We start from the raw sequence: 112,837 nt of genomic DNA, 5'->3' as shown, positions 1-112,837 counted from the left end.
CGCAGGTCACCAAAGTAGACCAATACGATGGAGACAGTACACCAGACAATGATGACGGCGACCAAAGCGAAGACGACGAGGATAGTGCGAATATCAACCAACAAGAAGCGGACTTAAGCTTAACAAAAGCAGTAAGCGACGCCACACCAAACGTCGGTGATGAAGTAACATTCACCATCCAAATAACGAATGTAGGACCAGATGCGGCAACAAATGTTGAACTAGAAGATTACCTACCCATAGGCTATAGCGGCATAGCCAATATCACAGGAGGAGGCATCTACCAAAACGATAGCATCACTTGGAGAATCGACACGCTAATGTCAGGAGCAGACAGCACACTGACATTCACAGCGATGGTCAACGCCCCAACAGGAGCAAACGACGAGTACAAGAATACAACGCAGGTCACCAAAGTAGACCAATACGACAGCGACTCTACACCAGACAATGATGATGGCGACCAAAGTGAAGATGATGAGGACAGTGCTGGTATTACACCGGAGGAAGCTGATTTGTCAATTGATATTTCAGTAGATAATTCATCTCCAAATGTTGGGGATATAGTCACCTTCACAGTTCAAGTTAGTAATGATGGACCAGATGCTGCCACTAATGTTAAATTTGAAAGTTATTTGCCTGTAGGTTATAGTAATATATCAAACGTTTCTGGCTTTGGCGTTTATCAAAATGATACGATATCATGGAGTATTGATACTTTAAAGTCAGGCAGAGATAGTACAATAAGCTTTACGGCAATTGTAAGAATACCAACAAGCAGTCCAAAAGAATATTTAGCAATAGCCGAGGTAACTGCAAGTGACCAGTTTGACCCAGATTCGGAACCAGGTAATGGTGTTATAACGGAAGATGATTATGACTCCGCCTGCTTGAATCCTATTTTAAGAATCTGTAAGGAGAAAACAGTTAGTTACGTCCTAAGTGTTCCATCGGGTTATACGACTTACCAATGGCAAAGAAACGGCGAAGACATTGTAGGTGCTGATTCAAGCAGCTATGATGCTCAAGAGGCTGGTGTTTATACGGTTCTAATAAATGGAGAAACTTGTTTTGACGGAAATTGCTGTCCTTTTATTATAGAAGAAGACTGCGATTGTGAAATTATCAGTAACGCCTGTGTGCCGCTAATATTTAAGAAGACCAAATCTCGGACAAAGTGATATGAATTATTTTTCAGGGGCATTAGAAATTAAAGCTTCTAATGCCTTTAAGCATACCTCCATTCTTATACGCCCAAAATTATCCATGTTGAAGGTTTCGGTAGGGGCTACATTAGTGGCTAAAAAATATGTATTGTCCTTGGTTTTGGCGAAGCCTACAAACCAGCCAATGTTATTTTCGTTTTGTACTGCCCAACCTGTTTTCCCGTAAAGTGTATTGTCTTCGGTTTCTTTTAAAACCATGATTTTACTCATGATTTCATAGCTGTGCTCAGAAATTGGTAACTCTTTATTGGCCAGCCTCTGCAGAAAATCAATGTATTCAAATTGTGAAATTTTGGAATCTCCTTCAAGCCAGAAATTATCCACATTGGTACTATCAAAAACCATCCCTGGATATCCAATTTTATCTAGCGTAGCGTGCAGTTTATTCGCTCCAGTTTTTCTGGCAATTTCTTGATAGCACGGTACACAAGAGCGTTGGTATGCCTGATAGAAATTCATGTCTTGCTCCCATGATTTCAAAAACTTAGGTTCACCATCCCAGTAAAACATAGAGCTATCATTTTCTACAATCTCGTTTTCTAAAGCATTTATAGAATTGGCTATTTTGAAGGTAGACGCAGGTATAAACCCCGTCTTTGCCCATTCAAAATCGTTAGAGTAATAAGTGCTTTTGTTAGCGTCGTAAATTAAGACAGAGCCATTGATTAAAGAGGAATCTATGATTGACTGAAAGTCTGCACTAATTACTTCCTTTGATTCTTTGGTAGATGTACTGCAAGCGGTTATAAGGCTAGCTAAAACTAGTAGGAAAGCGATGTTTTTCATTTTAAAGGTATTATTAGGAAAGTATTAAGTTATTAAATGATTTTTCTTTAAAACTCAATAGCCCTGAGAATCGACTTAAAATATGCTGTATAGTACTATTGTTTCCTTAAAAAGTTCTAATTTGAAAATTAATAATTTAACCCTAGTGGAATGAATAAGTGGCTCAAAAGAATTGGAATTGTTGTTGGTAGTTTGTTGCTCTTGGGGGCTCTGTTTGTAGGATATTTTGTTTTCAGAGTAACCAAGGGGATGCCATTTTTTGAAACAGACGTGCCGTATATTGAATTTGCCGAAGGCAAGAAATCAATTCTTCTTTTTTCAAAAGCTAATGGCTTTGTCCATGGTGACGCTATTGATGCTGGAAAGAGGGTTTTCAATCAAATGGCCACCGAGAATGATTGGTTTATTTATCAAACAGACGAGGCTGGTGTTTTCAATAAAGAGCAGTTAGCTAAGTTTGATGCTGTGATTTGGAATAACGTTTCTGGTCAAGTTTTGACGGAAGAGCAGCGTACTGATTTTTCTAATTATCTAGAAAATGGTGGTGGCTTGTTAGGTATTCATGCTGCAGGAGATTTCTCTCATCATTGGCAGTGGTATTATGACCATGTTTTAGGAACTACTTTTTCGCATCATCCACTTAAGCCACAGCTTCAAGAGGCCGCTATTCATTTGGAAGATACGGCAGATAGTTTGACTAAAGCTTTTTTACCAGCGAGTCTTGACTTAAAAGAGGAGTGGTATATTTTCAATAAGGACCCAAGGGAAATGGGAGCAAATGTGCTTTACGCCATGGATGGGGATAAAATAATTCCAAATGGAAATTTGCTTTGGATTAAAGATAAAAATTGGGGTATGGGTGCGTTTCACCCGAACGTTTGGTCAATGGAAATTGAGAAAGGTAAAGCATTTTATGTAGCCCCTGGTCATACAGCGGCTACATTTGAAAATGCTGATTATATTAAAGTCTTGAAATACGGAATTGACTTCGTGTCAAAGAAAGAGTAGTCTATTTAACTGCTTGCCTAGCTAGCAGTTTCCAGTAGCCTTGTTCTTTTGTCCAAACATAAAGTATTTTCAGGCTTATGCTATTGGCCTTGCCGCCATCTTTAACGTCGGCTTTCATTACGCTTCTCACCCAAGCCACATCACCTTTTACTGTAATATCTGGGGTTCCAAAATCTATAGTGACAAAGTCCGACTCTCCACTTGTCAAACTATTAATAAAAGATTTTCTGCCTTCTATTTTACCACTTGAGTGGCCATAAGTAAGTTCTTCACAAGTAAGGTAGGCTAAATTCGCAGAATCTGCATTCATCATGGCTTTATGAAGTTTTATTACAGACTGGTCAATAGCTTTCACTGCGAGATCTTGTGTTCTTAAAAAAGCAAGGTGCATAGGTAACTGCACATCAGCTCTGGCAGACTCATCTTCTATAAAATGATATTTGACACCTATTTCTTTAGCGGCTTTCAGCACTTCTGCTATGTTAACATCACCAGAGCCTAGCACCACATTTCTTTGTTTGTCTTGACGCCCGTTTAAATTATCTACCGAGCCTATCATTCTGTCTTTTAGGTGTGTAACTGGTATTCTGTTCGGATACTTTCTCATAAGAGCAGCTGGGTCTTGACCAGGATTACGCATCCAAAAAACATCCATTTCTACGTTCACATATCGCGGGTCTGTATTGGCCATCATGTAGTCATACATAGTACCTTCTCCATCATAAGGTCTAAACTCATAACCATGAGCATGATATAAAAAAGATAAGCCTGCTTCGGCAAATTGCTTTCCAGCTTTGTTGAAAACAGCAACACCTTTTTTCATGTCTTCAAAAGTGAAGTCATCGCCATTATGAGGAATCCAATAGCAAACAGCGTATTTAGCTCCAAAAAATTTAAGATTGCTTATAACTTCCTTTACTTTTTCAGGGTCTTGAAGTGACTCAAAAGAAGTACCTCCTGCTATAACCTGAAAACCATGTTTGTCTAAAAGTTTTTTGTATTCTTCATTGGGCATATTTCTGTTTCCGGCACCTTCTAGGTACTTCACACCCATATTTTTTAGCCTGATAAGGCCATCTTCCACATCCTCTTTTACCAGGTCACGGGCGGTGCCCATAATAATGCCCACCTCTTGTGCTTGGAGCTGAAAACTAAGGGCAAAGGAAATAACTAGTACAATGATTTTTTTCATATTTCTTGTTAGGGTTTTATCAAAATTAAGCAAAAAAACTTCGCAAGAAACCAGTTGTAGATTATTTGGCTTTAAGGAGTTGACCAAAAGGAGAGGTTTGTCTTTTGATGGGCCGGTTGTAAACAGGAAAAGCCACTGCTCGGCGAGCAATGGCTTTTTTTAAAAAGAAAACTAAAGTTTATCTAATATTCATCTTCATTAAAGAAGAAGTCATCTTTCGTTGGGTAGTCAGGCCATATTTCTTCAATATTTTCAAAAGGCTGACCATCGTCTTCTAATTCAGAGAGGTTTTCCATCACCTCATTAGGTGCTCCAGAGCGGATTGAAAAGTCAATCAACTCATCTTTTGAAGCTGGCCAAGGGGCGTCTTCTAAATAAGAAACTAATTCTAAAGTCCAGTACATGTCTTCACTATGTTTAAATGTGTATTTCCTGAATTTGGCTGCAAAAGTATCAAAAACTTTTATTCAAAAACGTATTTTTGTGAAAAAAGTGTATCTCCTCTTAATATTTTTGAGACTGCATTGAAAATCAGAAACTTACAACGTGTATAAAATGACAATCGAAACCGAAATTTGCTGTTTCTCCCTAGAATCTGCCATGGTGGCTCATAAATTATCTGCTACCAGAATTGAGCTTTGCGGCGGATTTTTAGAAGGAGGCACCACGCCATCTCAAGGTTTAATCCAATTGGTTTTAGAGAAAACCTCTCCTAAAACTTTTGTTATGATTAGACCACGTGGCGGTGATTTCTGCTATAGCGATTCCGAAGTGCTTACTATATATAACGAAATAAACGCAATAAAAAAACTAAATCCTGCAGGTTTTGTTTTTGGTGCTTTAAAGCCTGATAGCTCTGTAGATATAGCCCTTTGTGAAAAAGTTATTTCTTGGGCAAAACCCTTCCCTGTGACATTTCACAGGGCTTTTGACCAAACAAAGGATGCTCTTAAAAGTTTGGAAGAAATTATTGAACTAGGTTTTGAAAGAATATTGACATCAGGGCTTAAAAATTCGGCTTTGGAGGGTTTACCTTTATTAGGGGTTTTGAAGGAAAAAGGTGCGGGTAAAATTCAAATTATGGCAGGAGCAGGAGTAAATGCCGAAAATGTTGAAACCTTTGTCAATGCAGGTTTAGAAGCAATACATTTTACTGCTAAGGATTGGGTAAAAAGCCCAATGGGCATTTCTGAAGTGTCTATGCAGTCTGGTACGCTTCCTGATGATTTAGGAAGGTATGAAACGTCTCTGGAGAAGGCCAAGACTTTGTTTGAAATAATTTATTCAAAGAAAAGGTAAAAGGTTACCGCATGACTGTTCAGCCTATCTATAACCGAAATGGGAGTGATGGCAGTGCCTGCACCTTTGTCTACCAAGTTTTTGATTCCATGTGAGAAGTGAACTTCTGGAGAGAGTTTGAAAAATTGACGGAACAACTCCATTCCAGCACCATATTCTATGCTTAAATCAGAGCTTTTGATACCGGCCGTTTTACCAATTTTTGATTTCCTAGCCAGGTTCACAGCATTTGTTTCAAAACCTAGTCGCATTCCTCCAAATACGTTCATTCGCATATTACCTCTTCGTAGTGATTTGTACCTAACTAAAACAGGAAGTTCAAACCAAGCTTGCTCTCTAGACGGAATAACCTCAGGGTCCTCGTTTACTGAAAGCTTTTTGGCATAGATAGCCACAGTGGGCATAACTCTTACGTCAATTTTTGTATTGATGGTGTTCAGGTTCATTAAGCCACCCATCTTTATACCATAGTCCATTGGAGAGGTAATGGAGTTTATAGAAGTGTTGGCCGCGGATAAAAACAGTTGGTTATGTTTGACACGGTAATTACTAAAGGCAACACCCAAGAAGTAACCAAACCTTATAGGCTTAGCATCGTAATCGGCTTGATGCTTTATTTTAGAAGTTTGAGCATGAGCAATGCTAGAAAATGTTAAACTAAGCATTAGCAATAATAAGCCTTTGAGAAAAAAGCGAGTAGCTCCCTCTAAGGTTTTTATGTTATTGGTAATCTTAGTCAAATGATACATTTATTTAATTGATTGCCTACTTGGTTCCTACATAGACCGAACAAATGCCGAAAGTAAGAGCTTTGCAAAAAGCATGCTTAAAACCAGCTTTTTCAAAAATTGCAAGAAAATTGTCTCCATCAGGAAAGGCTTTAACCGACTCAGGAAGGTAAGTGTATGCCGCGTTGTCCTTAGAAATAAGCTTTCCTATCAATGGTAAAATCTTTGTGGAGTAAAATCCATAAAGCTGCTTCATTGGAAAGCTTTTAGGAGTAGAAAGCTCAATAACCACACAAGTACCTCCTTCTTTGGTAACCCGGCACATATCAGTCAATCCTTTTTCTAGATCCTCAAAATTCCTTACGCCAAATGAAACGATAACTGCGTCAAATGTATTGTCATCAAAGAGTAGTTTCTCCGAATCGCCCATTTTAAGTTCAATCTTATCTGATAAGCCAAGTCTTGCCATTTTTTCGCGGCCATACTTGAGCATTCCTTCAGAAATATCCACACCAATTATCTTATCCGGATTTAGTTGTTTATTGGCCTCTATGGCCAAATCGCCCGTTCCTGTAGCTATATCAAGAATAAGTTTGGGTTGAGCTTTCTTTAAAAGAGACATGGCTTTTTTTCGCCAATAAATGTCAATTCCGCCACTTAAAACACGATTTAACAGGTCATAATTTTTAGAGATATTGTCAAACATCTCCGAAACCTGCTCTTTTTTACCTTCCGTTTTGTCTTTATATGGTACTACTGCCATTACTTATTTTTTAGTATGCCTTTGCAAATATCTTTTATTAACGTTGGTCCTTCATAAATAAATCCTGAATACACCTGAATTAGTGACGCTCCAGCATTTAGTTTTTCAATAGCATCTTCTGCAGTGTATATACCACCCACGCCTATTATTGGAAAAGCACCGTTTGATTTTTTATTCAAATACGAAATTACCGCTGTCGATTTATCTTTGACAGGTTTTCCACTCAATCCTCCTGCACCTATTTCATTAACTAAGATTTCAGAACTTTTAAGGTCACTTCGGTCAATGGTCGTATTGGTTGCTATAAGCCCATCAATACCTGTGCTAAGTGTGATTTCTACAATGTCATCTAGCTGACTTTCTGTTAAATCAGGAGCTATTTTAAGTAAAATAGGCCTTTTTATTTCTTTAGTATTATTTAGCTCCATGAGCGAATTCAGAATTCTACTAAGTGGTTCTTTGTCTTGTAACTCCCTCAAACCGGGCGTGTTTGGAGAACTAACATTCACCACAAAATAATCTACATATGGGTATAAATCTTCAAATGCTAAAATATAATCTGATAAAGCATTTTCATTTGGCGTGACTTTGTTTTTACCAATGTTCCCTCCAATGATAAGATTAGACCTTCTTGCTTTTAATAATTGTGCAGCATTAAAAGAGCCTTCATTATTAAAGCCCATTCTGTTAATAATGGCTTCATCCTCTACAAGCCTAAAAAGTCTGGGTTTAGGGTTTCCTGGCTGTGCTTTAGGTGTAACAGTACCTATCTCTATAAAGCCAAATCCTAAACATGAGAGCTCGTCCACCCAAAAAGCATTTTTGTCAAATCCGGCCGCTAATCCAACGGGGTTTTTAAAAGTAAGTCCAAAAATCGTACGCTCTAAAGACTTATCGGGAACCTCGTAAAGCGATTTTAGAATCGTTTTACTTAAAGGTAGCTTGCATGCTATTTTTAATAAATCAGTGACCGTGTAATGAATTTTTTCTGGGTCAAACTTCTTGAGTATGGGAAAGATTAAACTTTTATAGAGGTTCATTCTAGTGATTTAAAGAAGGAGCTGATAATACTTTAATGCAGGTACAAAGCTAGGCCTTAGGAAGTTTATTTCAAATGTATTGCAGGCTTTCTTCTTGAGGCTTTGAAATGAATAGCAGACCGCTGTGATTAGAAATGTACAATTTCTTCTTTATTATGTGTCACTCCTTTGGTTTGGATTTACCTCATTGGGTATTTGAATGAAGTTTCTTGTAATTCACTGTTTGATAGGCTTATTGGTCTTCCTATATCTATACCCACTTGGTAGGTATTTTTTGCCATTCATCTATAGGTGGTGCCGCTTAGAAATATTAATATTAAAATAATGCAAGGAAACTTTGAACCTTTTGAAAGTTTCCTGAGTTTTGCATTCGTGGAAGTGAAAGAAAGAATACTGCAAAAAGGAGAAGAGTTGTTTTTTAAACATGGTGTAAGATCTGTGACCATGGATGATATTGCTCAATCTTTAGGGGTGTCAAAGAAAACGATTTATCAACACTTTAAGGACAAACGCATGTTTGTGAATTCCGTCACGCAAACTGCCATGAACCGTGAAGTGTGTAAGGAAAGAGATTATCTTGAAGGAGCATCGAACCCAATTGAAGCTATAATTTTTGCTCGACAGATGATGCGTGAGCATTTGGCAAACTCAAGTGCTACCTTAATTCATGATTTGAAAAAATATTATCCATCTGCCTATAAGTTTTACGAAGAACATAAAAAAGGTTTTAGAGAAGTGATGGTTAATAATCTTAAGGAGGGCATTGAAGGAGGATATTATAGAGCAGATATAGATGTAGAAACACTGGCAACTTTAAGGTCAGAATCGGTAAACTTAGCATTCAATACTGATTTCTTTCCATCCACGAAATTTAACCTTTTAGAAGTGCAGTTAGCGTTTATTGATCATTTTGTAAGAGGTATAGTGACAGAAAAGGGCTTAAAGGTCTATGAAGCATTAAAGTAAAATAAATGAAAAAACTATTATTTGGAATTTTAGGTATTAGTACACTTTTCCAAGCCCAAGGGCAACAGGCCTTCTCTTTGGAAGAAGCTGTAGATTATGCTATTGTTCATCATGCAGATGTAAAAAACTCATTGGTGAAAAGACAAGACTCTGAGTTGGAGATCAAAGAGATTAAAACAACGGGTTTACCACAAATAAACGGGCAATTTCAGTATACCTATAACGCCATTGTACCTACACAGCTTATAGACGCCCAAAATTTTGACCCCACTGCGGCAGAAGGGGAAGTGGTTAAATTTAAGTTTGGTGTACCCTGGAGTGGGCAGGCTGGTTTAAGTATAAATCAATTGATTTTTGATGCCACATGGTTGGTTGGTCTTAGGGCTGCAGAAACCTACAGGCAGTTAGCCGATCAGCAAGTTGTTCAATCAAAGGTTACGGTAGCAGAAAATGTAACTAAAGCATACTACTCAGCTTTAGTAGCACAAGAAAGAGCAGAACTTTTAAAACTAAATATAAGCCAAATTGATACCCTAAGGTATAATACAGGTGAAATGCTTAAACAAGGTTTTGTTGAGAAACTTGACTTAGACAGACTTTCTGTTCAAAAGAATAACCTCGAAGCAGAACTTTCGAAAGTTAATAACCTGATCAGTCTTACATATCAATTGTTGAAATTTCAAATGGGTTTTGATGTTAATCAGCCTATTAGTTTGAAAGACAAACTGGAAGACCAAGAGTTAAAAGCTCTAAGCTCGGTAGCATATACCGAGGTAAATCCAGAAGACAGGATAGAGTATCAAACATTAAAGACTAACCGTAACCTTTTAGATCTAAATGTAGAAAGGTATCAGAAAGGAGCACTTCCAAATGTTGCCTTTTCAGGAACTTTAGGGGCAGGCCATAGTAATACTACTTTTAATCCTTTTGAAAAATGGTTTGGTTCTTCTGCCCTTTCTTTAATAGTGAATATTCCTATTTATGACAGTGGATTAAGAAAAATCCAGGTGGAGCGTCAGCGTCTTAATATTATTCAATTAGATAATACGACAGAAATGCTTCGCAACTCATTTAAGCTGGAAAACGACCAAGCTACGGTGAGCCTTAAAAATGGAATAGAAACCTTAGAGGTGCAAAGAAGAAATATGACTTTGGCAGAAGAAATTCTACGAGTGACAAAAATAAAATACCAACAGGGTGTAGGGAGTAACCTAGAAGTAGTTAATGCTGAAAATGATAACCGCCAAGCCCAAACAAATTATTTCGCTGCACTTTATGATGTGCTAGTAGCGAAAGTTGACCTAGATAAAGCACACGGAAAGTTAATAATTGAATAATCATTTTTTAAAAAGTATAAATGAAAAAGTACGCGTATTTACTCATCACTATTGCCACACTCAGTTTTATTGGTTTTTCATGTGGTCAAAAAGAAGCTACTAGTATAGAAGGTAAAAAAGCTCAGTTAGCTGAATTGCAAACGCAGGCTTCTGAAATCGGTAGTAAGATTGACGCTTTAAAGGCGGAGATAGGAATTTTGCAGCCAGAGGCTGAAAAAAAGGTTTCTCAGGTGAAAGCTATGCCTTTGTCGGCTCAAGATTTCTCTCATTATGTAGAAGCAAATGGAAGATTAGACGCTGTCAATAACGTTTTTGTGAGTCCACAAATGGGCGGTGCATTGACACGTGTTTTTGTAAAAGAAGGTGATTATGTTAAAAAAGGTCAAACCATTGCGACTATTGACAACAGCATTTTAAGAAATAGCATCAACGAAGTTAAAATTCAGCTAGAAACTGCTAAAACTATTTTTGGACGTCAGGAAGCACTTTGGAATCAAAAAATTGGTACAGAGATTCAGTATATTCAAGCCAAAGCTCAGGTAGAAAACCTAGAGAAAAGGCTATTAACCATGAACGCCCAAGATGCTCAAAACACAGTGGTAGCTCCTATTGCAGGATATGTAGACGAGGTAAGAATGAAAGCTGGCGAAATGGCATCTCCAGGTTTGGGTATTGTCAGAATTGTAAATCTTAGTGACCTTAAAGTAGTGGTAAATATTCCTGATACCTATGCCGGAACTATTCAGAAAGGTGACTTAGTGAAGGTTAAATTTCCTGACTTAGGAAAGGAAATCACGGCAAGGTTAAGTTTTGTGAGTCAAACAGTAAACCAAATAAGCAGAACATTTACTGCCGAAGCAAAGGTACCCTTTGATAAGCAACTTAAGCCAAACCTAAATGCTATGGTGGAAATTCAAGACCAAGCGAGAAGTTCGGCTTTGGTAATTCCTCAAAACTTAATTCAGAGAACAGAGCTAGGCGACATAGTGTATGTAGCCGAGACCGAAGGAGAGAACCAAGTTGCAAGGGGTAAAGCTGTTACTACAGGCTTAAGTTATAATGGACAAATAGAGGTTTTAACCGGTTTGACCGCTGGCGACATCTTAATTACAGATGGATATCAGGAGATTGTAGACGGTGAATTGGTTTCTTATTAATAAGAAACCCGCAAGGTATTCTTGTTTTAAAGCCATTAAAAAATTACAAAAATGACAGATTCAAAAGAAAATATAGAGTCAGAAAAACAACCGAAAGGCAAAGGGATTATTTATAACCTTATAGGAGGTTTAGCTAATAATAAGACCACTGTTTATTTAGTTACATTTCTGCTAACCATAGCAGGATATGCTATCTATGACAACTTGCCAAAAGAGCAGTTTCCGGAGATTGTAATACCTCAGATATACGTCAATACAGTTTATGCTGGTACGGCTCCCGAGGATATCGAGAACCTTATCAATAAGCCTTTGGAAAAACAAATTAAGGCGGAGACTGGTATAAAGAAAATTAAGTCAAATGCACTTCAAGATGTTTCTGTGATATTGGTAGAGTTTAATACCAATGTGTCTGTAGAAATAGCGAAAGAGCGTGTCAAAAGTGCTATAGACAAAGCAAGAAGAGACTTGCCAACAGATTTGGATCAAGACCCAACGGCTATTGAGGTTAACTTTTCGGAGTTTCCTATCATGAATATTAACCTTTCTGGGCAGTTTCCTTTAGAAAAAATTAAAACCTATGGAGAGCAAATTCAGGATGAGATAGAGTCTTTATCTCAAATTTCTCGTGTAGACATAGTAGGAGCTTTAGAAAGAGAAATTCAGATTAATTTAGACCTTCAAAAATTACAATCTTATGGATTAGCCTTTAGTGATATCCAGATGGCAGTTCAAAATGAGAACGTCAATATTTCTGGAGGAGAATTAAATGTAGGGAATGTAAGAAGAACACTTCGTGTCAAAGGGGAATTTAAAACCATAGAGCAATTAAGAAATGTGGTGATTAGGTCTGGTTCAGGAGCCACGGCAAAACTTTCAGAAATAGCAGAGGTAGTAGATTCTAACGAAGAAAGACAGGACTTCGCAAGACTAGATAATGAGCCCGTAATTACCCTCAATGTAATTAAAAGAGGTGGAGAGAATTTAATAAGTGCCTCGCAGGCTATTGAAGAAATACTGGCGGATTTTAAAGAAACAGCTCCAGCAGGTTTGAATATTACTATTACCGCTGACCAGTCTGAAAGAACCGAGGCAGACCTTAACGACCTTATTAATACGGTGGTAATGGGTTTTATCTTCGTGGTATTAGTATTGATGTTCTTTATGGGAGTGAGAGATGCCATTTTTGTAGGGCTCTCAGTTCCACTTTCGGCACTTTTGGCACTTTATCCTTTGATGTTGATGGGCTTTACCCTTAACACCATTGTGCTATTTGCTTTCTTATTAGGATTAGGTTTGGTGGTAGACGACGCCATTGTGGTGGTGGAGAACGCCCACAGGATTTTTAATAAACATAAGAATCTAAGTATAAAAGAAGCTGTGAAAATTGCGGCATCGGAGGTGTTTATTCCGGTAATGGCAGGTACATTAACTACCATTGCTCCATTCTTTCCATTAATATTCTGGCCAGGAATGGTAGGGGAGTTTATGAAGTATCTCCCTTTCACTTTGATATTTACACTCTTTGCCTCATTGGTGGTTTCTTATGTGATGAATCCCGTTTTTGTAATCACTTTCATGAAAAGAGAAGATGAAGACAAAGGCAAAGACCAAGGTTTCAAAACCTTATTAAAACCTTTAGGTATTCTAGTAGGTATAGCGGTTTTGTTTTATCTGATATATGCTGGTTCAGGTGTTGCAGGCTTCTTCGGAGCTGGAAACGTTTTGATTTTGATTGCCATCTTGTATGTGTTTAATCATTATATTCTAACACCCAAGTTGATTATTCCTTTTCAAGAAAACTTTTTACCAAGTCTAAAAACAGGATATGGAAAGTTAATTAGATGGATAATTAAAGGATGGAGACCAGTATGGGCCGTTTTGGCATCGGTGGTACTTTTAATTGGAACATTCATCATAATGGGCATTGTGAAGCCTTCGGTAATTTTCTTCCCTTCAGGCGAGCCAGATTACATTTATATTTATAATGTAATGCCTATAGGTACAGATGCTAGAAAAACGGATGACATTACTAAGCAAATTGAAAGCAAGGTGTTTGCTGTTTTGAACGAAAACAATGCCATGCCAGCCGTTAACTCGGTTATATCAAACGTGGGTAAAAATGCAGGAGACCCTATGAATCCTGACAGGTCAGACACACCGCATAAATCTAAGGTGACCATCGCCTTTGTTGGTAAAGAGCATAGGGGAAATATTTCTTCTCAGTTTTTACTTTCAGAGGTTAGGGATGCACTGCAGGATATCCCTGGAACTGAAATATCGGTAGAAAGAGAGAGCAATGGTCCACCAACTGGTAAAGCCATTACCATCGAAATTACAGGGGAAGATTTTGCGGTATTGGGTGAAATTGAAAAACAAGCACTTAAGAAAATTGCAGATTCAGGGATTCAAGGGATTGACGAACTAAAGACAGATTTAGTAACTAACAAGCCTGAGATTGTTGTAGAAATTGATAGAGAAAAAGCTTCTAGAGAGGGTATTAGTACTGCTCAAGTAGCCATGGCTTTAAGAACAGCCTTATTTGGTTTAGAGGTATCTAAGTTTAGAGATAATGATGATGAATATCCTATTCAGCTGCGTTTAAAGAAGGACGATAGAGACCAAATAGAAAAGCTGTTAAGCATGAATCTGACATTCAGAGACATGAACATGGGTGGTGTCTTAAGAAGTGTTCCTTTAGCAACTGTGGCAGACATTTCGTACTCTACTACCTTTAGTCAAATCAATAGAACAGATGCCGAAAGAACCATCACTTTGAGTTCTGATGTAACTCCTTTATATAAAGATGAGGCTACGGTTATTAATCAAAAGATTTTTGCGGAGCTACAAGATTTAGAGTTGCCGTCGGGTTATACTATTAGCCAAGGTGGTGAGCAAAAAGAACAGGCAGAAGCAATGGCTTTTTTGAGTTCGGCATTCGGAATAGCAATGGCCATGATTTATTTGATTCTGGCTGCTCAGTTTAATTCCATTATAAAGCCAATCATTATCTTCTTCACTATTATTTTGAGTTTGATAGGGGTGTTACTAGGCTTCATGGCATTTGGTAAAACATTCTCTGTTATCATGTCAGGTGTGGGAATTATTGCCCTTGCCGGTATTGTGGTGAAAAACGGTATTCTCTTGATAGAGTTTATTGATGAATTAAGAAAAAGAGGTTATACAGTAAAAGAGGCTATTATTGAAGGAGGTTCCACGCGTTTGACGCCAGTACTTTTAACGGCATCGTCTACGGTATTAGGTATGATTCCTTTAGCTATAGGGTTAGCCTTTGACTTTGGAGCACTTTTCGTCGATTTGGAATGGGCTGTAAATATCGGTGGTGACAGTGCTGTCTTCTGGAATATTTTGGCATGGACCATTATTTTCGGACTTATTTTCTCTACCATTCTTACTTTGATAATTGTACCATGTCTGTATTATTTGTCTGACAGGTTACAGAAAAAAATCAGAGGAGAGGAGGCTATTGAAAATGAATATAGAAAAGATGAGGAAGACTTAGCTTTTGCTTAGGAAGAGCTCTCAATATTGTTTAGTTAAAATCCAGTTGACATTTGTTGACTGGATTTTTCTTTTCGTAATGATTAAAAATAAACTTGAGTTTTTGCGGGCTAGATACTAGGTCATTATATAATTTTATATAATGAGAAAGGCTAGAATATTTCTTATTTAATTCGGTGAAGTGTATTCATTAAAGAAACTTAAGATGAAAAAAATACTATTTCCACTATTATTAATTGCCTGTATGGCATGTCAAAAGGAAGTAAAAAAACCTGAAGAAGAAATATTGGTGACAATACCAGACGCCTTTTTTGAAACTAAGCTTGTGGAGCAAAAAATTGACAGTGAAGGAGAGGTTAACGGTTTTGTGAAAAAAGAGGATGCTTTAAAGGTAGACACTTTAAATGTGTCTTATGGCGGAGTGGGTACTTGGCCCGGTGAAATTTCGTCTTTAGCTGGTATTGAAGCTTTTGAGAATCTCAAATACTTAGACTGTTCTGGCCAATCAATAGAAAAACTCGATCTAAGTGGAAATTTAAATTTGGAGGTTCTGTACTGTGGTGGAATTTATGCCGGCGGCGGAGGTACAGCCAAACAGGTTCGTTCAATAGATGTAGGGGAGAATAGAGGCTTACGAATTCTATCTTTTCCTTATACGTATGTAAAGAATATTGATTTTCTAAAGAACCAACCAGAACTAGAAGTTTTAAATTTAACGAACTCGGATATTTCTAAACTTGAAATCCAAAAGAACAAAAAATTAAGAAAGCTTTATGCCAGTGCATGCTTTAACTTATATGGTGGAAAAGTTAGGCAAGTAGATTTAAGAGAGAACACTAAACTTGAGGTTGTCCGCTTATTCGCTCAAGGCCTTACAGCTATTTGTGTGGCGAATATTGATTTTGATAAACTAATTATTGATACTGTGCCAAATGGAGATGCAACAGGTAACTGGCTTCAGGAAGAAACTGCGTGGTTTAAAGATGATTATACCACATATTCTTTATGTGAGTAAACATTTAGATTTTCACCTCCAATCTTAAGACCTCACGGAATATTTCGTGAGGTTTTTTTGTGCCTAATTTCTTAGGAGAAACAAAATGCCTAATTTCAATCTTTCAAAACAACCCATCAATGAAATACATAGCATCAATAGACCAAGGAACCACCAGCACACGCTGTATCATTTTTAATAAACAAGGCGAGATAGTATCGGTAGGTCAAAAAGAACACGAGCAAATTTTCCCTCAAGCGGGCTGGGTAGAACACAATCCTGAGGAAATAAGGCAAAACACTTTAGAAGTGATTGCCAACGCACGCATAAAAAAGAACATAGCTATTTCAGAAATTATGGCCTGCGGAATCACGAATCAGCGTGAAACTGCTATGGTCTGGAATCGTAAAACAGGTAAGCCCTATTACAATGCCATAGTTTGGCAGGATACCCGTGTAGGGAAAAAGGTTGACGAGCTAGAGAAAAGCCTTGGCTCCGACTGGTTTAAAGAAAAAACTGGACTTCCGTTAGCCACTTATTTTAGTGGTTTGAAAATTCAATGGATTCTAGAAAATGTAGAAGGCGTAAGAGAAGCCGCGGAAAAAGGAGAAGCTGTTTTTGGTAACATGGATACGTATACTGTTTGGCATTTAACAGGCGGTATTGACGGTGGTTTGCATCTTACAGATGTGACAAATGCATCTAGAACGCAACTAATGAACATCAATACTATGGAGTGGGAAGATGAGATTTTGGAGAAACTGAATATTCCAAAAGCCATGCTACCAAGGATAGAGCCAAGCAGTAAAGTTTATGGTAAAATAAAGTCAGAGCCATTAAGGGGAGTGCCATTGGCCGGAATTCTGGGCGACCAGCAGGCAGCCCTAGTAGGTCAAACTTGCTACGCTCCGGGGGAAGCAAAAAATACGTATGGTACAGGTTGCTTCATGTTAATGAATACAGGAACAGAGGCTATTCCATCTAAGTATGGTCTATTAACCACGGTAGCGTATCAATTTGATGGGCAACCAGTCCATTATGCTCTGGAAGGTTCGGTAGCCATAGCTGGAGCATTGGTGCAGTGGCTTAGAGATAATTTGGGGATTATCAAAAAAAGTGAAGATGTTCAGAAATTAGCCGAATCTGTTGAGGATAATGGAGGAGCGTATTTTGTGCCAGCTTTTTCTGGTTTATATGCTCCGCATTGGAATAATAACGCCAGAGGAATTATAGCAGGATTAACCAGGTATGTCAATAAAGGGCACATCGCCAGAGCTGTTTTAGAGGCTACCGCATATCAAACAAGGGATGTGCTGGAGGCTATGGAAAAAGACAGTGAATTAGAAATTAAGTCACTCCGAGTAGATGGTGGAATGACGGTGAATGAGTTGCTGATGCAATTCCAGTCTGATATTATGGATGTGGAGGTTATTCGCCCTAAAATGATAGAAACTACAGCACTAGGGGCCGCTTATGCTGCTGGAATGGCAGTAGGTTATTGGAAGAATTTTGAAGACTTAAAACAAAACTGGGGTATTGACAAAACTTGGGAATCAAAAATGCCATCAGAAAAAAGAGACAATTATTTCAAAGGCTGGAAAAAAGCCATTGAACGAAGCTTAGACTGGGAAGAATAGGGAATTACGATTGGCAATATTTTGTTTTTATAATGAAGAATTTAGAAGCAAGCTTTTTTGGAGCTCCATAGGAGCTAAACGTCGGTAGAAAAAATAGACAAGAAGAAATAATTCGTTTGGCGAGATTTTGGCCCAAAAAGCCAAAATCATGACAAACGTTTCATTGAAGTCTCTAGCAGAGTAGCGTGTTTATTCTCAACCAAAAAGAAAAATAAAATGGAAATATTGTCAATCAATCATCCGAACATAAAATTAAGGCTGTCAAATGGCGAAGTACAAGTTTTTGATTTTGAGGCATATCTAGATAAAACAGTACCAGAAGCCAATAACCCATATAGGGCTATCTTAGAACAACAGATGTTTGACAAAGCCTACACAAAAGACGGCAGACTAATTTGGGACGGCGTCTTAGAACTACAAATGTGCGGCGGTGACACCATGTGGATGCCAGCCGAGTTTACGGAGAGGGAGGTTTTAGAGAATTCTAATAAGTGAGTAGAAAATATTCTATTCGGAAATTTCATTTTTTTCAAACTCAACAACCGCTTCTGCAAATATTTGATATAGCCAGTTTTGTTCCGTTTAAAGTTGCCTCCTTTTTTTAATTCAAAAATCCCTTCAAAAACTCATCAGGCGTCAAAACAGGAATGGCAGATTCCTTAAAATCCTTTCCGTTTCTGGTAATTATCATTTCACAGTTTGCTCGTAAGGCACTGTAGTATTGTAAAGCATCTTCAAAGTCTGTGAATTTAGAAAGGAGTCCTTTTTCAATGATTGTTTCATCCAATGGACAAATCTCAGATATGGCTTTAAATTTTCGGAGTTTTTCTAAGGTTTGCTCTCTCCCGTAATCTCTGCTAATTATGTAATTAACATTGGCGTAAGTTAGAGCGGAAACTACTAGCGTAATTTTTCTTTGGTCTGCCAGCGTTACAATCTTCTCAGCAAGATTATTAAAGGGTTTACGTTCCCCTAAAACATCCACAAGAATGTTTGTATCTAGGAATACCCTCATATCACTTGTATTTTTCAAGTAAATAATTTCGGATTTCCTCTTTGTCATCAGAGTCGCTGGCTATGCTTTTACCCACCGACATACTCTTCACATAGGGCGAAATTTCTAAGTCTGAAGCCGTTTGTTCGGTGCCGCTGACAGCTTTGAGATAATCTTCTATGATTCTAGAAAGACTTCTTTTCTGGGTCTTGGCATATTCCTTAGCTTGGGCTATTACCTCTTCGTTTAGTTTTAATGTGAGTTTAGCGTCCATCCTGTTTGATTTTTTATACGTACAAATATAATAAATATGTACGTAAGCTAAAACAACTAAAACCAATGCACCATTTTGCTCCCAAAATCACCGACTAAGAATGGAGTAAAGTAGCCTATTCTCAAGCTATTTATAATTTAAAAGATTTAGGGGTGATGAAAATACGTGGAAGAAAAGGCGTTTATGTGTTTAGTGTTTTCCTTTTATTCTTTCCTAGTTTCCTGTCTCCGCAACAAGTTAAGGGCGTTTTTATAGTTTAGAAATTTCTACTTTGGAAATGGGAAAATCGCTTTTATCAAAGGCTCCTAAAATAGCTTCTACGCCTTCTTTTGAACCACTACCTAGGTCGAGTTTGAAATTGACATATTCTTTAGTTTTACTGATATATCGATAAGAATGAATCAATCCTGTTTCCTGACTATTTGATGAGTTATTAAAATGCTCAATTGTTTCACCCAATAAATCAGTTACATGCTGGACAAGTTCCTTAGTTATTATTGTGTCAAACTTTAATTTTAACCGAACATCTATTTCCACCTTTTTAAGGTGAACAACAAACCTATACCCGTCTAAATAAAATTCCTTCTTCTCTCGAGCTCTATCAAGGATTTGATTTTTAAGGTATTCAACAGAAACATAAGGCTTTAAAATAAACTCTACATCTTTCTCTACTATGTCATCCAATAGTTTTAACTCCTTTTTTCTATCCTTGTAAAACCAGAATATTTCACATTCGAATCCATAGTGACCAAAATACCCCAACATTAGCTTGGGGGCATACGTTTCGAAGGTCTCTCTATTAAAAACCGGCTTCGATGGTATGCTTAAACTAAATTCCTTGGGGTCAAAAATTTCACCTATTTCTTTCAAAAAATAGTTGGTAACATAGTTTTCAAGACACTTTTGAAAACTTTTAGAAGCGTGGTTAAAAACGCAAACATCTCCTTCGTAATATGTTCTTGCCCAATATTTCAATTTCCTCTAGATTTTAAAGTTTAATATTCTGGATGTACGACTTAAGCTCTGAACCATGATAGCAGTATCGAAAGGCTTTATTTTTACTCTTAAAGCCACGTAAATTTAAGAAAATGAAAGTTTTTTGTACTAACAAGAAATCAATGATTTGAAGTCCGGAAGAATAGGGTTTTTCTTTAGGTATTGTGCAGGGCTTTTTTAGATTCCGTTTGAAGTACTTCAAGCCCTAAAACAACCCAAACTGCCCATTCCTCATAAAAGCATCATAACTGTAAGCAGGAAAACTCCTACCAGCTAAATATTTCTGGCAGCTAATTTTATGCAACTGTTTGATATGCTCCGCATATTTTCCTTCACCACGCATTCTTCTTCCAAACTGACTGTCGTTCAGCGTTCCGCCATGGCATTCCTTTATTTGGTTTAGTACTTTCTCTGCTTTGTTTGGAAAGGTTTTATAAATCCAGTCGGTGAAAATTTGGGCAATAGAGCCATTGAGCCGCACCATGGTATAGCCAGCCGAGCAAGCACCATTTTCAGCAGCATTTTTAATGAGCTCAGGTATTTCATGGTCGTTTAAACTTGGAATAATGGGTGCTGTATTGACCCCAACAGGAATTCCATTTTCAGATAGTTTTTTAATAATCTGAAGTCTTTTAAGTCCAGAAACAGTTCTCGGTTCTAATGCTCGCCGGAGTTCCTCATTTAAAGTAGTAAGCGAAACTATCACGTGGAGTAAGTCAAGTTTAGATAATTGCCCCAAAATGTCAATATCTCTCAAGATTAAAGCATTCTTGGTGATAATGGCTACTGGATTTCTGTATTTCAAACATATTTCCAGCATTCGCCTAGTGAGTTTAAAATTCTTTTCGGCAGGTTGATAGCAATCTGTATTACCAGAAAACAGAATGGGTGTAACCTTCCAAGATTTCTTTTGAAGCTCCTTTTCTAAAAGTTCTGGAGCATTCTTTTTGACTAAAATCTTTTGTTCAAAATCCAAACCAGCCGAATAGCCATAATACTCGTGTGTGTTTCTGGCGTAGCAGTAAATACAGCCGTGCTCACAGCCTTGGTATGGATTGACAGAAACACCATTTGGCACATCTGGGCTTACTATTTTATTGACTATCTTTTTTGGGTTCTCAGTCAGATACTTGGTTTTTCTAGTTCTGAAATTGATTTCATCGCCGTAGGCAAAGTCCTCATTGTACTCCGTAGTGTTTGCTAAAAACCTATTATTGCTGTTTAATTGAGCCCCGCGACCTTTAATTTTTGGAATTTCCGACATGAATTAAGACCATTTTCTGAATTTGAGCCATAAAACTAAAGCCATTTCTACATCCCCAAACGAAAACCTTTACCTTTGCTACAACCATTGGCAGACCAAAATATGACCCATAATTTAAAGCTTAAGAAACCCTTAGCGGTTTTTGATTTAGAAACTACAGGAACCAACATTTCTAGAGATAGAATTGTGGAAATTTCTATTGCTAAAGCAATGCCTGACGGTACTGTGGAGGTTAAAACCAAGCGTATAAATCCGGAAATGCCTATTCCAATAGAGACTAGTTTGATTCACGGTATTTATGATGAAGACGTAAAAGACGAACCTACGTTTAGACAAATGGCCAAATCTATGGCTCAGTTTCTTCAGGGTTGTGACCTAGCTGGTTTTAATAGCAACAGGTTTGACATACCAATGCTGGTAGAAGAGTTTTTACGAGTAGGTTCAGATTTGTTTGACCTTAAAAACAGAAAGTTTGTAGATGCTCAGCGTATTTTCCATCAGATGGAGCCAAGGACATTGGCAGCAGGATATAAGTTTTACACGGGTAAAACTTTAGAAAATGCTCATAGTGCCGAAGCTGATACACTAGCTACTTTGGAGGTGATATGTGCTCAGGTAGAGAAATACGAGGGCGTTAAAATCACCAATAAAAAAGGAGAAGAAATAGAGCCAGTAAAGAATGATGTGCAGGCTTTGCATGATTTCACTTCTGGTAAGATTGTAGACTTTGCCAACAGACTGGCCTATGATGATAATGATGTGATAGTTTTCAATTTTGGGAAACATAAAGGGAAAAAGGTGACTGACGTCTTTACCAAAGAAAAAGGTTACTACGACTGGATGATGAATAGTGACTTCCCACTGGATACTAAAAGAAAGCTTACAGAAATAAAGCTGAGTATGGCTGGAGGGCTTTTTGGCTCTTAGTAATAAAAAATTGTAATACTGGAAGGTTGTCTTAATTCTTCGCTTTTAAATTCAGTCAAATAGATAAAATGGCTAATTTTGCCGAGATTTTCTTTGAGTAAAATAAATTAATGGAAAACCAACTACCATCTATACCTGACGTAATAGCCCAAGTGCCGCTTACTAACTACGTGTTATTGGCGAGTATTTTGTTTGTTATTGGCATAGTAGGCGTACTGATAAGGAGAAACGCCCTAATTATGTTTATGTCTATTGAGCTTATGCTTAATGCAGTAAATCTACTTTTAGTTTCATTTTCGTCTTACAGGTCTGACCCAAACGGTCAGATTTTCGTTTTTTTTATAATCGCAGTCGCTGCAGCCGAAGTAGCTGTTGGGCTTGCTATCATAGTCATGATTTATCGAAACATAAGGTCTATTGATATAGGTCTGTTAGATAAATTGAGAGGTTAATTTAGTTTGAATTTCTGAATAGAATATATGTCGCTGATTGCTTTAATCCCTCTGTTTCCTTTATTAGGCTTTTTAATAAACGGTCTGGGTTTTAAGATAATGCCAAAGAATTTGGTAGCTCCTATAGGCATTGGAGCTTCTTTTCTTTCATTTCTTGCTACCATAGGCGTTTACTTACAGTTTAAGGAAACCAACGGTACCATTGTAGAAACACTTTTTGAATGGATTACCGTAGGAAACTTAAATGTTTCTTTCGCTTTTCAAATTGACCAGCTAAGCATTTTGATGCTTTTCATCATTACTGGTGTAGGTACATTGATACATCTGTACTCTGCAGGTTATATGAAGCATGATGCAGGAATAGGTAAGTTTTTCGCTTATCTAAATTTGTTCCTGTTCTCCATGTTAATCTTGGTGATGGGTGCTAACTACCTGATAATGTTCATAGGTTGGGAGGGCGTAGGTCTATGCTCTTACTTATTAATTGGTTTCTGGAATAAGCGTTCTGATTTTGGCGATGCTGCCAGAAAGGCCTTTATCATGAACAGAGTAGGAGACTTAGGTTTCTTAATTGGTGTGTTTTTGATTTTCCATTATTTCGGAACATTAGAATATTTAGAAGTTTTTGAGCAAGCCAAAGGAATGCCTTCGGGTTCTTTGCCGCTTATGTTTATAAGTTTTTGTTTGTTTATAGGTGCTATGGGTAAGTCGGCTCAGATTCCACTTTTCACCTGGTTGCCTGATGCCATGGCGGGGCCTACGCCAGTTTCGGCACTTATTCACGCCGCCACCATGGTTACAGCGGGTGTTTATATGGTGGTAAGAAGTAATGTGTTGTACACGCTTTCGCCAGACACCTTAGAGTTTATAGCTTGGATAGGAACATTGACAGCTCTAATAGCTGCATCAATAGCCCTTTTCCAAAACGACATCAAAAAGGTATTGGCCTACTCTACCGTGAGTCAGTTGGGTTATATGTTTATAGGTTTAGGTGTAATGGCTTATACCTCTGGTTTTTTCCATGTTATTACGCATGCCTTTTTTAAAGCATTGCTTTTCTTAGGAGCAGGTAGTGTGATTCACGCCATGGGCGATGAGCAAGACATTAGAAAAATGGGTGGGCTTTGGTCAAAGACAAAAATCACAGCCATTACCTTTTTAATAGGAACAATAGCTATTTCTGGAATTCCTCCTTTCGCAGGTTTCTTTTCAAAAGATGAAATCTTAGCTCACGTTTTTGAGCATAACAAAGGCATGTGGGCACTGGCTATGCTGGGTTCTTTCATGACCGCGTTTTATATGTTCAGGCTGTTTTTCTTAACCTTCACAGGTCAATTTAGAGGAACCAAAGAGCAAGAAGAGCATTTACATGAGTCGCCTAGTTCTATGACGCTGCCACTGATAGTCTTGGCCGGTTTGTCAATAGTTGGTGGTTTTATTGGTTTCCCTGAGATATTCCATTTACCACATTTCTTGGCAGATTTCTTAAGTCCTATTTATGCCAACTCTAGAGAAGCCTTTGAAGGTTTCGGTGAAGTTCATTTATCACACTCCACAGAATGGATATTGATGGGCTTTTCTGTTTTACTAGCACTTTCAGCATTATTATTGGCATACATTATTTATGTAAAAAGAGGCTTTGTGCCAAAAGAGGACTCAGAAATTACGGGCATTCAGAAGTTTGTTTATAACAAGTATTACCTAGACGAAAACTACGACAAGGTCTTTGTTAACCCAATAGAGAAGTCGTCTAAGTTCTTCGGAAACATTATTGACCCTAAAGTGATTGATGGTTTTATAAAGTTCATTACATCAGGCATAGCTTCGTTAAGTAAAATAGGCACTAAGGTTCAAACAGGAACTACAGGTTTTTATTTATTAATTATGGGCTTGTCAATAGGTTTTATCCTTATTCTAAATTTAGGACAGGGTATTTTGGCACACTTCACAGATATTTTTAAAGCAATAACTAGCAAATAGATGTTGATACTCGCACTCATATTGATTCCTATTCTTGGAGCATTACTTGTTTTTGCTTTGGGACAAAATCAATTAAGAAGCAAACAGCTGGCATTGGCAGTAGCTCTTGTAGAGCTGGTGGTGTTTGGTTTAGTTTTCAAAGAATTTAGTACTACTGGAAATCTTCTTCTTCAAAAAGATTGGTTGCCTGATTTCGGTATTTCCTTCAAATTCTCCATTGACGGAATAAGCGTTCTTTTATTAGCTCTAAGCACGGTATTAGTGCCATTGGTTATTCTAAGTACATTTAAAGTAGCTTACGAAAAATCAAATTTGCTTTATGCATTAATATTATTAACAGAGGCCGCTTTGGTAGGTGTATTTATGGCAGGAGACCTGTTCTTGTTCTATTTCTTCTTTGAGATAGCCTTGGTTCCTGTGTATTTCTTAGGTTTAATTTGGGGCGGAGCCAATGCAGCCAAAGCTACCTTTAAGATGTTGGCTTATACCATTTTTGGTAGTTTGCTAATGTTGGTGGGTTTAGTTTATTTATACTCCAAAGGGCAAACAGCAGACATGGAGGCACTAAAAGCTTCAATGGCCTTTATTCCGTCAAACGTACAGGGAATATTGTTCAGCTTGTTTATGCTAGCTTTTGCTATCAAAATGCCAATTTTCCCTTTCCATACTTGGCAAGCAGATGCCTATTCTGAATCATCTACTCCAGCAACTATGCTTTTAGCTGGTTTGCTTTCAAAAATGGGAGTTTACGGTTTGATAAGAATAGCCCTTCCTTTAGCACCTATGGGAGCCGCAGAAATGGGACATATGGTGATGGTGCTTGGCGTGATAGGTTTAATATATGGTTCTATAATTGCGGTAAAACAAGATAATCTGAAAAGGTTAATAGCTTATTCTTCATTTGCCCACATGGGTTTAATGGCAGCGGCTATTTTCAGTGGAACATTGGAAGGGGCACAGGGAGCTGTTTTTCAAATGTTAGCTCATGGTCTTAATGCCATAGGTTTATTCTTTGTGGTGAAAATCATAGCCGAAAGAACAGGTGGTAGAAGTTTATCTGCTTTAGGAGGTCTTTCTCAAGATGCACCATGGTTAAGTGTAAGTTTTATGATTATCCTCTTGGGAAGTGTGGCTTTGCCATTGACAAATGGTTTTGTTGGAGAGTTTTTAATGCTCAAAGGGGTTTTTGACCACAGTAAGCTTTTAGGAATCATTTCTGGAATAAGCATCATTTTAGGTGCTGTTTACCTTTTAAGACTATTTCAAAAAACGATGTTTGGCGAAAAGCAAAATGCTGATGTAGTGATAGCCGATGTGTCTGGCACCGAGGCCGTAGTGCTTTTTGTTATTTCTGCCTTGGTTATATTGATGGGAGTGTTTCCTAACTGCATTCTGGAAATTTCAGAACCAGCTTCTCAGCAACTGCTAGACTATATGGCTCAATTTTAAAGATTACAAGAACATGTATCCAATAATTGCTCTTTCTATTTCTGGTCTATTGACCCTGTTCTTAGGTTTTCTAGATAATAAAAAACTAGTTTTCCCTATCTCTATATTGTTTTTAGTGATTGCCTTAGGGGTATCATTCATAGATTGGAATGCTCCAGGTCTTTATTTTAGTGAGATGCTTGCCGTTGATAATGAAACTATCATTTTCGGGGCTGTAATGTTAATTTCTGCCATTCTTATTTTATGCCTTTCAGAAGGCTTTAATGATTTCGAGTTTTCGCAGCCGGCCGAGTATTTCGCTTTGGTTCAGCTTTCATTAATAGGAGCTTTAATGATGGTTTCGTTTGAAAATTTAATCATGTTGTTCCTGGGCATTGAAATACTTTCAATTGGTTTGTATGTATTAACAGGAGCAGACAAAAGAAACTTAAGAGGTAATGAGGCCGCTATAAAGTACTTTTTGATGGGTGCTTTTGCTACTGGAATTCTTTTGTTTGGCATTGCTATGTTTTACGGAGCAGTAGGCAGTTTCAATATTCATGTTTCTGTTATTGATGAGGCGTATTTGCCGTTTTTCTGGATAGGTTGTACCTTAATATTGGTAGGCTTGACTTTTAAGATATCGGCAGCACCATTTCATTTTTGGTCGCCAGATGTGTATGAAGGTGCACCTACTATTTTTACAGCCTATATGGCCACTGTGGTAAAGACAGCGGGCTTTGTAGCTATTTTTAAGGTATTGTATTCTTCTTTCTCTGCAATAACTGAGTTCTGGACACCAATGATAGTTATCATGGTGGGAGCTTCGCTTATTATAGGAAACGTTTTTGCGGTAACACAAGATAGTTTTAAAAGGTTAATGGCTTACTCAAGTGTATCTCATGCTGGTTTTATGTTATTGGCTTTAGTTGGAGACAATGAGGGAGCATTTGGGACTATTATGTTTTATTCAGTTGCGTATTCTTTAGCTACTATTACCGCCTTTGGTGTTTTAATGAAAGTTTCAAAACATAGAATAGAGAAAGGAAGACCTTATGAAAAGATAGATTTGTTCGAGGGGCTGTTCAAAAACAATGGCTTCTTAGCAGGAGTCTTGGCTATTGCAATGCTTTCATTGGCAGGCATTCCGTTAACCGCTGGTTTTTGGGGTAAGTTCTTTGTGTTTAGCGATGCGGCGTCCTCTGGTAACTTTACTTTAATAGTAATAGCCGTGTTTATGTCGGCAGTAGCGGTTTACTATTATTTCAAGCCTATAATCTTAAGTATGAAGAAATCAGATGGTGTAGAAACTGTTGTACTTTCTCCATTAGTTAAGCTTATATTCGTATTAACTACTTGCGGAACGATAATTTTAGGAATATTTCCAAACTTACTTCGTTCCATTTTTTAAAGAAAACTGTTTGACTGACTTACTTAAGAATATAGATTTAAAAAAACATAAGAGTTTTATAAACTTCTTTTTAACAGGCGTTTTTGGAGCCTCTGTTAATTTCTTGTCTCAGATTCCACTTAAAGTTTGGTTTTTAGATCTTGGAATGAGCCATGATGCTGCATTAGCATGGAGTGTATTTTGGGCCTATATGATTTCTACGGCCGCTACATTTATACCAGCCAAAATATTTGCATTCTCTGCCAAAGAATCGGGCAACTCTAAAAGAGAATGGGTTAAATTCTTCATTATAGCTTCCTTGGCTCTTATTGTACAAGAGTTAGTGACATTGGGAACCTTAAAGTTCATTGTCAATCCTTACTTTGGAGATTATAGTCTTCTTTGGAGAGAGAAAGCTTCCCACTTAGTTGGAATGGCCTGTAGCTTTCTGGCAAACTTCTTCGGACATAAGTTCTTCACCTTCCGTACCACAGGGCTTTATAACATGATTAGGACAGAACGAAATTAAATTTTTCTAAGTTTTATTTAAACTTCTTTCTGATTTTAAGTTTTTTTTAAAGAAAAGTACTGAGTTTGTGCTTGAGAACTTAAAAAGTTCTTAAATTTGATTTCATTTTATATAAACGTTAAACAAATCAATACCGATGAAAAAATTAATTGCTGTTATGTTATTAGCCGGAATGGCTTCTTTTACTGCTTGTTCTTCTGCTTCTGAGTCAGCTTCTGACGCTATGGAAACTGCTACTGAAGCTGTTGACGATGCTGCTGATGCTACTATGGATGCTGCCGAGTCAGTTGTTGATTCAGTTGGAGCTACTATGGAAGATGCTACTGAGGCTGTTGAAGAAGCAGTTGCTGAGTAATCTCATCATTAGTTAATATATTAAAACCTTCTCATTTCAAAATGAGAAGGTTTTTCTTGTTTTAGGGTTATATATTTGCAGAAAAAAGGAATAGAATGCTAGAAAGAAGTCAGGCTCCCGCTTTTAAATCTGTCGAATCTGTAAAGCTTGCGGAGGCTGAGAAAGATATTTTTCAAAATGAAATCCCACTTTATTCGGTTGGTTTTGCTTCGCAAGAGGTGATTAAGTTGGAATTAGTCTTTGAAGCAGGCTCTGCTTTTGAAAAGAAAAGAGGTACGTCGGCTTTGTTTTCAAAATTACTTTTGGGGGGAACGAAAACTAGAACCGGTTCTGAAATAATGGCTGGTTTTGACCAGTACGGAGGGTTTATAGAAGTTAGTTCCAGAATAGAGCGACTCTACATAGTGCTTTATGGTTTGCCAAAATACCTTGACAAATACCTAGCTATCATAAAAGATATGTTAGAGAATAGTGTCTTTCCTGAAGATGAATTAGAACTTCAGCGAAAAATATCTCTTCAAAACATGAGGTTAAACATGGAGAAATCTTCCTATTTGGCCAATAGAGAATTTAAGCGAGCAATGTTTGGCTCCCTAAATCCATACGGTAGTGTTTTAAATGGGGAAGATTTTGAAACGGTTACTAGAGAAGATTTAATAAACTTCTACGAATCAAATGTACAGGGGAAAAGCTTTAGGATATTTGCCTCAGGAAATGTAAAAGAAAAAGAGAAGCAGCTTTTAAATAATTTTTTTGGCAAAGAAAGTTATATGGCTCAAAACAGATTGGACATTCCTTTTGAGATATTTAATCCTTCGAAAAAGCTAGTAACTTTAGAAAATAAAATGCAGTCTACCATAAGACTAGGTAAGCCGCTTTTTGACAGGTTACATCCTGATTTTTTCCCAATGGCGGTAACGAATACTGTTTTTGGAGGGTATTTTGGAAGTAGACTGATGACTAACATTAGAGAAGATAAGGGCTTTACTTATGGAATTTCTTCTTCTATAAATCCGCTAAGAGGTTTTGGTTATATGATGATAGGTTCTGATGTGGTAAAAGAAAACACAGAAGACACGCTAAAAGAAATAGAAAAGGAAATAAACTTGCTTAGAAACGAAGAGGTAAGTCAAAACGAGCTGGAAACTGTAAAAAACTATATGTCCGGAAGCTTTGCTGGGTCTATTACCACAGCTTTTGAACTTATGGATAAGCATAAGAATATAATTTTGTCGGAATTACCTTCAGATTATTACGATTCGTTTATCGATAGAATTAATAGCGTAACCACATTACAAGTTTCAGAGGTTGCTAATAAGCACCTTAGTATGCAAGCCTTAAGTGAAGTAGTAGTTGGCGAAAAAATCTAAACTGTCATAAATCGGTCGCCGTCTTCCCGAGCTTCATATCGAAGCACATTCGTTAGTACCATCAAAACTAAGGTTCTGGAAGCTTGCTTTTTCGGAATAGCACATAGTTCAGCAAAGGTGTCAAGCGTAATGGAAAGGTGTTGGGTAAGGTACGCCATTAGTTTACTTTCTTTGTCGCCGTAGTTAAAACGTAGGCTTTTACCTTTTTTTAAGCCCTTTAAAATTTCTCTTATTTCTTTACTTGCCTGAATAGTGCGGTCTTTATGACGCACAAAAACCTTGTCGGCGGCTTTGTGAGGCTTGTTCTCACTTTCAGGAATGTGGAAAATTAAGACTTCACTCTCGTTTTGTAAGCGAACACGTTCAATGCTATAGTCTAATTCAGGTGTAATAGCCCGTTCTATTTCTCTTACTAGCACATACTCTTCCTCATCCGCAAACTTTAATCCGCTTAAAGAGCCGTCGTCATCTACACCCACTAAGAGCTGCCCTCCTTTGGTATTAGCAAAGGCCACCATTTCGCGAATGATTTTTTCAGGATATTTGGCTTTGAATTTAAATTCCAGACGCAATCCTTCTCCTTGACTAGCGAGTTTCTTCAAGTCTGCCAAGCTTCTTCCCTTTATGCTCTTTCCTTTATATGCAAGTTCCATTTGTTGATAGTGTTGGGAATGGATAAAATTAAGGGCTGTTTAAATCAAAACAAAATGCCAATTGTTTAATAGGGTTTTCTATTTTTGAGATAACAACCTAAAATATTGAATGAATGGAATTAATAAAAACCCTTACAATAATCATGATGACATCTTTTAGTATTAACGCTCAGCAGAAATCAATTAGTAAGTTAATAAGTGAAAATCCCAAATTTGATGAATTAATAGATGTTGATGCTAAAGTAGAAATATTAGCAGACGGTTTTACTTGGGCAGAAGGGCCTGTCTGGGATAAAGAAAGGGCTTGCCTGTTGTTTTCTGATGTTCCAGAAAATACTATTTACAAATTTAAAGCGGGCGAAGGTCTAAGTGTTTTTCTAAATCCCTCAGGTTATACAGGAAAGCATCCATATAGTTTAGAGCCAGGTAGCAATGGTCTTATAATTAATAATGATGGTGAGTTGGTAGCTTGCGAACATGGCGACAGACGAGTTACAAGGATGCCAATGAATGGTGGAGGAGGGAAATTTCCAGTATCAGATAACTGGGAAGGGAAGAGGTTTAACAGTCCTAATGATTTAGTTCAAGCTGCTAATGGCACCTATTATTTTACAGACCCGCCGTATGGTTTACCAAATAGAGAAAAGGCTACTACAAGAGAGATTGATTTGTTTGGTGTTTATAAGGTTGATGTTTCTGGCAAAACTGAATTGGCGATAGCAAATCTTAGCAGACCAAATGGTGTAGCCCTTTCACCTGATGAAAAAACACTCTATGTGGCACAGTCTGACCCCGAGAAGGCATACATTCTTTCCTATGAAATAAAGCAAGACGGAAGTTTAGGTAAGGAAAATTTACTTTATGATGCCACACCAATGGTAAAAGCGGGCTATAAGGGATTACCAGATGGCTTAAAAACAGATAAAAATGGAAACATATTTACAACAGGACCTGGCGGTATATTGGTGCTAAGTCCAAAGGGTGAATTATTAGGACGAATAGAGATTGATGCGGCTACCGCAAACTGTGCTTGGGGAGATGACGGTTCGGTCTTATATATAACTGCCGACATGTATCTTGGTAAAATTCAAACAAAAACCATAGGTAAAGGCTTTTAAAGAAAACTTTAATAAGGTATTTAGCATATGAGAATTAGATTTCTTTGATAATCAATAGGAATCTATATATTTTTGCGGCTCGTTTTTTAGCACAGCTATGCAAACGAACAAATTTTATATAAAAATTTAGAATGGCATTAATTAGTAGAATTAGAGAAAACTCTGTCCTTACTATAGGGATTTTGGCTTTAGCATTGTTCGCCTTTATTATCGGTGATTACTTTTCTAGTGGTTCCCTTGGTAGCAGTGGTCAAGAGAATGTGGGTGAGATAAATGGTGTAGATGTGGATTATCAGCAGTTTGTAAAACTGGTAGATGCTCAGCGTCAACAACAAGAACTTTCAACGGGAAGATCAGCTAGTGAAGCGGATTTAGCAAATATTAGAGAGCAGGTTTGGGAGCAATTGGTTCAAGATAATGCTTTTCAGCCAGAATACGAAGAGTTAGGAATAGACGTAACGCCAGATGAGTTAAGAGAAATGGTACAAGGAACTAAAAACTTGCACCCATTTATTCGTCAGCAATTTACTGACCCTAACACTGGTGTTTTTAATGAAGCCCAGCACAGAGAGTTTATAAATGCTGCCGCAAACAAAACTTTGCCAGCAGAGCAGCAATATATATGGGATAGCTTCAAGTCTAACTTGATTCAAATTCGTAAAAGCGAGAAATACCAAAACTTGGTAAGCGTAGGTGACTACATTACTACAGCAGAGGCCAAAAAGGAGTATACTACGCAGAATAATAAAATTTCAGCGGAATACCTTTATGTACCATTTTACAGCGTTAATGATACTACCGTGAAGGTTACCGATAGCGAAATTGAAAGCTATTACAACAAGCACAAAAACGAGTATAATGGTTTTGATAGCCGTTCTTTTGATTATGTAGTTTATCAAGTCTTGCCTTCTGGAGAAGATTCTACTGCTTTGCTTCAAGAAATTAACGACTTAGCTCGTGGAATGGCTTCAGCCGAAAATCCTGTAGCTTACGCCTCAGCTAATTCAGACGTACGTAGTCCTAGCTCATACAGTGCTGGCGAACTTTCTGATGAAGTAAAAGCTGCTGTAGCTAATACAATAGTAGGCGGAATGGTTGGCCCAATTAAAGATGGTCAAAACTACAGCATTTATAAATATATGGGTACCGAGACCGATACCGTAAGCACTTTACGTGCTTCGCACATATTAATTAATACGCAAGGAGCTGACGAAACAGCTAAAGCAGCGGCAAAAGTAAAAGCCCAAGACATCTTAAATCAAATTAAAGGTGGAGCTAGTTTTGAAACTTTGGCAAGAATTAATGGTTCTGATGGAACTGCTCAGCAAGGTGGTGATTTAGGATACTTCAGCAATGATGGTAGAATGATTCCTGCCTTTGAAAATGCTGTTTTCGGTTTTAGAGGTGCTGGTTTGTTGCCAAACTTGGTAGAAACTGACTTTGGATATCATGTGGTTAAAGTAACGGAAGCCAAATCTAACATTAAGTATAACTTAGCTACTATCACTAAGATTTTAGAACCATCTGAAATTACATTGAATGATAGCTACCAAGAAGCAGAAAGCTTGAGAGCTAATATTTCTTCAGCAGAAGATATGAAAGCGAAAGTAGCGGAGAATGAGAATTTAGTTCTATTATCTGCTCAGAGAGTGGCTGCTGGTGCTAGGTCTTTCAATAGTGTTCAAGATGCTAGAGAAGTAGTTTTATGGGCTTACGGAAATGATGTGTCTGTTGGTGATGTGGCAGATAGAGTTTTCATAGTAGGAGATACTTACATGATTGCGGCTCTTACTGACGCTACTGATAAAGAGAGTCCTAAAGCTTCAGACTTTAAGGGTCAGATAGAAGCTAAAGTGAAAAATAAGCTGAAAGGCGAAAAAATCATTGCTAAACTAGGTGCTGTGTCTGATTTTGGAGCAGCTGCCAAAACTTACGGAGCAGGTGCTTTGGTAGAAACCGTAGAAGATATTAATATCGCTACAGGAATGCTTAATAGTGCAGGAATTGATGCTGTAGCAATTGGAAAGGCATTTGGTTTAAAAGTGAATACAATGAGCAAGCCTTTCATAGGTCAAAATGGCGTTTTCGTTATGAAGAAAACAGCAGAAACGATGGCTCCTGAGCTTGCAGATTATAGCAAGTACAAAGAAGATATTAAGCTGCGTGTCGGTGTGTATGGCTCGGCGTCTGCTGCAGACCAAGCAGTGAGAGAGGCTGCTGAAATAGTAGACAGAAGAGCTAAAATGTTCTAAAAAATATTTTTGAATTGAGAAAAGGGGTACCATAGGTATCCCTTTTTTTATGACCTTTACTGCATGAATAATTTATTTCCTGTTTTCTTGAAATTAGAGCAAATGAACCTTCTGATTGTAGGAGGGGGTTATGTTGGACTTGAGAAGTTAGAGGCCGTACTGAAAAATTCGCCTGAGACTAACATTACCATGGTAGCTCCTGAAATTTCTGAGGAGATAAGAGCCCTAGCAACATCTTATAGAATCAAGCTGGTTTTAGAAGCCTATAAGACCGAACACTTAATGGGTAAAAACTTGGTAATAGTAGGGACTGGAATAATGGCCGTAAGCGAGCAAGTACAGAGAGACTGTCGTGAGCATAACATTCTGGTGAATGTGGCGGATAAGCCCGCTTTATGTGACTTTTACCTAGGCTCTGTGGTGAAGAAAGGAGATTTGAAAGTTGCTATTTCTACAAATGGGAAATCACCTACTTTTGCAAAGAGGTTTAGGGAGATATTAGAGCAGGTTTTACCAGATTCTTTACAAGAAACATTGGATAATCTACAGGAATTAAGAAATCGTTTAAAAGGAGATTTTGAGTATAAAGTAGAGAAACTTAATGAAATCACCAATGTGATGAAAAAGAACGATTAGTCTTTAATTTCAAGGGTTTCTGTGGCTTTTCGTGCAGCGTCTTGTTCTGCTTTCTTTTTATTCCATCCCCTGCCTTCACTCACTATTTCGTCATCCACCTTTACTTGGGCAACAAATTCTTTGCTATGGTGTTTACCGTTTTCTTTGATAATAGCAAATTCTACATTCTTACCTAGTGATTGAGACCAGGTAAGTAGTATACTTTTATAGTTTGCGTTATTTTTTATGACCTCATCTAGGTCATAATAGTTAGCCAAAAGGTTTTTGACAATAAACCGTTTGGTAAACCTAAAGCCTTTGTCTAAATAAACTGCTCCTATGAGTGCTTCCATGGCATCACCATACATAGAAGTTCTTGCGTGTGTTACTCTATTCCCATCAAAGGTTATGAGGTCATCTAAGCCTATTTTTCTGGCTACTTGATTCAGTGACTCCCTATTGACTATCCTAGACCTAATTTCTGTTAAAAAACCTTCGTCTTTTAAGGGGTACTTTTTGAATAAATATTCGGCTATTATCATACCCAAAACAGAGTCACCAAGGTATTCTAAACGCTCATTGGACTCTTTAAAGCCTTTAATTGAAGAGCTTTTAGAGGCAGAGGTATGTCTAAAGGCAAGATGGTATAATGAAGCATTCTTTGGTTTTTCACCAATTATACGTTCCACCGCTTTTCTAAACTCCCTGACTTTAACGTCTGTTTTGAAATAATCTAGTATAGTTTCTGTTACTGCCATTAAGTTTTTAGCCCTTCTGATTTATTGTTTTAGGGCTATATGCCTCGCAATTTAACCATTATATTTTTTAAATATAAGCGTGGCGTTATGTCCACCAAATCCAAAGCAGTTTGAGAGCACTGTGTCAATCTTTCTAGCTTTAGCTACGTTTGGCGTTAAATCAATTTTCGGATTAATCTTTTCATCCACATTATTTAGATTAATGGTAGGAGGTACCATTTGATGCTGAATAGCTAATATAGCTGCTACAGACTCTACTGCACCAGCTCCACCTAATAAGTGACCGGTCATAGATTTTGTAGAGCTAATACTCACTTTATAAGCATGCTCCTTAAATAAGTTTTCAATAGCCGTGATTTCTTGAGGGTCACCTAAGCCAGTTGATGTACCGTGCGTATTGATATAATCAATGTCTTCAGGAACCATGTTAGCATCATTTAAGGCATCTTCCATAGAAAGGAAAGCTCCTAAGCCTTCTGGATGTGGTGCCGTGATATGGTATGCGTCAGAAGACATTCCACCACCCACTAGTTCACAGTATATTTTGGCTCCTCTAGCTTTGGCATGCTCATATTCTTCTAAAATAATACCTGCACCACCTTCACCTAATACAAAGCCGTCTCTATCTGCATCGTAAGGTCTTGAGGCTGTTTTATAATCGTCATTACGTGTAGATAGAGCTCTTAAAGCATTAAATCCGCCAATACCAGCTCTTGTTACAGCAGCTTCAGATCCACCTGTAACACAAGCCACCATCCTGCCTAATCTTATATAGTTAAAGGCGTCTATCATGGCGTTATTGGTAGATGCACAAGCAGAAACAGTTACGAAGTTGGGACCTCTAAATCCAAATTTCATCGAGATTTGACCAGATGCTGAGTCAGCAATCATTTTAGGAATAAAGAAGGGATTGAATCTTGGCTGCATATCATTGTCGGCAAGATTTAAAACTTCTTCCTCAAAAGTCTTAAGGCCACCAATTCCAGAACCCCAGATTACACCTATTTTGTTTTTGTTGACCTTGTCCATGTCAAAGTTGGCATCTAGTACTGCTTGTTCTGCAGCTACTACACCAAATTGTGTAAACAAGTCCATTTTACGAGCGTCTTGTCTTGGAATGAAGTCGGTAACTTCAAAGTCTTTCAATTCGCATGCAAAAGTCGTTTTGTAGTCGGAAGCATCAAACCTTGTAATAGGGCAAGCTCCGCTTACACCATTTTTAAGTCCTTCCCAGAATGACTCTACATCGTTTCCTATAGGGGTAAGAGCCCCTAATCCAGTAACTACTACTCGTTTTAGTTCCATATTGGTCTTATTAAAAAAAGGAAAGGTTCAACAGCCAACTTTAGTAAAAACTGGATATTGAACCTTCAAAATGTATTAAGAAAATTACTTAGTGTTATCTTCTAAATAAGAAATAGCCTGACCTACTGTCTGGATATTTTCTGCTTGATCGTCTGGAATAGAAACATTGAATTCCTTTTCAAATTCCATGATAAGTTCAACTGTATCAAGAGAATCTGCTCCTAAATCGTTTGTGAAAGAAGCCTCAACAGTCACTTCTGACTCTTCAACGCCTAATTTTTCAACAATAATTTTCGTTACTTTCGATGCGATATCTGACATTATTACAATGTTTTTGGTTTAAATCACTGCAAAGAAAATTTATTTTTCTGAAACCAACAAAATACCCATTGGTTTTTTGATTTCCTTAACAATGTTGACATTTGTAATATACAATTAAAACGGTCTTAAAAACATCATGGAAAGCCTTTTCTCAAAAAAATACAGTTCTAATAACTTCTTTCTTTTAGCAGGGCCCTGTGCCATAGAAGGTCGTGACCTCGCATTCTCTATAGCAGAGAAAATTGTCAAAATCACAGACAAACTAGAGGTACCGCTCATATTTAAAGGAAGTTATAGAAAAGCCAACAGGACAAAAGCTGATTCTTTCACAGGAATTGGTGATAAGAAGGCTTTGAAGATTTTGGGAGACATTGGCAAAACTTTTAATGTTTCTACCGTAACGGACATACACGAGACTTATGAAGCAGCATTGGCTGCAGAATATGTGGACGTTTTACAAATTCCTGCTTTTTTATGTAGACAAACGGAGCTTTTGGCCGCTGCGGCAAAGACAGGAAAGGCCGTAAACATAAAAAAAGGTCAATTTATGTCTGGCGGGTCTATGGGTTTTGCGGTTGAAAAAGTATTACAAGAAAATGCGGACGCCAATGTCATGCTTACCGAGCGTGGAAACTCTTTTGGTTACTCAGACTTGGTTGTAGATTATAGAAATATCATTGATATGAAAAAGTTTGACGTACCTGTAATAATGGATTGTACACATTCGCTTCAAAGACCAAATCAAACTTCAGGAGTTACAGGAGGAAATCCAGAGTTAATTGGAACCATTGCCAAAGCCGCCATAGCAGTGGGAGCAGACGGCCTATTCATAGAAACCCACCCGGATCCAGCAAACGCCAAGTCAGACGGAGCTAATATGCTGCACTTAGATAATTTGGAAGCTTTATTAGAGCAATTGGTTAGGATTAGGGAGGTGGTGGTGTCTTAAAGGTACTTTTCTTATAACTGAGACTGAGGGAATATTATTAGGAGCATGGTCGTTCGAAGTTGGAAGGTTCTATTTGTTCAAGCAAGGGCATCAAGCATTTTTTCTTAATTTTGTACTTTAATTGCTTTTCTAAAAAAATACAATGGCTAAAACTTTCAGAAAGAAAAAATCGGCCCCAACTAAAGAACGTAAGTCTCCTAAGAAAGAGGGTTCGTTTGGAATATCGGCTGCTCAACTAGAGCTTATTTGCGGTGTCTTTTTCCTCATTATTTCCTTGGTGATGTTGATAGCCTTCGTTTCGTATTTATTTACGGGAGAGGCAGATCAGGATTTGGTGCAAAAGAATTTCAGAACGGCCATTGAAAATAGTAGCAAAAAAGCGGAAAACTCTTTGGGGGTATTGGGTGCTTTTATTTCGCATTATTTTATTTTCAAATGGTTTGGCTATGCGGCTTTTGGCTTGATTCCTATCATTTTCTTATCGGCGTTTAGGCTCGTTTTTCAGCAAGATTTGTTTCAGGTCAACCTTAACCGATTTGCCAAAGGCAGCATTTTTTATGTGCTGTTTACCTCTATTTTCTTAGGTTATTTTGTTTTTCAGTTTAGTCTTGGCGAGGGAGAAATAAGCGGAGGCATAGGTTATCAATTAAACCAATCGCTAAACCATGCCTTGGGCTGGGGGAGTATTCTTTTGATAGTCTTGGTTTTGTTTTTATGGTTGGTGTTTTTCCATGGCCTTACCCAAATCGACGATTACTTCTTAAAGAAGTCGCCAAAGGGCGATGTAAATGAAGCTGTTCCTGTCAAGGCGGCTACATCTGTAGATATTGAGCCATCAAATGAGATAGAGGAGCCAGTAATTAAAGAGCCAAGCACCATTGCAGAAAAGCCATTTGAAGGAGGAATAGCCTTCAGTGTGGAGAATTTTGAAAGAGAAGAAGAGCCGACTCCAAAGGAAGAGGAAATTTCCTTAGAGGTTTCTGACAAGGAAAATAGCTTTTTGATAGAAGATAACGATGATAATAAGGATTTGGAGGAGTTTGGACCTTATGATCCAAAACTTGACTTGTCTTCTTATATGTACCCACCTATAAGTTTATTGGCAGACCATAGCGGCATGAGCGGTGGAAAGGTTTCTCAGGAAGAACTGGAGGCTAATAAGATCAACATTGTGGAAACCATGAAGAATTTCTCTATCGGGATTTCTTCTATTAAAGCTACCATTGGGCCTACAGTAACACTTTACGAGATTGTTCCAGAAGCAGGTGTAAGAATCTCTAAGATTAAAAATCTTGAAGACGACATTGCCCTAAATTTAGCAGCACTAGGAATTAGAATAATTGCCCCAATGCCGGGTAAAGGTACTATTGGGATAGAAGTGCCAAACAAAAACAGAGAGATGGTTTCTGTGAAATCAGTTTTTGGAGGCGAAAAGTTTCAAAACTCAAAATATGAGCTGCCAATAGTTTTAGGGAAGACCATTGCCAATGAAATATTTATATCGGATTTGGCCAAAATGCCTCACTTAATGATGGCCGGAGCCACGGGGCAGGGTAAGTCCGTTGGAATCAATGTTATTTTGGCTTCCTTATTATATAAGAAACACCCTTCAGAAGTGAAGTTTGTGATGGTGGATCCTAAAAAGGTAGAGCTGTCTCTGTTCAATAAAATTGAAAGGCACTTTTTGGCCACACTTCCAAATGCCGAAGATGCTATTATTACGGACACTAAAAAGGTGATTTATACACTAAACTCTCTTTGTATAGAGATGGATAATAGGTATAACCTTCTGAAAGACGCTGGCGTAAGAAATATTAGAGAGTATAATGCCAAATTCACCAAAAGGAAACTGAATCCAGAAAAAGGGAATAGGTATTTGCCTTACATCGTATTGGTGATTGATGAGTTGGCAGACTTAATGATGACGGCTGGTAAAGAAGTGGAGCAGCCGATAGCTCGTTTGGCTCAGTTGGCCAGAGCAATTGGGATACACTTAATAGTAGCTACACAGCGGCCTTCGGTCAATGTGATTACGGGTCTGATTAAAGCCAACTTCCCAGCCAGAATATCTTTTAAAGTAACGGCAAAGGTAGACTCACGTACTATTTTAGATACAGGCGGTGCAGACCAATTAGTAGGTAACGGGGATATGCTTTTATCTATGGGCTCCGACATGGTCAGGTTGCAATGTCCGTTTGTAGACACACCAGAGATAGAAGGTATATGTGATTATATTGGAGAGCAGCGTGGATATGAGTCTGCGTATATGTTACCCGAGTTTTTTGGTGACGATGAGCCTGACATTCTCGATTTTGACCCTACCGCTTTAGATGTCATGTTTGATGATGCTGCCAGGGTTCTGGTGACTTTTCAGCAAGGAAGTACTTCATTGATTCAGCGTAAGATGAAACTAGGCTATAATAGAGCGGGTAGAATTATTGATCAATTAGAAGGAGCAGGAATAGTAGGACCTTTTGAGGGAAGTAAGGCACGTGAGGTCTTGGTCAAAGATATGACAGAGTTAGAAGAAGTATTAAGAGGCCTTAAGCGGGAGAAATAACATTAAAGGCTTATTAACAATTCGGTCTTAAACTTTTCTGCTAATTTTGTGTCCAATTTGACATAGGCCTTACATAATGGGCTTTTGGTCATTGTTTAATTAAATAGAATGAAAAAAATACAGGTTTTATTGGCTCTTTTGCTCTTGGTTAATTTTGGGACAAGTGCTCAAGATGCTAAAGCAGGGGCAGTTTTAGATGCAATGAGCACAAAGTATAAAAACATGAAAACTTTTACCGCCAATTTCTCCTACGGAGCAATTAGTGCAAGTGGTAAAAAAGGACGTGTACGTACGGGCAGCATAGCTGTCAAAGGTGTTAAGTTCAAATTAAACATGGCTGGCCAAGAGATTTACAATAATGGGTCGGAGATATTTTCTTATGTGGAAGAGACTAATGAGGTAAACATAACGGAGTATGACGGCAGTGCCGATTCCCAATTTTCACCGGCAAATATCTACAGCATTTACAAGAAAGGATATAAATATACGCACAAGGGTACGGCTACCATAGGTGGTGCTTCTTGTGATTTGATAGAATTAATTCCTTTAAAAAGTAAGGGCAATATTCAGAAAGTAGAAATAGGCGTAAGTAAGTCTACTAAAGAAATTAAAAACTGGAAACTTACAGACGGTTCGGGTAAAGTAACGGCTTTTGATATCGTGAGGTTTAGTCCAAACGTAGCTTTGGCAGATAGCTACTTCACTTTTAATACAGCAAAGCACCCGGGAGTAGAAGTGGTAGATTTGAGATAAGCTTCATAAAATAATATTTGAAAATGCTCACGCTGAAAAGTGTGAGCATTTTTCTTTGATTCAAGGCTAATTTCTAATTTAGCCTGAATGTAAAATCTAAATTTTTGAAATGTCATCGCATCATATAGTAAAAGATAAACAAGAGCCTGCTTTATTGATAGCTAACGGAGCCGCCTGCAAGTTTGAACTCATGGAAGAGCTTCTAGGTTGGTCGCCATATGTGGTGGTACTAGATGGTGCTATTGACAGGGTTTTAAGTTTAGGTATTAAAGTTGACGTCTTGCTGGGCGATTTTGACAGAGAAGGAGTGGATGTGGATAAAATTAGGGAAGAGCAGTTTCCCATTGAAATTATGCACACACCAGACCAAGATAAGACGGATTTAGAAAAAGGAATTGAGTTTTTGATAGAGAAAGGTTTTCCTGCAGTGAATATACTTTGGGCTACAGGAAGAAGAATGGACCACACGATTGCGAACCTTTTAAACTTGGTAAAGTACAATTCTAAAATTAAACTTGTGATGCTAGATGATTATTCTAAAATTATTCCTTTAGAGCCTGGCTTAACGAAATTTGAAAAATGGTATAAGGCAGGAACGGTCATTTCTTTAATACCTGTACCAAAAGCTGAAAATATTGAAACTTCTAATTTGAAATATCCGTTAAAGAAAGAGAGCCTAGAAATAGGGAAAAGGTTAGGCAATAGCAATGAAGTTGATAAAGATGGTTTAATGAGTATCAAATTCGAAAAAGGCAAATTATTTCTAATGGAATGTAACGATTGATACTGCTAATACGTCGTTTGATACTTATCCACAAAATAATTAGTCAATCGACTAATTAATTTTCAGTATTATTTGAAAGTTCTAAAATAAAAGCTTTAGCTTTAGGGTGTAAGTAACATAAAACGTGTTATTTAGGCTTTCCGCCTATAAATGGACTTAGGTTCTTTGGGTTCGGGTTTTAGTGGATAAAAAATGTGGATAACTTTAGAATGGTACTATTCTAATTTGCCTCTTCTTTTAAATCCTTGATAATAAAGACATACAAAGAATCGCTCTTGTAGAATTTTACCATTGGTGGAAATCCAAACAAAAATGACACTTTTTTTTACCTTGAATTCTCATTTATTTTGTAATCCTGATAATCGAGAGTTAATGATTTAGTAATGAAAAATTAACTTATATATCTTTGTAATACCCCTAAAATTATTTTTGCACTATGTATGTAATCAAAAGAGACGGACGCCGGGAATCGGTAAAGTTTGACAAAGTAACGGCCCGAATCGAAAGACTCTGCTATGGTCTAGATCCCAATTTTGTACAACCAGTTGAAGTTGCCATGAAGGTGGTTTCTGGGATATATGATGGTGTTTCTACTTCACAGCTTGATAGCCTTGCGGCAGAAACGGCTGCATCAATGACAACAAAGCATCCTGATTATGCTCAGTTGGCGGCTAGAGTAGCCATATCTAATCTTCATAAGAATACCTTGAAGTCTTTTTCAGGGACTATGAAAATGCTTTATCAATATGAAGATCCTAAAACGGGAGAAAATGCATCATTGATAGCAAAAGATGTTTGGAAGGTAATTCAGAAAAACGCAGCCTTATTAGATTCTACAATAATTTATGACCGTGATTATGGTTATGATTATTTCGGATATAAAACGTTAGAAAAATCTTACCTACTTAAACTTAATGGTAAGATAGTGGAGCGTCCTCAGCATATGCTAATGAGGGTAGCCGTGGGTATCCATGGTGAAGCTATAGAAAGAGTGCTAGAAACTTATGAGCTTCTTTCTGACAGATGGTTTACACATGCCACACCTACACTATTTAATGCAGGTACACCTAAGCCACAGTTGTCGTCATGTTTCTTGTTAACCATGAAAGATGACAGTATTGATGGTATTTATGATACGCTTAAGCAATGTGCCAAAATCTCTCAATCAGCGGGGGGAATAGGACTTTCTATCCATAATGTAAGAGCAAAGGGGTCTTATATTAAAGGAACTAATGGAACGTCAAATGGTATAGTGCCTATGCTTCGTGTTTATAATGATACAGCCAGATATGTGGACCAAGGGGGTGGAAAACGTAAAGGGTCATTTGCAATTTATTTAGAGCCATGGCATGCAGATATAGATGATTTCCTTGATTTGAGGAAGAATCATGGTAAAGATGAGATGAGAGCTAGAGATTTATTCTATGCTATGTGGATTTCTGATTTATTCATGAAACGAGTTGAAGCTGATGCAGAATGGTCTTTATTCTGCCCACATGAGTGCCCAGGATTGGCAGATGCCTATGGCGATGACTTTGAGAAACTATATGAGAAGTATGAGTCTGAAGGGAAAGCTAGAAAGCAAGTAAAAGCTCAGCAACTTTGGTTTAAAATACTAGAGTCTCAGATAGAAACAGGTACACCTTATATCTTATACAAAGACGCTTGTAATAAAAAGTCTAACCAGAAGAACCTAGGTACTATCAAGTCTTCTAACTTATGTACCGAGATTATAGAGTTTACATCTCCTGATGAGGTGGCTGTTTGTAATCTAGCTTCTATCGCACTTCCGAAATATGTCGAAATGGACGATTTTGGTAATGGTATTAAGTTTGACCATCAGAAACTTTACGAAATCACGAAGGTGGTTACTCGTAACCTTAATAAGATTATTGATGTTAACTATTATCCTGTTAAAGAAGCAGAGAATAGTAACAAAAGACATAGACCTATAGGAATAGGTATTCAGGGTTTAGCAGATACATTCATTCACTTAAGAATGCCTTTTGATTCTGCCGAAGCACAGCAATTGAACAAGGAGATCTTCGAAACTATTTACTTTGCTTCCATGGAGACTTCTATGGAGTTAGCTATAGAGGAAGGTGCTTATGAAACATGGGAAGGTTCTCCGATTTCAAAAGGAATATTCCAGTTTGATATGTGGGATGTTAAACCAGAATCAAACAGATGGGATTGGGAAGACTTGAGAAAGAAGGTAGTTAAAAATGGTGTAAGAAACTCACTTTTATTAGCTCCAATGCCTACGGCTTCCACAAGCCAGATTCTTGGAAACAATGAGTGTTTTGAGCCTTATACTTCTAATATTTACTCTAGAAGGGTTCTTTCAGGTGAGTTTGCTATTGTAAACAAACACCTTTTAAGAGACTTGGTTAAGATTAACATGTGGAACGAAGGAATGAAGAATAAGCTGATAGCAGCCAATGGTTCTGTGCAGCATATTGATGAAATCCCTCAAACACTGAAAGACCTTTATAAGACTTCATGGGAGATTAAGCAGAAAGTAATAATCGACATGGCGGCAGATAGAGGGGCGTACATTTGCCAAAGCCAGTCAATGAATATCTTTATGCAAGATCCTAACTTTGGTAAGCTTACATCTATGCACTTTTACGCATGGAAAGCGGGTCTTAAAACAGGAATGTATTACCTACGTACTAAAGCGGCTGTGGATGCCGTTAAGTTTACAGTAGACAAGCAAGCTCTGCAGCAAACGAAGCCTACCACAGAGAAGATTAATGAAAAACCTTTGGATTACAAGGAGTACGCTGTAAAGAACGAAGAATTGGCAAAAGCCGCTAGTTCGTTTGTAGAGATGTCTGAAGAAGAGCAGAAGTTTGCCGCCATGCAATGCTCTTTAGATAATCCGGATGATTGTGAGATGTGCGGTTCTTAAATATAGTTGCTTGATTTCGACTTTCGTGTATTATAATGAGCCCTGTCAATATGACGGGGCTCTCTTTTTATGCACATTTTAAGCAGAAGTTAGGGCACAAAAAAAGAGGTGGCATAGCCACCCCGCTTTTCTTTTGATCCTTAAATAAACTGTTATTAAAAGTCTTCGTCTAGAGAAAATGATTGAGAATCTTTGTCAGATGTAACACCTGCTTTTTGATATTCTCCTACACGTTTCTCAAAGAAATTAGTTTTTCCTTGTAATGATATTAACTCCATAAAATCGAATGGATTGCTAGAGTTATATATTTTTTTCAAATTCAACTGTTCTAACAAGTGGTCTGCCACAAATTCGATGTATTGACACATCAAGGCTGAGTTCATTCCTATTAGCGAAACTGGAAGAGCGTCGCTTACAAACTCTTTTTCAATCTCCACAGCGTCTTTGATGATGTCATATACATCTTCGTCTTTCAGCTGGTTTTTGATATGATCTGTATATAGTAGGCAGGCAAAATCGCGGTGCATTCCTTCGTCTCTCGAAATTAACTCGTTTGAGAAGGCTAGACCCGGCATTAAACCTCTTTTCTTAAGCCAGAATATAGAGCAAAAAGAACCTGAGAAGAAGATTCCTTCCACTACGGCAAAAGCTATAAGTCTTTCTACAAAGTTTCCATTGTCAATCCATCGCATAGCCCAGTCTGCCTTTTTCTTAACACATGGTATATGTTCCATGGCGTTTAGCAATCTGTCTTTTTCTTTCTCGTCTTTGATGTAAGTGTCTATAAGCAATGAATAAACTTCAGCGTGAATGTTTTCAATGGCAATTTGGAAACCATAAAAACATTTGGCTTCAGCGTATTGAACATTTGAGATAAAATCAACTGCCAAATTTTCATTCACTATTCCATCAGAAGCGGCAAAAAATGCTAGAACATTTGAAATGAAATGTCTTTCACCTTCGTTCAAATTTTCCCAATCTGTTAAATCTTGAGACAAATCTAGTTCTTCAGCCGTCCAAAAAGATGCTTCAGCATTTTTGTAAAACTGCCAAATATCAATGTGCTTTATAGGAAATATGACGAATCGTTGTGGATCGTCAATTAATAAAGGTTCAGAAATCTTTAATTCTTGATCTGTCATTACTTATGGGTATAGATTCTTAAGTTATAATTCTCTTATTATAGTAAATCAAATGTAAAGAATTTATGAGTTGACTCAAAGTGATCTGTCAAAGTGACATTTAATTATTTGAAATGGGTTGAATTTCAAGTTTATTGTTTTCTTTTCGATAGCGTTGATACTTTATAGAAAAATCAACTTTTTGATATAGGCATCTTTTGTTAGATTTGTTAGCTTTTAATTGCTTATTGTAATTCAATATATAAATAAATGGGACGTTCTTCTGGACTTAAAATGAGACTCATCTTGGGTGTTATCATGGCTGTGATAGCCCTGATAAGTTATTATGGTAAGACACAAGAAAACCCATTGACTGGCGAAAGTCAGCAAGTAGGAATGAGCCCGGAGCAAGAGGTGGCCATGGGGCTTCAGTCTGCCCCTCAAATGGCTCAGGAATATGGAGGATTATATCCAGATAACGATATTCAGAGGCAAATTAAAACCGTAGGAAATAGAATAGTCACAAGTTTCAATCAAGTATTAGCCGCAAGAGGTATTGAAAATCCTTATCGTTTTGATTTTCATGTCTTAAGAGATGATAGAACTGTGAATGCTTTTGCTTTGCCTGGTGGCCAAATATTTATAACAGCTGGTTTATTAAGTCGTTTGTCAACGGAAGACCAACTGGCAGGGGTTTTAGGTCATGAGGTAGGTCACGTTGTTCATAGGCACTCTGCTCAACAAATGGCTCAAAGTGCTTTTTTTCAAGGTTTGGCAGGAGCGGCTACGGCAGCCAGCGGTAGTTATGGAACATCGGAAATAGCGAATTATGTGGCCCAAGTTAAAATGATGAAGTTTGGTCGTGACGACGAATTAGAGTCGGATGAATTTGGTGTAAATTATATGATGGACGCTGGTTATAACGCAGAAGCTATGATTCAAGTAATGGAAATATTAGCAGAAGCGGGTGGTGGCGAAATGGATAGAGATGAGTTCATGAGCTCGCATCCAAGCCCATCCAATAGAATTGGAAAGATAAAGGAGCACATTGAAAATTATCGTGCTAGATAGTTTTAATATCTTGAAAAATTAGCTTCTCGTTTTTTAGAGCTCTAAAAAACCTCAGACTAAGAAAAATGGCGGCAAAACTGAGTCCAATAAGTAAGGCGTACCATATCCCAGATGCTCCCATGTGAAAGTGAAAGGCAAAAAAGTAACCTAGCGGCAGGGAAATTACCCAATAAGCCACAAAGGTTATATAAGCGGGTATTTTGACATCCGAGATTCCACGTAAGTTTCCTAAAGCTACGGCTTGAATACCGTCGGATAACTGGAAGACTGCCGCAATAACTAATAGCGGTTTAGCTAGTTGAATTATATCTTGATCATCAATGTAAATACCTATTAAACCTTCATTAAATACTAGGATAATAAGCATGGTTAAAGCCATAAGAATGGTGACTAATGTATAGGATACATTTGAGGCCAAACGAAGTTTTGGCATGCTTCCTAAGCCTACGGCATTGCCAACTCTTATGGCTCCAGAATACGCAATTCCAGTAGCTGTCATATAGGCTGTTGCTGCTATGTTAATGGCTATTTGATGTGCTGCTAAAGCATCTTCACTTATCCAACCCATCATAATTAAGGCTACAGAAAATGCTCCTATTTCAAACAAGAACTGAAGGCCACTTGGGATACTAAGGCGTAGTAGTCGGATAGTTTGTTCTTTACTTTGAAGAAGTTTTAATTTTGGTGGAATTATATGGTTAACCTCACTGATGTAGAGTAAGGCTATGAGAAGGGCAAAAAACATAATAATTCTAACTATAAGTGTAGAATATGCGGCACCATTTAAGCCCATCTTAGGTATGAAGCCAATGCCATTTATTAAAGAGTAGTTTATTACTACGTTCAAAGCCAAACCAAGAAAAGTAATAAGCATTGAAACCTTAGGAAGAGATAAGCCATCAAACGTTTGTTTAAGAGCAAGGAAGAGGAATAGTGGAATGTTTGATAAGGTAATTATCAAAAAGAATGGCTTAGATAGTGTATTTATGTTTTGTGTTTGGCCTAGCAAATCAAAGTTTAATAGTAGGACTAAGCTGATGGCTGTAAGAGCCACTGAGTAGATTATAGCAATGGCAATGGATGCTGTGAATGTTTCAAGCATTTTGTTAGCATTCTTTGCGGCAAAGTGCTTTGAAATTAATGGTGAAACGATGGGAAAGCCACCTACTGCAATAGATGCTATTAGAAAGCAAAGGGAGTTGGATAAGCCAGCAGCTGCTAAAGCCTCTTTACCTATGAATCGGCCAATCATAATATTGTCCGAAACGCTCATTAGAACTACACCTAACTGAGCTATAACGATAGGGAAAGCAAGATTTAAACTAGTTTTAACTTCTTTGAAGTATTCTTTAGAGAGCATTAAATTATGCTTTTTGTAATTCAAAAACGGTGATTTCCGGAAGTATACCTATTCTTCCAGGATAGCCGAGGTAGCCATAACCGCGGTTAACATAAAGCTGTTGTTGGTTCTCTTTATACAGACCTGCCCACTCTTTATACCTTAGGCTTACTGGACTCCACTTAAAACCTCCAATTTCTACACCATACTGCATGCCGTGTGTATGACCAGCGAATGATACATCAATATTAGTTTTATCAAGTACTTGTGCTCGCCAGTGAGAAGGGTCATGAGAAAGTAAAAGCTTGGTGGATAAGTGGTCTGTATTTAACATGGCTTTTTCTAAGTTGCCATGTTGTGCAAAGCCCTGACCCCAGTTTTGAATTCCTAGAATACCAATGCTATCTCCATCTATTTTTATTTCTTTATGCTCATCCATAAGTAAATTCCAGTTCATAAGCTTATGGGCTTCCATCAGGTCTTTCAAGTTTTGGGTTTTCGCTTGCTCATTGCTCCATTGTACATAATCACCATAGTCATGGTTACCTAGTGTAGAGTAAACGCCTAGAGGGGCTTGAATTCGTTTGAATATGTCAAAGTAATCATTAAGTTCTTCAGCTTTATTATTGACAATATCACCAGTAAAAAAAACCATGTCGGGCTTTTCATTGAGGAGCATGTCTACGCCACCTTCTACAGCCGTTTTGTTAAAGAAGCTGCCAGAGTGAATGTCAGAGATTTGGACAAGTTTCAAACCATGAAACTGTGCAGGAAGGTTAGGAAGGTTGAGCGGAATACGTCTAATTCTATAGTCATGAGCACCAGAAATAATTCCCCATGTCATAGTTCCGATGTGCGTGGCTCCAACAGCTAGTGCGGCTTTTGTAATGAATTCTGTTCGGCTAATAGGATTGGAAGTAGGTTCATTTAGTGATGCATTATTATCTGTAAATGAAGAGTGAATCCATGAGTAGGCTTTACGAAGCATCAAAACGATATCACCGAATATGAGAACCACTGCAGCAAATATTTTTGAAACGTATACTATTAAAACAAAAGAAGCTATGAATGTTCTGGTTTGATAAGATAGTCTTTCGCCTAGCCAGAAGAATCCAATTATTATGAGTGATACACTTAGGAATGGGATGGCCCAATATAGTATGGATACAAGCCTTTGGTTATTTAAAGACCATGGTTTTATAAGTTGTTTTACGCCTGTAAATATGTACCAGTCTAATACTAAAAAGAGCAGGACTAAAATAGTAAGGATTATTGTTCTTTGCATCATATTTACTTTGTACAAAGGTTAAACTCAGTTGTGGCTTGGCTAGTTCGTTTCCTTCTAGATGTTTTGGGGACTTTTGAAGATATATTTAAAAAAAGAGACTGCCTTACATGAAGACAGTCTCTTTTAAAATATAGAAATAAATTTACTAATCTGGTCTAGATTAATTTGCAGGCACTAGAGTGGCCACAAATTCATAATCAAAGCTCCAGTAAGATTTTAGCGTTATTATTCCTGTGGCTGGGTCAACTTTCATAGAAGTTAAAGTTAGATCTCCACCGAAAGTATTAACCGTTAACGTTTGGTCAGAGGTGAAATTAATTCCGTCAGTAGAAGTTACCTCTAGTCCTAAAGCAGAATAGGCTCCTCCTAATGCACGTCCATAAGTGTACCAACCACCTGTTGCTTCAGAAACTTTAAATTTGTCTCCGTCTTTAACAATGTAAATTGGTCCAACATTTTGGTATTGCGGTGAAGTAGTACCATTTCTAACAATACTTGAGGTATAAGTACCTGAAATATCTCCAGCTGATACATCTCCTTGGCAAGGATTAATATAAATATTTCTGAAGGCTGAACCTGGGATTCCGTCTTTATTTACAGCACTATAGTTTACTGTATAATGGTCGGGTCCACTTACTGTACTTCCTCCGAAAAAAGTCCCACTGATAACTTCGTTTAGCTCTATTTCTGAACCTCCTTCTGAAGCAGAAGCACTGTAGTTTGCAGGGTCATAAGCTTCATCACCACAATTAATATTTACCAAAGTAGGTCCTACTAGTTCTATTTTAGGCAAATAAGTGATTTCTGAAGGTGTTATTCCAAAGTCTTCAATTTTGTCGCAACTTAAAATTGTGACAAGGAATAATGGTAATAAAAATAATTTTTTCATTTTAATATTTTTTAATTGTCCCAAAATATTTTATCTGTAATAACTCTTTGAGCTGGTGAGTTAGGATTAAGGTTAATCTCAGATGCTGGGTATAACCAAGATGCTGGAAATACACCTTGTCCTAAAGCAGATGCAGTAGGTGTCTGAAAGATACCTTCTGTAAATAACCTGCTTGCTGGTCTGTCAAATCTTCTTGATTCGATCCAACCTTCATCTTCTTGAGAACCATTCATAGAAATCCATTTCTGAACACCAATAGCATCAATCATTCCATTCATATCTAAACTCGAGAAATTTAAAGTAGCGATATATGCTGCTGCACCATCAACGCCTAAATAACTAAAGTTTGTTGAAATAGCATTCGAGAAATAAGTTTCAGCAGTGGCTGCTGAACCGTATCTTGCTTCCGCTTCTGCTCTTAAAAACCATACTTCCCAAGGAGTCATGAAAAACACAGGATTATCCGAATTAACCGCAAAAGCTCCAGAACGACTGTAGTGGTCTTTATTACCTGTAAATGGTTCGTTATCTACAGAACCTTGATCGATTCCTCTAAATTGACCATTAAAGTCTCCACCTACAGCTCTGCTATAAAATGCATCAATTCTTGGATCAGCTAAGTCATTTAGCACATTCACTGAAGCGTTACTAGCAAAATAGAAGTCACCTAAGCTTCTTTCCATATTTGCCCACATTGGATTTTGATTTCCAGATGCTCCAGAGAAATCTACTTTTACTATGTCAGAAAAAGTTTCAATAAAAGTTCCATTAGATAATAAGGCTGTAATTGCCGCACTATTATCAGAAACTTCTGATGTTCTCATTAAAGCTTTAAGTTTTAGTGAATATGCAAATTTTTTCCATTTGTCCATATCACCAGCAAAAAGCAAGTCATCTGCTCCAACGTCGCCAGCAGTTACCTCAAAGTCAATTAGTGCATCGTCAATCAAAGTAATGATACCAGAATACACATCAGCAGCTGAATCATAAGTCGGTGTTAGTACTGAACCGTCTTCGATAGCTCCTTTTAACGCTTGAGAAAAAGGAATATCACCATAATGGTCAACTAATAATTGGAAGTTATAAGCACTAAGGACTTTTCCTATTCCACTATAGCTGCTGCTTTCAGATTTTCTTAAATAGTTTAAATCTTCTAATGCATTTGCATAAAATCTTTGCCATTTATTATTATTGGTTGATGCTTCTTGTCTGAAACGGTCTGCATTACCAATTGCAACTCCAAGACCCCAAGTATAATACTGTCCCCATAGAAACGAGTATTCATTTAAGTCTTGCTCTTGAATTGCCGCCATATATCCCAAAGAAGCTGTTAAGATTTGAGGATCTGAAGCTACCGGTGAGTTATTCGGGTCAATATTTAAATCTGCAAGCCTCTCATCGCAAGAAGTTACAGAAAAGCACAACAAAGCTGCTGTAGCTAAACTATATATATATTTCATTGTTATTTTCATTTAATAATTTGATTTAAAAAGTAAAACCAATTTTCACCCCATAGCTTTTAGATGGAGGCACTTGAGAAGTTTCTATTCCTACATAGTTACCTGTTTGGCCTGCACCATTTACTTCAGGATCTGCATAAGTATTGTCGCTTGGTAACCAGAACTTTACATTGTTTGCAAACAATCCAATATTCGCATTACTTATGTTTAATTTATCAAGAACCTTTGATGGTATAGCATAGTTTAATGCTAATTCTCTTAGTTTGACATAACTAGCATCTAATAAATTCTCAGAAGCTGGAACTGCTCCACCTGTGGTGAAATAAGTTTCAGAGTCAGCTATTTCGATAGTATTTACTTCACCCTCTTCAGTCACTGAATTAGGGAATACAAATGGAACACCACGATCAAATTCTAAGGTACTTAAGTTTGTTCCGTTAAATGTAGACTGATCCTTAGTCCAAGAATAGAATTTTCCTCCTTGTTTAATATCTAATAAACCACTCAATGAAAATCCTTTGTAACCTATTCTTGTACCTACGCTAGCCATGAAATCTGGCTGGTAAGAACCTGCAAAAACTTGCTCAGAGGTAGATAATGGTAATCCTGTAGCGTCAACAATAACACGTCCTTGAGAATCTCTTCTGAAGTCAATTACTTTATAAGCTCCGAAAGGCTGACCTTCTTTAGCTACTAAAGACATATCACCTAAACCACCTATTGTTAATTCATCAATTTCGTCAGTAATCTTAACTACATTACTCTCGTTTTTAGAGTAGTTTAAGTTAATGTCCCAGTTTAAACCTTGAACTAAACCTTGGATAGGTCTTAAAGTCAATGATACTTCGTGACCCTTATTTGTCATTTCACCAATATTTGATGTAGTAGATGTAAACCCAGAAGAAGCAGGTAAACTTACACGAACAATTTGGTCAGTATGAAGAGAGCTGTAATAGGTATAATCAAGATTTACTCTGTTTCCAAAGAAAGAAAGATCTGCTCCAATTTCAAGAGTAGTTGTTAATTCAGGCTTTAAATTAGGGTTACCAATGGTATTACCCGTTGTAAAGGCTGGTTGCCCACCTAAAGGAAAATTAAGAGAAAAATCACCAAAGTCTCTAATTTGAGGATTACCCACATAAACAGAGTTTAACAAGTAAAGACCTGCATCCTTACCAGTGGTACCAAAGCTACCTCTTACTTTAGCAAAGTCTAATATTTTGTTGCTTTGTAAGTTTAGTGCATCAGAGACTATAATAGACCCACCAACTGCTTGATAGAAAAAGCTATTATTAGCTACAGGTAAGGTTGAAGACCAGTCATTTCTTGCAGAATACTCTAAGAAATAGGTATCTTTATAGGCTAAACTAACGTTAGCTAAAGCCCCTAAAATACGGTATTTTGAACTAAATTGCTCAGAAGTAGAAGCAACTGTACTGTTATCTAAATTATACCAATCTGGCACAACTAGTCCACCTTGAGTTGTTCCACTGATTCTTCTGAACGTTTTATGAAACATATTCCAACCTGCAGTTAGATTTAACTTTAAGCCGTCTACGTTTGGAATATCGGTATTGTAGTTAGCTAATCCAGAAACATCCCAGTTGTTGGATCTTGTATTACCATTATAATAATTTCCAATAGCTCCGTCTCTTTCATAAGTTCCTAAGGCTAAGTCATCTCCCCAGAAATATTGTAATTCAGGAGTGAATTTAGGTGCCCATTGGTTTATTTCTGTATTAACGTTATTGTTACCAACTCTAGCAATTAGGTCTAGGTTTTTTATTGGCGAATAAGTTAAACTCATTTTAGTCAATAAGTTATTAACATCTGCTTCGTTTCCATATTCATTCAAGATAAAATATGGGTTAACAGAGGAGTAACCACCCCAATACCCTTGAGTAGTACTGTAAAATGGGTTTTTATAATCACGTAATTCATTAAATGGAATACTATTTGGAGACTGTATAGCCATCGCATAAGCATTATTACCATCAAAAGCTCTAAAACCTTCCGTTGCAGTATTTTGATCAACTAAAGAGTAAGAAACCTTAAAGTCTGCTTTAAGATTAGAAGTAAGTTGAGAACTTGCATTTAAGTTAATTGAGTTTCTTGTGTACTTAGTATTGTCTAAAGTACCGTTTTGAACTGTACTACCATATGACATATAATAGTTAAATCCATTCTTACCAGCAGAAAGACTAACACTATTATTTAAAGTGTTACCTAAGTTAAAAAAGCTTTGCATTTGGTTTGGCACAACTGAATATGGTCTTGTTAACGCTTCTAAAGCACCATCACCATCAGCATCAATTGCGGAAGTCCAAGGTCTTACAACACCATCAAATTTTGGACCCCAAGCCCAGTTTTCTCTAGTGTCAAAATGTGCTGTACCGTATCCTTGACCGTATTGGTCTTGTCTTTCAAAAAGTACATAGGCTTTTTCTGTAGAGTAAGATGAGTTAACGCTGATTTTGGCTTTGCCATCTTTTCCTTTTTTGGTAGTAACTAATAGTACTCCAGAAGCACCACGAGAACCATAAAGTGAAGTAGCTGATGGTCCTTTTAAAACTGTAATACTTTCAATGTCATTTGGATTGATGTCATTAAATCTACTACCATAATCAGAGTAACCGCTTTGATCAGAACCTGCATCACCACCACCAGAGGTAGAGTTGTCAATCGGAATACCGTCTACTACGATAAGGGCGGTGTTGTTTCCTGTTAGAGAGCCTTCTGCTCTAAGTACAATTCTTGTTGAAGCTCCAACAGAACCAGAACCAGTTGATATTTTAACTCCAGACACCTTTCCTCTAAGAGACTCTAAGGCGTTTTTTCCTGGAGTAGACATCAAATCTTCACTTTTTACAGTTTGATTGGCATAAACTACATCCTTTGCTGTTCTATTTAGACCAGTTGATGTCACAACAATTTCAGAAAGTAATCCTTGATCTGAAGTAAGAGAGACATTAATTACACTTTGGCTTCCAATAGCAATTGATTTGCTATTCATACCAACAAATGAGTAAACTAAAGTTGCTCCTTTCTCAGCAGCAATTTTGTACATACCATCTACATCAGAGGTTGTACCACGGGTTGTACCTTGAACAGTGACGGACACACCTGGAAGTCCAATGCCGTCATCAGCCGAGGTTACCTTTCCTGAAACTTCCATGGATTGTGCAAAAGTGAAAACACTTAAGCCAACCAAACACATGGTTAATAAAAATTTCTTCATACAGTTTGTTATTAAGGTTTTTAATTGTTCTTAAAGTGCCAAATTAAAAAATGTTAAATAAATTATTACCTGAATATAAATAAAATTCAATTTATATCGGAATAGTCCAAGCCTTTGTTGGAAAAGTATAAAGGTATGCGTGCATACTATTATTGAAGAGAAATTATTTAGGGGCTTGTTTTACAACGATTTTACTAAGAATTCGAGGAAAAAAACGCTTTAAATACACACCAGCTAGTTCCTTAAAACCACCTATGTAAACTTCGTTCTTATTTGCAGAAATTGACTTTACTATTTGTTTGGCACATTCTGTAGAAGACAAACCATTAATTTGGTTATTGTCCATTTTGCCATATTTAGAGCCATCTGCGGAGAGTGAGTTTTTTGAGATATCTGTGTTGATATATCCGGGGCAAACTACAGTAACCCCAATGTTGTATTTGTAAACTTCAGCCCTTAAAGAATCATAAAATCCTCTTAGAGCAAATTTGGCAGCTGCATACCCAGAGCGTCCTGGAGTGGCTACAATACCGGCTACACTTGAAGTGGCAGCAATGTGTCCCGACTTACGCTCAACCATATATGGTAAAACGGTTTTAGTTAGAGCAATGACACTTATTAAGTCAATGTCGATTAATTTTTTGTAAACCTCAATATCTGTTTCTAAGACAAAACTCCTTTGAGAAATACCGGCGTTATTAAAAAGAATGTCAATATGACCAAAGTGCTCGATTACTTTTTCAGTAAGGGAGCTAAACGCTTCAATGTTTTGAACATCCATAGGTAAGACCATAACATGACCATCAGGCAATGCGAGGTTTTCTTTAACTCTTAGGAGCTCGTTTTCTCTACGAGCGGAGAGAATAAGTTTACATCCATGTTGACCAAATTCATAAGCAGTAGCTTCTCCTATTCCAGAAGAAGCCCCCGTAATCCAAACTACTTTGTTTTCTAATTTCATGAATTTGGCTAGCTAAAGATTAGTCAATTAAAACCGCGTTGCCGGAGGCCACTTCTTCTTCCACAAATTTAAATTTGACATCTCTCTTTATGGAACCATCTTTAAACTGTACGCTTACTCGTTCATTTCTGTTGGCCACTTTTTGAGATTTTGCAGGAGTAACTTGTGCTATTCCTTCTTCTCCAGCTCCTTCTGCTCTATTTGTAGAAAGTTTTGGTTTGTCTTGTTTTGGCGGAGCCACTTGTTGGAAACGCATTTCTACTATTCCTGCTTTCATTAAGAAGGAAATCATTTCGGCATTAACCTTTTGAAGGAAACTTTGGAATAATTCTACTGCTTCAAACTTGTAGATTAATAGTGGGTCTTTTTGCTCATAAGAGGCATTTTGCACAGACTGCTTTAAGTCGTCCATATCTCTTAAATGCTCTTTCCATTCTTGGTCAATCACACTTAGAGAAATGGCTTTTTCCATTTCTTTGATTAGCTCTTTTCCGTTAGACTCAACGGTTTTTTTCATGTCGCAGAAAACTGCAATGTTTCTAGTTCCATCTCCAACTACCGCCATAAACGGTTCGTCTTTTATAGCACTTCTGTCTTCCAATACTTTCTGCAGCACAGGAATAGTTTTCTCAGCTATTGCCTGGTTTTTTTCTGCGTAATGCTTTTCAGCTAGTTCGTAGAAAGTATTTTCTAAGTCAGATTTTCCACGATCAAATTCTTCGCGAGTAATAGCTGGTTTAAATCCTAAATTTTGTAGAGTTCTTAGTTCAAACTCGTCGTAGTTATTATTTGCATTAGACAAAATCGCATGACAATTGTCATATAAAACATTTGCAATGTCTAAAGAAAGTCTATCGCCAAAGAGTGCATTTTTTCTACGCTTGTAGATAGTGTCTCTTTGGATATTCATAACATCATCATACTCAATAAGACGCTTTCTGACTCCAAAGTTATTTTCTTCAACTTTTTGTTGGGCTCTTTCTATGGAGTTCGTAATCATGGAGTGTTGAATAACTTCGCCCTCTTCCATGCCAAGTTTATCCATCATTTTGGCCGTACGGTCTGAGAAGAAAAGTCTCATTAAGCTATCTTCTAAACTCACAAAGAATTGCGAAGAACCAGGGTCTCCTTGACGACCTGCTCTACCTCTTAACTGTCTATCTACTCTTCTAGATTCGTGACGCTCTGTACCTACAATAGCTAGTCCACCTGAAGCCTTACTTTCTGCGGTAAGTTTTATATCTGTACCACGTCCGGCCATATTGGTTGCAATGGTCACGGTACCAGGCTTACCAGCCTCAGCTACAATGTCCGCCTCCCTAGAGTGCTGCTTAGCGTTAAGGACTTGGTGTTTTATTTTTCTGATACTTAGCATTTTACTTAGTATCTCAGAGTTTTCTACAGAAGTAGTTCCCAAAAGTACAGGTCTTCCACCTTCTACTAAATCTACAATTTCGTCAGCCACGGCATTGTATTTTTCTCGTACAGTTTTGTAGACTTTATCTTGCATATCATCTCTTACTATGGGCCTATTTGTAGGTATAGTCATGACATCAAGTTTATAAATCTTCCAAAGCTCTCCTGCTTCAGTTTCTGCTGTACCAGTCATACCAGCCAGCTTGTGATACATTCTAAAATAGTTTTGGAGCGTAACGGTGGCATAAGTTTGTGTAGAGTCTTCAATTTTCACATTCTCTTTCGCTTCAACGGCTTGGTGTAGTCCGTCAGACCACCTTCTACCATCCATTACACGACCTGTTTGCTCATCTACAATCTTAACCTTGCCGTCCATCAATACGTAATCAACGTCTTTTTCAAAGAGGCAGTAAGATTTAAGTAATTGGTTTACAGCGTGAATTCGCTCAGCTTTAGTGGAGTAGTCTCTTATAAGTTCATCCTTTTTAAGGATTTTATCTTGTTCTGATACCTCACTTTTGTCAATCTCGTCAATTTTGATTGACAAATCTGGCATGATAAAGAAGTTTGGGTCTTCGTCATGGCCTGTTAAGTAGTCAATACCTTTATCTGTAAGCTCAATGCCCTTATTCTTTTCATCTATAGTGAAATAAAGAGGTTCGTCTGCTTGCGGCATTAATTTATTATTTTCCGCAATGTGGGTAGCCTCTGTGTCCAGTAATATCTTTTTGATACCACTTTCTGATAGGTATTTAATTAATGGCTTACTTTTAGGTAAACCCCTGTAAGCTCTAAAAAGAGAAAGCCCGCCTTCTTTTATTTCCCCAGCTTTTATTAATTTTTTGGCTTCGTTTAGGTAGTTGTTTACAATTGTTTTTTGAACTTCTACAATTTGACCAATTCTAGGTTTAAGAGAATTGTAAAGAGCTTCGTCTCCTTTTTTTGCCATTGGCCCACTAATAATAAGTGGTGTACGAGCATCGTCAATAAGAACAGAATCAACCTCATCAATCATGGCGAAGTGGTGTCTCTTTTGAACAAGTTCTTTAGGATTGCTCACCATGTTATCTCTCAGGTAATCAAAACCAAATTCGTTGTTTGTTCCGTAGGAGATACCCGCGGCATAAGCTTCTCTTCTGGCATTACTGTTTGCTGGGTATTTATCAATACAGTCACAAGTGATACCATGAAACTCAAAAATAGGAGCCATCCACTCAGAGTCACGTCGTGCCAAATAGTCATTGACGGTTACTATATGTACGCCTTTACCTGCAAGTGCATTAAGGAAAGCTGGGAATGTGGCTACTAAGGTTTTACCCTCACCAGTTTGCATCTCTGCTACTTTTCCTTTGTGGAGTGCGGCTCCGCCAATAATTTGTACGTCGTAGTGAAGCATATCCCATCTTAACAGATTTCCTGCTGCTTCCCATGTACTATTCCAAGTGGCTTGGTCGCCTTCAATAGTAATATGACCTTTTTTCATGGCCAACTCTCTATCAAGGTGGCTAGCTGTAACGGTAATGCTATCGTTATCTTTGAACCTTCTCGCTGTTTCTTTAATAATTGCAAAAGCTTTTGGAAGAATCTCAAGAAGAACTACTTCAAGTTCTTCATTCTCTTGCTCTTTTAATTTATCTATTTGGTTAAAAGCAGCTTCTTTGTCAGCAATGCTCAGCTCGGCGTTTTCTTCAATGTTTTTTTCGATAGCTGCTATCTCGTCGGTAATGGATGCCAGCGAGTCTTTGATGTACTGCTGTAGTTCTACAGTTTTAGCTCTGAAGTCGTCATTGCTTAATTGACCAAGCTTTTGAAACTCCTCGTTTGTAGCAGTTACATAGGGTGTAAGTTCTTTAACATCTCTTTCTGATTTGGTACCGAATATTTTGGAGATGCCTTTGCTTAAAAAATCTAACATTATATATCTTTAAAAATCTTATAATCTCTTACCTGTAAAATAGAACGCAAAATTACTTAATTACACTTGTAACATAACAAGAATAGTGCGTGAAAAGCAAGGTGTGTCAAATTGACAATGTTTAAAAGTAAAATGGTGCCTAAGTGCCAGAATTGCATGATTCTGTTGTCTAATGACTGGTTTTGTCAGGTTTAATTTACCACAACCACAGGGTTTTTTGAGGTTTTCTCTAATAGAGGGACTAAAATTTTTGAGGCATTTTCTTCAGCCGTCTTGAGTAAACTTGAATTCTGGGCTGTTTGAAGTAGTTTCTTTTCCGCCGATTTAAATGCTTCGCCGAAAAGTAATTCTTCATTCATGAAGGCATAATCGGAGTCATAAATTTTTGATTTTGAATGGTCAATCTTGAAATGACAGATATAAGGTTTAGGTAGTTTTATAAATGTGGTATCGCCTAAAGTATACACATCATCATTGCCTATTTTTGTCAAATCAACACAACCAGAGGCACTTCCATACACAATTAGAAGAGCTTTTGGGTCAGGTAGAAAATCTCTAGGAAGCTTTTGTTCTACTATATCGTTAAAATAGTATGCAGCTAGTTCGAGGTTTCCCATTGTCTTTACTTCCTTAAGAATTATGGAGTGAGTAGTTTCAATGGTGTTAATTTTAAACGGATTTGACAGTTTTGGAATTAATAGTTCCCACACAATAATAGCAATGAGGGCAACAATAAGAAGGCTGATAACATTTTTTATGATTTTTGTCATTACGTAATGAATGGAAATAATATTAATTTTGTTGCAGAGTACAAATGATCACTAATGATTTTAGTTTTAATGAAAACGAAACTAATCCGAATTTAGTTTTATGCAATTAGAAGCAATAGAAAGAAGAAGTAATTTATCAAGAGAAGAATTCATTGAAAGTTACTTAAAGCCCAAAAAGCCGGTCATTTTTACCGACTTAGTAAAAGATTGGCCAGCCACGGAGAAATGGACTTTTGATTGGCTAAAGAAAAATCATGGTAATTTGGAAGTGCCATTGATAGATAAGCACTATCATGATCCGGATAAGTATTTTCAGATTGCGAAAAAAATGAAGTTTGGAGATTACTTAGACCTCATTCAAGCTGGGCCTGTAGATTTAAGAATATTTTTGTTTGATATCTTTAAGAAAATTCCTGAATTAGCTGAAGATATACGTTACCCCACCATAATGGATGGCTTTATTAAAAGTTATAAGTTTATGTTTTTTGGCGGACAAGACTCTGTCACTAGCCTGCATTATGACATGGATTGTTCCAATGTTTTTTTAACGCAGTTTCAAACTAAGAAAAAGGTTATACTTTTTGGGCCTGACCAAAGCAAGAAATTGTATAAACATCCGTATACGGTAATGAGTCATTTTGATCCAGAAAATCCTGATTTTGACAGATTTCCTGCAGCTAAAAACTTAGTTGGTCAAGAAGGTGTTTTTGGTCATGGCGAAACTGTATTTATACCATCGCTGTGGTGGCATCATATTAGGTATGTGGATGGGGGTTATAGCCTAGCTTTAAGAGCAAATGATTCTGTTTTTACAACCCTAAAAGGTGGTATGTTTTTAGCGAGACATAGCATTGTGGATAGAGGTATGACTAAGGTTTTAGGGAGGAAATGGAAAGAGTGGAAAGAAAATAAAGCATCAGAAAATGCTTTAGAGTTTATTTAAGATTTTGATTTCTAGTATTTAAAGTGGATTTTGTGAAAGCAAAATCCACTTTTTTTATGGGGGGAATTGAGTAAATTGCCTGAGTAGGAAAATATTACAATAATTGACATTGATAAACCTAGATCCAAATAATGTCCTGAATTTAACTTTAGCTAAGTTATTGAAGACTGATTTTACGCAGTTTGATAGTGCTAGCCATGCATTAGAATATATAAGTAAGTCTTTAAAATCGGCTTTGAGTGTTGAGAGGGTGAGTATTTGGGGACTCTATAACGACTCTATTGTCCTCGAATTTCTTTACGCAAAAGATCAAATTGTAAGCCCAGGAATTACTTTGCGTCAAGAAGATTATCCTTCTTATTTTGAGGTTGTTAAAGAGGGATTGCCCATTGTGGCAAATGATGCTCCAAGGCATAAGGGAACTAAAGAATTTAGCAAAGATTATCTGAAACCTTTAGGGATTTCATCTATGCTGGACGTGCCCATTCACGAGCATGGGAAACAAACAGGAGTACTCTGCTGTGAGCATATAGGCGAAAGTAGAACTTGGAAAGAAAGCGAGGTGTATTTTGTTAGTCTAGTAGCAGGATTGATATCATTAGTAAATAGCTTGTTCGAGGTAAAAGAAACTAAGAAAAAGTTAAGAGAAGAGAGAGTATTATTGAGGACAATTATTGATAACCTTCCTTTAAATGTTTTTGTTAAAGACAAGGAACATAAATGGATTTTATCGAATAAGAGTACACTTAAATACTTAGGATTAGAAAAAGAGGAGGATGTTATTGGTAAAAGTGATATTGAGCTTTTGCCAAATGTTAATAATAAGTTTGTTTATGAGCAAGACAGCTCAGTGTTAGAAACAGGTGAGCCTATTCTCTCTAAAATAGGATTTAATGTAAGGCCAGGTGATCTTAGTTTTAGGAAGTTTTTGATATCAAAGTTTCCTCTTGTTAATGACAAAAGCGAGGTTTCGGCTGTCATAGGAATAAGTGAGGATATTACGGAGAGAAATCAAATTGAAGAACTACTAAAAGAAAGTGAAGAGAAATTTAGATTTATAGCAGAAAACACTTCTGATGGAATCATTGTTGCTGAAAATGGTTTATTGACTTATTATTCGCCGGCTTGTGAAAGGATTACAGGTTATTCGTTTGACGAAATGCTAGAGCTCAATCGAGGGAATTTAATGGATCTAATTCACCCAGAAGATAGGGAGGGGGCAGATAAGATTTTGAAGAAAGCCGTTGCCGAGAAGAAGGCAAGTGTTGTTCTAAAACACAGAGCGAAGCATAAAACTGACGGATATACATGGCGAGATAGTACTGTAAGCTATTTTTATGATTCTTCTGGTGAGATTTGGAGGGTAATAGTGGTCATTAGGGACATTACGGAGACGGTCAATTCGGAGATGCAAATAAGAGAAAGTGAGAGACTTTTAAGCGAAATCCTTCATTCTTTGAACGAGGCCGTTTGGGCTATAGATTACTATACTTATACGCCACTCTTCATGAGTAAATCTTTTGAGGTTTTATTTGGCTTTTCTTTAGATGAATGGAAGGATAAGCCTGAGCGATGGATGGATGTAATTCATGAGGAAGACAAACATTTCATCAATACCGTTATGGATGATGTGCAACATAAAAGTTTTGCTTCATATACACTTAGGGTTTTAAACAAAGAAGGGGATGTTAGATGGGTAGAAAATAGAGGTAAAATCATTTTTGATAACGCAGGTAAGCCCACTATGCTTCTCGGGATGGCGGTAGATATAACTGACAAAGTAACGGCTCTTAAAGAGTTGGAGAAAAGCGAAAAACAGCTGTCTATTATTTTAAATTCTTTGGATGAAATAGTTTGGGCCATAAACCTTCCAAGCCGTGAGCCTCTTTTTATAAGTGATTCTTTTGAAAAGGTATTTGGAATCCCAACAGAGCAATGGTACGAAGATTACGGAATTTGGTCTGAATACGTTGCTGAAAGCTCGATTAAGGAGAAAAACAGGATGTTAAAAGAGCTTTTTTCTAAAGGCTCTTCTAAAGGCTTGCTACAAATTAAGGATGCTAATGGTAACATAAAATGGCTAAACACTGTTGCTAAATATGTTCATAAAGAGAATAATGAACTGGACATGATGCTGGGCATTAGTTTAGACATTACCGAACAAGTTAATACTCAAAACCAACTAAAAAGTAGTGAGCGAAATTTAAGTGATCTTTTATTTGCTTTAGACGAGGCCGTATGGGCGGCTAGTATACCAGACTATGTGCCTTTGTTTGTAAGTAAGTCTTTTGAAGAGTTTTATGGGTTTAGTCTAGAAGAATGGCAAGAGGACTGGTTTCTTTGGGAGCAAGCCGTTCATCCAGAACACAGGCATTTAATAGATGATTTTAAAAAGAGAGTTTACTCTTTTGAGATTGCCACTGGTACTTGTAAAATTGTAAGTAAAAATGGTGTAGAAAGATGGGTTCACAATATAGCAAAGACCATTAGGGATGAAAGTGGGGAGCCGTATATGCTTTTGGGTGTAGCAATAGATGTGACTGGTGAAATAGAGAATGAAAAAGAGCTTAACGAGGTGAAAAACAAAGCTATGAAGGCTGAAATGGCTCGGGCGGAGTTAGAGCTAAAAACGCTCCAAATGCAGATGAATCCTCATTTTATATTTAATTCCCTTAACTCAATACAAAGCTTTATTTTAAAAAATGATGTTATTTCTACCAATGATTACCTTAGTAAATTTGCTCGTTTAATTCGTTCTTTTTTAGACTCCTCTCGTTCGGTTAAGATAAGATTAAGAGAGGAAATAAAGCTTATAACCCTTTATGTGGAAATGGAACAAATGAGGTTTGGAGATAAATTTGATTTTCAGCTAAATGTGGGTCCAGATGTTGATGTCTTGATGGAAATTCCAAGTATGATGCTTCAGCCTTTTGTGGAGAATTCTATTAATCATGGAATCAGATATAAAGACAAAAAAGGCTTACTTAAAATTAGTTTTGAAAACCTTGAGGGCAGTTTACTTTGTAAAATTGAAGACGATGGCGTAGGGAGAGATAGAGCGGAGGCTATTTTAGCTAAAACTAATAAAGGCTATATTTCTCAAGGCTTGAAAATTACGGCCGAACGATTTATGACTTATAATGCCATTCATCAATCTAATATTACTTACAAGGTTTCTAATCTAATAGACGAGCCAGGGGTAAAAGATGTAGGTACCTCGGTTGAGGTATCTTTTCCTTTTGTAAATAGCCTAAAAGGTGGAGATTAATTTATTTTGACTATAGCTTTCGGAGCTAACTTTCAAAATCATCTGACCTTGGTTTAATCCAGTCTTTTGAGTATCAATAGCTATTTCAATACCCGTGGTAGTATCAATTTTATGTGCTTCTTGATAAAGCATTTGACCCGAAAGGGAGTAAAACTGAAAACTATAAGTGTCAGGTTTAACAGGATTAAATAAAACCTTAAACCTCTCTTTAGACGGATTTGGAGAAATAATGAGCTTCGCCAAAGATGTTTCAGTCCTTAAAACGGGGTTAACAATCACCTCAATAGCGGTTTCGTTTACACACCCTCCTTGGTTTTCTGTCAAAACATAAATCCCAGCCTCTTTCGTACTTACGTTTTTCAATGTTGGATTCGGCTCACTGCTTTGAAAATCGTTTGGGCCACTCCAAGAAAGCGTACCATTACTAAGGGCTTGAGAGCTTAAGTTAAGGTCTTGGTTAGCTAAGATAGGGGAGTTAGAATTGGCAACAGGAGCAGGAAGTGTATTAACTTGAATTTGGAAATTTTGAGTTAAACAGCCTTGGCTGTCAGTAATACTAATTAATGTGTCTTGAACTAAGGGTGTGGTATTAATTTCAGGGTTCCAGTTTTTTAGCATAGAGTTATCTGACCACTTAGTTTTTAATGTTAAAGACTCGCCACAGTTTATGCTTAGCTTTTCAGCGGTTTGGTCTTCTTTTACCATGACAAAATTATCAAGCATAATACCTTTTGATGTGAGATATTTGACGATAAAAACATTGTTTTCAACTTCAATAATCACAGCTCCGGTTTCAACTGTATCTGAGAAATACATGGCGTTATGAGGGTAACCTTCAGATTTGCCACCTACCCAACCACCCGTTCCTGCCACCATGTAAACAGTACCTAAGTCTGTTTTTTTATAGGGGCAAGAGTTATCTTGCTGATTATACTTAGCAGAAGAGCTGCTAATGGCATGTTTTTCTTTTTGGAATTCAGTTTCAGAACCCTTAAATCCATTTAGTAAATAAGACCTTTCATAGGTGTGAGAGTGTCCTGTCAATACTAAATCGACAGCGTATTTGTCAAAAATAGGGACCAAGTTATTTCTGATATCAATAAGCTCTTGTTCTTTATCAGAATCATGCGAGCCCTTAGAGAATGGCGGATGATGAAAGAAAACCACCGTCCATTCTAGCTCGTTGGCAGCTAAATCGTCCTGCAACCATTTGGCTTGTTTTCCGAGTAGGTTTGACATTCTATGACCATCTTCTTGCCCATAAGAATCTAAAGATATGAAATGAACATTACCGATATCAAAAGAATAATAGGCTTCATTATTTGACGCTAGACCGCCAGATTCGCCCTGTGTAGGTAAATTGAAAACATTGAAATAGTCTGGTCTCTCTCCAAAGTCGTTTGGCCAAAGCCTATCGGCATAGTCATGGTTGCCAGGAGTAGGCCATACAACGGTTTTTCTTAATAAGTCATTTTGATAAACTGAGAAAAAATTGGATTGATATTCTCTGTCAAAACCAAAGCTATAGGCATTGTCACCCAATAAAAGCATGCCATCTATAGGCTTTTCTTGGTAGTAGTTTTTTACTTGTTGGAGTACATCTTTTTGGGCGGGAGTACCTGTACCACAATCCCCAAAAGCCACAAAGCTTAGTTTATCTGTAGCACCTGAAACTGGCAAGGTTTTAAAAGAACCAGTCACAGTTTTATCGTCAGAATTCGTAATAGCGTAATAGTATATCGTGGCAGGAGCAAGCCCTGTTAAATTTGCCTCAAAATCAATAAAGCCTGTGACCGTTTTGGAGTTATCTAAATTGTTTGGCTGGAGGCCATACTTTAAATCAAAGGTCTGAACGGCATTAGAACGCCACTTTATTATGAGGCCATCTTGCCTGGCAGATTGTAAAAAAGGTCCTCTAGTGATTTCTTGACCCATAAGGGAAAGACTCATTAGAAGACCAATTATTAAAGCGGACGTTTTCATGCTATAAAAATAGCCTATTTGAGCTTAGAAAACGGTAAAGGTTCCATCATAATAGAAACTACTTTTTCTACTATTTTACCATCTTCTTCTGAAGCCTTTTGAGCCTTTTTCCAGACTGGGTCAGCTCTAAAAGCATCCCATGATGTTTTGGCAGCGGCTTCACTTTCATGAGCAATGATATATACCAAATGTGGTTGCGTATTTTCCTTTTCTATAGTGCCCCAGTAAGCTATATTTTCAATACCATGTGTTTCAAAAATATCTCTGGTATGGTCTCTAAATCGAGCAACAATATTTGGATACCTTCCAGGAAGGCAATAGTAAGACCTGAGCTCAAAGGTTCGCTCTGGAGACTTAGCTTTTAACTTTAGCTTCTTTGTCAATTCTGGCTCCATTTTCAGAAATTTAGAATCTACTGCAGCCACTATTTTTCCATCTTTTTGAGAGTCAGCAGCTACTTTTTGCCATTCTGGGTCGGCGGAAAAAGCTTTCCAAGCTGCTTGTCTTGCTTCCATGGAAGGGTAAGATAGCATATAGATGAGGTCATTCTTCATATCTGGTGAAGTAGGTAACCAGTAGGCTACGTTTGTCATACCATGCTTCTCAAAAATACGCGTAGTATGATTTTGAAAACGGGCTATAAGGTCATCTCTTTTACCTTCATGACAATGGTATACACGTAATTCATAAACCTTTGTGTCAGGTTTGGCGTCCACATTGAGAGCTAATAAGGCCATAGAGAATAGGAGAAAAAGTTTCATAATTTATTTAATAGGTTTTCTGTAAATTTACAGTAAATCATTTCAAAACTACGCCCTTTATTCCCTTATAGGTTATTGTGAAAACCAAATAGTGATTTTCGACAATGTCAATACAATAAACTCTTATGAATTTAAATAGAAGACTTTTCTTAGCTACGGTTTTGTCTGGTTTTGTTCAAATGTCTTTTAAGAAAGGTCGCAAACTCTGCTTTTCTACTTTAGGTTGTCCAGATTGGAGCTGGGAAGAGATTCTAACTAATGCTGAAAAGTATGCTTATAAAGGCATAGAGATAAGAGGGCTAGGTAGTGAGATTGATATCTTAAAAAGCCCGGTTTTTTCTAAAGCAATGCTAAAAGAGTCGAAGAGAAGGGCAGAAGATAGCGGCGTTGAAATTGTCAATCTAAACCCATCTTCTAATTTGCATCAAACAGAGGTGAGCAAGCGTCAAGCCAATATGGATGAGCTGAAAAGGTATGTTGATTTAGCGGTGGAATTAAATAGCCCCTATGTAAGAGTTTTTCCAGACAAGTTTGCTTTCAAAAACGATAAACAAAAATCGCTTAGTTTGATAAGTGAGGGGCTGCAAGAAGCCAATGAGTATGCGAATGGTAGTGGCGTGAAAGTACTTTTAGACTGTCATGGAGATTTGGTTTGGTCTGAAGATATTAAACAAGTTATGAATGAGCAGCCGGCCGGCAGTTCAGGTATAATTTGGGATTATTTCAATATGCATTATTTGACGGAGGAGTCTGCATCAAAAATGACGAAAAGCTAAAACCATTTATTGAGTTTGTTCAGATAAAAGACGGTAGTTTTAAGAATAGAGAAACTCACGAATACTTTTTACCAGGGAAAGGGGAGGTGCCTATTACAAAGGTTTTAAAACAACTTGATAAAATCGGCTACAAGGGCTTTATAAGTCTAGAATGGGAGAAAAGATGGCATCCAGAACTGCCAGATTTAAAACAGGCATTGCCTCTTTTTAGTCAAATTATTAATGCCTAGTCAAACCAAAATTTACTTGCAAGTGACCAAAGCCAAAATTCTATTTAGCTGTGTTTTAGCTTTTTTCTCTAGCTTGGTTTTTGGGCAAGCAGAAAATTCTAGATTTGGCATAAGCCCGCATTTTGGTTTAGGAATGCTTTTACCTGGTGCTCAAAAAGCGATAGAGGGAAACCAAAGAATGAACTACTTATGGAAGTTTTACAATATTGGTTATACCACAAATAATCAGGGAGAAAGAAGCTTCAACCTCCAAACTACGAATAGAATAGGCGTAAATTTTAATTACAAACTATCGAACAATATTGATTTAACTGCGGGAGGAACTAGGATAAATTATGTGAGTGCCTATAAGCCAAGTTTGAATTATGATTTTCAGGGGCAGCAGGTGCAGGCCTTTCTTGATGACTTTAACTACCTAAGTCTAAACTTTGGTGTAAAATATAGAGCTTATAATCTCTATTATGTGGTGCAGGGAAATTTTATACCAAATGTTAATGGATTTTACCAGAGGCGTAAAGAAAAGTACTCTTCGGATATAATTTCCGGAGACTATACCAATACAAGTGGAACGGGTTTAAAATTTAACACTTTGGTGTCAAATGACCTTAAGTATGGGCTTTACTTGGGCATAGGACAAGAGGTGTTTTTAGGAGGTGATACGGAGCTGGAGTTAGGTTTTAGTTTTGCTCTTCAGCCTCTTTATGTAGAACAAATTGACTTTTATAATAGAGGTTCGCTTATTGGAAGAAATAGAAATAACAAACTTATTAATGGGGTGTTCTTAGGCCTTAAACAGTCTTTTAATTTTAGGAAGAAGGAGAAGCGACCAAAACCAAAAAAGAAGAAAACTCCAAGGGTTGAAGTAAATGAAGAAAGCTTTGAAATAGGGGAGTCAGCAGTTAGGGTAGGAGAGGATTTGGTGATGGACGAAATCCAGTTTGAGCAATCATCTTCTGAATTAGATTACTTTAGTCAGCAAAGCTTAAACTCTATTTATGCGTTTTTACTAAGGTATCCTAAGTCAAAAATAGAGATTAGTGGGCATACTTCTTCAGAAGGTGATAGGGGTGCCAATATTGAACTTTCAGAAAAGCGAGCCGAGGCCTGTAAAGACTATTTGATAAGTAAAGGAATTAGCGGAAGACGAATAAGAACCTTAGGTTTAGGCCCAGACAGGCCGATTTCAAGAAAAGAAGAGGAACTGAACAGACGTGTGGAGGTTAAGATTTTGAGTATGGAGTAAATGTTCTTTAATCTTGTCTAATTTTACGTTTTAAATCACATAATGAATAACAGACTTTGAAAAAAATAGTAACTTTTATATTCTTATTTTATCATTTGGTTTCTTTTGCCTTTGGACAAAGTGCAGACTCTCTCGTGATTATTGAGCCAAAACCGGTTGGAGGAGTTAATTCCCTTATTTATCATTTTTATGATATTAATTTCGAGAGGGAGCAAAGACAGTTACTCAATGATGTTGAGGTAGAATTAATATTCAATATAGATAGAGAAGGAAATCCAGAATTGAAAGTTGTAAACGGAGTTGCTGATAAGGCAATTAGAGATAGTTTGTTTCATGCAGCGAAAGGGTCACCTCAATTTATCCCTTATAGCAAGAATGGAATACCAGAAGAAACAACTTATTTTCTAATGCTTACTTTTCCCTCTTTTGACCCTAACTCCTATGAAGAAGTGCCGTATTTACAGAGTATTGCCTTTAAGGAAGCTAATTATGAAGACTTTGAGTATTTAGAAAAAGGGCAACCTAGCTTAGACATTTTGATTTCTGGTCAGATGAATCAATTTTTAGGCTCGCCAGCAAATCATCTTGGGTTAGGAGGAGGTATGAAACTTGATATGTTTTTAACCACCAAAAAATATTTCACTTTAGGTTTAGACATGTCTTTCTATGGAAATAAGCTAAAGTCGCCGTTTGACTTGGATATTAATGAAAGTCAAAACCAAGCCCCTCCGAGCCTTTTTGTAGGAATAATTATTGGCAAGCAATGGAAACAAATAACTACTAATTTGGAGGCGAATGTAATGGTAATAAACATCACTCCAAGTTCTGAGCACAAAGAAACAGGCGTTCAATTTAACGGATGGAGTCCAGGTTTGACACTACATTATCCGATAAAAATAGGCAAGCCTATTCCCAGGTTTGAATATTCAAGACTTGGTGTATATCAAAACAATATAGATTTGAATATTGGTATTAAGCAATTGCTTTTGGATAATAAACAGGCTTCTGGAACTATGGTGGAGTTAGGGGTTGGATACAGAATTAATGCATCAAAGGTTAAAAAGTATAAATTGAAAGAAAACTGGAAGAATTAAACACAAAAAAAACGAAGCATCTCACGATACTTCGTTTTAATATTAGCCTTAAAGCTTATCAAACATCACAAATCTTCACACATCTTTCAAGAGATGCTAACATACCTGCCTTGTCTTTAGCTTTAGGGATAAATTCTTGTCCTAAATATCCTTTATACCCAGACTCTATCAAGGCTTCTACCACCGCTGGGTAATATATTTCTTGTGTTTCATCTATCTCATTACGGCCAGGCATTCCACCAGTGTGATAATGGTTAATGTACTTTCCAAAACGTCTGATGTTTCTGATATGGTCGCCGTGCATGCTTTGCATGTGGAAGATGTCATATAATAATTTGAAGTATTCAGAACCTACCATTTCACATAGTGATACACCCCAGTCTATGTGGTCACACATGTAATCTCTGTGGCTATTTCTTGAGCTAAGCAACTCCATAGAAAGTATAACGTCATACTTTTCACATGTTGGAATTAGCTTTCTAATCACGGTGGCACAGTTTATCATGCCCTCGTAATCATTCATGCCGTTTCTGTTTCCAGAAAAACATATAATGCTTTTGATACCATTTTCAGAAGCCTGCTTTAGCAGGTTTTCATAAAAAGGAATAAGTACTTCATGATTTTTAGTGTTGGCAAAAAAGTTGGTAAGACCAGTGCCTTTAGGCCATGCACCCCAACCTATCGCTGCGGTTAAACCATACTTTTTCAGTATTGGCCACTCCTCAGGCCCAGTAAGTTCTATAGAAGCCATTCCGATGTCTTTAACACCTTGGCATAATTCTTCAAAATCAATAGAGCCATAGCACCATCTACACACAGAGTGCTTTATGTTATTCTTCAGTTCCACTTTTGGTTTGATTAAATTTTCGTTTGCAATTGCTCCTCCAGCTATTGAGGTTGCCGCCACAGTGCCTAGGGCCTTAATGGCATTTCGTCTTGATGTATTCATTATTGTTCTGTTAGGGTAACGGTTAAAGTTAAGCAAAGAATTTGGTTCGGCTGAATTCTGTTTATCTCAAAACAGCCAAATTGACGGTTTGTGCAATCATTTGAATTATTTCAGACGCCCTAAAACCAAAAACACCGACTATCAATATTGACAGTCGGTGCTTAAATAGAAGCGAAGCTTTAAATTACCTCAATCCATTAATATAACTCGCTATTTTCATCACATCTGCTTTAGGCACATGTGGCATTGGAGCCATTGGCGTGGCATAATCAGGCCAGTTTTTTGGCTGAGGAACAGCTATCAGCTCAGCTATTTTTGCATCGCTGTACTTTCTCTTTGCAATATCTTTAAAAGCAGGGCCAATCACTTTTTTATCTTGAGAGTGACACGCTAAACAAGTATGCTTTTGAAGTAATGGTTTTACTTCGTCAAAAGTAGGAGCAGCAGCTGAAGCCTTTGCTTGACCTTGACCATCAGGAGAAACCAGCTTTTTAACTGTTTTTGATGCAGAAGCAGGTTTGGCTTTTCCAGAGTCTGTTGTTTTTAATTCTGACGTTGACATTTTTTCTCCGTCAGGAATATTATTTAAAGTATAATAAACCGTAGGATGAATAAGCGAGTAGTACGTACCAGCAGCTCTAATGCCATCAAGGTTTAACTCATGCACAAAATACTTTCTAAGGCCGTCCATTACTATTCTTAGTTTTTTGCCATCGGCAGAAAGCTTAACACCTTTTATGTTTAGGTCTTCTCTGAAAATAGGAGGTGAGCCATAAACTGGGTGGTGCTTATAGTTAAAACTAGAAGCAGAAATAGAAGCCAAATCTTCCGCAGATTTTCTGTCAACAGGAAGCGTGAACTCTACTTCAAAACCATCAGGCATCGCCTTAACTTTTAACATTTCAAATGGCATTTTACCATTCCATACTAATCTTTGGAAACCTTGGTTCGCGTCACCAGCTGAGCCCCATCCACGGTTAGTTTCTCCCACAAAAAGAGAACCGTCTTTTGCCCAATCCATTCTCATTACACCAGACTGAAAACCACTTCTAAAATCCCAAGCAGCACCTTGGTATTCGCCATTGACTTTTTCCATAAACACACGCATGATTTTAGATTGACCTTGGTCACCTATAAAAACTTGGTTGCTAAAAGGGCCAAAAGCTCCTTTGGTTTCATCTTTTATTAATTCAGAATTAGAAATACCAAGAATACCATGAGGTAACCAAACCACAGGCGTTTGCACCTGTGGGTATTTTTCTTTTAGCTGCCAAAGCATGTCTGGCGTTTCGTTTACTACGTTTTCTGGTTTGATATATGCACCAGCGGCGTTTCTAATTTTTCTGTTGTCGCGTTCCGCAAAAAACTGCTCTTCAGTAAGCTTGGTAGGCGAGTCTTCAGTGGTCCATGCTAAACTAGCTGGGTGACCCGTGAATGCACCTTTTTTCAAATGCCAGATTCCACCAGAACCCATCCAGTCACCTTGGTTATCAGCATAAAATAACTCACCATCTATCATTCCAAGACCTGCAGGCGAACGCATTCCTGTAGCCCACTCTTCTCTATGACCATCAGGAAATACTTTAAATACAGAACCTCTAGTAGGTACTCTAGCTTCACCTCTCCACCATTCTTCGTTTCCAAAAGCCACATTTCCACTGACAAAGAAACTTCCGTCAGGAGCAAACTTAGGACCGAAAGAATACTCATGATAGTGTCCTGAAATAGGCCATGCACTTACTGTTTCATAACGGTCTGCTTTTCCATCGCCGTTTTCGTCGGTAAGTTTTGTTAACTCACCACGCTGCACGCAGTAAAAAGAACCATCACGGTATTCTAAACCAAGAATTTCATGTAAACCAGAAGCATATAGCTTGTAATAAGGTTTTCTGCTAAGTGGGTTTTCCAGAATCCATATATCACCTCGTCTGGTTGAAACAGCCACAGAGCCATTAGGTAGTGTACATACACCACCTACTTCTAAAAGCACTCCTTCAGGAACGGGCGGCGTAACAATTTTGTAAAAATCTTCTTCTTTTGGAGACTCTTGGGCTTGCACAGCAAAGCAGAAGAGGCTTAAAAGTAATATTTGTAATTTTTTCATTTATCTAAATCTTTTAATATTAGAATAATAGCTCGTAAGTCAATTGGTCTTTAACCGCAACCTTTAGCTCTTTTTTGTTGCCATTGGTACTGATAATAACAGAAGCATTTGGTTCCAGTTTTATGTACCAGCTTTTATTATCAATCGCATATAAGTTGTCAGACATTTTTTCAATTTTTGAAGCACTCGTCAATTTGGCAAACAAATCTTTTGAGCCCTCTACGGTAATAGTTCTTTCAAAATTCTTTCCGTCTTTAATTCTGATTTTGTCGTTCACCTTAGAACCATAAATTTCGTAAACGAAAGTTGGCATGTTGTTTTCATCTATGGTGTAACCTTTTGGTTTGTACGCAGTACCTACCGTGTCTTTTGGCCAAGCCAAAGCAGTTTTAGAAAGTGTCAAATCATTATTAAGTAAAGTCAATGAACCTCTAGGCCTTGAAGAACCATCACCTCTGCTATCCCACATTGGTGTGGCGTCTAAGAAATCGCCTCTCCAAAATTGAAGCAAAGCTCCCTTGTCAAGGTCATATGTGAAGTGAATATTTTCAGGTGTACCCACGCTTATGGCGTGAACAATTCTTATGCGACCGTCGCCATTGTCAAAATCCATGAAACTTCTAAGATTTGTATTGGTTTTGGCATCAATCAAGATGGGGTCAGAAGCTTTATTTCCAAACATAGAGCTCGGTGAGTGAAGAGCCACTTTTCTAAAACCAGGACCTGTAACAAAAAGGCCTAAAGTTGGGCTCATCCAGCCATCATATTTAGCATTGTATATTTCTAAGGAATGTTTTCCAGCTTTCAGCTCAATTTCTCCTGTTCTTTCGTCATTTGGTCCCGTGTATTTATTGGTCAAAACTTCTTTACCGTCAATGCTTAGGGTGTTGTTAGCTGAAGAAAACTGATTGAAAGTATATTTTCCATCTGCAGGGGCTGTGAAATCTCCTTTAATAGTATAAGAGTATTCGTTTGGCTGCTTCATAAATTCCCATGAAAGTTCCTTTAATTCACCAGCATCGTCAGTGGCAAGGTTCTTAGGGTCTGCACTTGGGTCATAAGGAGCATAAGAAACTTTGTATGTTAAGTTTTCCAAACTTGCACTTGGTTTATCAAAGTTACTTATCATGATGTTTTTTAATGCCAAAGAACCGTGGTCGCCTTGAAATCTTAATGGGCCTTTTGCCACATCTTTTGCAGTCATAGCACCTCTAGTTACACCAGAAAGCTCTACATTTTCATGAATCAACATGCCATTCAGTTTTACAGAAAGAATTTCGGCATTGGCTATTTTATTTCCTTGAGCGTCAAACTTTGCTGCTTGAAAAGAGATATCCATGTGTTGCCATAAGCCAGGGGCTTTAGCTGCGTTTATTCTTGGAGCGTAGCCTTGATAGCCTTTTTGACCATCAGGTTTGCTTTCGTCCCATCTTTGGTAAATTCCACCACAGTCTCCATAGATAGGATTTTTCTTTCCCCAGCTATCAAATAGTTGAATTTCGTAGTTTCCTTGAAGATAGATACCTGAATTAGAACCTTTCGCAATCATAAAATCAAATGATATATCAAGGTCGCCATGTGTAAAGTCTGAGACTAATTCATATTCTCCGCCATAGGTACCATGTTCATGGATGTTGGCTAATACGCCTTTACCGGCAGTAGTTTCAAGATTATTATCAAGGAAAGGATTGGCAGAGGCACTACCTACAATACTCCAATTGTTCGCTTTATTTGAAAACCCAGAGAGGTTGTCAGATAAAATCTTTTCCTGAGCAAATAGGAGGTTGATACTCCCTAGTAGGAGTAGCCCGAGAGCATTTTTTTTCATTTGTTTATGTATTTTCTAAAATGGAACTTCAAATATAAGTCGAGAAAATTCGATATAAAGCCTAAGTTGTCAGCTTTTTAGGCAGAAAAGTAGACAAGACGCTAGATTTTTAATTATTAAAAGAATTTAAAATCAACTAATCAATTATTTATTTGTTTGATAAAGTGGCTCTTATATTCTAAAAATTATGGCAATGAAAGAATAAAGCCTTTAGCTTAATTTTTTTTAAATTGTTCTAAGGTTTCTACTCTTTAGCTATATGATGTCATTTCTATTTATTCTCCTTCTATAAGTGCCAAAATATCCGACATCCCTTTTGGGGAGATAGCCCCCTCCAAACCATTGGGCATAGCAGACTGTTTAGCTATTCGACGAGATTTTATAGCTGTTTTCGCTATATTTTCTGTTTGCCCACCAAGTGTTTTCAGACTCAGCGAATTCTCACTTTCAGAAATAATGATTCCAGAGAGGAAATTCCCATTATTTGTTTCTATTTCCCATTGACCATATTTATCGGCAATTGAGTTATTAGGGTTTATTATTTCGGTAATAATAGAATGTTTGTTTCTACTTTTTAGGGTGGCTAAATCAGGGCCAAAAGCAGTACCATCTTTACCGTCAATTTGATGACAAATGGCACAGTTTTGCTGAAACAGTTTCTTGCCGTTTTCTGCATTACCTTTCATGTTTGCCGCCGGCAGATAGTTTTGAAGTACTGCTTTTCTATCTTCATTTATGGCAAAAACTTCTCTTGCATAGTCCCTAATATTAGTGTCATAGTAATTCATCAATTCTACTATCTGAGGCCATTCAATATCTGCTTTGGCAATGTTGCCCACTTCTACCTGCTTTATTAATTCGGATACTTTGTTTTCATTGTTTAATAGGTAAGCTATCCAAGCCTTTTTAGAAGAGTTCGTTAAATCAGCGTATTTTTTATTGATACTTGTAAGTTCAGTAATGCTTAAAGTATTTGTCAAAGCCTCTATGGAAGCTAATTGCAATTTTTCGTTTTTACCGTTGAGAATATTGTCAAGAATTTTGCCTTTTATCTTAGGCTCTCCAAGGGTAGAGAGCAAACTCATACCATCAATTTGAAAGGCGATATCATCATCCGAAGCCATTCTGGTATATATAGCATTGGTGTTTAAGGTATTCGAAACCCTGTTTACACCAAAAGTGCCTATGATACTTTTTCTGAGTTCATGATTTTGGCTGGTAAGGAATGTACTTAAAAGTAATTCTTGTTCTGTTTTAGTTAATGTTTTTGGGTCGCTGTAAGCTTGTATAGAAGAAATACCAGAAAGCATAGCGGCTTGCCACCAACTGTTATTGTCGTCCGTAATGTTTAGGATTTTAGTAATTAAACCACCTTCTCCTTTTTTGTACATAGTGGCGGCCAAATGTGAGAAAAACTCACTTTTATTTTTTGATGCTTCTGCTCCAAAATCTCTTACGGCATTTTGAAAGAGTGTTTCTTCAGAACCAGCAGATGAAGCAATAGCTGCAATACCCACCCATTTGTCTTCCGCGTCATTTTTCAGAATTGTAGATTTTAATTCTTCTACTTCAGGGAAATCAAAAAAGGCAGAAGAGCAAAGCCATTGAAATCTAACTCTCTCGCTAGAGTCATCTGCCGTTTTTAGTATTGATGCTTTCAGAGCTTCTGTTTGAAACATAGGATTTGACCAAAGTCTGTCTGCCAGTTGCAAAGCATTTTCTCTTACTCCAGACTCTTTGGCTGCTAAAGCTAAGGTAAGGTCGTCGCTTGTTAATTCTTCCCAATCATGAAGTAGCCATAGTGCTGGGATTTTGGCTTGCTCACTATCTTCTTTTATGATTTCATGAAGAAAAGGGGCTGCAGTTTTGTCTGCTCTTTGAAAAAGTAGTCGCTGAGCAGTTCTTCTATACCATCCATTCTCATGAGATAGTAGTTTGGTGAGTTCTTCAGTAGAGTTTTCGCCTAAGTTTAGAGCACTTATCCAGTCCATTTTGAGACCACTTTTTGGCGTTATTCTATAAATTCTGCCTTTTTTAGTTCCTTCGTAAAGAGCACCGCTTTGGTTTACTTCGTCGCTCATCCACTCAGGGTGTTCCACTATTTGGCGGTAATAATCCACCACATATAATGCTCCATCGGGTCCTACATAAAAGAAAACAGGCCTAAACCATGGGTCTTTGGATGCTAAAAACTCTTTGTTTTCTAATACTCTTTTTCCTGTGAAAGTGGCTCCGTCAGTTTCTATATGGTCAATATGAACCAGGTTATGAACTGGCTCGCCAACAAGCGTAGTGTTTTTAAATTCATTACCAAAAGCTCCTCCATCATACCATGTAATGCCACAGCTGGAGGTAATTTGTCCAACATCAGTCAGTAGTTGATGATTTGGGTTTTCCGTAATTGGGAAAACTTTGGCGGCGTTTCCATGGTCAGAAAACTTTTCCATGGCTTCCTCTATAGCCAAGTTCGGGTTCGCCTTCACATAGCGAGCGTCCATCACCTCATGGAAGAGATGATTAGCGTTGTCAGTATAAAATCGATGTCCCCATTCGTCTACCGCATGCCCATATTGCGACTCGCCAGAAAGCGTTTCTAGTTCTAAATAATTTGGTTTGAAACGCACATTTCTTCCGTCTGCATTTCTTGCCAATCTAGGAGCGTTTGGTTCATCTGGAAATCTAACTTCTGAGCCTTTGTCGCTAAAAACATGTTCGTAGGCAAATGAGTTTATAGCACCAGAATGTGCCACGTATATCCAATTGTCAATCCCAAACTTTGGGGTATTCATATTATGCTGCGGATTGGATAAAGAAAAGCCCGTTATCATGGCTTTTTTTATATCCGCTTTGCCGTCATTGTCTTTATCGGCCAGGAAGGTGACATCTGGAGCATCTGCTACCAAAATTCCATCTTCCCATTTCATTAAGCCCATTGGAAGGGTAAGGCTATCCGCAAAAACTTCACTTTTATCTGGTAGGCCGTCGCCATCGGTATCTATCAACTTTTTGATTTTACCGGATTTAGTCAGGTCTAAAGGATAACCAGGCATTTCTGCTACATACCAGTCTCCGTTTTCGTCAATTTCCATGGCAACCGGGTCTGAAATTAAAGGCTCAGCCGCTACAATTTCAATGTTGAAACCATCCATTATCTCTAAGTCTTCTAGGGTTTTTAGAAGTTCTGGATTTTGGTCAAAATAAGTGGGGTTTGGGCTTTGGCAGGATGCTAAAAGCGTTAAGAAAAAGAAAGAGAAGTATTTCATAGGGCTAGGTTATTTACTGCAATTTAAAACCTACATACGACATACACTCTTTTATTACCTGACTTTCGTAGGCTGTTTCGTCATATTTATTCTTCAACCTCTTGAAGAAACTCTGGAAAGTTGGCTTAACGCTTGTTTCCATTTTGATTCTGTAATAATCTAGCTCTTCCTTTTTATAGGTGTTTGGTTGGCCATTGGTATAAGCTATGAAATACTGATTTTTTTCGCATAATGCACCCAAATAACAAATTTTGGCACCTAATTCAGGCTCAGGATTTGCAGCCAAGGCATGTTCAAAGCATTCTTTTGCGTAGGAGTTGGTAAAATAGTCTTCGGAGGTAGGCTCGCCATATTGAATTTCCATGGCACTCCATTCTCTATCAGAAAAAAGCCAACCATTTCCCCAGTAACTCATATTATAGGCGGCCAAACCTAGCTCATACCACGCTCTAGCATTTTTGGGGTTCTTAGCTACTTCTTTTTGATTGTTGACAGCGTTTTCCAAAAAGTATATTGGATTTAGCAATCCTTCATCTACTTCTTCACCCATAATAAACTGTCTAGGAATTGGAGAGAAATAATGGGTAAAAGGACCGCCTGTAAAATGACTTTCTTCACACTCTTTGAAGGCGGCTAGTGCTTTTTCATACTGCTGCGTTCTGATTAATTTCCTACCGTAGGCCATCAAAAGGTTATTCTTATTAATGCCAGAAAGGGTAATCAATTGTTTATCTACAGAACTTAAATCTTCGCTTTTTATAAAGTTTATGGTAGCTCCTAGAAGTTTAGCGTCTTGAGTTTCCAAGAGCCTTGCTTCTGAGGTACCGTTCATGTAGGAGTAACTATCTTCTTTTACTGCGGCAATATTCTCCGCTAAGAAAGCCTTCACTTTTTGGCTATCAATACTTTCTATCTTCTTGCTAAAGCATGACTGCAACCAGCTTTTTGATTCAACAGTTTTAACGCTTAAATACTTTTCTTGTAGCTTGTCGGTCAATAGCACAAGAACATTATTATCTCGGAAGCTTTCTACTTTTTTAAATGCCGCTATTTGTTCCAGTAAGCTTTCTTCTTCGTCCACAGCTTTGGTTTCTAAGAAATACAGTGTTTTGAAAAGCTGGATTTGGCGGTTCAAAGCCATGTTTTTCACCCCTTCATCCTCAGCTTTTTCTAGAAGGGGTTCCATAGCAAGATAATCACCTTTTATATAATGTAGATAGGCTGCTGTGGTGTACCAAAAGGCTTTCTTATCTAAAGATTGGTTTTTTAAAAGAGACTGATTGAAAGCTAAAAGTGATTCAAAATATGTTTTGCTTTCATTTGTAAGAGCCTGTGCTTTGCTAGAATCAACTTTATAGTTTTCGTCTAAAACATCTAAGTTATGTGAATATAGTCCGGCGTTCTTTTCGGCATAAAAATTAACCTCGTTTTTGTTTATTTCTCTTGCCATCACCAGTTCCAGCATTGGGTGGTTTGGGTTCAAGGCGGTCATGTGCTTTAAAAGTTCTAGCCCGTCTTGGAAGGGTTGAATAGCTTGCAAGGCATAAACCATGAGTTTTTCTTCATCATTTTGGCATAAGGCTAGAGCTTCAGAAAAGTGCTGACGTTTTAGGCGTCTTACACTCAAATCTGCCTGATTTCTTCGGGTAGGAGATTTCTCAAAAATCTTCGCAAATTCTAAAACGGCTTTTGCGGTATCGCCTTGATAAAGTAAAGCTCCCGCATGTCTACTCTGCGACCATTCTGATATATAGGTCTTGGTTTTTACCTCTTTTTGAAACTTTTCATAGTCTCTAAATAATGAACGCCAGTCATTCGCTTTCGCGTCCATTTTCATCAATTGGAAACCATAACGTTCTTTAATAAAATCACTTTTTGATTTGTCGGCATTTATAAGGGCAACATCCCTAAGGTCGGCCAATAATTGCTCATTGACAGGCTCCGCGGGCTCCCAATACGTGCTAAACTTCTCCGTTTCTTTGTCTACCTCTTGTGCTAATAGAATATATTCTGCGGCTTCTGCTTTGCCAATTTTTCGTAATTGCTCTGCAAATTCTTTACCTAAAGTTTTTTCATATAAGCCCTTTTTGATAGTGGTTTTGTCAATCTTTTTATCCGTGTAATTATACCAAGTTTCCAGATTGAGAGAATCAGAAAGCGAAGCCGAATTCTGCATGAAATACTGCTGATTCAAATAATCGTTGGTATAAAAATAGGGCTGAGTAGCGTCGGGATTATTAGCAGCTTCGGGATAAAAAATGGTAAAGTATTCTGTAAAATCAAGCGGGCCAGGACCACAAGCAATAGAGAATAGAATGAAATATGAAAGGAGTTTTTTTACGTTAGGGCGTTTCATGATTTAAGCTATGTTCTAGTTTTCTAACAGCTTTGAATATTGTTTTAGTGTAAAGTTGTCAAGGCTTTTGTGGTCAAGATGAAAGAGCAGAATTTGAACATCCTTGTTTCTAACTCTTTTGAGTATTGCTTTTTTGACCTTATTCAGTGTTTTGAAGTCTACTTTTTCATGTCTAAAAACGTCGCCTTTCCGGAAAGATTGATTCTGGAATTCGCAATTTTCTTGACAAATTAGGAGGTTTCCATTTTCTCCAGGCTTAGTATTGAAATGTCTCTTCAAGTCTAATTTTGACACATTTTTGAAATAGGTGTGAAACCTATTGTTCCTAAAAACTATGGCCTGTTGGTAAATGGGGAGGGCAATATCAACCGGCAGCGGATATTCAGGAAGTCGATAAATGTACTGGTCAATTATGCTTGGGTCAAACAGGGAGTTTTTCGTTTGAATGTTTGTCCAGTCGCCTACATTATAAAGCATGAGTGCCACGCGGTCTACAGGCGGTACGCCTGTCTTTTCTCTGAATTTCACTTGGTGAAGCCTCAGCGTGCATGTGAGCTTAACTTTCTCTTCAAACTCACCCTTTAATTTCTCAAGAAAATGAAAATATTTAGCCTGTGTTGTTTCTGTCCAGTCGCAGTCTAACTGTATTTCATTAAATGTTAAAGAATGGTCACTGGCTATGGATTTAATTTTAGAAGCCGTTTTGGTGGCTAGCTTGGTTGTTTCTTCTAGGTTTAATGACTTAAAAGTTCTGTTAGTTATGTAAACAACAGGAACTAAATTACCCTTTGGACTGTCTTTAAATTTTACCATTCCTTTCGGAATAGCTTGATTGATTTCTTTGTTAAAATCTATATCGAAAAAACGAATGTAGGTTTTGTTTATGTCGAGTTTTGTGAATGTTTCTTTCGCTTTTTCTGAAGGTTGGTAGCTGGATTTCCAATGATATACAGCCTTTGATAAGACCTTTTTCTCTGGTTTTTCAGAACAGGAAAGGACAAACAAACAAAAGCAGCATAATAAGAAACGACAACTCATAGACTCAAAGTAAAAGCTTTTCCGCAACTTTGCGAATCAAAACATAATATGCTTGAATATTTAAGAACGGGAATTTGTTTTATTTCAGTCTTGAAGCATACTTAATAGCCTTTAAATAGGGCTAATTTTTATATGAACACTTATTTTAAATTACTTTCTTACGCTGGCAACCTAAGAAAATTTGTAATACCTTTTCTATTTACCTCGCTTATTGCTGCAGTTTTTGGGGTGCTTAATTTGGTGCTCTTAAAGCCAATTTTAGATGTCTTGTTTGGACAAGTAGAGCCGGAGGTTATTTCTGGAATGCTTCAAAAACCAAGTAACTTAAATGTGCTAGACTGGTTTAACTATTACTTTGCTTATTTCTTAGAGGAAAAAGGCAAACTAGGAGCTTTGCAGTTTGTTTGTGTATCTCTTATTCTAGGTATTTTTATAGGGAATATTTTCCGCTATTTAAGCTTAAGATTATTGGAGGGTTTTAAGGTGAACATGGTCTCAAATCTCCGTCAAGCCATTTTTGACAAGTCTTTGTTGCTGCCTATTGGCTTTTTCAATAATCAGAAAAAAGGGGATATTATTTCTAGAATCACCACCGATGTTCAAGAAGTAGAAAACAGTATTGCCAATACTTTTTCGGCCGCTATCAAGGAGCTTTTTCTTTTGGTGGGTTATCTGATTGCCCTTTTTTATATGTCGTATAAGTTGACACTTTTTGCTTTAATCGTGATTCCTATTACCGGTACTTTTTTAGGATTGATGTTAAAAAAGTTAAGGCATGATGCGGGCGAAGGACAAGGCAGACTTAGTAATATTATGAGTTTGATGGACGAGACTTTTGGCGGCATGCGTGTGGTGAAGGGTTTTGTGGCTGAGAAATTTATCAGCAATAAATTTGAGACAGAGAATCAAGGATATAAACGCTCTATTTTTTCTTACGCAGCCAAAAGAGAATTGGCGAATCCTTTCTCGGAAGTGGTAGGTGTAAGCATGGTGGCTTCGCTCTTGCTTTATGGAGGAAGTTTGATTTTGTCAGACCAAAGTGCTTTGGATGCGTCTACCTTTATGGCGTATATCGCTCTCTTTTCTCAGGTGGTTCGTCCCGCCAAAACCATTGCACAGGCATTTAGTGCTTCGCAAAGAGGGATTGCTTCGGGTGATAGGATTTTGGAGGTTTTAAACATGGAACCAGAGATTTCAGACAGTCTTAATGCCAAAGAGGTTAAAACCTTAGACAATGAAATAGCTTTTGAGAATGTTTCTTTTGCCTACGAAGAAGGTCAAAAAGTTCTTCAAAATGTCAATTTCAAATTATGCAAAGGAAAGACAGTAGCCTTAGTGGGTCCATCAGGTGGAGGTAAATCTACGCTGGCAGATTTACTGCCTCGTTTTTATGAACCTACAGAAGGTAAGATTAAACTGGACGGAACAGACATCAATGAAATCTCGCAAGCTTCATTGAGAAACCTCATGGGGATAGTGACGCAAGACCCTGTTCTATTTAATGACACTATTTATAATAACATCACTTTTGGTAAGGATGTAAGTAGAGAGGAGGTTTTAGCTGCCGCCAAAATTGCAAATGCTCACGAGTTTATAGAAGAGCAGTTTGAAGCTTATGAAACTGTAATAGGCGACAGGGGCGTAAAGCTATCGGGTGGGCAGCGTCAAAGAATTTCTATTGCGAGAGCCATTCTTCAAAATCCTCCAATCCTCATTTTGGATGAAGCCACCTCTGCTCTAGATACTGAGTCAGAAAAACTAGTGCAAGATGCCATCATGCATTTGATGAAAGACAGAACATCGCTGGTGATAGCTCACCGACTAAGCACTATTCAGCACGCGGATGAGATTTTAGTGATAGACAAGGGGCAAATAGCAGAAAGAGGAACTCATCAAGAGTTGTTCGCTAATGCAGATGGTATTTACCATAAATTGGTAGAGTTACAGGAGATTTAGGTTTCTGAGTTTTTGGGTTTTACCATGAAAAACGAAATCTATACTTTTGATTTTCATGGTAAAACTATTTAAGCCTATCCTTTTTTATTATAAAATTTCAGGTAATACCTCTTTTAAGAAAAGCTCTAAGCTAGTAACAGTTATATCAGGTTCAATTCGAAAAGTTTCATTTACACTGGCTATCACATAGCCATTTTCAGCTTTGGTGTCTTCTATGCTAATTCTAAAACCTTTGGGGATTTTAGGCGAGGAGCTTAGTTTTACTTCAATGCAAGCTAAGACTTTACCATTTTTCTCAAGTAATAGATCACATTCCGCTCCCTGCTGAGTTCTATAAAAATAAGCTTGCGAAGTTTCTTTAGATGCGTTTATAATCTGCTCTATCACAAAACCTTCCCAAGAGGCCCCTACATTGGGGTCGTTTAGCAAGGTATCGTAATTTGTCACCTCCTTGAAAGCATGAAGAATTCCACTATCTCTAAGGTATATTTTAGGCGACTTTACTAAGCGTTTTGAAATGTTAACATGGTACGGAAGCAACCTTCTTATTAGGAATGCCCCCTCCATAATATCTAGGTATTTACTAATAGTAGGTGCTGTAAGTCCCAGTGATCTTCCAATGCTATGGGCGTTCCATAAATTACCATGTGTGGCAGAAAGCATTCGCCAAAAACGCTCGATAGTTCTTGACTCAGCACTTAGGCCTAATAGATTTAGGTCTTTTTCTATGTATGTTTTGATGAAGTTTTTTCGCCAAATCATGCTTCCTCTTTCTGTTTTTGCTAAAAATGCAAGAGGAAATCCGCCTTTTAGCCAAAGTTCTTTTTCATGATCATAACCAACTTCTGGTAAGCTAAAAGGGGAGAGCTCAATGTAGCCAATCCTACCCGCTAAAGAGTCTGCACTTTTTCTTATTAATTGAGGAGAGGCCGAGCCCAGGATAATAAACCGACCTGCTTTTCTTTCGCTATCTATTAGTCCTCTCAATTCAGCGAAGAGTTCTGGCATTTGCTGAATTTCATCCAACACAACTATTTTATCTGTGTAGTTTTTTAAGTATAAAAGTGGGTCATTAAGCTTTAATCTGTCTGCAGAAGACTCTAAGTCTAGATAATGAATTTCAGAATCTAGACTTAAACTTTTAGCCATAGTGGTTTTACCCACCTGTCTTGGCCCTACAATACCAACAGCAGGAAATATTTCTAAATATTCCTTAAGTAAAGCCTCCTCTATTCTGACATTTTCCATGAAAAACGAAAATTAAATTTTTGATTTACATGGTAAAGTTATAATAAAATATAGTGATTTCTACCGCTACATAAGACTTATTTATTTGTGGAGCATTTATATATAATGATTTACGTAATTTCTAGCTATACTAGAGATGGATAGCGGAATAAATGCATTCTAATAATGAAAATTGAAGGTTAGGACTTAGTGAAAATTTATATTTACCATGAAAAACGAAAGATAGACTTTTGATTTTCATGGATAATGATTCCTAAAACCTCGGCATTTGATATTCAGAATTGGCATCCATCACGACCAAAACAAAATCACTTCCCCAACCATTTGACCAAGGTTCAAAAACTGGATTTTCGGTAGTTTTGAAAGTTCCAGCACTTTTAGACTTTCCGCTTCTAGGGTTGTACCAAAAAGACTTAACCTCTTTCGCTTTCATCTTTGAAAAATCTAATTGGATTGACCTTCCCGTAGGGGTATAAGCTATTATGAAGTCTTTTTTATGGCCAATAGATGCCACAATATAAGACTCGTCTTCTGGGTTTTCAGAACTAATTAATGCCTGATTATTACTCATTTGTTGCCATGGGAAACTTTCAAAAAGTGCTTTCAAATATTTCATTTGATTTGCACCAGGAAGTTGCAAAGCTTGACTCCAACCAGTTCTGGCTTTAATCATAGGTTCTTTATCTATAGCATACATTTGCCAGACATCGTTACAGCCATAGGTATAACCAGCGGTACCAGATAGCATACTCCAGTAGCCACCTATTCTGGCGTCGGCATCGTCTAGCCAGCCCGTTTGACTTTTGTCCCAAAAACGGTCGCCTATATTCTCATACCTAGCCTCACCATTAATGAAGGGTCTTTTAGCATCTACCTTTTTTATAAATTCATATTCTTTTGAAATTCGGCTATGGCCACTTTGGTACATGTCTATATCTAGCCATTTATCATCAAAATAATCACTGGCTATCTTGGTACCTGAAGGGTGATAGCTTATTAAGTGTTTGGTGTCTACACTTCTGATACCTCTTGCCATGGCTCTAACTATGTCAAAATGAACAGCCTCTTCTGGGATTCTGTCACCACCTAAAACCCAAATGATGTTATCATATTTTAGGTATCTCTTAGCTAATATGTGCCCAAAGGTTTCTGCATTTTTTGAATTAAAAACTACTGGACCATCTCCCCATTTTAAATTGAATTTATCTCCCCAAGTTGGCAGCAATGCTACCTGTAAGCCTAGCTTTTGAGCTTTTTCCATTACATAATCTACATGCTCAAAGTAGGCTTCGTTGATTAATTCAGGATTATTGTCAATCAATGGTTTTTCGCCGTAGGCATTAGGTGTGTTTAGTCCGTCAAGTTCAGCCAAAACTACGGTTTGAATAACATTAAAACCTTGGGCAAGTCTAGTATTTAAATAGAGGTCGGTTTCTTCACGATTTAAACGATGCAGTAACTCCCAAGCGGTATCTCCCATCCAAAGGAAAGGTTCGCCCTTTTCTGTGGATAGGTATTTTCCATCATTACTAATTTTAAGGTTTTGACTAAAACCAGCAATAGTAACAAAAACGATAAGGATCAGGCTAAACAGGACTTTCATTATCTTTCTTCTTTTCCAAAGGTTACACCTTCCCAAGTATCAGTTCGGAAAGGAGTCATAGGCAGACCATCACGATTATACATATTACAAACAGGGTTGTTTGCCCATGCATATCGTACCGCTACTGGCGTCGAGATTCCTTTACCTGATATTTCCATTTGATTACTAGAAATGATTTCGGCATCCGCCCAAACGAACTTTTTATCTGACCCAGCTATAGCAAAACCTTGTGGTTCTCTAGTATCAAAGGAGTAGAGTCCTTGGCCTACATGGTCAAACGTCAGAACGATTTTATCTCCTTTTACTTCCATTGATTTATAACGAGGCCCTTCATAAACAATATCCTTATTGTAATCTCTCGCAAGAGCAATTCTTACTAGCCTGTCCGCCACTGTTTGTTTATTTCTTGGATGAATATCTCTGCCTTCTCCAAGATCAATGATAACTGCCTCACCTACGTTTTTAAGTTTGTCTTTGGTCATTGTTTGAGCTTCTCTTAGCTCAGCCCAGCCACTTTCTTCTGGTTGCTCGGTTTCTGCCATGAAATCTGCTAGCTGCACATAGTAGAAAGGGAAGTCGCCTTGTTTCCACTCGTTACGCCAGTTTTGAATCATAAATGGGAATAAATCACGGTACTGATAAGAGCGGCCAGCATTAGACTCTCCTTGATACCAAATAACACCTTTCATTCCATATCCAATAGTTGGGTGTAGTACGCCATTATAAATGTTGGCAGGGCGGTGATTTCCTGTCATTTGATTCCCAGGTCTTCTTGGCATGCCTTTCTCTTCTTTATTGGCTTCCCATTCTTCAACAGACTTCTTCCATTTTTTTAATTCATCATCATAATTATAAGACTGTTCCAGTTTTTTCCAAGAAGTCATAAGTTCAGCATAGTTTTTATCAGCTTCTATCACATCTCTGTTTACCCATGCTTCGGCAGCAGAACCACCCCAAGCATTATCAATTAAGCCAATAGGCACATCTAAAGCATGATGCAGTCGCTGTCCAAAAAAGTAGCCAATAGCAGAAAAGTTAGGCACAGTTTCAGGTGAAGCTGCCTCCCAAGAGCCATAAAAGTCATCTTGAACTACATCTGTTCCAACTTGCGGTACGGAGATTAATCGAATATTTGGGTAATTAGAAGTGGCAATGGCTAACTCTGCACTATTAGTTCTGTTTACAGGCCAAGCCATATTTGACTGTCCGGAGCAAATCCAAACTTCTCCTACTAGAATGTCGTCAAAAAAGAAACTAGAGGAACTGCCTTCAATATGCATTTTGTAAGGGCCGCCAACAGGGATAGGTCTTAAAACTATACGCCAGTGCCCTTTGTCATCAGCAAAGGTAGAATGGCTTTGACCATTTATAGCAACAGTTATTTTTTCGTTTGGCTCTGCCCAACCCCAAACTGGGTTATTGTGCTTTTGTTGTAAAACCATGTGGTCACCAAAAATAGAAGGCAACTTGATTTGTGCGTTTGCCTGAAAGGCAAAAAGTAGAGTAAGTAATAAGGGAATAAGTCTCATCGTATTATTTTATGTAGGGTTGAATGGAGTGAAAAAATGTTTCACTCTGGCTGACCAATATACTATATAAAACGCATGGTATTAATAATGAATAGGCTAAAACATAGATATTACCCTATGTTGCCTGTCAAAAAAGGGATTAATAAAATTACCTCAAGAGCTTTAAACTCAAGTTTAAAGGTTCAGCCCAATGATTTGCAGGTCATAAGTTTTCATAGTAATTAGTTAAACGCTAAAAGTGATGATTTGATTTTAACGGTTGAGAAAGAGGCATTATCAAGAACTAGCTTCAATTCTTTTCTTAAATTGTGCTTTCAAACCTATCGAAATAATTAATGGCTAATTTTAATATAGACGCAAAGAAAGATATGACCTATGACGCCATAGTCATTGGTTCTGGAATTAGTGGTGGCTGGGCTGCCAAGGAGCTTTGCGAAAATGGACTTAAGACTTTAGTGCTAGAAAGAGGAAGGCTAGTGGAACATGTTATTGACTACCCCACCATGAATAATGACCCATGGGATTTAGACCTAAGAGGTGCAGCCACGGCAGAAGAAATGGCTGACCGCCAAATAGTGGCACGGTCTGGTTTTATAGGGGAGAATAATATGCATTTCTATGCCAAAGACGACGAAAACCCTTACAAAGAAGAAAAGCCCTTTTTATGGATGCGTGCTAATCAAATGGGTGGGCGTTCATTGCTTTGGGGGAAACAATGTTACCGCTGGTCGGATTTAGATTTTGAAGCAAATGCAAAAGATGGTCATGGCGTAGACTGGCCAATTAGGTATAAAGACATTGCTCCTTGGTACACCCATGTGGAGAAATTTGCTGGGATATCTGGTGAAGCCATAGGTTTGCCACAGCTACCAGATAGCCATTTTTTACCCCCAATGGAGCTTAACTGTGTAGAGAAAGACGTTAAAGCCAGAATTGAAAAAGAGTTTCCTGGCAGAAACATGATTATAGGTAGAGTAGCACATTTGACAGAACCACTTAACGGTCGAGGTCAGTGTCAATCTAGAAACCGATGTGATAGGGGATGCCCTTATGGAGCTTATTTTAGCAGTAATGCAGTTACCTTACCTGCGGCTAATGCTACCGGTAATTTGACCATCAGGCCATTTTCTTTAGCCGAGTCTATCATTTATGATGAAGAAAAAGGTAAGGCTGTGGGTGTGAGAGTGATTGACTCAGAAACAAAAGAGTCTATTGATTATTTTGCGAAAATTATATTCTGTAATGCCTCTACCATTGCTTCTACACAAATTCTTTTGAATTCGACTTCTAACCGCTTTGAAAATGGATTAGGAAATGATAGTGGTGAATTAGGTCATAACCTGATGGACCACACTTACAGGGTAGGTGCCATGGGGAAATTTGATGGTCATGAAGATAAATATTACAAAGGTCGTAGACCAAACGGTATCTATATTCCAAGGTATAGAAACATTGATGCAGAATCTACCACAGATAAGTTTGTTAGAGGTTACGGTTATCAAGGCGGAGCCGGAAGAGCAAACTGGGGTGCGGGAGCAAACCAAGAAGCTTTTGGTGCTGAGTTTAAAGATGCTTTGACCAAACCTGGTGACTGGGAATTCTTCATAACGGGTTTTGCAGAATGCCTCCCATATCATGAAAATAAGGTGACACTGGATAAAGAAAAATTAGATAAATGGGGAAGACCAACGCTGGTGATTGACGCAGAGTTTAAAGAAAACGAATTGGCCATAAATAGACAGATTCAAATAGACGCTGTGGAGATGTTAGAAAAAGCTGGTTTGAAAGACATTGTTGGTTTTGATAACGAGCATGGTATGGGTTACGGAATTCATGAAATGGGAACAGCGAGAATGGGTAAAGACCCTAAAACTTCAGTCTTGAACGCTACCAATCAAGTTCATGCTGCCAAGAATGTTTTTGTTACGGATGGTGCTTGTATGACTTCATCGTCTTGTGTCAACCCTTCTTTAACCTATATGGCTCTTACAGCTAGGGCCGCTAATCACGCCGTATCTGAACTTAAAAAGAAAAATCTTTAATACTATGCAAAGAAGAGAAGCATTAAAACAAACAGCCCTTTTTGGTATATCTACCGCTTTATTTCCATCTTTATTACAGTCGTGTAAAGAGCAGTCAAGGTTAAACTGGCAGCCTCAGTTTTTAAGTGTAAAACATGCAGAATTGATTTCATCGCTGGTAGACACGCTGTTGCCTAAAACAGAAACACCTGGAGCCTTAGAAATGAAAGTTGATATGTTTATTGATTTGGTTTATGGTAAACTTAATGGGGAAGCGGGCCAGAAAGAAATGGACAAAGGCATGGACAAGTTTGATGAGAAATGTGAAGCCGAATTTGGTGACAGGTTTGCAGATTTAAGTCAAGAGAATAAAGTGGCTTTTCTGAAAATGGAGGAAGCTAGCTCGCCTAAATTCAATGGCTCTATCTGGGGAACGGCAGCTGGAAAACAAGAGCCTGTTGGTTTCTATAGAAGCCTAAAGTCAACTGCTCTTTGGGGCTATTTTTCTTCGGAAGAAATCGGCCTAAATGTATTAACCTATGACCCCGTTCCTGGGCCATATCAAGGGTGTATTCCTTTGAGCGAGGTCGGGAATACTTATAGTTTATAGGGTGTAAATAAAAAAAACGAAAGCCTCATTTCGACGCTTTCGTTTTAAAATATTTTCAATATGCATAAGAGATATTTTCAATTTGCATAAATCCAAGGCTCGACATACCTCTAATAAATGCAATGCTTGAAAACAACAAAAGCCCCACATGAAGGCTTTTGTTTTCTAATGATGTATTCAATGATTAATCGCTAACGATAATCTTAGCTTTTTTCAAATAACGAGCAGTGAAGTAGAATGCCACAATAGCCACAAATGCCGCAATGAAAAAGTTTTTATTGCCTGCTAAATCGTACAAGTCTGGGTTTCTGTAGAAGTGCATATACAATACCCCTAAACCACCTAAAAGCCAGATAAATGTAGTGTTATATTCTTTTATAACAACTCTATTCCATTTAAAGTCCATGCTGCTTAATGTAGCTCCTAGGCCTTTTAAGCTAGGTAGCCATCTATTTACGTCTTTAGTGTATTCGTCAAAACCCTTACCAAATTTATTAGAAAGGAAATCTTCTTCGGCTCTCACTATGGCTTGATATATAAACAAGAAAGCTGGAATAATTACTGCCATAAAAAGCAGTGAATTAGAAGCAATTCCCAAACCTGCAAGCATTAAAATATTTCCTACATAAAGAGGGTTTCTACAGTGTGCAAAAATCCCAGTTGTAACTAAGTCTTCTGCGTAAACTCGTCTGTTTTTTCCACCACGAATAATATAAACCAAACCAATGGTAGCAATACGCGTAGCCTGACCAATAATGGCTACTATAAAGCCAATAAGCATGGCTGTATTTGGATGTTCAAAAACCTGTGTAAAGGGAATGAAAAGAAACAGATAGACTATTGGAAAGAGCCAGTTTCTATTATGATAAAGTACGTTACCAATCTTGACCATGAAAATCTTAATAATGATGTTTAGATTATTTTACGGCTACCATGCCACAGAAGTTATACCATTTGAAAAAGGTCTCTACATATTCAAAACCCGTTTTCTTTAACAACTCAATATTCTCATTCAGTTTGTAAGGAATAAGAACATTTTCAAGAGCCTCTCTTTTTTGAGAAATCTCCATTTCGTTATAATTATTTCTGCGTTTGAAGTCGTAGTAATGTTTGATAAACTGTCTGTTAAAGAGCGAGTCTTCTCCTAAAACTTTCTCTACCAAAATTAGGCAGCTATTAGGATTCATGCTGTCATAAATCTCTTTAACTAATCGCTCTCTGTACAGCGGACGGATAAACTGTAAGGTCAAACATAAAACTACCACAGAAGCATTCTCAATCTTTACAGATTGGTTCATGTCTTGCCACTCTAATTTATATTCACGCGTCATGCCTTGCTCTTTAAAGTTGGCATCACACTTTTCTAACATTTCGTGACTGTCATCAATACCCACAAAAGTGATATCCTCTGGTAAAACCTTGTCTAGGTTATTTAAGGTAGTTCCTGTAGAACAGCCTAAATCATAAACATTAGTACCTTCTACCGCAAAATCCTGAACAATTTCAGTAATCATGCGTTGCATTTCAAGGTAGAAGGGAACCGAACGGGTTACCATATCATCAAAAACGGAAACTACATTAGCTCCGAACTTAAAATCGTGAGCTTTTAAGGGTTTTTCAAAAACTTTGTCTTGACCGGACATATTTTTTTGTATTGATTAAAGCCCAAAAATAGGGCTAATTGCTTATATAATTTTATAAAATCCTCTTAGGAGTGGGTGCTTACTATTTCTGACTGTCTATTTTAATGCTAGTATTGTAATCAGTGTACTGAGAGTATCTCTTATTCTGCATCCATAGAATTTGATTTTTGGCATCTGAGCCAGCACCTCTTATAGCATAAGGTCTTACATTGTCTTTTTCTGAGTTTAAGGTGATGGCAGTTTCTTCCCAAGTTTTCCCTGAATCAATGGTTTGGGCTTTGAAAATCTCAAAGACATCTCCTACTGGTTTTGAGTAATACACCACATCTGTATTTTCATGATCTAGGTATATTCCACCGGAGTAATGAGGCTCAGGCTCTCGCATGGCTTTGGTCTTTTCATATCTCGGAAACCAAGTACCCGCCTCCGATATTTTAGAATTCTGCCATTTTGAACCATCCCATTTGGCGTAGAAATATTGATGTTTAGATTCTTCAGGAAGTCTGGTGTATACCATCACAGGAAAACCCTTTTCATCTTCTGCAATGTCCCAAATCCAAGCTCTAGTACCGTTGTGACTTTTTTCAAATTCTTTGGTAGAACTAAAAACCACATCACAGTCTCCATGCCTAATAGGCAGAGATTCCATAGAGCCTACCACGGTGCCGTCTGCTTTGTGAAATTTGCCAGCTTTATATTTTAGATAGTAAATGCTATTTAGCGGCTCGTTTCTTGGGTGACCGTCTGTAAAAGCAAAGTTAATTTCGTCTTTTCCATTGCTAGAGATTTTGACATAAGGTCTTTTCCCATTGTCAGAAAACGATTTTATAAGTGATTGAGGGTCAGACCATTTTTTGCCAAAATTGTCAGTATAGGCAAAAGTTGGTTTCCAGTCTCCTCCCCGCCAAAACAGATATATTCTGTTATTTTCTTCCGAGAGCATTACAGGATTGGAATAACAAAACTTCATGGGCCCCTCGGCATTTTTTGTTAATCTTTTTTGAGGCTCCCATGAGCTTATATCTTCTGGGTTTGTGGTGGTGGCATAGGTTATGGCAGGTTCTTTTTCTCCTCTTCCTAAAGTAGAATGTGCCGAGAAAAATACCATCAATCGTTTATCAGGAAGTACTAAAAAAGACGGGTTAGCGTGGTCGTCTTTATTAAACTGCGGAGATATATTGACTTCCTTAGTTTCACCTGTGTTTTGATTATGACTCGCCACCATGATACTACCATCGGTAGCTACCCAGCCAGCATATATTTTATCATTAATTTGAACTGCTCTTGGGTCAGAAAACCAGCACCATGCACCGTCTGAACTAAAGGTTTGATAAGAAGAAGCTTTTTGAGCCGATAGGCTTAATGAAATAAGAAATACGAATAAACCAGAGAGTGAAATAGTTTTCATTTAGTGAATAAGGTTGAATTGAAAGCCTTAAACTACCAATATGTTTTAGAATAATTAAACGACAGGCCATATTAGGGCATAAAAAAACGCAGAGCCGTTTGACTCCACGTTTCAATGTTAGGGGATTTTACTTCCTAAAGACCTTTAATCAAAGCCTCATTAAGTCTTACATAGTCCATATTACCAGCTTTTTGGGCTAAGTCCATAGAAGCTTTAGCAGCAGCAATGGCAGCTGTTTTGTTACCTACTTTAGCATTAGCTTTTGCTAATAGATGTCTTACCCAGTAAGCTTCTGGCTGAGCATCAGCTGCTTTTTTAGCCCATTCAAGTGCCTTGTTGTCATCTTTACCGTTTTCGAAGTAATAACTTGCTGCAGCATAATAAGGTTTGTTATCGTTGTTCATTACCTTATCTATTTGGCTCATGATTTCAGAGTCAATATCAGCACTTACAGAAATAGTTGCCATTTTATTAGCCCATAGAATATCAATATCAGCTGAGTTATCTTTAACATTACTTACCATGATAGTGAAGGTTTCAACATCAAACGGAAGATTGATAGAGTTTGCAGTAAAGGTAGTGACTACATTCTCCTCTTTGAAGTTGTAAACACTAGTGCCATCTTTACAAAGCATCACTTCCCAAGAAGATCTACCTGGTGCCGTGATTACAGAATATTTACCAGCTTTAACAGCTTTTCCGCCTACGGTTACATCTTGACCAAAAGTGAAAGTAGTAGGGGCATTAGCACCTGTTCTCCATTTTTCATCGAAAGGAACTAATCCACCAAAAATATTACGACCTTTCATAGAAGGACGAGAATAGTCAATTTCGATGCTAGATAGGGCAAACTCTTGTGTAATAGTTTGGTGTGTACTTGGAGCTGGAGTTTTAAGGTCTTGAGCTGTTACAGATAAAGAGAAAAGTACAGCAAAACCTAGTAGTAATTTTTTCATTTGTGAAATTTTGTATTAGTTTTTTAAATCAATTCAAAGGTAGTGAAATGAAATGCCAAGTTGCACAGAGGTCAATATTAAATCATTTTAAAGATTTGCTTTCTAGCTATTTGTCTTTCCTATGAGTTTTTTCTTAAAGTTTTGGCCCTTTTATCTTCTCCATCATGACTCCAGCCGGGTGCTTTAAAAATATAACGCAACTTATCTGAAAGTTTCGAGGCTCTTTTTACATCACTCCAGATAGCAGCATATTCGTGACTTGCTACTTTAAGCGGGTTATAAGTTTCAATGTTCACTGTAAGGCCATAAACCGGTTTTTCAATATCTAGTTCTTCAGAGAAAGTCCCGAATATTTTATCCCATATTATTAAAACACCGGCATGGTTACAGTCTAAATAACGAATATTGGAAGCGTGATGCACTCTGTGGTGTGAGGGTGTATTAAAAATGGCTTCGTACCAGTTTGGCAGTTTTTTAACAAGCTCGGTATGGACAAAAAATTGGTAAAGTAGATTAAGCGAAATCATGGTGAAAATCATTAATGGGTCAAAACCCAGAAGAGGCAGCCAAAGCCAAAAGATGAACTTATGGATTCTTTCGCCTACACCTTGCCTTAATGCCGTACCAAAGTTCATATGAATAGAGGAGTGGTGAGGCACATGCCCTGCCCAGAAAAGCCTGACTTCATGGTTTAATCTGTGAAACCAGTAATAGCTAAAGTCATCAAGAAAGAAAAGTAGTATCCATGCCCACCACTGACGCTGTATAATATCTTTTAGTGGACTAAATTCATGTAGAAAAAGGAAAGCTATAAAAGCAAGAATCTTAGGCAGGAACTCTACGATGCTACTAAAAACACCCATAGAAATAGAAACCCAGAAGTCTTTTCTATTATAAAGGTTTGGGTGTTTTTCTTTCGCAAAAACATATTCAATAGCGGCAGAGACTAAGAAAAGTGGAATGGCAAATAGCAGTAATTTGTCATTTTGGAGTTCTAATAGTGCATTTTGAAAATTCATTTTTGATAGGGTCTTTATCAAAAATAGAACTTTGGTTAGAAACTATTCTGCTTGGAACTTTAAAATATCACCAGGTTGGCATTCTAAAACACGGCATATCGCTTCCAAAGTGCTAAAACGCACAGCTTTCGCTTTTCCTGTTTTCAAGATAGACAGATTGGCATTGGTTATTTCTACCTTCTCGGCTAAATCTTGCAGCGAGATTTTCCGTTTTGCCATCATGACGTCTAGGTTTACTATGATGGGCATAATTATACGGTTAGTTCGTTTTCGGATTGAAGCTCTATGCCTTTTTTGAAAATTTGTGATAGCACATAAACCAATGCAGCCATAAAAAGGTAAGACTCCACGGTATGGCTCGTTGGTAATAGAGTGTCGGCAAACTTATTTAAGTATTTGTTATAAGAATTTGAAAGGAAAATGAGCATACCTATCGCGAATAGGTCATAAGCTATGTTTTCAAACTTCTTTGGCATGCTTGGGTGAAATGGTTTGATGACATCAAGTTTGGTTAATAACTGCATAATCTTAAACCATACAGTCGCTTTTAAAATAGGTACAGCCACTACTAAACTAAATGCGGAAAAGTATTTCCACGAACCCATATTAAGAGCTCCGCTAAGGTTCAAACCTTTATACAAGTCGCTAGCTGCTACAGGATTTTTAAGACTAATTGCGAAGGAAATCAACATGCTTCCTGCTTCTATGGCATAGCCAATCAGAGCAATCCAAGAGATTATCCGAAGTACGTTCAGGACGTTGTTTGTTTTGTTTGACATGAGAGTTTGTTTCTAGTTAGAAACAAATGTCAAAAATGTTTATCGAAAAGCAATAATAAATTATTGAATTATAGTAAAATAGAAAACTCTACCTTATTGGGGTAGAGTTTAAAGTTATGAGAAAGAAGTATTCTACTTCTTCTCAAAAATAAGATAATAGCCACCATCTCTTGGGTGGCTGTTTTCGTCCCTAAAGTTTCCAATTCTTAGTTCGCCATTATCATCAAAGGCAAAATCAGTAGCGGTATCTAACTGTGATAGAAAACGAGTTTCACAATTCATCAAATTTTCTGGACCCGCCATTTTAGTGCTTCCTATAGGACTTGTTTGTATTTTACCTGTACGGCTTTTTTCATCAAAAGAAATAACTTCTAAAGAACCAAAATAAGAGTTGATTGCAGACTTTCCACTGATAGAATAATTGTCGCCGTCTTTTGCTACTTTAAGTGTTAAGGGTTCGTGTTTTTCCACCTCCCAACCACAAGGTGAATCCATGGCATCGCTTAAGAAAACGTTCTTTAAAACCCATTCTCCCGCCAAATCTTCTTTTATGACTATGTCCACTTTTTCGCAAGAATCTAGTTGTGTCATTAATAATCCTATGATAACAAAAGCAACTTTATTTAACATGATATTCTATTTTTATCCTTAGACGCTCATTGAGGCTAAAAGGTTGTATGAGGCAGCTTACTGATACCCCGCAGCCTGTAAATTAAATAATTCGGCATAAAGTGTCTTATTAGCCATCAGCTCCTCATGCGTGCCTATTTCCAGCACTTTACCGTCTTTTAAAACCATGATTCGGTCTGCCATTCTTACAGTGCTAAACCTGTGAGAAATTATGACGGCGGTTTTTCCTTTAGTCAAACCAATGAATCGCTGAAAAGCTTCAAACTCCGCTCTCGCATCCAGAGCTGAAGTGGGCTCATCTAAAATCAATACTTTGGCGTCTTTCATGTATGCTCTCGCCAATGCTATTTTTTGCCACTGTCCACCAGAGAGGTCTTTGCCGTTTTTAAAACGTCTTCCCAACTGCTGGTCTAAGCCAGAAGGCATTTCATCAATCACCTGATTTGCCAAGCTTTTTTCAGCGGCGTTTTCTAATTGATTCACGTTTTCTATCTGGTCAATTTTCCCAACTGCCACATTTTCTCTAATGGTGAGTTCATATTTGACAAAGTCCTGAAATATCACACCAAAATATTGTTGATAAGCTGCTCTATCGTATTTTTTGATATCAATGCCTTCTAGTAGGATTTGACCCTCGGTTGGGTCATAAAATCGTAAAAGAAGCTTTATCAATGTCGTTTTTCCTGCTCCGTTTTCACCTACAAAAGCTAGCTTTTCGTTAGCTAGTAATTTGAAGTTGATGCCTCTTACCACCCATCTTTCTGAGTTTGGATAGTGAAAACCTACATTCTTAAATTCGAAACCAGTTTTGATTTCAGCAGGAAGGGGCAAATGGTCGGTTTTTTCAAGTTCTACATTCTGAATGTCTAAAAACTCAAAGTAGTCTTTAAGATAAAGAGAGCTTTCTGTGATTTGTGTAAAACGGGTAAAAAAGCCCTGTAATTTATTCCGAAGGCTGCTAAATGAGCCTGAAAGAAATGTCAAATCACCAATGGTAAGCACGCCAGCTACGGTTCTCATAAGAATTAAAACATAAGCTCCATAATAAGCTCCTGTACCTAAAACATTAAAAGCTGAGCCCCATGATGCTCGCTGAACGGCTAGTTTTTTGTTCGCTTCGTAATATTTGTCAGACAAGATTTTAAATCTATTTGCCAGGTAATCCGCTAGTCCAAAAAGCTTTACTTCTTTGGCGGTAACGTCTGATGCACCCGCATAGCGGAGGTAATCTAATTCGCGGCGTTCAGATGTCCAGCTACGCGATAAAGAGTAACTGGTGCCACTAAATTTAATTTCGTTGATAACGGTGGGAATAATGGAAACAATAAGCAGCACAATGAGCCAGGGTTCAAAAACTACCAAACCAGTTAGCAAAGAAACAATGACAATGATATCTTGCGTTTGTGTCAAAATATTTGACATTAAACCCACCCTGTTGGTGGTTTGGCGTCTAGCTCTTTCTAGTTTATCGTAAAATTCAGCGTCTTCTAATTGCTCTAAATTTAACTCAGCTGTTTTTTGAATAAGTTCTACAGAGGATGCATTAGAATATTGGTCGCCTAAAAGTGCATCGGTAAGGTTTACACCTCTTTTTAAGAGGTCAGACAGTACCGCAAGTCCTAACTCAAGACCGACTAGAATCCATAGCTGTTTGAGGTCTTTTTCTGTCAGACTTACTTGCAAAATAACTTCGTCAATAATCATTTTACCTACCCACAGCATCAAAACTGGGGTTATAGCATCAATGAGTCTTGAAAGAATATTGAAGAAAAAAAGTAGCGGACTTACTTCCCTTACTTTCTTAAAAAATCGGGGAACGTACCGTAAAGCTTCAAAGCTTTCTTTAAAGTTGAAGGTTTTCGGTTTTAATGTTTTTAGAGCAGGAGGGGCCATAGAAATTTAAAACCCTTTTTTTTGTTTAAAAATTCGGAATAAACATATTTACCGAGGAAATATTATATTAATTTAAGTAGATTGGGAGCAATTAATGTTAACTCTACATTCATATTGATAAGTCTTCATATTTGAATCAAAACTGGTAGTTTTAGCGATTGAATTAGGGGGAATCTTGGATTGGAATTACATAAAATAGAAGGCTTAAAATGAAGATAAACTGCAATAATTCAGGAATAGTTACAAAACTGAGATTTAAGAAGTCTTTATTTTTGATTATTCTTTTTATGTATCATAGCTCATTTTTGATGGCTACTGTACGGTATGTTAAACAGGATGCTGTAGGTAATAATAACGGAAACTCATGGTTCGATGCCTATACTGATTTACAAGATGCTATAGACGTCTCTGTTATTAATGATACTATTTGGGTAGCTGCCGGAACTTATCTACCTAAAGACGCTCCAGACGGGACGATTTCTACAGGAGTACTCGATAGAAACAACGCGTTTCATCTCCATACTAATATGAAAATCTATGGAGGTTTTTCAGGAACAGAAACACTCCTTTCTGAACGAGATTGGACTTCAAACTTAACCCTCCTTAGCGGGGACTTTGCTAATAATGACGTAGTCACAGGCGGTGGGGCTGAACTATCATTTATGGGCAATGACGAAAACGCTTATCATGTTATTATTACTGCTGACTTGACACCTGATGCTCTTTTGGATGGATTTACTATCAGTGGTGGAAATGCTAATGATTTGCAAGATGGTTATATTACTTACGTCTTTAAAAGGTTATATAAATATGATGGAGGAGGAATGTATAACGCGTATTCTTCTCCAACTATAACTAATTTAACTTTCACTTCAAATTCTGTTTATAATACTGGAGGGGGAATGTATAATTCTCCATCATCTTCTCCAGTAATAATGAATTCGACTTTTATTTCAAATTCGGCTGATTTTGGTGGTGGTGCGATGTTAAACTCTTATTCCAATTCTACTTCTATAGTTAATTCGACCTTTATTTCAAATTCGGCTGTTGTTGGTGGTGCCGTGCTTAATTTTTCTTCCTCTTCAAGATTTATAGCTAATTCGTCCTTCAATTCGAATTATGCACATTTGAATGGTGGTGCGATTTATCATACTCCAAATTCGAACTTAACTATAATTAATTCGACCTTTGTTTCGAATTTGGCAAATAGTCAGGGGGGGGGGATATTCCTTTCGCATTCCTCCATTCAAAGTATAATTAATTCTATTTTTATCTTAAATTCGGCGGATTCTGGAGGGGGGATTTTTAATAGAAATTCCCCAACTATATTCAATGCTACCTTTGCTTCAAATTCAGCAAATTCTGGTGGAGCGATCTACAATGAATTTTATGCTCATCCTAAAATTTATAACTCCATCTTTTGGAGTAATTTTCAATCGGGTTCTGCTAATTTTCAAGGTTCTGATATTTTAAATAGTAATAATAGTTTACCAACTGTAGAACATTGCATAACTCAAGAAAATAGCATTTATAGCACTGGTACGGGAATTATAAATAATCAAGAACCTAAATTTGAAGATGCTGCGAATCTTAACTTTAAACTAAAATGCACTTCGCCTGCCATAAACCAAGGGACACTTTCTGGTGCTCCCAAAGAAGATATCAGAGCATTCGATAGAGCGGGCAACCCAGATATTGGAGCCTATGAATTTGGAGAGTCGGAGCCCTTGATTATTGAGAGAAATATTGAAAATGGCATGAATCCCAAATATGTTGGTATGCCTTCCATTTCTACTGAGTGGCCTATTTTAAATACCAATAATTCTATTTTTAAAGCTAGAAACTTCATTTTACTTAAATCTGGTTTTTCGGTGGCACCCACGAATGGTGAGGCGACGGTTTTTAGGGCAGAGATAGGGAATGGTGGTTGCCCTTAATTCTTTAATTCAGTAAGATAAGGAGCAGAACTTTGAGCTCCCATCCTAGTTACGGAAATGGCGGCAGCTTTATTCGCAAATGCTATTGATTGTTTCCATGATTTGTTTTGAGCTAAACTTACCGTCAAAGCTCCATTAAATACATCGCCAGCGGCTGTGGTGTCAATGGCTTTTACTTTTTCACTTTCGATTAGGAAGTTTTCGTTTTTAGAAGCGTAGAATGCTCCTTGTTTTCCTAATGTGATAATAATGTTTTCGACCCCCTTTTTTAGGAAGATAGCTGCGGCTTCTTTGCACTTTTCTATGCTGTCTGGGTAAACACCAGTTAAGAGCTCCGTTTCAGTTTCATTTGGTGTGATTAGGAATAAACCGTTTAAAATATTTGCTGAAAGTTCATTAGCAGGAGCAGGATTGAGAACTAGCTTTTTGTTATACTTTTTTGCCAAATTGGCTATTACCTCTGTGCTTCCTATAGGAGTTTCTAACTGTGTCAAAATAATGTCAGCAGCCTGAAAAGAGGCTTCAATTTTTAGTATCTTTTCTGACGTCAAACTTACATTTGCCCCAGGGGCAACTACAATCGTGTTTTCAGCATTTTCGTTGACCGTTATAACGGCTACTCCTGAAGGTTTTCCGTCTTCTAAGCCTATCAAAGATGTGTTGATTTTATCTTTTTCAAAACCTGCTAATGACTCCTTGCCGAAAACGTCATTTCCCAAATTACAAACGAAAGTCACTTCGCCTTCAAGCCTTGCAGCTGCTACAGCTTGATTAGCTCCTTTGCCCCCAGGGAAAAGAAAAAAGTCACCTCCTAAGATCGTTTCGCCAGGTTTTGGGAGTCTGGAAGTTTTTACCACCATATCGGTGTTGGCACTGCCTATAACTAAAACTCTAGGTTTCTGCATTAGTCTATTTCGTTTCAGGGAGCGTGTAATTTTCCATTCGGCTGTAAAAGTCTGTCATGATATTTTCTTTGTCAAAGTTTTCCCAAACCGTAATTTTTCTTGTGTTGTTTGGTCGTTCTTTCCATTCTTCATTTTCCAAGATAGGAGCAGGTATTTCGTTCGCTTCTCCCCAAGATGGATTTTTAACAATAGCCACTGCTACCATATCAAAAAGAGGCCTAGAAGGAGTAGTGCCGTGCATTGAAATATGGTCAAAAAGGTTAATAGCATAGTCGCCAAAATGACTAAAAGTATCACCGTGTCTACCTGTAATCTCTTCTGTGGCTTCAGGCCCCAGTCCCACCATTTTTTCTTGAATGTCAGATTGAAGGGCTTTGACCGCATCGGTACCAGACGGATCGCCATATCGTACAGTTACCATTTCAAAAGGAATATTAGAATCAAGTAAATAATTAATAGACGCAGGGTCGCTGTTTTGATTATACTCTCCTGGTTCTGGATAATTAGAGCCAAGCCAAACCAACCTTACTTTTTCAGCAAAAGTTGGGTCTTTTTTTAGTGCCAAAGCCACATTTGTAAGTTTTCCTACAGCTATAATAGTTAAGCCTCCTTTGTTGGCTTCTTCAATCATAAAATCAACCGCCGCCGAACCATCACCTTCAAGGGAGTCTGAGGCTATAATATCTTCAAAATTTGCATTGGCTCCGTTAAATAGAGGGATTTGACCCGAAAGATTATAGAGTTTCAATATTCTTTCAGCCTCATCATAATGTAAATTAATTTCACCTCCACTGGGCGTAGCATTTACAGTTACTCCTTTAATATCAAAGTAGTCACCATTACTTAAAAGGTAGGCAAGGGCGTGCTGGTCATCTAGTTCATTGTTAGCATCGGTGTCAAAAATGACTTTGGTTTTTTCTACAGATTTACCTTCTTTACAGGACAATAAAAGGAGTAAAGGGAATAGTGCTAGAATAGTTAGTCTTCTCATTTTGGGTTGAATAATAGTTTAAAGTAAAGGTTTGATTATTTCTAATTGGGAAGTTAAAACTATTTATAATTTCATTTTTAAACTAGAAGAATGCTTGAATCATTTTTTGTAGATTCGCCATACTATTCAACCGTTATAAAAAATGAGGTATTTAAAGGTACTCCTGATTACATTAATCGGGACTGCAGTACAGGCTCAAAAAAAGCCAAATGTTGTTTTTATTTTGGCCGATGATTTAGGCTATCACGACCTCGGGTACGCTGGAAGTACTTATTATGAAACCCCAAATATTGATGGTTTAGCAGCCAAAAGTCAAAACTTTGTAAATGGGTATGCGGCGAGCAGAGTTTGTAGCCCTTCTAGAGCGGCTATCATGACAGGGAAATCGCCTGCAAGGTTACAAATCACAGACTGGATTGGTGCGAAATCAGGAACAGACTGGCGTAAGGCAGGAAGAGCGAGTAAACTTTTACCTGCTACGTATATTCATGAGCTCCCGCAAACAGAAACTACTATTGCAGAAGCTTTTAGAGAAGAAGGATATCGGACATTTTTCGCAGGAAAGTGGCATTTAGGAGATGAAGGTTCTCATCCTGAAGACCATGGTTTTGAAATTAATGTAGGAGGTTATCACGCCGGTAGTCCCTTTGGAGGTTATTTTTCGCCCTATAAGAACCCAAAAATGGAAGACGGTGAAAACGGTGAAAACCTATCAATGAGGCTAGCCAATGAAACAGCAGATTTTATTTCAGAGAACAAGGAGAAGCCTTTCTTCGCATTTTTATCTTTTTATGCTGTTCATGGTCCTATTCAAACGACTGAGGAAAAGTGGCAGAAATATCAAGACAAAGCTAAGGAGACGGGAATAGCTGACTCGGGTTTTGAAATGGAAAGAGTTTTACCTATTCGTCAGCATCAAGATAACCCCGTTTATGCTGGCTTAGTAGAAACCATGGATGATGCCGTGGGAATAGTTTTAAAAAGGTTAGAAGCATTAGGTTTGGCAGAAAATACTATTGTAGTCTTTACATCTGATAATGGAGGTGTAGCCTCAGGAGACGCGTTTTCTACTTCAAATGCACCACTTCGTGGAGGTAAAGGATACCAGTGGGAAGGAGGAATTAAGGAGCCTTTTTTAATAGCAGCCCCAGGCATGGCTCCTAAAGTGATTTCAGATAAAGTTATAGGCATGGATTTTTATCCTACGCTGTTAGGTTTAGCTGGTTTATCTCCTCAAAATTCTCAACATGTAGATGGCGTAAACCTTATGCCTTTAATTACTAATAAGCAGAAAATCGATAGAGATTTGTATTGGCATTACCCACATTACGGAAACCAAGGCGGTGAGCCATCTTCTATTATTAGAGAAGGCGACTGGAAGCTGATTCATTATTGGGAAGACGAAAGGAATGAGCTGTATAACCTTCAAGATGACCCAGAGGAAAAAAATGATTTGAGTAAACTTAAGTTTGTTAAGGCTGATGAACTATATATGAAACTTAAGAAATGGCTGGCTGAAACTAAGGCAGAATTTGCCGAACAAGACCCCATTTTTGACCAAGGAAAATACGATAAGGTGCTAGAAAAGTACCAAAAAATACTACTGCCTAAATTAGAAAAAGAAAGAAAGCGAATGTTGTCAGATACTTATGAGCCTAACGCCGACTGGTGGGGAAGCCAAGGTACTGAGGACTAATCTTAATTTAACTAATTACTTTAATCCTAAGAAAATGAAATCAATTTATGTTTTATTAGCCTTTTTTATAGGGCTGAACTCCGCTATGGGGCAAAGTATACCTTTGCCAGAACATCCAAGACCAGATTTTGAAAGACCAGAATGGCAAAATTTAAACGGTATTTGGGAATTTGAATTTGACAGCTTAGATGTAGGATTAAATCAAAACTGGACTTCTGGAAATACTGATTTCTCTAAAGAAATTAACGTCCCTTTTCCATGGGGTTCTAAACTTTCAGGGGTGGCAGATGAGGCCGACATTGCCTGGTATAAAAAAAGCATATCTGTTTCAGAAAATTGGAAAGGCAAACGCACCTTTTTTACCATAGGAGCTTCAGATTGGGAAACCACAGTTTGGCTTGATGGAAAACTTCTTGGAAAACACGAAGGAGGTTATACACCATTTTCTTTTGACCTGACAGAACACTTGACCTACGGCAAAACTCAAAGCCTAGTAATAAGAGTAGATGATGCCCGTAGAATGTTTACCCTTTACGGAAAGCAAGGCTACGGAAATGCAAGAGGTATTTGGCAAACAGCCTATTTGGAAGCGAGAGGGGCTACTTATTTAGATTACCTTCACTTTATTCCAGACATAGACAAAGGGCAGTTTACTATCAAAGGAGAGTTAGGGCAGGCAGCCATGAAAGATGAAATACTTGAGTTGACTGTGGCGGGAGTAAGTGGTAAATTAAAGACAGAAATCAAGGCAGGTCAAAAACGTTTTGAAGCTACTTTTAATTTAGCGAATGCCCGTTTATGGTCTATTGAAGACCCATATCTTTATGATGTTACGGCCACTGTGGCAGACGATAAAGTGAAGTCATATTTTGGAATGCGTAAAATATCGGTGACTAATTTACCTGGTACAGACATCCCTTATGTAGCATTAAATAATAAGCCACTTTACCTGCAGCTTACGCTAGACCAGTCTTATCATCCTGATGGATTCTATACTTTTCCTACAGATGAATTTATGAAAAATGAAATTCAGCTATGTAAAGACATAGGGCTGAATGGACTTAGAACACACATTAAAATTGATATTCCAAGAAAGCTTTATTGGGCTGACAAATTAGGTTTACTGGTAATGGCCGATTTGCCAAACAGTTGGGGTGAGCCAGATGCTGACGCTCAAAAGGAATCTGAGTACACTTTACGCGAAATGATAAAACGTGATTTTAATCACCCTTCTATTTTCTCCTGGATTACCTTTAACGAAACCTGGGGATTAAGAACTGATGTCAAAAATGAGCAGGGCAAAATTGATAGAAAATACCTGCCTAAAACGCAGTATTGGGTGGCATCTATGTATTATTTGGCAAAGTCTTTAGATGAGACCCGTTTGGTAGAAGATAACTCCATTTGCTGCGGAGCAGGACATACGGAAACCGATATCAACTCCTGGCACTCCTATTTGCCAGGCTACGAATGGGAGGCTTTCATGAGCAATTTAGATAAAAACACCTTTGCTGGAAGCACAGCAGATTTTGAAGATGGTTTTGCTCAAGGAAACCAGCCAATGATAAACTCAGAATGCGGAAATGTGTGGGGTTATGACGGTAGCACTGGCGATATTGACTGGAGTTATGATTACCACCGAATGATGAATGTTTTTAGACAGCACCCTAAAATGGCGGGTTGGTTATATACCGAGCATCATGATGTGATAAATGAGTGGAATGGCTACTGGCGTTTTGATAGGACTATGAAATACACGGGCTTGAATGAAATAGTAAAAGGAATGGAAGACAAAGACTTTCACTCGTTATTTTATGTGTCCACCGGTCAAGATATAACCCAAACTGCCAAAGCAGGGTCGATTGCATCAGTTCCCATTTACTTATCTTGCCATACGGGTGAAGAGCTTTCTCAGTCAAAAATGACTTTAGAATATCAGGTCACTGGAATAGATGCTTTAGGAAATAATGTTGAGTTGCCGGCCGAATCTAAAACGCTAGACTACACACCTTGGATGCAGAAAAGAGAGGCTCCTTTAAGTGTTAAAATGCCAGAAATGGATGGTTTATATACTGTCTCTCTTATTTTGAAAGATATGAATGGGAGAACACTGCACCATAATTTTATGAATTTCAAAGTGAGTGGAGGTATAAGTTCCGCTGGTATTTCTGTTTTAGAGGTTTCACCAAAAGACACTAAAAATGCAGACTGGTCTGTAAAAAGCTGGGCTGTTATGGATGGTCTGAAAATGAACGGAACAGGAAACGGTTCTTTTGAATATGTGTTTAGTGGAGAGGTTAAAAAGGCTAAGTCTGCTTACCTGCTTATGGAGCTAGGAGCCAAAGAACTTTTTGCAAAAGACAGGGGCGGTATAGATTTGATTGACATGGATTATATGTTGGGTGCTATTGCAGAGCCAAGTCAAAATAAGAACTCATACCCAATGACGGACGAAACTAAGTTTCCGTCAAAAGTTGCGGTGTCAATAAATGGAGTAACCGTAAAAAATGTAAACTTAGAAGATGACCCTGCTGACCATAGAGGTATTTTAAGTTGGCATAGCCAAAAAGAAGACAGACTTCTTCATGAAGCAGGAAGCTATGGTTACATGGTCAAAATACCACTTACAAAAAGTCAATTAAAAAGCTTAAAAAAGGATGGTGAGCTGAAAGTTAAATTGTCTGTTAAAAACGGTGGAGGTTTGGCTGTTTATGGCAAAGACTTTGGCCGTTACCCGTTTAATCCTAGTATAGTATTATCAGAAAAATAATTATAAATGAAAAAAATACTCTTATCACTGGCTTTATCGAGCTTGTTTCTTTCATGCACAAAGCAAACAGAAGAAGGAAAAACACAACCCAACGTTTTAGTCATTTATGCTGACGACCTCGGCTATGGCGATGTAAGTGCTTACGGTCAAGGAACACTTGAAACTCCAAATATTGATGCCTTAGCGGCCAATGGAATAAGATTTACTAGTGGCTATGCTACTTCGGCTACCTGTTCTCCTAGCAGATATGGACTTTTAACAGGGCAGTATCCATGGAAAAACGAAAGAGCTAAGATTCTGGCTGGTGATGCTCCAATGCTAATTGATTCAGCCTCATATACCATTGCTGATATGTTTAAAAGCCAGGGCTATGAAACCTCCGTAGTAGGAAAATGGCATCTGGGTTTAGGCAATGGAAGCATTAACTGGAATGAAGACATTAGTATTACGCCAAACGATATTGGTTTTGACTATTCCTACATCATGGCTGCCACAAATGATAGGACTCCAACCGTGTATGTAGATAATAGAAGAGTGGATAATCTTTCGGCAGACGACTCCCTTTTTGTGAGTTATAAAGAGAATTTTGAGGGCGAGCCTACGGCAATTTCTAATCCTGAATTGATGACCAAAATGAAATGGCATCATGGTCATAATCAATCTGTGCATAATGGTGTGCCGCGTATTGGGTATATGAAAGGTGGTAAGTCAGCTCTTTGGGTTGATGAAGATATGGCAGACCATTTTCTTGATATTGCTAAAGGTCAAATTGATAAAAGCACGGAGTCTGAAAAGCCTTTCTTTATGTATTATGCCTTACATCAGCCGCATGTGCCTAGAGTACCTAATCAACGTTTTGTTGGTACATCAGGTTTAGGGCCAAGGGGAGACGCTATTTTAGAGGCAGATTGGTGTGTAGGTGAAATCATGAAGCACCTTGAAGAAAAAGGTCTTTTAGAAAACACCATTGTTATTTTTTCTAGCGATAATGGTCCAGTTTTAAACGACGGTTATTATGATGAAGCTGTTGAGAAATTGGGCGACCATACACCTGCAGGTGTATTGAGAGGTGGTAAGTATAGCCTTTTTGAGGCGGGTACTAAAGTTCCTTTTATAGTTTCTTGGAAAGGGAAAGCGAAGCCAGGTGTTTCTAATGCCATGGTTTGTCAGCTAGACTTAGCGGCCTCTTTAGCTAGCTTAGTTGGAGCAAAATCTGATTTTGACGACAGTCAAAATTTTATGGACACGTTTTTAGGAGAATCCGAAGTAGGTAGAGAGAATTTGGTTCTAGAAGCCACAGGCCGTTTGTCTTATCGTAAAGGTGACTACGCCTATATCCCAAGATATAAAGGAAGTGCCGTAAGCAAGCAGGTCAATATTGAAGTTGGCGTAAGCCAAGAAGAGCAACTTTATAATGTTAAAAATGACCCAGGAGAAATGACTAACATTTTTGAAGAGGAATCTGAGCTAGGAGCTAGCCTAAAATCAGAGTTTGAAAAAGCTACCGAGGGCTATTTCAAACCGATGCAAACTGATGTGGTCTTACATTGATAAAATTGATATCAATTAGAAATATTTGTACCCATTTATAAATCGGTACGCAAAAGCAGCCATTAATGGCTGCTTTTGCTGTTTTAGAAGCTGTACGGTCATTCTAAATCGGGACGAATAGAAAGTAGTTTAGACCTAATTTTGTAAGACATTAACCTATTGAAATGCAAAAAATAACACTTTCCATTCTTTTCGTATTTTGCTTGCTATGCTCGCAAGCTCAGATAGTAAAAGTTACTCCAGAAAATCCTAGCCTTAATGATGAAATAGAAATATTTTTTGACGCATCGAAGGGCACAAAAGGTTTGGTGGGAGCCACTAACGTTTACATGCATTCGGGTGTGGTTATTGACCAACCAAACGGAACGGCTTGGGAATATGTCAAAGGAAACTGGGGAGAAGATGATGGCCTAGGGAAAATGACCAAAGTGGTTGGTCAAGAAGATCTCTGGTCAATTAAAATCTCAAACATTGCCGCATATTATGGTGTGCGAACGGACATCAATATTTTCAGACTTTCCATGGTTTTTAGAAACGCCAGTGGAAGTAACGAAGGAAAAGGAACTCCAGGTGATTTTAGTGGTGGTAGCGTAGCTTCAAATGGTGATATTTACATTGATATCACGGTCAATAATTATGTCCAAATTTCAGCTCCTACAGCGTCTAGCATTTATTTGAAAGAAGACGAGGCTGTTAGTTTTAGAGCAGATGCATCTACTGAAGCTACCAAGCTTTCCTTATATTTAGACCAAGGTAAGGGTTTTGAATTATTAAGTTCGGAGGATAATAGTCGGACCATTGATTTTGATTATACACCAAAAGTAACTCAGAAAGCCACACTTTTAGCAGAAGCTATTTTTGAGTTAGACACCCAAAAAATAACAAAGGAATACCAATTTGTGATTCAAAAAACAATCAGTTCTAAGGAGGTGCCCCTTGGATTAAAAAAGGGAATAAATTATTCGGAAGACCAGTCTAAGGTAACTTTAGTATTGGAAGCTCCGCAGAAAAGTTTTGTTTACGTGGTAGGCGATTTTACCAACTGGGAAGTCCAAGATGAGTTTTTGATGAACAAGACTCCTGATGGCGAACTGTTTTGGTTAGAAATTGACAATTTAACAGCCTTAAAAGAGTACGTTTTTCAATACTGGGTGGACGGTGAAATAAAAATAGGCGACCCTTATGCCGATAAAGTAGCAGACCCATGGAATGACGGCGATATTTCAGAAGAGCTTTATCCTAATTTGCCTGCATATCAAAGAACTGATTTTGGCGTAGCTACTGTTTTACAAACTGGTCAAAATTCCTTCGAATGGAATCAAAGTGAAAATTCTTGGCAGAAGCCAGCCAAAGAAAACTTGATAATTTATGAACTGCTAGTTCGTGATTTTATAGGCTCACACAGTTATAAAGACCTTTCTGATACCCTCAGTTATTTGAAAACCTTAGGCGTTAATGCTATTGAACTTATGCCTATTATGGAGTTTGAAGGGAACGAAAGTTGGGGTTACAATCCAAGCTACTTCTTTGCTCCTGATAAATATTATGGTTCAAAAAATGATTTAAAGAGTTTTATTCAGAAAGCACACCAAGAAGGTTTTGCTGTGATTTTAGACATGGTTTTAAATCATGCCTACGGTCAAAACGCCATGGTGAAAATGTATTGGGATGAGGCCAATAATAGACCAGCGGCAGATAGTCCCTGGTTTAACGAAGAACCAAAGCACCCATTTAATGTAGGCTATGACTTTAACCATGAAAGCGTTTATACGCAGTCTTTTGTAGATGATGTGAACGCCTACTGGCTCAATGAATTCCATTTTGACGGTTTTAGGTTTGATTTGTCAAAAGGGTTTACGCAAACCAATAATCCTAATGATGTTGACAAATGGGGGCAAAAAGATGATGCTAGAATAGCTATTCTCAAAAGAATGGCATCTAAAATATGGGAGCAAAAAGAAGATGCTTATGTGATTTTGGAGCATTTTGCTGTAGAAAGCGAAGAGAAAGAACTTCAAGAGGCTGGAATGCTAACTTGGGGAAATTATACGCATACCTATGGAGATTTACTGACAGGAAAAGCTACCACAGACATTTCTGATGTTGCTGACTTTGGGAAAGTGGCTTACATGGAAAGCCATGATGAGGAGCGATTGATTTATAAAGCCGATAATAGTACCATAAAAACAACCACCTACGATACCAACAACGAGCTAATAGCACTCAATAGAAACAAAATGTTGGCCGCTTTTTTCTTTACGCTGCCTGGACCAAAAATGATGTGGCAGTTTCAAGAACTCGGCTATGATGTGGCCATCGATTTTAATGGAAGAGTAGGAAATAAACCACAAGCATGGGGTGAAGGTGGCTTAGGCTATTACGAACAAAAAGAGCGAAGAGACTTATACAAAGCTTATGCAGCTATCATAAATCTTGTTCAGAATAACAGAACTACATTTTCAGAAGGAACTGTCAAAACTTCTTTAAATCAAGCCGTAAAAAGTATAAGTTTTGAGGCAGATGAGATGGGTGCCTTTATCGTTGGAAACTTTGACATAAATACTCAGTCGAAAGAAATAGTATTCCCTAAAGCAGGAAAGTGGTTTGAATACTTTTCAGGTGACTCATTAAGTCTTAGTACTGAAAAACATGTATTTGAGCTTAGCCCCGGGGAGTTTCATATTTATACTTCGGTGAAGCTTCAGGAGCTAGAAGAAGGTTTGCTTACCACTTTTGAGCCTATTGTTTTTACGGAGCCAGAGAGTTTTTCAGCTGGGACGGGTGTAACGCTTAATTTGCGAGCAAACTTGGCAGAGAGTGAGGGCAATTTTAAAGAGCTTGACCAGATATTTCTGGCGGCAGGTGTGGTAACAGATTCGCCTAATAGCGTCGATTTAAAATATTTGAAAATTGACCCAAGTGCTGAGAACGAACTTACTTTAAGCTCTGCTGAAGAGAATATCTGGCAATTAAGCTTAAACCCAAGGGCGTATTTCAATGTTCCAGAGCAAGAAGAAATTTATAAAATTGGTCTTTATTTAAAAAGTAAGGATACGCTAACCCAAGGCTTTGGTTATGGTAAAGAATTAATCTGGCTAAACTTGAAATCAGAAGCGGAGGTAGTAAAAATTAGCCCAAAAGAGTTTTATAAAAACACGCCAATCACCATCACTTTTGATGCCGCTGCTGCTAATGGAAATGGCACGGCGGGCTTAGTAGGAGCTGAAAAGGTTTATATGCATGCCGGTATTATTACGGCTTCGCTTTTTGATGAAAACTGGGAGTACACCAAAGGAAACTGGGGACAAGATGACGGAATAGGTCAAATGAACAAAGTGAGTGGCTCTGATACCAAATGGCAGATTTCACTTACACCAAATAAATATTTCTCTGGTGTGCCGACTAGTGCCACTTGGTATAGAATAGCCATGGTTTTCAGAAATCAAGACGGAAGCTTAGAAGGGAAAAGTAAAACAGGGGGTGATGTTTTTATGGATTTTGCTATTTCTGAAGAGGTCATTTTGGCTACCGAGCCAAAACAAAAGATTTTGATTTACCCTAACCCTAGTGAGGGCGTTTTAAAAGTACAGTCGTCTGAGAAAATAATAGGAGCCTACCTTTTTAATATGAAAGGAGAAAAGCTGAAGACATTTGAAAATGTAAAGCATTTAAGCACCCAGGATTTGAGTTCGGGAACATATATTCTTCAGATTTTGACAGAAAAAGGAACACGAACAAAAAGAGTCTTTATCCGCTAATACACTTCATAATAGTACTCGAAAAGAAGGTCTCGAA

87 protein-coding genes (1 of these 87 cut by a window edge) are annotated in these 112,837 nt (G+C 37.7%); 41 read left to right on the top strand and 46 right to left on the bottom strand.

The window, feature by feature from the left end; genetic code table 11:
• Positions 1 to 1,181, top strand: a 1,181-nt coding sequence (locus tag AADJ06_RS19020) for a DUF11 domain-containing protein (protein ID WP_341228078.1), incomplete at its 5' end; no start/stop codon positions are given.
• A 6-nt stretch (positions 1,182 to 1,187) separates the two neighbouring features.
• Here the strand turns inward: AADJ06_RS19020 and AADJ06_RS19015 are convergent.
• A complete protein-coding gene (locus tag AADJ06_RS19015; protein ID WP_341228077.1) occupies positions 1,188 to 2,012 on the bottom strand; it encodes a penicillin-binding transpeptidase domain-containing protein in 825 nt (274 codons plus the stop codon).
• A gap of 150 nt (positions 2,013 to 2,162) precedes the next feature.
• Here AADJ06_RS19015 and AADJ06_RS19010 point away from each other — a divergent pair, with 150 nt between their 5' ends.
• Positions 2,163 to 3,020: a ThuA domain-containing protein gene (locus AADJ06_RS19010; protein ID WP_341228076.1), complete on the top strand. Its 858-nt coding sequence runs from the start codon at positions 2,163 to 2,165 to the stop codon at positions 3,018 to 3,020.
• Between the two features lies 1 nt (position 3,021).
• Here the strand turns inward: AADJ06_RS19010 and AADJ06_RS19005 are convergent, their stop codons facing one another.
• Positions 3,022 to 4,212: a DUF4440 domain-containing protein gene (locus AADJ06_RS19005; RefSeq protein WP_341228075.1), complete on the bottom strand. Its 1,191-nt coding sequence runs from the start codon at positions 4,210 to 4,212 to the stop codon at positions 3,022 to 3,024.
• Between the two features lie 182 nt (positions 4,213 to 4,394).
• Complete coding sequence (locus AADJ06_RS19000) at positions 4,395 to 4,616, bottom strand: DUF2795 domain-containing protein (RefSeq protein WP_096193716.1); 222 nt, start codon at positions 4,614 to 4,616, stop codon at positions 4,395 to 4,397.
• 151 nt (positions 4,617 to 4,767) lie between these two features.
• On the opposite strand from AADJ06_RS19000, the gene AADJ06_RS18995 reads away from it, so the two are divergent.
• Positions 4,768 to 5,511 (top strand): copper homeostasis protein CutC, encoded by a 744-nt coding sequence (locus tag AADJ06_RS18995; RefSeq protein WP_341228074.1) that lies wholly within the window; start codon positions 4,768 to 4,770, stop codon positions 5,509 to 5,511.
• Here the strand turns inward: AADJ06_RS18995 and AADJ06_RS18990 are convergent.
• The 3 genes from AADJ06_RS18990 to AADJ06_RS18980 are packed head-to-tail and all read right to left on the bottom strand — an operon-like array spanning position 5,493 to position 8,042.
• Positions 5,493 to 6,260, bottom strand: a complete 768-nt coding sequence (locus AADJ06_RS18990) for an outer membrane beta-barrel protein (RefSeq protein WP_341228073.1) — start codon at positions 6,258 to 6,260, stop codon at positions 5,493 to 5,495. The two genes, AADJ06_RS18995 and AADJ06_RS18990, sit on opposite strands and share 19 nt — an antisense overlap.
• Positions 6,261 to 6,276: 16 nt before the next feature.
• Positions 6,277 to 7,002 (bottom strand): bifunctional demethylmenaquinone methyltransferase/2-methoxy-6-polyprenyl-1,4-benzoquinol methylase UbiE, encoded by a 726-nt coding sequence (gene ubiE / locus AADJ06_RS18985; RefSeq protein ID WP_341228072.1) that lies wholly within the window; start codon positions 7,000 to 7,002, stop codon positions 6,277 to 6,279.
• Complete coding sequence (locus tag AADJ06_RS18980) at positions 7,002 to 8,042, bottom strand: quinone-dependent dihydroorotate dehydrogenase (protein ID WP_341228071.1); 1,041 nt, start codon at positions 8,040 to 8,042, stop codon at positions 7,002 to 7,004. Before AADJ06_RS18980 ends, ubiE begins: the two co-directional genes overlap by 1 nt.
• A 324-nt stretch (positions 8,043 to 8,366) precedes the next feature.
• Between AADJ06_RS18980 and AADJ06_RS18975 the strand changes: the two genes are divergently transcribed.
• The 7 genes from AADJ06_RS18975 (at position 8,367) to AADJ06_RS18945 (ending at position 18,147) form a co-directional block, all read left to right on the top strand.
• A complete protein-coding gene (locus AADJ06_RS18975) occupies positions 8,367 to 9,008 on the top strand; it encodes a TetR/AcrR family transcriptional regulator (RefSeq protein WP_341228070.1) in 642 nt (213 codons plus the stop codon).
• A gap of 5 nt (positions 9,009 to 9,013) precedes the next feature.
• Positions 9,014 to 10,345 carry a TolC family protein gene (locus AADJ06_RS18970; RefSeq protein WP_341228069.1) on the top strand — a complete coding sequence of 444 codons (1,332 nt, stop codon included), beginning with the start codon at positions 9,014 to 9,016 and terminating at the stop codon, positions 10,343 to 10,345.
• 20 nt (positions 10,346 to 10,365) lie between these two features.
• Positions 10,366 to 11,502 carry an efflux RND transporter periplasmic adaptor subunit gene (locus AADJ06_RS18965; protein WP_341228068.1) on the top strand — a complete coding sequence of 379 codons (1,137 nt, stop codon included), beginning with the start codon at positions 10,366 to 10,368 and terminating at the stop codon, positions 11,500 to 11,502.
• Between the two features lie 51 nt (positions 11,503 to 11,553).
• Positions 11,554 to 15,033: an efflux RND transporter permease subunit gene (locus AADJ06_RS18960; RefSeq protein WP_341228067.1), complete on the top strand. Its 3,480-nt coding sequence runs from the start codon at positions 11,554 to 11,556 to the stop codon at positions 15,031 to 15,033.
• Positions 15,034 to 15,226: 193 nt separating this feature from the next.
• Positions 15,227 to 16,036, top strand: coding sequence for a hypothetical protein (locus AADJ06_RS18955; RefSeq protein WP_341228066.1), 810 nt, complete (start codon positions 15,227 to 15,229; stop codon positions 16,034 to 16,036).
• Between the two features lie 119 nt (positions 16,037 to 16,155).
• Positions 16,156 to 17,652 carry a glycerol kinase GlpK gene (gene glpK / locus AADJ06_RS18950; RefSeq protein WP_341228065.1) on the top strand — a complete coding sequence of 499 codons (1,497 nt, stop codon included), beginning with the start codon at positions 16,156 to 16,158 and terminating at the stop codon, positions 17,650 to 17,652.
• Positions 17,653 to 17,868: 216 nt separating this feature from the next.
• A complete protein-coding gene (locus AADJ06_RS18945) occupies positions 17,869 to 18,147 on the top strand; it encodes a hypothetical protein (protein WP_341228064.1) in 279 nt (92 codons plus the stop codon).
• A 106-nt stretch (positions 18,148 to 18,253) separates the two neighbouring features.
• Here the strand turns inward: AADJ06_RS18945 and AADJ06_RS18940 are convergent, their stop codons facing one another.
• The 4 genes from AADJ06_RS18940 to AADJ06_RS18925 form a co-directional block, all read right to left on the bottom strand.
• Complete coding sequence (locus tag AADJ06_RS18940; protein WP_341228063.1) at positions 18,254 to 18,667, bottom strand: PIN domain-containing protein; 414 nt, start codon at positions 18,665 to 18,667, stop codon at positions 18,254 to 18,256.
• Position 18,668: 1 nt separating this feature from the next.
• Positions 18,669 to 18,920 carry a DUF6364 family protein gene (locus AADJ06_RS18935; RefSeq protein ID WP_341228062.1) on the bottom strand — a complete coding sequence of 84 codons (252 nt, stop codon included), beginning with the start codon at positions 18,918 to 18,920 and terminating at the stop codon, positions 18,669 to 18,671.
• Between the two features lie 249 nt (positions 18,921 to 19,169).
• On the bottom strand, positions 19,170 to 19,895 hold the full coding sequence (locus AADJ06_RS18930; protein ID WP_341228061.1) for a hypothetical protein: 726 nt from the start codon (positions 19,893 to 19,895) through the stop codon (positions 19,170 to 19,172).
• Between the two features lie 226 nt (positions 19,896 to 20,121).
• A complete protein-coding gene (locus AADJ06_RS18925; protein ID WP_341228060.1) occupies positions 20,122 to 21,180 on the bottom strand; it encodes a PA0069 family radical SAM protein in 1,059 nt (352 codons plus the stop codon).
• Between the two features lie 102 nt (positions 21,181 to 21,282).
• On the opposite strand from AADJ06_RS18925, the gene AADJ06_RS18920 reads away from it, so the two are divergent.
• The 8 genes from AADJ06_RS18920 (at position 21,283) to AADJ06_RS18885 (ending at position 29,611) form a co-directional block, all read left to right on the top strand.
• A complete protein-coding gene (locus AADJ06_RS18920; protein WP_341228059.1) occupies positions 21,283 to 22,107 on the top strand; it encodes an exonuclease domain-containing protein in 825 nt (274 codons plus the stop codon).
• Positions 22,108 to 22,217: 110 nt separating this feature from the next.
• Entirely contained in the window at positions 22,218 to 22,559 is a 342-nt protein-coding gene (nuoK, locus tag AADJ06_RS18915; protein WP_341228058.1) for an NADH-quinone oxidoreductase subunit NuoK, read from the top strand.
• A gap of 27 nt (positions 22,560 to 22,586) precedes the next feature.
• On the top strand, positions 22,587 to 24,539 hold the full coding sequence (nuoL, locus tag AADJ06_RS18910) for an NADH-quinone oxidoreductase subunit L (RefSeq protein WP_341228057.1): 1,953 nt from the start codon (positions 22,587 to 22,589) through the stop codon (positions 24,537 to 24,539).
• A complete protein-coding gene (locus AADJ06_RS18905) occupies positions 24,540 to 25,988 on the top strand; it encodes an NADH-quinone oxidoreductase subunit M (RefSeq protein WP_341228056.1) in 1,449 nt (482 codons plus the stop codon).
• Positions 25,989 to 26,001: 13 nt separating this feature from the next.
• Positions 26,002 to 27,378, top strand: coding sequence for an NADH-quinone oxidoreductase subunit N (locus AADJ06_RS18900; protein ID WP_341228055.1), 1,377 nt, complete (start codon positions 26,002 to 26,004; stop codon positions 27,376 to 27,378).
• A gap of 10 nt (positions 27,379 to 27,388) precedes the next feature.
• On the top strand, positions 27,389 to 27,886 hold the full coding sequence (locus tag AADJ06_RS18895) for a GtrA family protein (protein ID WP_341228054.1): 498 nt from the start codon (positions 27,389 to 27,391) through the stop codon (positions 27,884 to 27,886).
• Between the two features lie 157 nt (positions 27,887 to 28,043).
• Positions 28,044 to 28,241, top strand: coding sequence for a hypothetical protein (locus AADJ06_RS18890; protein ID WP_341228053.1), 198 nt, complete (start codon positions 28,044 to 28,046; stop codon positions 28,239 to 28,241).
• Between the two features lie 95 nt (positions 28,242 to 28,336).
• Positions 28,337 to 29,611: a pitrilysin family protein gene (locus AADJ06_RS18885; RefSeq protein ID WP_341228052.1), complete on the top strand. Its 1,275-nt coding sequence runs from the start codon at positions 28,337 to 28,339 to the stop codon at positions 29,609 to 29,611.
• Here the strand turns inward: AADJ06_RS18885 and AADJ06_RS18880 are convergent.
• Positions 29,608 to 30,264: an ATP-binding protein gene (locus AADJ06_RS18880; protein ID WP_341228051.1), complete on the bottom strand. Its 657-nt coding sequence runs from the start codon at positions 30,262 to 30,264 to the stop codon at positions 29,608 to 29,610. The two genes, AADJ06_RS18885 and AADJ06_RS18880, sit on opposite strands and share 4 nt — an antisense overlap.
• Before the next feature lie 113 nt (positions 30,265 to 30,377).
• On the opposite strand from AADJ06_RS18880, the gene AADJ06_RS18875 reads away from it, so the two are divergent.
• The 3 genes from AADJ06_RS18875 to AADJ06_RS18865 all read left to right on the top strand — a co-directional run bounded on the left by AADJ06_RS18875 (position 30,378) and on the right by AADJ06_RS18865 (position 34,270).
• The gene (locus tag AADJ06_RS18875; RefSeq protein WP_341228050.1) at positions 30,378 to 31,382 is read left to right on the top strand and encodes an SMP-30/gluconolactonase/LRE family protein; all 1,005 of its coding nucleotides are present in this window, start codon (positions 30,378 to 30,380) and stop codon (positions 31,380 to 31,382) included.
• 131 nt (positions 31,383 to 31,513) lie between these two features.
• Positions 31,514 to 33,634 carry a peptidylprolyl isomerase gene (locus AADJ06_RS18870; RefSeq protein WP_341228049.1) on the top strand — a complete coding sequence of 707 codons (2,121 nt, stop codon included), beginning with the start codon at positions 31,514 to 31,516 and terminating at the stop codon, positions 33,632 to 33,634.
• A gap of 63 nt (positions 33,635 to 33,697) precedes the next feature.
• The gene (locus AADJ06_RS18865; RefSeq protein WP_341228048.1) at positions 33,698 to 34,270 is read left to right on the top strand and encodes a bifunctional precorrin-2 dehydrogenase/sirohydrochlorin ferrochelatase; all 573 of its coding nucleotides are present in this window, start codon (positions 33,698 to 33,700) and stop codon (positions 34,268 to 34,270) included.
• Here the strand turns inward: AADJ06_RS18865 and rnc are convergent.
• The 3 genes from rnc to AADJ06_RS18850 all read right to left on the bottom strand — a co-directional run bounded on the left by rnc (position 34,267) and on the right by AADJ06_RS18850 (position 36,633).
• Complete coding sequence (gene rnc / locus AADJ06_RS18860; protein ID WP_341228047.1) at positions 34,267 to 35,007, bottom strand: ribonuclease III; 741 nt, start codon at positions 35,005 to 35,007, stop codon at positions 34,267 to 34,269. The genes AADJ06_RS18865 and rnc overlap by 4 nt on opposite strands.
• Before the next feature lie 51 nt (positions 35,008 to 35,058).
• On the bottom strand, positions 35,059 to 36,312 hold the full coding sequence (gene fabF, locus AADJ06_RS18855; RefSeq protein WP_341228046.1) for a beta-ketoacyl-ACP synthase II: 1,254 nt from the start codon (positions 36,310 to 36,312) through the stop codon (positions 35,059 to 35,061).
• Positions 36,313 to 36,396: 84 nt separating this feature from the next.
• Positions 36,397 to 36,633, bottom strand: a complete 237-nt coding sequence (locus AADJ06_RS18850) for an acyl carrier protein (RefSeq protein WP_111372818.1) — start codon at positions 36,631 to 36,633, stop codon at positions 36,397 to 36,399.
• Between the two features lie 136 nt (positions 36,634 to 36,769).
• On the opposite strand from AADJ06_RS18850, the gene kdsA reads away from it, so the two are divergent.
• The 5 genes from kdsA to AADJ06_RS18825 all read left to right on the top strand — a co-directional run bounded on the left by kdsA (position 36,770) and on the right by AADJ06_RS18825 (position 44,593).
• The gene (gene kdsA, locus AADJ06_RS18845; RefSeq protein ID WP_341228045.1) at positions 36,770 to 37,582 is read left to right on the top strand and encodes a 3-deoxy-8-phosphooctulonate synthase; all 813 of its coding nucleotides are present in this window, start codon (positions 36,770 to 36,772) and stop codon (positions 37,580 to 37,582) included.
• A gap of 142 nt (positions 37,583 to 37,724) precedes the next feature.
• On the top strand, positions 37,725 to 40,142 hold the full coding sequence (locus tag AADJ06_RS18840) for a DNA translocase FtsK 4TM domain-containing protein (protein WP_341228044.1): 2,418 nt from the start codon (positions 37,725 to 37,727) through the stop codon (positions 40,140 to 40,142).
• Positions 40,143 to 40,250: 108 nt separating this feature from the next.
• Entirely contained in the window at positions 40,251 to 40,895 is a 645-nt protein-coding gene (locus AADJ06_RS18835) for an outer membrane lipoprotein carrier protein LolA (protein ID WP_341228043.1), read from the top strand.
• Positions 40,896 to 41,004: 109 nt separating this feature from the next.
• Positions 41,005 to 41,679 carry a thiamine diphosphokinase gene (locus AADJ06_RS18830; protein ID WP_341228042.1) on the top strand — a complete coding sequence of 225 codons (675 nt, stop codon included), beginning with the start codon at positions 41,005 to 41,007 and terminating at the stop codon, positions 41,677 to 41,679.
• Positions 41,680 to 42,115: 436 nt separating this feature from the next.
• On the top strand, positions 42,116 to 44,593 hold the full coding sequence (locus tag AADJ06_RS18825) for a ribonucleoside-diphosphate reductase subunit alpha (protein WP_341228041.1): 2,478 nt from the start codon (positions 42,116 to 42,118) through the stop codon (positions 44,591 to 44,593).
• Between the two features lie 155 nt (positions 44,594 to 44,748).
• Here AADJ06_RS18825 and AADJ06_RS18820 read toward each other — a convergent pair whose 3' ends face one another.
• A complete protein-coding gene (locus AADJ06_RS18820; protein WP_341228040.1) occupies positions 44,749 to 45,735 on the bottom strand; it encodes a ribonucleotide-diphosphate reductase subunit beta in 987 nt (328 codons plus the stop codon).
• 249 nt (positions 45,736 to 45,984) lie between these two features.
• On the opposite strand from AADJ06_RS18820, the gene AADJ06_RS18815 reads away from it, so the two are divergent.
• A complete protein-coding gene (locus AADJ06_RS18815; protein WP_341228039.1) occupies positions 45,985 to 46,785 on the top strand; it encodes a M48 family metalloprotease in 801 nt (266 codons plus the stop codon).
• Here AADJ06_RS18815 and AADJ06_RS18810 read toward each other — a convergent pair.
• The 8 genes from AADJ06_RS18810 to AADJ06_RS18775 all read right to left on the bottom strand — a co-directional run bounded on the left by AADJ06_RS18810 (position 46,778) and on the right by AADJ06_RS18775 (position 60,061).
• Positions 46,778 to 48,145 (bottom strand): MATE family efflux transporter, encoded by a 1,368-nt coding sequence (locus AADJ06_RS18810; protein WP_341228038.1) that lies wholly within the window; start codon positions 48,143 to 48,145, stop codon positions 46,778 to 46,780. The two genes, AADJ06_RS18815 and AADJ06_RS18810, sit on opposite strands and share 8 nt — an antisense overlap.
• Positions 48,146 to 48,149: 4 nt before the next feature.
• A complete protein-coding gene (locus tag AADJ06_RS18805) occupies positions 48,150 to 49,412 on the bottom strand; it encodes a metallophosphoesterase (protein WP_341228037.1) in 1,263 nt (420 codons plus the stop codon).
• A gap of 160 nt (positions 49,413 to 49,572) precedes the next feature.
• Positions 49,573 to 50,301 (bottom strand): hypothetical protein, encoded by a 729-nt coding sequence (locus AADJ06_RS18800; protein ID WP_341228036.1) that lies wholly within the window; start codon positions 50,299 to 50,301, stop codon positions 49,573 to 49,575.
• A gap of 11 nt (positions 50,302 to 50,312) precedes the next feature.
• Positions 50,313 to 51,761 carry a SusD/RagB family nutrient-binding outer membrane lipoprotein gene (locus tag AADJ06_RS18795; RefSeq protein ID WP_341228035.1) on the bottom strand — a complete coding sequence of 483 codons (1,449 nt, stop codon included), beginning with the start codon at positions 51,759 to 51,761 and terminating at the stop codon, positions 50,313 to 50,315.
• A 25-nt stretch (positions 51,762 to 51,786) separates the two neighbouring features.
• Complete coding sequence (locus AADJ06_RS18790) at positions 51,787 to 54,999, bottom strand: SusC/RagA family TonB-linked outer membrane protein (RefSeq protein ID WP_341228034.1); 3,213 nt, start codon at positions 54,997 to 54,999, stop codon at positions 51,787 to 51,789.
• 163 nt (positions 55,000 to 55,162) lie between these two features.
• The gene (locus AADJ06_RS18785; protein WP_341228033.1) at positions 55,163 to 55,960 is read right to left on the bottom strand and encodes an SDR family oxidoreductase; all 798 of its coding nucleotides are present in this window, start codon (positions 55,958 to 55,960) and stop codon (positions 55,163 to 55,165) included.
• Between the two features lie 19 nt (positions 55,961 to 55,979).
• The gene (secA, locus tag AADJ06_RS18780; RefSeq protein ID WP_341228032.1) at positions 55,980 to 59,291 is read right to left on the bottom strand and encodes a preprotein translocase subunit SecA; all 3,312 of its coding nucleotides are present in this window, start codon (positions 59,289 to 59,291) and stop codon (positions 55,980 to 55,982) included.
• 191 nt (positions 59,292 to 59,482) lie between these two features.
• Entirely contained in the window at positions 59,483 to 60,061 is a 579-nt protein-coding gene (locus AADJ06_RS18775) for a DUF4230 domain-containing protein (protein ID WP_341228031.1), read from the bottom strand.
• Between the two features lie 100 nt (positions 60,062 to 60,161).
• Between AADJ06_RS18775 and AADJ06_RS18770 the strand changes: the two genes are divergently transcribed.
• Together AADJ06_RS18770 and AADJ06_RS18765 are read left to right on the top strand one after the other, a co-directional pair.
• Positions 60,162 to 61,004 carry a cupin-like domain-containing protein gene (locus tag AADJ06_RS18770; protein WP_341228030.1) on the top strand — a complete coding sequence of 281 codons (843 nt, stop codon included), beginning with the start codon at positions 60,162 to 60,164 and terminating at the stop codon, positions 61,002 to 61,004.
• A 109-nt stretch (positions 61,005 to 61,113) separates the two neighbouring features.
• Positions 61,114 to 64,272 (top strand): PAS domain S-box protein, encoded by a 3,159-nt coding sequence (locus AADJ06_RS18765; protein ID WP_341228029.1) that lies wholly within the window; start codon positions 61,114 to 61,116, stop codon positions 64,270 to 64,272.
• On the opposite strand, the gene AADJ06_RS18760 is transcribed toward AADJ06_RS18765, so the two are convergent.
• Positions 64,255 to 66,222: a metallophosphoesterase gene (locus AADJ06_RS18760; protein ID WP_341228028.1), complete on the bottom strand. Its 1,968-nt coding sequence runs from the start codon at positions 66,220 to 66,222 to the stop codon at positions 64,255 to 64,257. The genes AADJ06_RS18765 and AADJ06_RS18760 overlap by 18 nt on opposite strands.
• A 47-nt stretch (positions 66,223 to 66,269) precedes the next feature.
• Positions 66,270 to 67,016 carry an NIPSNAP family protein gene (locus AADJ06_RS18755; protein WP_341228027.1) on the bottom strand — a complete coding sequence of 249 codons (747 nt, stop codon included), beginning with the start codon at positions 67,014 to 67,016 and terminating at the stop codon, positions 66,270 to 66,272.
• Between the two features lie 125 nt (positions 67,017 to 67,141).
• Here AADJ06_RS18755 and AADJ06_RS18750 point away from each other — a divergent pair, with 125 nt between their 5' ends.
• From AADJ06_RS18750 to AADJ06_RS18735, 4 genes are read left to right on the top strand one after another with little or no spacing between them, the layout of a single operon-like run.
• Positions 67,142 to 67,792, top strand: coding sequence for a TIM barrel protein (locus AADJ06_RS18750; protein ID WP_341228026.1), 651 nt, complete (start codon positions 67,142 to 67,144; stop codon positions 67,790 to 67,792).
• Positions 67,729 to 68,022 carry a TIM barrel protein gene (locus AADJ06_RS18745; RefSeq protein WP_341228025.1) on the top strand — a complete coding sequence of 98 codons (294 nt, stop codon included), beginning with the start codon at positions 67,729 to 67,731 and terminating at the stop codon, positions 68,020 to 68,022. Before AADJ06_RS18750 ends, AADJ06_RS18745 begins: the two co-directional genes overlap by 64 nt.
• Before the next feature lie 22 nt (positions 68,023 to 68,044).
• Positions 68,045 to 69,265 (top strand): OmpA family protein, encoded by a 1,221-nt coding sequence (locus tag AADJ06_RS18740; RefSeq protein ID WP_341228024.1) that lies wholly within the window; start codon positions 68,045 to 68,047, stop codon positions 69,263 to 69,265.
• A 56-nt stretch (positions 69,266 to 69,321) separates the two neighbouring features.
• Positions 69,322 to 70,359, top strand: a complete 1,038-nt coding sequence (locus AADJ06_RS18735; RefSeq protein ID WP_341228023.1) for a hypothetical protein — start codon at positions 69,322 to 69,324, stop codon at positions 70,357 to 70,359.
• A 58-nt stretch (positions 70,360 to 70,417) separates the two neighbouring features.
• Here the strand turns inward: AADJ06_RS18735 and AADJ06_RS18730 are convergent, their stop codons facing one another.
• The 6 genes from AADJ06_RS18730 to AADJ06_RS18705 form a co-directional block, all read right to left on the bottom strand.
• Positions 70,418 to 71,308: a TIM barrel protein gene (locus tag AADJ06_RS18730; RefSeq protein WP_341228022.1), complete on the bottom strand. Its 891-nt coding sequence runs from the start codon at positions 71,306 to 71,308 to the stop codon at positions 70,418 to 70,420.
• 184 nt (positions 71,309 to 71,492) lie between these two features.
• A complete protein-coding gene (locus AADJ06_RS18725) occupies positions 71,493 to 73,412 on the bottom strand; it encodes a c-type cytochrome (protein ID WP_341228021.1) in 1,920 nt (639 codons plus the stop codon).
• Between the two features lie 19 nt (positions 73,413 to 73,431).
• Positions 73,432 to 75,240, bottom strand: a complete 1,809-nt coding sequence (locus AADJ06_RS18720) for a family 16 glycoside hydrolase (protein ID WP_341228020.1) — start codon at positions 75,238 to 75,240, stop codon at positions 73,432 to 73,434.
• A gap of 275 nt (positions 75,241 to 75,515) precedes the next feature.
• A complete protein-coding gene (locus AADJ06_RS18715) occupies positions 75,516 to 78,503 on the bottom strand; it encodes a PVC-type heme-binding CxxCH protein (protein WP_341228019.1) in 2,988 nt (995 codons plus the stop codon).
• 13 nt (positions 78,504 to 78,516) lie between these two features.
• A complete protein-coding gene (locus tag AADJ06_RS18710) occupies positions 78,517 to 80,859 on the bottom strand; it encodes a hypothetical protein (RefSeq protein ID WP_341228018.1) in 2,343 nt (780 codons plus the stop codon).
• A 15-nt stretch (positions 80,860 to 80,874) separates the two neighbouring features.
• A complete protein-coding gene (locus AADJ06_RS18705) occupies positions 80,875 to 81,864 on the bottom strand; it encodes a hypothetical protein (protein WP_341228017.1) in 990 nt (329 codons plus the stop codon).
• 165 nt (positions 81,865 to 82,029) lie between these two features.
• On the opposite strand from AADJ06_RS18705, the gene AADJ06_RS18700 reads away from it, so the two are divergent.
• On the top strand, positions 82,030 to 83,853 hold the full coding sequence (locus AADJ06_RS18700; RefSeq protein WP_341228016.1) for an ABC transporter ATP-binding protein: 1,824 nt from the start codon (positions 82,030 to 82,032) through the stop codon (positions 83,851 to 83,853).
• An 87-nt stretch (positions 83,854 to 83,940) separates the two neighbouring features.
• Here AADJ06_RS18700 and AADJ06_RS18695 read toward each other — a convergent pair whose 3' ends face one another.
• The 3 genes from AADJ06_RS18695 to AADJ06_RS18685 form a co-directional block, all read right to left on the bottom strand.
• Complete coding sequence (locus tag AADJ06_RS18695; RefSeq protein WP_341228015.1) at positions 83,941 to 85,101, bottom strand: ATP-binding protein; 1,161 nt, start codon at positions 85,099 to 85,101, stop codon at positions 83,941 to 83,943.
• Positions 85,102 to 85,354: 253 nt separating this feature from the next.
• Positions 85,355 to 86,704 (bottom strand): glycoside hydrolase family 140 protein, encoded by a 1,350-nt coding sequence (locus tag AADJ06_RS18690; RefSeq protein ID WP_341228014.1) that lies wholly within the window; start codon positions 86,702 to 86,704, stop codon positions 85,355 to 85,357.
• A complete protein-coding gene (locus AADJ06_RS18685) occupies positions 86,704 to 88,233 on the bottom strand; it encodes a sialate O-acetylesterase (RefSeq protein ID WP_341228013.1) in 1,530 nt (509 codons plus the stop codon). The genes AADJ06_RS18690 and AADJ06_RS18685 overlap by 1 nt, the downstream gene beginning before the upstream one ends.
• Before the next feature lie 335 nt (positions 88,234 to 88,568).
• Here AADJ06_RS18685 and AADJ06_RS18680 point away from each other — a divergent pair, with 335 nt between their 5' ends.
• A complete protein-coding gene (locus AADJ06_RS18680; RefSeq protein WP_341228012.1) occupies positions 88,569 to 90,275 on the top strand; it encodes a GMC family oxidoreductase in 1,707 nt (568 codons plus the stop codon).
• Positions 90,276 to 90,279: 4 nt separating this feature from the next.
• Complete coding sequence (locus AADJ06_RS18675) at positions 90,280 to 90,864, top strand: gluconate 2-dehydrogenase subunit 3 family protein (protein ID WP_341228011.1); 585 nt, start codon at positions 90,280 to 90,282, stop codon at positions 90,862 to 90,864.
• Positions 90,865 to 91,048: 184 nt separating this feature from the next.
• Here the strand turns inward: AADJ06_RS18675 and AADJ06_RS18670 are convergent, their stop codons facing one another.
• From AADJ06_RS18670 to AADJ06_RS18630, 9 genes are all read right to left on the bottom strand, one after another.
• Positions 91,049 to 91,756: an isoprenylcysteine carboxylmethyltransferase family protein gene (locus AADJ06_RS18670; protein WP_341228010.1), complete on the bottom strand. Its 708-nt coding sequence runs from the start codon at positions 91,754 to 91,756 to the stop codon at positions 91,049 to 91,051.
• 25 nt (positions 91,757 to 91,781) lie between these two features.
• Entirely contained in the window at positions 91,782 to 92,507 is a 726-nt protein-coding gene (cmoA, locus tag AADJ06_RS18665) for a carboxy-S-adenosyl-L-methionine synthase CmoA (RefSeq protein ID WP_341228009.1), read from the bottom strand.
• An 82-nt stretch (positions 92,508 to 92,589) separates the two neighbouring features.
• Positions 92,590 to 93,915 (bottom strand): BNR-4 repeat-containing protein, encoded by a 1,326-nt coding sequence (locus tag AADJ06_RS18660; RefSeq protein WP_341228008.1) that lies wholly within the window; start codon positions 93,913 to 93,915, stop codon positions 92,590 to 92,592.
• Positions 93,916 to 94,049: 134 nt separating this feature from the next.
• Positions 94,050 to 94,871 (bottom strand): DUF2911 domain-containing protein, encoded by an 822-nt coding sequence (locus tag AADJ06_RS18655; protein ID WP_341228007.1) that lies wholly within the window; start codon positions 94,869 to 94,871, stop codon positions 94,050 to 94,052.
• A gap of 119 nt (positions 94,872 to 94,990) precedes the next feature.
• The gene (locus AADJ06_RS18650; RefSeq protein WP_341228006.1) at positions 94,991 to 95,890 is read right to left on the bottom strand and encodes a sterol desaturase family protein; all 900 of its coding nucleotides are present in this window, start codon (positions 95,888 to 95,890) and stop codon (positions 94,991 to 94,993) included.
• Positions 95,891 to 95,932: 42 nt separating this feature from the next.
• The gene (locus AADJ06_RS18645; RefSeq protein ID WP_341228005.1) at positions 95,933 to 96,139 is read right to left on the bottom strand and encodes a helix-turn-helix transcriptional regulator; all 207 of its coding nucleotides are present in this window, start codon (positions 96,137 to 96,139) and stop codon (positions 95,933 to 95,935) included.
• A 2-nt stretch (positions 96,140 to 96,141) separates the two neighbouring features.
• Positions 96,142 to 96,669 carry a DUF2975 domain-containing protein gene (locus tag AADJ06_RS18640; protein ID WP_341228004.1) on the bottom strand — a complete coding sequence of 176 codons (528 nt, stop codon included), beginning with the start codon at positions 96,667 to 96,669 and terminating at the stop codon, positions 96,142 to 96,144.
• Between the two features lie 132 nt (positions 96,670 to 96,801).
• Positions 96,802 to 97,299: an META domain-containing protein gene (locus AADJ06_RS18635; RefSeq protein ID WP_341228003.1), complete on the bottom strand. Its 498-nt coding sequence runs from the start codon at positions 97,297 to 97,299 to the stop codon at positions 96,802 to 96,804.
• Between the two features lie 57 nt (positions 97,300 to 97,356).
• Positions 97,357 to 99,192: an ABC transporter ATP-binding protein gene (locus AADJ06_RS18630; RefSeq protein WP_341228002.1), complete on the bottom strand. Its 1,836-nt coding sequence runs from the start codon at positions 99,190 to 99,192 to the stop codon at positions 97,357 to 97,359.
• Positions 99,193 to 99,401: 209 nt separating this feature from the next.
• Between AADJ06_RS18630 and AADJ06_RS18625 the strand changes: the two genes are divergently transcribed.
• Positions 99,402 to 101,129, top strand: coding sequence for a choice-of-anchor Q domain-containing protein (locus AADJ06_RS18625; RefSeq protein WP_341228001.1), 1,728 nt, complete (start codon positions 99,402 to 99,404; stop codon positions 101,127 to 101,129).
• Here the strand turns inward: AADJ06_RS18625 and rbsK are convergent.
• The gene (gene rbsK, locus AADJ06_RS18620) at positions 101,126 to 102,034 is read right to left on the bottom strand and encodes a ribokinase (protein ID WP_341228000.1); all 909 of its coding nucleotides are present in this window, start codon (positions 102,032 to 102,034) and stop codon (positions 101,126 to 101,128) included. The genes AADJ06_RS18625 and rbsK overlap by 4 nt on opposite strands.
• A gap of 4 nt (positions 102,035 to 102,038) precedes the next feature.
• Positions 102,039 to 103,025, bottom strand: coding sequence for a nucleoside hydrolase (locus AADJ06_RS18615; protein ID WP_341227999.1), 987 nt, complete (start codon positions 103,023 to 103,025; stop codon positions 102,039 to 102,041).
• A gap of 142 nt (positions 103,026 to 103,167) precedes the next feature.
• Between AADJ06_RS18615 and AADJ06_RS18610 the strand changes: the two genes are divergently transcribed.
• The 4 genes from AADJ06_RS18610 (at position 103,168) to AADJ06_RS18595 (ending at position 112,800) form a co-directional block, all read left to right on the top strand.
• Complete coding sequence (locus AADJ06_RS18610; RefSeq protein ID WP_341227998.1) at positions 103,168 to 104,721, top strand: sulfatase; 1,554 nt, start codon at positions 103,168 to 103,170, stop codon at positions 104,719 to 104,721.
• Positions 104,722 to 104,755: 34 nt separating this feature from the next.
• Complete coding sequence (locus tag AADJ06_RS18605) at positions 104,756 to 107,491, top strand: sugar-binding domain-containing protein (protein ID WP_341227997.1); 2,736 nt, start codon at positions 104,756 to 104,758, stop codon at positions 107,489 to 107,491.
• Between the two features lie 6 nt (positions 107,492 to 107,497).
• On the top strand, positions 107,498 to 109,042 hold the full coding sequence (locus tag AADJ06_RS18600) for an arylsulfatase (RefSeq protein WP_341227996.1): 1,545 nt from the start codon (positions 107,498 to 107,500) through the stop codon (positions 109,040 to 109,042).
• A 164-nt stretch (positions 109,043 to 109,206) separates the two neighbouring features.
• Entirely contained in the window at positions 109,207 to 112,800 is a 3,594-nt protein-coding gene (locus tag AADJ06_RS18595) for an alpha-amylase family glycosyl hydrolase (protein WP_341227995.1), read from the top strand.
• On the opposite strand, the gene AADJ06_RS18590 is transcribed toward AADJ06_RS18595, so the two are convergent.
• Positions 112,797 to 112,837, bottom strand: partial view of a hypothetical protein gene (locus AADJ06_RS18590; RefSeq protein ID WP_341227994.1) — the 3' end only. Its footprint extends 856 nt past the window's final position; the window shows 41 of its 897 coding nt (coding positions 857-897); its start codon lies off the right edge, out of view; its stop codon occupies positions 112,797 to 112,799. The two genes, AADJ06_RS18595 and AADJ06_RS18590, sit on opposite strands and share 4 nt — an antisense overlap.

It is taken from the genome of uncultured Arcticibacterium sp., assembly GCF_964021845.1.
Classification (GTDB): Bacteria; Bacteroidota; Bacteroidia; order Cytophagales; family Spirosomataceae; genus Arcticibacterium.
This window is presented reverse-complemented; position numbering and strand designations above follow the sequence as displayed.

Coding starts and splice junctions, on each gene's coding strand:
- AADJ06_RS19015 (WP_341228077.1), bottom strand. CDS start 2,012: ATGAAAAACATCGCTTTCCTACTAGTTTTAGCTAGCCTTATAACCGCT.
- AADJ06_RS19010 (WP_341228076.1), top strand. CDS start 2,163: ATGAATAAGTGGCTCAAAAGAATTGGAATTGTTGTTGGTAGTTTGTTG.
- AADJ06_RS19005 (WP_341228075.1), bottom strand. CDS start 4,212: ATGAAAAAAATCATTGTACTAGTTATTTCCTTTGCCCTTAGTTTTCAG.
- AADJ06_RS19000 (WP_096193716.1), bottom strand. CDS start 4,616: ATGTACTGGACTTTAGAATTAGTTTCTTATTTAGAAGACGCCCCTTGG.
- AADJ06_RS18995 (WP_341228074.1), top strand. CDS start 4,768: ATGACAATCGAAACCGAAATTTGCTGTTTCTCCCTAGAATCTGCCATG.
- AADJ06_RS18990 (WP_341228073.1), bottom strand. CDS start 6,260: ATGTATCATTTGACTAAGATTACCAATAACATAAAAACCTTAGAGGGA.
- ubiE (WP_341228072.1), bottom strand. CDS start 7,002: ATGGCAGTAGTACCATATAAAGACAAAACGGAAGGTAAAAAAGAGCAG.
- AADJ06_RS18980 (WP_341228071.1), bottom strand. CDS start 8,042: ATGAACCTCTATAAAAGTTTAATCTTTCCCATACTCAAGAAGTTTGAC.
- AADJ06_RS18975 (WP_341228070.1), top strand. CDS start 8,367: ATGCAAGGAAACTTTGAACCTTTTGAAAGTTTCCTGAGTTTTGCATTC.
- AADJ06_RS18970 (WP_341228069.1), top strand. CDS start 9,014: ATGAAAAAACTATTATTTGGAATTTTAGGTATTAGTACACTTTTCCAA.
- AADJ06_RS18965 (WP_341228068.1), top strand. CDS start 10,366: ATGAAAAAGTACGCGTATTTACTCATCACTATTGCCACACTCAGTTTT.
- AADJ06_RS18960 (WP_341228067.1), top strand. CDS start 11,554: ATGACAGATTCAAAAGAAAATATAGAGTCAGAAAAACAACCGAAAGGC.
- AADJ06_RS18955 (WP_341228066.1), top strand. CDS start 15,227: ATGAAAAAAATACTATTTCCACTATTATTAATTGCCTGTATGGCATGT.
- glpK (WP_341228065.1), top strand. CDS start 16,156: ATGAAATACATAGCATCAATAGACCAAGGAACCACCAGCACACGCTGT.
- AADJ06_RS18945 (WP_341228064.1), top strand. CDS start 17,869: ATGGAAATATTGTCAATCAATCATCCGAACATAAAATTAAGGCTGTCA.
- AADJ06_RS18940 (WP_341228063.1), bottom strand. CDS start 18,667: ATGAGGGTATTCCTAGATACAAACATTCTTGTGGATGTTTTAGGGGAA.
- AADJ06_RS18935 (WP_341228062.1), bottom strand. CDS start 18,920: ATGGACGCTAAACTCACATTAAAACTAAACGAAGAGGTAATAGCCCAA.
- AADJ06_RS18925 (WP_341228060.1), bottom strand. CDS start 21,180: ATGTCGGAAATTCCAAAAATTAAAGGTCGCGGGGCTCAATTAAACAGC.
- AADJ06_RS18920 (WP_341228059.1), top strand. CDS start 21,283: ATGACCCATAATTTAAAGCTTAAGAAACCCTTAGCGGTTTTTGATTTA.
- nuoK (WP_341228058.1), top strand. CDS start 22,218: ATGGAAAACCAACTACCATCTATACCTGACGTAATAGCCCAAGTGCCG.
- nuoL (WP_341228057.1), top strand. CDS start 22,587: ATGTCGCTGATTGCTTTAATCCCTCTGTTTCCTTTATTAGGCTTTTTA.
- AADJ06_RS18905 (WP_341228056.1), top strand. CDS start 24,540: ATGTTGATACTCGCACTCATATTGATTCCTATTCTTGGAGCATTACTT.
- AADJ06_RS18900 (WP_341228055.1), top strand. CDS start 26,002: ATGTATCCAATAATTGCTCTTTCTATTTCTGGTCTATTGACCCTGTTC.
- AADJ06_RS18890 (WP_341228053.1), top strand. CDS start 28,044: ATGTTATTAGCCGGAATGGCTTCTTTTACTGCTTGTTCTTCTGCTTCT.
- AADJ06_RS18885 (WP_341228052.1), top strand. CDS start 28,337: ATGCTAGAAAGAAGTCAGGCTCCCGCTTTTAAATCTGTCGAATCTGTA.
- AADJ06_RS18880 (WP_341228051.1), bottom strand. CDS start 30,264: ATGGAACTTGCATATAAAGGAAAGAGCATAAAGGGAAGAAGCTTGGCA.
- AADJ06_RS18875 (WP_341228050.1), top strand. CDS start 30,378: ATGGAATTAATAAAAACCCTTACAATAATCATGATGACATCTTTTAGT.
- AADJ06_RS18870 (WP_341228049.1), top strand. CDS start 31,514: ATGGCATTAATTAGTAGAATTAGAGAAAACTCTGTCCTTACTATAGGG.
- AADJ06_RS18865 (WP_341228048.1), top strand. CDS start 33,698: ATGAATAATTTATTTCCTGTTTTCTTGAAATTAGAGCAAATGAACCTT.
- rnc (WP_341228047.1), bottom strand. CDS start 35,007: ATGGCAGTAACAGAAACTATACTAGATTATTTCAAAACAGACGTTAAA.
- fabF (WP_341228046.1), bottom strand. CDS start 36,312: ATGGAACTAAAACGAGTAGTAGTTACTGGATTAGGGGCTCTTACCCCT.
- AADJ06_RS18850 (WP_111372818.1), bottom strand. CDS start 36,633: ATGTCAGATATCGCATCGAAAGTAACGAAAATTATTGTTGAAAAATTA.
- kdsA (WP_341228045.1), top strand. CDS start 36,770: ATGGAAAGCCTTTTCTCAAAAAAATACAGTTCTAATAACTTCTTTCTT.
- AADJ06_RS18840 (WP_341228044.1), top strand. CDS start 37,725: ATGGCTAAAACTTTCAGAAAGAAAAAATCGGCCCCAACTAAAGAACGT.
- AADJ06_RS18835 (WP_341228043.1), top strand. CDS start 40,251: ATGAAAAAAATACAGGTTTTATTGGCTCTTTTGCTCTTGGTTAATTTT.
- AADJ06_RS18830 (WP_341228042.1), top strand. CDS start 41,005: ATGTCATCGCATCATATAGTAAAAGATAAACAAGAGCCTGCTTTATTG.
- AADJ06_RS18825 (WP_341228041.1), top strand. CDS start 42,116: ATGTATGTAATCAAAAGAGACGGACGCCGGGAATCGGTAAAGTTTGAC.
- AADJ06_RS18820 (WP_341228040.1), bottom strand. CDS start 45,735: ATGACAGATCAAGAATTAAAGATTTCTGAACCTTTATTAATTGACGAT.
- AADJ06_RS18815 (WP_341228039.1), top strand. CDS start 45,985: ATGGGACGTTCTTCTGGACTTAAAATGAGACTCATCTTGGGTGTTATC.
- AADJ06_RS18810 (WP_341228038.1), bottom strand. CDS start 48,145: ATGCTCTCTAAAGAATACTTCAAAGAAGTTAAAACTAGTTTAAATCTT.
- AADJ06_RS18805 (WP_341228037.1), bottom strand. CDS start 49,412: ATGATGCAAAGAACAATAATCCTTACTATTTTAGTCCTGCTCTTTTTA.
- AADJ06_RS18800 (WP_341228036.1), bottom strand. CDS start 50,301: ATGAAAAAATTATTTTTATTACCATTATTCCTTGTCACAATTTTAAGT.
- AADJ06_RS18795 (WP_341228035.1), bottom strand. CDS start 51,761: ATGAAATATATATATAGTTTAGCTACAGCAGCTTTGTTGTGCTTTTCT.
- AADJ06_RS18790 (WP_341228034.1), bottom strand. CDS start 54,999: ATGAAGAAATTTTTATTAACCATGTGTTTGGTTGGCTTAAGTGTTTTC.
- AADJ06_RS18785 (WP_341228033.1), bottom strand. CDS start 55,960: ATGAAATTAGAAAACAAAGTAGTTTGGATTACGGGGGCTTCTTCTGGA.
- secA (WP_341228032.1), bottom strand. CDS start 59,291: ATGTTAGATTTTTTAAGCAAAGGCATCTCCAAAATATTCGGTACCAAA.
- AADJ06_RS18775 (WP_341228031.1), bottom strand. CDS start 60,061: ATGACAAAAATCATAAAAAATGTTATCAGCCTTCTTATTGTTGCCCTC.
- AADJ06_RS18770 (WP_341228030.1), top strand. CDS start 60,162: ATGCAATTAGAAGCAATAGAAAGAAGAAGTAATTTATCAAGAGAAGAA.
- AADJ06_RS18760 (WP_341228028.1), bottom strand. CDS start 66,222: ATGAGTCTTTCCCTTATGGGTCAAGAAATCACTAGAGGACCTTTTTTA.
- AADJ06_RS18755 (WP_341228027.1), bottom strand. CDS start 67,016: ATGAAACTTTTTCTCCTATTCTCTATGGCCTTATTAGCTCTCAATGTG.
- AADJ06_RS18750 (WP_341228026.1), top strand. CDS start 67,142: ATGAATTTAAATAGAAGACTTTTCTTAGCTACGGTTTTGTCTGGTTTT.
- AADJ06_RS18730 (WP_341228022.1), bottom strand. CDS start 71,308: ATGAATACATCAAGACGAAATGCCATTAAGGCCCTAGGCACTGTGGCG.
- AADJ06_RS18725 (WP_341228021.1), bottom strand. CDS start 73,412: ATGAAAAAATTACAAATATTACTTTTAAGCCTCTTCTGCTTTGCTGTG.
- AADJ06_RS18720 (WP_341228020.1), bottom strand. CDS start 75,240: ATGAAAAAAAATGCTCTCGGGCTACTCCTACTAGGGAGTATCAACCTC.
- AADJ06_RS18715 (WP_341228019.1), bottom strand. CDS start 78,503: ATGAAATACTTCTCTTTCTTTTTCTTAACGCTTTTAGCATCCTGCCAA.
- AADJ06_RS18710 (WP_341228018.1), bottom strand. CDS start 80,859: ATGAAACGCCCTAACGTAAAAAAACTCCTTTCATATTTCATTCTATTC.
- AADJ06_RS18700 (WP_341228016.1), top strand. CDS start 82,030: ATGAACACTTATTTTAAATTACTTTCTTACGCTGGCAACCTAAGAAAA.
- AADJ06_RS18695 (WP_341228015.1), bottom strand. CDS start 85,101: ATGGAAAATGTCAGAATAGAGGAGGCTTTACTTAAGGAATATTTAGAA.
- AADJ06_RS18690 (WP_341228014.1), bottom strand. CDS start 86,704: ATGAAAGTCCTGTTTAGCCTGATCCTTATCGTTTTTGTTACTATTGCT.
- AADJ06_RS18685 (WP_341228013.1), bottom strand. CDS start 88,233: ATGAGACTTATTCCCTTATTACTTACTCTACTTTTTGCCTTTCAGGCA.
- AADJ06_RS18680 (WP_341228012.1), top strand. CDS start 88,569: ATGGCTAATTTTAATATAGACGCAAAGAAAGATATGACCTATGACGCC.
- AADJ06_RS18675 (WP_341228011.1), top strand. CDS start 90,280: ATGCAAAGAAGAGAAGCATTAAAACAAACAGCCCTTTTTGGTATATCT.
- AADJ06_RS18670 (WP_341228010.1), bottom strand. CDS start 91,756: ATGGTCAAGATTGGTAACGTACTTTATCATAATAGAAACTGGCTCTTT.
- cmoA (WP_341228009.1), bottom strand. CDS start 92,507: ATGTCCGGTCAAGACAAAGTTTTTGAAAAACCCTTAAAAGCTCACGAT.
- AADJ06_RS18660 (WP_341228008.1), bottom strand. CDS start 93,915: ATGAAAACTATTTCACTCTCTGGTTTATTCGTATTTCTTATTTCATTA.
- AADJ06_RS18655 (WP_341228007.1), bottom strand. CDS start 94,871: ATGAAAAAATTACTACTAGGTTTTGCTGTACTTTTCTCTTTATCTGTA.
- AADJ06_RS18650 (WP_341228006.1), bottom strand. CDS start 95,890: ATGAATTTTCAAAATGCACTATTAGAACTCCAAAATGACAAATTACTG.
- AADJ06_RS18645 (WP_341228005.1), bottom strand. CDS start 96,139: ATGCCCATCATAGTAAACCTAGACGTCATGATGGCAAAACGGAAAATC.
- AADJ06_RS18640 (WP_341228004.1), bottom strand. CDS start 96,669: ATGTCAAACAAAACAAACAACGTCCTGAACGTACTTCGGATAATCTCT.
- AADJ06_RS18635 (WP_341228003.1), bottom strand. CDS start 97,299: ATGTTAAATAAAGTTGCTTTTGTTATCATAGGATTATTAATGACACAA.
- AADJ06_RS18630 (WP_341228002.1), bottom strand. CDS start 99,192: ATGGCCCCTCCTGCTCTAAAAACATTAAAACCGAAAACCTTCAACTTT.
- AADJ06_RS18625 (WP_341228001.1), top strand. CDS start 99,402: ATGAAGATAAACTGCAATAATTCAGGAATAGTTACAAAACTGAGATTT.
- rbsK (WP_341228000.1), bottom strand. CDS start 102,034: ATGCAGAAACCTAGAGTTTTAGTTATAGGCAGTGCCAACACCGATATG.
- AADJ06_RS18615 (WP_341227999.1), bottom strand. CDS start 103,025: ATGAGAAGACTAACTATTCTAGCACTATTCCCTTTACTCCTTTTATTG.
- AADJ06_RS18610 (WP_341227998.1), top strand. CDS start 103,168: ATGAGGTATTTAAAGGTACTCCTGATTACATTAATCGGGACTGCAGTA.
- AADJ06_RS18605 (WP_341227997.1), top strand. CDS start 104,756: ATGAAATCAATTTATGTTTTATTAGCCTTTTTTATAGGGCTGAACTCC.
- AADJ06_RS18600 (WP_341227996.1), top strand. CDS start 107,498: ATGAAAAAAATACTCTTATCACTGGCTTTATCGAGCTTGTTTCTTTCA.
- AADJ06_RS18595 (WP_341227995.1), top strand. CDS start 109,207: ATGCAAAAAATAACACTTTCCATTCTTTTCGTATTTTGCTTGCTATGC.